The sequence below is a fragment of the Enterobacter sp. SA187 genome (genome assembly GCF_001888805.2).
Lineage (GTDB): Bacteria > Pseudomonadota > Gammaproteobacteria > Enterobacterales > Enterobacteriaceae > Enterobacter_D.
In genome coordinates this window covers 3,046,595-3,159,882 of the sequence record NZ_CP019113.1, presented here as the reverse complement: position 1 = coordinate 3,159,882, position 113,288 = coordinate 3,046,595, and the positions used below count along the sequence as shown (strand labels likewise).

110 protein-coding genes, 2 tRNA genes and 1 other RNA gene (2 of these 113 running past the window's edge) are annotated in these 113,288 nt (G+C 56.6%); 63 read left to right on the top strand and 50 right to left on the bottom strand.

Annotated features, from left to right (window positions below; translation table 11 throughout):
- The 4 genes in view from osmY to osmV are tightly spaced (at most 22 nt apart) and all read left to right on the top strand, a layout consistent with a single transcriptional unit that may run on beyond the window.
- Positions 1–53: the 3' portion of an osmoprotectant ABC transporter permease OsmY gene (osmY, locus tag BMF08_RS15135; RefSeq protein WP_072568373.1), read on the top strand. It extends 658 nt beyond the left edge of the window; the window shows 53 of its 711 coding nt (coding positions 659–711); its start codon lies beyond the left edge, outside the window; it ends in the stop codon at positions 51–53.
- Positions 54–75: 22 nt separating this feature from the next.
- Positions 76–978, top strand: a complete 903-nt coding sequence (gene osmX, locus BMF08_RS15130; protein WP_072568372.1) for an osmoprotectant ABC transporter substrate-binding protein OsmX — start codon at positions 76–78, stop codon at positions 976–978.
- 9 nt (positions 979–987) lie between these two features.
- Positions 988–1,635 carry an osmoprotectant ABC transporter permease OsmW gene (gene osmW, locus BMF08_RS15125; RefSeq protein ID WP_072568371.1) on the top strand — a complete coding sequence of 216 codons (648 nt, stop codon included), beginning with the start codon at positions 988–990 and terminating at the stop codon, positions 1,633–1,635.
- The gene (gene osmV / locus BMF08_RS15120; RefSeq protein WP_072568370.1) at positions 1,635–2,783 is read left to right on the top strand and encodes an osmoprotectant ABC transporter ATP-binding protein OsmV; all 1,149 of its coding nucleotides are present in this window, start codon (positions 1,635–1,637) and stop codon (positions 2,781–2,783) included. The genes osmW and osmV overlap by 1 nt, the downstream gene beginning before the upstream one ends.
- A gap of 113 nt (positions 2,784–2,896) precedes the next feature.
- Here osmV and bioD read toward each other — a convergent pair whose 3' ends face one another.
- From bioD to BMF08_RS15105, 3 genes are all read right to left on the bottom strand, one after another.
- The gene (gene bioD / locus BMF08_RS15115) at positions 2,897–3,592 is read right to left on the bottom strand and encodes a dethiobiotin synthase (RefSeq protein ID WP_072568369.1); all 696 of its coding nucleotides are present in this window, start codon (positions 3,590–3,592) and stop codon (positions 2,897–2,899) included.
- Positions 3,593–3,718: 126 nt separating this feature from the next.
- Positions 3,719–4,939: a sugar metabolism global transcriptional regulator Mlc gene (mlc, locus tag BMF08_RS15110; protein WP_072568368.1), complete on the bottom strand. Its 1,221-nt coding sequence runs from the start codon at positions 4,937–4,939 to the stop codon at positions 3,719–3,721.
- A gap of 130 nt (positions 4,940–5,069) precedes the next feature.
- Entirely contained in the window at positions 5,070–5,963 is an 894-nt protein-coding gene (locus tag BMF08_RS15105) for a LysR family transcriptional regulator (protein WP_072568367.1), read from the bottom strand.
- Between the two features lie 121 nt (positions 5,964–6,084).
- Here BMF08_RS15105 and BMF08_RS15100 point away from each other — a divergent pair, with 121 nt between their 5' ends.
- Positions 6,085–7,335, top strand: coding sequence for an MFS transporter (locus tag BMF08_RS15100; protein WP_072568366.1), 1,251 nt, complete (start codon positions 6,085–6,087; stop codon positions 7,333–7,335).
- A 50-nt stretch (positions 7,336–7,385) separates the two neighbouring features.
- Here the strand turns inward: BMF08_RS15100 and BMF08_RS21485 are convergent, their stop codons facing one another.
- Positions 7,386–7,481, bottom strand: coding sequence for a KPN_01571 family protein (locus BMF08_RS21485; protein WP_412175890.1), 96 nt, complete (start codon positions 7,479–7,481; stop codon positions 7,386–7,388).
- A 165-nt stretch (positions 7,482–7,646) separates the two neighbouring features.
- On the opposite strand from BMF08_RS21485, the gene BMF08_RS15095 reads away from it, so the two are divergent.
- The 3 genes from BMF08_RS15095 to BMF08_RS15085 all read left to right on the top strand — a co-directional run bounded on the left by BMF08_RS15095 (position 7,647) and on the right by BMF08_RS15085 (position 10,709).
- Positions 7,647–9,131, top strand: coding sequence for a carboxypeptidase M32 (locus BMF08_RS15095; protein WP_072568365.1), 1,485 nt, complete (start codon positions 7,647–7,649; stop codon positions 9,129–9,131).
- 153 nt (positions 9,132–9,284) lie between these two features.
- On the top strand, positions 9,285–9,608 hold the full coding sequence (gene asr, locus BMF08_RS15090; RefSeq protein WP_072568364.1) for an acid resistance repetitive basic protein Asr: 324 nt from the start codon (positions 9,285–9,287) through the stop codon (positions 9,606–9,608).
- 279 nt (positions 9,609–9,887) lie between these two features.
- Positions 9,888–10,709: a trypsin-like serine peptidase gene (locus BMF08_RS15085; protein ID WP_072568363.1), complete on the top strand. Its 822-nt coding sequence runs from the start codon at positions 9,888–9,890 to the stop codon at positions 10,707–10,709.
- Here the strand turns inward: BMF08_RS15085 and BMF08_RS15080 are convergent, their stop codons facing one another.
- The 6 genes from BMF08_RS15080 to BMF08_RS15055 all read right to left on the bottom strand — a co-directional run bounded on the left by BMF08_RS15080 (position 10,710) and on the right by BMF08_RS15055 (position 15,159).
- The gene (locus tag BMF08_RS15080; protein WP_072568362.1) at positions 10,710–12,872 is read right to left on the bottom strand and encodes a bifunctional diguanylate cyclase/phosphodiesterase; all 2,163 of its coding nucleotides are present in this window, start codon (positions 12,870–12,872) and stop codon (positions 10,710–10,712) included.
- A 101-nt stretch (positions 12,873–12,973) separates the two neighbouring features.
- On the bottom strand, positions 12,974–13,303 hold the full coding sequence (gene mdtI / locus BMF08_RS15075) for a multidrug/spermidine efflux SMR transporter subunit MdtI (protein WP_072568361.1): 330 nt from the start codon (positions 13,301–13,303) through the stop codon (positions 12,974–12,976).
- Positions 13,290–13,640, bottom strand: a complete 351-nt coding sequence (gene mdtJ / locus BMF08_RS15070; protein WP_072568360.1) for a multidrug/spermidine efflux SMR transporter subunit MdtJ — start codon at positions 13,638–13,640, stop codon at positions 13,290–13,292. The genes mdtI and mdtJ overlap by 14 nt, the downstream gene beginning before the upstream one ends.
- A gap of 427 nt (positions 13,641–14,067) precedes the next feature.
- Positions 14,068–14,211, bottom strand: a complete 144-nt coding sequence (locus BMF08_RS21250) for a hypothetical protein (RefSeq protein ID WP_199775925.1) — start codon at positions 14,209–14,211, stop codon at positions 14,068–14,070.
- Between the two features lie 57 nt (positions 14,212–14,268).
- Entirely contained in the window at positions 14,269–14,700 is a 432-nt protein-coding gene (locus tag BMF08_RS15060; protein WP_072568358.1) for a hypothetical protein, read from the bottom strand.
- Positions 14,701–14,919: 219 nt separating this feature from the next.
- Entirely contained in the window at positions 14,920–15,159 is a 240-nt protein-coding gene (locus tag BMF08_RS15055; RefSeq protein ID WP_072568357.1) for a hypothetical protein, read from the bottom strand.
- Between the two features lie 431 nt (positions 15,160–15,590).
- Between BMF08_RS15055 and BMF08_RS15050 the strand changes: the two genes are divergently transcribed.
- Together BMF08_RS15050 and BMF08_RS15045 are read left to right on the top strand one after the other, a co-directional pair.
- On the top strand, positions 15,591–16,475 hold the full coding sequence (locus BMF08_RS15050) for an SDR family oxidoreductase (RefSeq protein ID WP_072568356.1): 885 nt from the start codon (positions 15,591–15,593) through the stop codon (positions 16,473–16,475).
- A gap of 52 nt (positions 16,476–16,527) precedes the next feature.
- Positions 16,528–18,366 carry a glycoside hydrolase family 15 protein gene (locus tag BMF08_RS15045; RefSeq protein WP_072568355.1) on the top strand — a complete coding sequence of 613 codons (1,839 nt, stop codon included), beginning with the start codon at positions 16,528–16,530 and terminating at the stop codon, positions 18,364–18,366.
- A 78-nt stretch (positions 18,367–18,444) separates the two neighbouring features.
- Here BMF08_RS15045 and BMF08_RS15040 read toward each other — a convergent pair whose 3' ends face one another.
- Complete coding sequence (locus BMF08_RS15040) at positions 18,445–18,633, bottom strand: DUF1272 domain-containing protein (RefSeq protein WP_072568354.1); 189 nt, start codon at positions 18,631–18,633, stop codon at positions 18,445–18,447.
- A 165-nt stretch (positions 18,634–18,798) separates the two neighbouring features.
- On the opposite strand from BMF08_RS15040, the gene BMF08_RS15035 reads away from it, so the two are divergent.
- Together BMF08_RS15035 and map are read left to right on the top strand one after the other, a co-directional pair.
- On the top strand, positions 18,799–19,050 hold the full coding sequence (locus BMF08_RS15035) for a ParD-like family protein (protein ID WP_072568353.1): 252 nt from the start codon (positions 18,799–18,801) through the stop codon (positions 19,048–19,050).
- Complete coding sequence (gene map / locus BMF08_RS15030; protein ID WP_072568352.1) at positions 19,047–19,829, top strand: type I methionyl aminopeptidase; 783 nt, start codon at positions 19,047–19,049, stop codon at positions 19,827–19,829. Before BMF08_RS15035 ends, map begins: the two co-directional genes overlap by 4 nt.
- A gap of 184 nt (positions 19,830–20,013) precedes the next feature.
- Here map and smrA read toward each other — a convergent pair whose 3' ends face one another.
- Complete coding sequence (gene smrA / locus BMF08_RS15025; protein ID WP_072568351.1) at positions 20,014–20,577, bottom strand: DNA endonuclease SmrA; 564 nt, start codon at positions 20,575–20,577, stop codon at positions 20,014–20,016.
- Positions 20,578–21,080: 503 nt separating this feature from the next.
- On the opposite strand from smrA, the gene ogt reads away from it, so the two are divergent.
- The 3 genes from ogt to uspE all read left to right on the top strand — a co-directional run bounded on the left by ogt (position 21,081) and on the right by uspE (position 23,634).
- Positions 21,081–21,596, top strand: coding sequence for a methylated-DNA--[protein]-cysteine S-methyltransferase (gene ogt / locus BMF08_RS15020; protein WP_072568350.1), 516 nt, complete (start codon positions 21,081–21,083; stop codon positions 21,594–21,596).
- 194 nt (positions 21,597–21,790) lie between these two features.
- Positions 21,791–22,543 (top strand): fumarate/nitrate reduction transcriptional regulator Fnr, encoded by a 753-nt coding sequence (gene fnr / locus BMF08_RS15015; RefSeq protein ID WP_072568349.1) that lies wholly within the window; start codon positions 21,791–21,793, stop codon positions 22,541–22,543.
- Positions 22,544–22,686: 143 nt separating this feature from the next.
- Positions 22,687–23,634: a universal stress protein UspE gene (uspE, locus tag BMF08_RS15010; protein WP_072568348.1), complete on the top strand. Its 948-nt coding sequence runs from the start codon at positions 22,687–22,689 to the stop codon at positions 23,632–23,634.
- A 57-nt stretch (positions 23,635–23,691) separates the two neighbouring features.
- Here the strand turns inward: uspE and pntB are convergent, their stop codons facing one another.
- Positions 23,692–25,080 carry a Re/Si-specific NAD(P)(+) transhydrogenase subunit beta gene (gene pntB, locus BMF08_RS15005; RefSeq protein WP_072568347.1) on the bottom strand — a complete coding sequence of 463 codons (1,389 nt, stop codon included), beginning with the start codon at positions 25,078–25,080 and terminating at the stop codon, positions 23,692–23,694.
- A 10-nt stretch (positions 25,081–25,090) separates the two neighbouring features.
- Positions 25,091–26,620 (bottom strand): Re/Si-specific NAD(P)(+) transhydrogenase subunit alpha, encoded by a 1,530-nt coding sequence (gene pntA, locus BMF08_RS15000; RefSeq protein WP_072568346.1) that lies wholly within the window; start codon positions 26,618–26,620, stop codon positions 25,091–25,093.
- A gap of 525 nt (positions 26,621–27,145) precedes the next feature.
- On the opposite strand from pntA, the gene ydgH reads away from it, so the two are divergent.
- The 6 genes from ydgH to tus all read left to right on the top strand — a co-directional run bounded on the left by ydgH (position 27,146) and on the right by tus (position 33,527).
- Positions 27,146–28,090 carry a DUF1471 family protein YdgH gene (ydgH, locus tag BMF08_RS14995; RefSeq protein ID WP_072568344.1) on the top strand — a complete coding sequence of 315 codons (945 nt, stop codon included), beginning with the start codon at positions 27,146–27,148 and terminating at the stop codon, positions 28,088–28,090.
- A 180-nt stretch (positions 28,091–28,270) separates the two neighbouring features.
- Positions 28,271–29,653: an amino acid permease gene (locus BMF08_RS14985; protein ID WP_072568343.1), complete on the top strand. Its 1,383-nt coding sequence runs from the start codon at positions 28,271–28,273 to the stop codon at positions 29,651–29,653.
- Positions 29,654–29,690: 37 nt separating this feature from the next.
- A complete protein-coding gene (gene folM, locus BMF08_RS14980) occupies positions 29,691–30,413 on the top strand; it encodes a dihydromonapterin reductase (protein WP_072568342.1) in 723 nt (240 codons plus the stop codon).
- Positions 30,414–30,479: 66 nt separating this feature from the next.
- Positions 30,480–31,199: a two-component system response regulator RstA gene (gene rstA, locus BMF08_RS14975; RefSeq protein ID WP_072569439.1), complete on the top strand. Its 720-nt coding sequence runs from the start codon at positions 30,480–30,482 to the stop codon at positions 31,197–31,199.
- A gap of 26 nt (positions 31,200–31,225) precedes the next feature.
- Complete coding sequence (gene rstB, locus BMF08_RS14970; protein ID WP_072568341.1) at positions 31,226–32,533, top strand: two-component system sensor histidine kinase RstB; 1,308 nt, start codon at positions 31,226–31,228, stop codon at positions 32,531–32,533.
- A 64-nt stretch (positions 32,534–32,597) separates the two neighbouring features.
- Positions 32,598–33,527 (top strand): DNA replication terminus site-binding protein, encoded by a 930-nt coding sequence (gene tus / locus BMF08_RS14965; protein WP_072568340.1) that lies wholly within the window; start codon positions 32,598–32,600, stop codon positions 33,525–33,527.
- On the opposite strand, the gene fumC is transcribed toward tus, so the two are convergent.
- Positions 33,524–34,927 carry a class II fumarate hydratase gene (gene fumC, locus BMF08_RS14960; RefSeq protein ID WP_072568339.1) on the bottom strand — a complete coding sequence of 468 codons (1,404 nt, stop codon included), beginning with the start codon at positions 34,925–34,927 and terminating at the stop codon, positions 33,524–33,526. The two genes, tus and fumC, sit on opposite strands and share 4 nt — an antisense overlap.
- Positions 34,928–35,074: 147 nt before the next feature.
- Positions 35,075–36,721, bottom strand: coding sequence for a class I fumarate hydratase FumA (gene fumA, locus BMF08_RS14955; RefSeq protein WP_072568338.1), 1,647 nt, complete (start codon positions 36,719–36,721; stop codon positions 35,075–35,077).
- A 199-nt stretch (positions 36,722–36,920) separates the two neighbouring features.
- Between fumA and manA the strand changes: the two genes are divergently transcribed.
- Both manA and BMF08_RS14945 read left to right on the top strand, forming a co-directional pair.
- Entirely contained in the window at positions 36,921–38,099 is a 1,179-nt protein-coding gene (gene manA, locus BMF08_RS14950) for a mannose-6-phosphate isomerase (RefSeq protein WP_072568337.1), read from the top strand.
- A gap of 98 nt (positions 38,100–38,197) precedes the next feature.
- Complete coding sequence (locus BMF08_RS14945; RefSeq protein ID WP_072568336.1) at positions 38,198–39,736, top strand: YdgA family protein; 1,539 nt, start codon at positions 38,198–38,200, stop codon at positions 39,734–39,736.
- A 70-nt stretch (positions 39,737–39,806) separates the two neighbouring features.
- On the opposite strand, the gene malI is transcribed toward BMF08_RS14945, so the two are convergent.
- A complete protein-coding gene (gene malI, locus BMF08_RS14940) occupies positions 39,807–40,826 on the bottom strand; it encodes a Mal regulon transcriptional regulator MalI (RefSeq protein WP_072568335.1) in 1,020 nt (339 codons plus the stop codon).
- Between the two features lie 164 nt (positions 40,827–40,990).
- Between malI and malX the strand changes: the two genes are divergently transcribed.
- The 3 genes from malX to add all read left to right on the top strand — a co-directional run bounded on the left by malX (position 40,991) and on the right by add (position 44,871).
- Positions 40,991–42,583, top strand: a complete 1,593-nt coding sequence (gene malX, locus BMF08_RS14935; protein ID WP_072568334.1) for a maltose/glucose-specific PTS transporter subunit IIBC — start codon at positions 40,991–40,993, stop codon at positions 42,581–42,583.
- A 10-nt stretch (positions 42,584–42,593) separates the two neighbouring features.
- Positions 42,594–43,763, top strand: coding sequence for a MalY/PatB family protein (locus BMF08_RS14930; RefSeq protein WP_072568333.1), 1,170 nt, complete (start codon positions 42,594–42,596; stop codon positions 43,761–43,763).
- 106 nt (positions 43,764–43,869) lie between these two features.
- Positions 43,870–44,871, top strand: coding sequence for an adenosine deaminase (add, locus tag BMF08_RS14925; protein ID WP_072568332.1), 1,002 nt, complete (start codon positions 43,870–43,872; stop codon positions 44,869–44,871).
- Positions 44,872–44,898: 27 nt separating this feature from the next.
- Here add and BMF08_RS14920 read toward each other — a convergent pair whose 3' ends face one another.
- Positions 44,899–45,942: an oxidoreductase gene (locus BMF08_RS14920; RefSeq protein ID WP_072568331.1), complete on the bottom strand. Its 1,044-nt coding sequence runs from the start codon at positions 45,940–45,942 to the stop codon at positions 44,899–44,901.
- A gap of 217 nt (positions 45,943–46,159) precedes the next feature.
- Between BMF08_RS14920 and blr the strand changes: the two genes are divergently transcribed.
- The 12 genes from blr (at position 46,160) to gstA (ending at position 57,511) form a co-directional block, all read left to right on the top strand.
- On the top strand, positions 46,160–46,285 hold the full coding sequence (gene blr, locus BMF08_RS14915; protein WP_199775959.1) for a division septum protein Blr: 126 nt from the start codon (positions 46,160–46,162) through the stop codon (positions 46,283–46,285).
- Between the two features lie 126 nt (positions 46,286–46,411).
- Positions 46,412–47,812 carry a GH1 family beta-glucosidase gene (locus BMF08_RS14910; RefSeq protein ID WP_072568329.1) on the top strand — a complete coding sequence of 467 codons (1,401 nt, stop codon included), beginning with the start codon at positions 46,412–46,414 and terminating at the stop codon, positions 47,810–47,812.
- Between the two features lie 217 nt (positions 47,813–48,029).
- Entirely contained in the window at positions 48,030–48,470 is a 441-nt protein-coding gene (locus BMF08_RS14905; RefSeq protein WP_072568328.1) for a DUF2569 domain-containing protein, read from the top strand.
- A 75-nt stretch (positions 48,471–48,545) separates the two neighbouring features.
- On the top strand, positions 48,546–49,127 hold the full coding sequence (rsxA, locus tag BMF08_RS14900) for an electron transport complex subunit RsxA (protein WP_072568327.1): 582 nt from the start codon (positions 48,546–48,548) through the stop codon (positions 49,125–49,127).
- Positions 49,127–49,705, top strand: coding sequence for an electron transport complex subunit RsxB (gene rsxB / locus BMF08_RS14895; RefSeq protein ID WP_072568326.1), 579 nt, complete (start codon positions 49,127–49,129; stop codon positions 49,703–49,705). Before rsxA ends, rsxB begins: the two co-directional genes overlap by 1 nt.
- Positions 49,698–51,767: an electron transport complex subunit RsxC gene (gene rsxC / locus BMF08_RS14890; protein WP_072568325.1), complete on the top strand. Its 2,070-nt coding sequence runs from the start codon at positions 49,698–49,700 to the stop codon at positions 51,765–51,767. Before rsxB ends, rsxC begins: the two co-directional genes overlap by 8 nt.
- A complete protein-coding gene (gene rsxD, locus BMF08_RS14885) occupies positions 51,768–52,820 on the top strand; it encodes an electron transport complex subunit RsxD (RefSeq protein ID WP_072568324.1) in 1,053 nt (350 codons plus the stop codon).
- A gap of 9 nt (positions 52,821–52,829) precedes the next feature.
- Entirely contained in the window at positions 52,830–53,450 is a 621-nt protein-coding gene (gene rsxG / locus BMF08_RS14880) for an electron transport complex subunit RsxG (RefSeq protein WP_072568323.1), read from the top strand.
- 3 nt (positions 53,451–53,453) lie between these two features.
- Complete coding sequence (locus BMF08_RS14875) at positions 53,454–54,152, top strand: electron transport complex subunit E (protein ID WP_072568322.1); 699 nt, start codon at positions 53,454–53,456, stop codon at positions 54,150–54,152.
- The gene (nth, locus tag BMF08_RS14870) at positions 54,152–54,787 is read left to right on the top strand and encodes an endonuclease III (protein ID WP_072568321.1); all 636 of its coding nucleotides are present in this window, start codon (positions 54,152–54,154) and stop codon (positions 54,785–54,787) included. Before BMF08_RS14875 ends, nth begins: the two co-directional genes overlap by 1 nt.
- Positions 54,788–55,306: 519 nt before the next feature.
- Entirely contained in the window at positions 55,307–56,809 is a 1,503-nt protein-coding gene (gene dtpA, locus BMF08_RS14860) for a dipeptide/tripeptide permease DtpA (protein ID WP_072568320.1), read from the top strand.
- Between the two features lie 99 nt (positions 56,810–56,908).
- Complete coding sequence (gene gstA / locus BMF08_RS14855; protein ID WP_072568319.1) at positions 56,909–57,511, top strand: glutathione transferase GstA; 603 nt, start codon at positions 56,909–56,911, stop codon at positions 57,509–57,511.
- Between the two features lie 84 nt (positions 57,512–57,595).
- Here gstA and tyrS read toward each other — a convergent pair whose 3' ends face one another.
- The 4 genes from tyrS to anmK form a co-directional block, all read right to left on the bottom strand.
- Positions 57,596–58,870 carry a tyrosine--tRNA ligase gene (tyrS, locus tag BMF08_RS14850; RefSeq protein ID WP_072568318.1) on the bottom strand — a complete coding sequence of 425 codons (1,275 nt, stop codon included), beginning with the start codon at positions 58,868–58,870 and terminating at the stop codon, positions 57,596–57,598.
- A 124-nt stretch (positions 58,871–58,994) separates the two neighbouring features.
- A complete protein-coding gene (gene pdxH, locus BMF08_RS14845; protein WP_072568317.1) occupies positions 58,995–59,651 on the bottom strand; it encodes a pyridoxamine 5'-phosphate oxidase in 657 nt (218 codons plus the stop codon).
- Positions 59,652–59,707: 56 nt separating this feature from the next.
- Positions 59,708–60,031 carry a C-type lysozyme inhibitor gene (mliC, locus tag BMF08_RS14840; protein ID WP_072568316.1) on the bottom strand — a complete coding sequence of 108 codons (324 nt, stop codon included), beginning with the start codon at positions 60,029–60,031 and terminating at the stop codon, positions 59,708–59,710.
- A gap of 103 nt (positions 60,032–60,134) precedes the next feature.
- Positions 60,135–61,268 carry an anhydro-N-acetylmuramic acid kinase gene (gene anmK / locus BMF08_RS14835; RefSeq protein WP_072568315.1) on the bottom strand — a complete coding sequence of 378 codons (1,134 nt, stop codon included), beginning with the start codon at positions 61,266–61,268 and terminating at the stop codon, positions 60,135–60,137.
- A 278-nt stretch (positions 61,269–61,546) separates the two neighbouring features.
- Here anmK and slyB point away from each other — a divergent pair, with 278 nt between their 5' ends.
- Complete coding sequence (gene slyB, locus BMF08_RS14830) at positions 61,547–62,014, top strand: outer membrane lipoprotein SlyB (RefSeq protein WP_072568314.1); 468 nt, start codon at positions 61,547–61,549, stop codon at positions 62,012–62,014.
- 51 nt (positions 62,015–62,065) lie between these two features.
- Here the strand turns inward: slyB and slyA are convergent, their stop codons facing one another.
- Positions 62,066–62,506 (bottom strand): transcriptional regulator SlyA, encoded by a 441-nt coding sequence (slyA, locus tag BMF08_RS14825; RefSeq protein WP_072568313.1) that lies wholly within the window; start codon positions 62,504–62,506, stop codon positions 62,066–62,068.
- A 194-nt stretch (positions 62,507–62,700) separates the two neighbouring features.
- On the opposite strand from slyA, the gene BMF08_RS14820 reads away from it, so the two are divergent.
- Genes BMF08_RS14820 through BMF08_RS14810 form a run of 3 tightly spaced genes read left to right on the top strand, consistent with a single transcriptional unit; the run spans position 62,701 to position 65,809 of the window.
- Entirely contained in the window at positions 62,701–62,946 is a 246-nt protein-coding gene (locus tag BMF08_RS14820) for a DUF1656 domain-containing protein (protein ID WP_072568312.1), read from the top strand.
- Positions 62,943–63,794, top strand: coding sequence for an efflux RND transporter periplasmic adaptor subunit (locus tag BMF08_RS14815; RefSeq protein WP_072568311.1), 852 nt, complete (start codon positions 62,943–62,945; stop codon positions 63,792–63,794). The genes BMF08_RS14820 and BMF08_RS14815 overlap by 4 nt, the downstream gene beginning before the upstream one ends.
- Positions 63,795–63,796: 2 nt before the next feature.
- Positions 63,797–65,809 carry an FUSC family protein gene (locus BMF08_RS14810; RefSeq protein WP_234007183.1) on the top strand — a complete coding sequence of 671 codons (2,013 nt, stop codon included), beginning with the start codon at positions 63,797–63,799 and terminating at the stop codon, positions 65,807–65,809.
- On the opposite strand, the gene sodC is transcribed toward BMF08_RS14810, so the two are convergent.
- The 3 genes from sodC to BMF08_RS14795 form a co-directional block, all read right to left on the bottom strand.
- Positions 65,802–66,323 (bottom strand): superoxide dismutase [Cu-Zn] SodC, encoded by a 522-nt coding sequence (gene sodC / locus BMF08_RS14805; protein WP_072568309.1) that lies wholly within the window; start codon positions 66,321–66,323, stop codon positions 65,802–65,804. The two genes, BMF08_RS14810 and sodC, sit on opposite strands and share 8 nt — an antisense overlap.
- A gap of 80 nt (positions 66,324–66,403) precedes the next feature.
- Positions 66,404–67,300, bottom strand: coding sequence for an aldo/keto reductase (locus tag BMF08_RS14800; RefSeq protein ID WP_072568308.1), 897 nt, complete (start codon positions 67,298–67,300; stop codon positions 66,404–66,406).
- Positions 67,301–67,349: 49 nt separating this feature from the next.
- Positions 67,350–67,589 carry a DUF1289 domain-containing protein gene (locus BMF08_RS14795; protein WP_072568307.1) on the bottom strand — a complete coding sequence of 80 codons (240 nt, stop codon included), beginning with the start codon at positions 67,587–67,589 and terminating at the stop codon, positions 67,350–67,352.
- Positions 67,590–67,687: 98 nt separating this feature from the next.
- On the opposite strand from BMF08_RS14795, the gene BMF08_RS14790 reads away from it, so the two are divergent.
- From BMF08_RS14790 to rnt, 4 genes are all read left to right on the top strand, one after another.
- Positions 67,688–68,287 carry a TetR/AcrR family transcriptional regulator gene (locus BMF08_RS14790; protein WP_072568306.1) on the top strand — a complete coding sequence of 200 codons (600 nt, stop codon included), beginning with the start codon at positions 67,688–67,690 and terminating at the stop codon, positions 68,285–68,287.
- Between the two features lie 53 nt (positions 68,288–68,340).
- Positions 68,341–69,435, top strand: coding sequence for an alkene reductase (locus BMF08_RS14785; RefSeq protein ID WP_072568305.1), 1,095 nt, complete (start codon positions 68,341–68,343; stop codon positions 69,433–69,435).
- A gap of 87 nt (positions 69,436–69,522) precedes the next feature.
- Positions 69,523–69,930, top strand: coding sequence for a lactoylglutathione lyase (gloA, locus tag BMF08_RS14780; protein ID WP_072568304.1), 408 nt, complete (start codon positions 69,523–69,525; stop codon positions 69,928–69,930).
- Positions 69,931–70,030: 100 nt separating this feature from the next.
- Positions 70,031–70,687 carry a ribonuclease T gene (gene rnt, locus BMF08_RS14775; protein WP_072568303.1) on the top strand — a complete coding sequence of 219 codons (657 nt, stop codon included), beginning with the start codon at positions 70,031–70,033 and terminating at the stop codon, positions 70,685–70,687.
- 37 nt (positions 70,688–70,724) lie between these two features.
- Here rnt and grxD read toward each other — a convergent pair whose 3' ends face one another.
- Entirely contained in the window at positions 70,725–71,072 is a 348-nt protein-coding gene (gene grxD, locus BMF08_RS14770; RefSeq protein WP_072568302.1) for a monothiol glutaredoxin 4, read from the bottom strand.
- A 328-nt stretch (positions 71,073–71,400) separates the two neighbouring features.
- Between grxD and BMF08_RS14765 the strand changes: the two genes are divergently transcribed.
- On the top strand, positions 71,401–72,243 hold the full coding sequence (locus BMF08_RS14765; protein ID WP_072568301.1) for a C40 family peptidase: 843 nt from the start codon (positions 71,401–71,403) through the stop codon (positions 72,241–72,243).
- A gap of 53 nt (positions 72,244–72,296) precedes the next feature.
- On the opposite strand, the gene BMF08_RS14760 is transcribed toward BMF08_RS14765, so the two are convergent.
- Complete coding sequence (locus BMF08_RS14760) at positions 72,297–73,463, bottom strand: MFS transporter (RefSeq protein WP_072568300.1); 1,167 nt, start codon at positions 73,461–73,463, stop codon at positions 72,297–72,299.
- A gap of 172 nt (positions 73,464–73,635) precedes the next feature.
- Positions 73,636–73,728, bottom strand: a complete 93-nt coding sequence (cydH, locus tag BMF08_RS21175; protein ID WP_199775924.1) for a cytochrome bd-I oxidase subunit CydH — start codon at positions 73,726–73,728, stop codon at positions 73,636–73,638.
- A 294-nt stretch (positions 73,729–74,022) separates the two neighbouring features.
- Here cydH and purR point away from each other — a divergent pair, with 294 nt between their 5' ends.
- A complete protein-coding gene (purR, locus tag BMF08_RS14750; protein WP_072568299.1) occupies positions 74,023–75,048 on the top strand; it encodes an HTH-type transcriptional repressor PurR in 1,026 nt (341 codons plus the stop codon).
- A 16-nt stretch (positions 75,049–75,064) separates the two neighbouring features.
- Here purR and punR read toward each other — a convergent pair whose 3' ends face one another.
- Entirely contained in the window at positions 75,065–75,976 is a 912-nt protein-coding gene (punR, locus tag BMF08_RS14745; RefSeq protein WP_072568298.1) for a DNA-binding transcriptional activator PunR, read from the bottom strand.
- A 113-nt stretch (positions 75,977–76,089) separates the two neighbouring features.
- Here punR and punC point away from each other — a divergent pair, with 113 nt between their 5' ends.
- Both punC and cfa read left to right on the top strand, forming a co-directional pair.
- Positions 76,090–77,274: a purine nucleoside transporter PunC gene (gene punC / locus BMF08_RS14740; protein ID WP_072568297.1), complete on the top strand. Its 1,185-nt coding sequence runs from the start codon at positions 76,090–76,092 to the stop codon at positions 77,272–77,274.
- A 300-nt stretch (positions 77,275–77,574) separates the two neighbouring features.
- A complete protein-coding gene (cfa, locus tag BMF08_RS14735; RefSeq protein WP_072568296.1) occupies positions 77,575–78,723 on the top strand; it encodes a cyclopropane fatty acyl phospholipid synthase in 1,149 nt (382 codons plus the stop codon).
- Between the two features lie 36 nt (positions 78,724–78,759).
- On the opposite strand, the gene BMF08_RS14730 is transcribed toward cfa, so the two are convergent.
- Positions 78,760–79,392: a riboflavin synthase subunit alpha gene (locus BMF08_RS14730; RefSeq protein ID WP_072568295.1), complete on the bottom strand. Its 633-nt coding sequence runs from the start codon at positions 79,390–79,392 to the stop codon at positions 78,760–78,762.
- 223 nt (positions 79,393–79,615) lie between these two features.
- Here BMF08_RS14730 and mdtK point away from each other — a divergent pair, with 223 nt between their 5' ends.
- The 9 genes from mdtK to BMF08_RS14685 all read left to right on the top strand — a co-directional run bounded on the left by mdtK (position 79,616) and on the right by BMF08_RS14685 (position 86,658).
- Positions 79,616–80,989: an MdtK family multidrug efflux MATE transporter gene (gene mdtK, locus BMF08_RS14725; RefSeq protein WP_072568294.1), complete on the top strand. Its 1,374-nt coding sequence runs from the start codon at positions 79,616–79,618 to the stop codon at positions 80,987–80,989.
- A gap of 150 nt (positions 80,990–81,139) precedes the next feature.
- Positions 81,140–81,216 (top strand) — tRNA-Val (locus BMF08_RS14720).
- A gap of 15 nt (positions 81,217–81,231) precedes the next feature.
- Positions 81,232–81,308, top strand: a tRNA-Val gene (locus tag BMF08_RS14715).
- A gap of 98 nt (positions 81,309–81,406) precedes the next feature.
- Positions 81,407–82,180, top strand: a complete 774-nt coding sequence (locus tag BMF08_RS14710; protein ID WP_072568293.1) for a DeoR/GlpR family DNA-binding transcription regulator — start codon at positions 81,407–81,409, stop codon at positions 82,178–82,180.
- 117 nt (positions 82,181–82,297) lie between these two features.
- Entirely contained in the window at positions 82,298–83,089 is a 792-nt protein-coding gene (locus BMF08_RS14705) for an inositol monophosphatase family protein (RefSeq protein WP_072568292.1), read from the top strand.
- Positions 83,090–83,107: 18 nt separating this feature from the next.
- Entirely contained in the window at positions 83,108–84,286 is a 1,179-nt protein-coding gene (locus BMF08_RS14700) for an MFS transporter (RefSeq protein WP_072568291.1), read from the top strand.
- Positions 84,287–84,477: 191 nt separating this feature from the next.
- Entirely contained in the window at positions 84,478–84,693 is a 216-nt protein-coding gene (ynhH, locus tag BMF08_RS21480; protein WP_442778362.1) for a protein YnhH, read from the top strand.
- Between the two features lie 7 nt (positions 84,694–84,700).
- On the top strand, positions 84,701–86,113 hold the full coding sequence (pykF, locus tag BMF08_RS14690) for a pyruvate kinase PykF (RefSeq protein ID WP_072568290.1): 1,413 nt from the start codon (positions 84,701–84,703) through the stop codon (positions 86,111–86,113).
- A 308-nt stretch (positions 86,114–86,421) separates the two neighbouring features.
- Positions 86,422–86,658, top strand: coding sequence for a major outer membrane lipoprotein (locus BMF08_RS14685; RefSeq protein ID WP_007374746.1), 237 nt, complete (start codon positions 86,422–86,424; stop codon positions 86,656–86,658).
- A 63-nt stretch (positions 86,659–86,721) separates the two neighbouring features.
- Here BMF08_RS14685 and ldtE read toward each other — a convergent pair whose 3' ends face one another.
- The 10 genes from ldtE to ydiJ form a co-directional block, all read right to left on the bottom strand.
- Positions 86,722–87,729, bottom strand: a complete 1,008-nt coding sequence (gene ldtE / locus BMF08_RS14680; protein WP_072568289.1) for a L,D-transpeptidase LdtE — start codon at positions 87,727–87,729, stop codon at positions 86,722–86,724.
- A gap of 99 nt (positions 87,730–87,828) precedes the next feature.
- Positions 87,829–88,245: a cysteine desulfuration protein SufE gene (gene sufE / locus BMF08_RS14675; RefSeq protein WP_072568288.1), complete on the bottom strand. Its 417-nt coding sequence runs from the start codon at positions 88,243–88,245 to the stop codon at positions 87,829–87,831.
- A 12-nt stretch (positions 88,246–88,257) separates the two neighbouring features.
- Positions 88,258–89,478, bottom strand: coding sequence for a cysteine desulfurase SufS (gene sufS / locus BMF08_RS14670; protein ID WP_072568287.1), 1,221 nt, complete (start codon positions 89,476–89,478; stop codon positions 88,258–88,260).
- On the bottom strand, positions 89,475–90,746 hold the full coding sequence (sufD, locus tag BMF08_RS14665) for a Fe-S cluster assembly protein SufD (RefSeq protein WP_072568286.1): 1,272 nt from the start codon (positions 90,744–90,746) through the stop codon (positions 89,475–89,477). Before sufD ends, sufS begins: the two co-directional genes overlap by 4 nt.
- Positions 90,721–91,467, bottom strand: a complete 747-nt coding sequence (gene sufC, locus BMF08_RS14660) for a Fe-S cluster assembly ATPase SufC (RefSeq protein WP_072568285.1) — start codon at positions 91,465–91,467, stop codon at positions 90,721–90,723. Before sufC ends, sufD begins: the two co-directional genes overlap by 26 nt.
- A gap of 9 nt (positions 91,468–91,476) precedes the next feature.
- The gene (gene sufB, locus BMF08_RS14655; RefSeq protein WP_072568284.1) at positions 91,477–92,961 is read right to left on the bottom strand and encodes a Fe-S cluster assembly protein SufB; all 1,485 of its coding nucleotides are present in this window, start codon (positions 92,959–92,961) and stop codon (positions 91,477–91,479) included.
- Between the two features lie 8 nt (positions 92,962–92,969).
- Complete coding sequence (gene sufA / locus BMF08_RS14650) at positions 92,970–93,338, bottom strand: Fe-S cluster assembly scaffold SufA (RefSeq protein WP_072568283.1); 369 nt, start codon at positions 93,336–93,338, stop codon at positions 92,970–92,972.
- A 703-nt stretch (positions 93,339–94,041) separates the two neighbouring features.
- Positions 94,042–94,956 (bottom strand): kdo(2)-lipid IV(A) palmitoleoyltransferase, encoded by a 915-nt coding sequence (lpxP, locus tag BMF08_RS14645; protein ID WP_072568282.1) that lies wholly within the window; start codon positions 94,954–94,956, stop codon positions 94,042–94,044.
- A 201-nt stretch (positions 94,957–95,157) separates the two neighbouring features.
- Positions 95,158–95,568 (bottom strand): 1,4-dihydroxy-2-naphthoyl-CoA hydrolase, encoded by a 411-nt coding sequence (gene menI / locus BMF08_RS14640; RefSeq protein ID WP_072568281.1) that lies wholly within the window; start codon positions 95,566–95,568, stop codon positions 95,158–95,160.
- A complete protein-coding gene (gene ydiJ, locus BMF08_RS14635) occupies positions 95,565–98,621 on the bottom strand; it encodes a D-2-hydroxyglutarate dehydrogenase YdiJ (RefSeq protein WP_072568280.1) in 3,057 nt (1,018 codons plus the stop codon). Before ydiJ ends, menI begins: the two co-directional genes overlap by 4 nt.
- A 200-nt stretch (positions 98,622–98,821) precedes the next feature.
- On the opposite strand from ydiJ, the gene ydiK reads away from it, so the two are divergent.
- Together ydiK and rprA are read left to right on the top strand one after the other, a co-directional pair.
- Positions 98,822–99,925 (top strand): AI-2E family transporter YdiK, encoded by a 1,104-nt coding sequence (ydiK, locus tag BMF08_RS14630; protein ID WP_072569438.1) that lies wholly within the window; start codon positions 98,822–98,824, stop codon positions 99,923–99,925.
- 180 nt (positions 99,926–100,105) lie between these two features.
- Positions 100,106–100,213: antisense sRNA RprA (rprA, locus tag BMF08_RS14625), an RNA gene on the top strand.
- 64 nt (positions 100,214–100,277) lie between these two features.
- Here the strand turns inward: rprA and ppsA are convergent.
- A complete protein-coding gene (gene ppsA / locus BMF08_RS14620) occupies positions 100,278–102,656 on the bottom strand; it encodes a phosphoenolpyruvate synthase (protein ID WP_072568279.1) in 2,379 nt (792 codons plus the stop codon).
- 333 nt (positions 102,657–102,989) lie between these two features.
- Between ppsA and ppsR the strand changes: the two genes are divergently transcribed.
- Both ppsR and aroH read left to right on the top strand, forming a co-directional pair.
- Complete coding sequence (gene ppsR, locus BMF08_RS14615) at positions 102,990–103,823, top strand: posphoenolpyruvate synthetase regulatory kinase/phosphorylase PpsR (protein WP_072568278.1); 834 nt, start codon at positions 102,990–102,992, stop codon at positions 103,821–103,823.
- A gap of 177 nt (positions 103,824–104,000) precedes the next feature.
- Positions 104,001–105,047, top strand: a complete 1,047-nt coding sequence (gene aroH / locus BMF08_RS14610; protein ID WP_072568277.1) for a 3-deoxy-7-phosphoheptulonate synthase AroH — start codon at positions 104,001–104,003, stop codon at positions 105,045–105,047.
- A 178-nt stretch (positions 105,048–105,225) separates the two neighbouring features.
- Here the strand turns inward: aroH and selO are convergent, their stop codons facing one another.
- The 8 genes from selO to pheT form a co-directional block, all read right to left on the bottom strand.
- Positions 105,226–106,668, bottom strand: a complete 1,443-nt coding sequence (gene selO / locus BMF08_RS14605) for a protein adenylyltransferase SelO (RefSeq protein WP_072568276.1) — start codon at positions 106,666–106,668, stop codon at positions 105,226–105,228.
- 61 nt (positions 106,669–106,729) lie between these two features.
- Positions 106,730–107,443: an EAL domain-containing protein gene (locus tag BMF08_RS14600; RefSeq protein WP_072568275.1), complete on the bottom strand. Its 714-nt coding sequence runs from the start codon at positions 107,441–107,443 to the stop codon at positions 106,730–106,732.
- A gap of 323 nt (positions 107,444–107,766) precedes the next feature.
- Positions 107,767–108,231: a C40 family peptidase gene (locus BMF08_RS14595; RefSeq protein ID WP_072568274.1), complete on the bottom strand. Its 465-nt coding sequence runs from the start codon at positions 108,229–108,231 to the stop codon at positions 107,767–107,769.
- Between the two features lie 77 nt (positions 108,232–108,308).
- Positions 108,309–109,058 (bottom strand): vitamin B12 ABC transporter ATP-binding protein BtuD, encoded by a 750-nt coding sequence (gene btuD / locus BMF08_RS14590; protein WP_072568273.1) that lies wholly within the window; start codon positions 109,056–109,058, stop codon positions 108,309–108,311.
- Entirely contained in the window at positions 109,058–109,609 is a 552-nt protein-coding gene (locus tag BMF08_RS14585) for a glutathione peroxidase (protein WP_072568272.1), read from the bottom strand. Before BMF08_RS14585 ends, btuD begins: the two co-directional genes overlap by 1 nt.
- Before the next feature lie 36 nt (positions 109,610–109,645).
- Positions 109,646–110,626 (bottom strand): vitamin B12 ABC transporter permease BtuC, encoded by a 981-nt coding sequence (gene btuC / locus BMF08_RS14580; RefSeq protein ID WP_072568271.1) that lies wholly within the window; start codon positions 110,624–110,626, stop codon positions 109,646–109,648.
- A gap of 101 nt (positions 110,627–110,727) precedes the next feature.
- Positions 110,728–111,027 (bottom strand): integration host factor subunit alpha, encoded by a 300-nt coding sequence (ihfA, locus tag BMF08_RS14575; protein ID WP_006820203.1) that lies wholly within the window; start codon positions 111,025–111,027, stop codon positions 110,728–110,730.
- A 4-nt stretch (positions 111,028–111,031) separates the two neighbouring features.
- Positions 111,032–113,288 carry the 3' portion of a phenylalanine--tRNA ligase subunit beta gene (gene pheT / locus BMF08_RS14570; protein WP_072568270.1) on the bottom strand. Its footprint extends 131 nt past the window's final position, so only the last 2,257 of its 2,388 coding nucleotides appear in the window; its start codon lies beyond the right edge, outside the window; the stop codon is at positions 111,032–111,034.

The following is a 113,288-nucleotide window of genomic DNA, read 5'->3' as shown; positions in this document are numbered from 1 at the left end:
TCGATACGCTGCTTGCCGCGCTGGGACGCGTGCTCAGCCCGCACACTGCCTGATAACAAGAATAAGGAATCCGGTATGAAATGGTTTACCCGACTGGCAGGATTTATGGCTGCCATTGCCCTGCTAAGCGCCCAGGCGCAGGCCGCGCCGCTGGTGCTGGCCACCAAGAGTTTTACTGAACAGCATATTCTGTCGGCCATGACGGTGCAGTATCTGCAAAAGAAAGGTTTTCAGGTTACGCCGCAGACCAACATTGCGACGGTGATTTCACGTAACGCAATGATTAATAAGCAGGTGGATATGACCTGGGAATATACCGGCACCTCGCTGATTATTTTCAACCATATCAATAAACGCATGTCACCGGAGGAGTCCTACGCCACGGTGAAACAGCTGGACGCCAAACTGGGTCTGGTATGGCTGAAACCGGCGGACATGAATAATACCTATGCCTTCGCCATGCAGCGTAAACGCGCCGAGGCGGAAAACATCAACACCATGTCGGAGATGGTGGCGAAAATTGAACACATCCGCAAAACCGATCCCGACAACAACTGGATGCTCGGCCTTGACCTGGAATTCGCCGGGCGCAGCGACGGCATGAAGCCGCTGCAACAGGCCTATCAGATGGAACTGGATCGCCCGCAAATCCGCCAGATGGATCCGGGCCTGGTGTATAACGCCATCCGCGATGGCTTTGTCGATGCCGGTCTGGTGTATGCCACCGATGGCCGCGTGAAGGGCTTCGATCTGAAAGTGCTGAAGGACGATAAAGGCTTCTTCCCAAGTTACGCTGTCACGCCGGTGGTGCGTAAAGACACGCTGGCGGCTAATCCGGGACTGGAAGAGGCGCTGAATACCCTCTCCGGCCTGCTGGATAACGAGGCCATCACCACGCTTAACGCGAAGGTGGATATTGAGCACCAGACGCCGCAGCAGGTCGCCCGCGACTTCCTGCATGAAAAAGGCCTGCTGTAAGGAGCGCCCATGGATACGATTCATTACATGATGGACAACGCAGGCTATCTGATGAGCCTGACCTTCCAGCACCTGTGGCTGGTTCTGCTGGCCGTCGGGCTGGCGATTATTATTGGCGTGCCGCTGGGTATAGTGATTGTACGGTACAAATGGCTGGCGACGCCGGTGCTTGGCATTGCCACTCTGCTGCTGACCATTCCGTCGATTGCCCTGTTCGGCCTGATGATCCCGGTGTTTTCGCTGGTGGGACAAGGTATAGGCGCGCTGCCCGCCATTACCGCGGTGTTTCTCTATTCGCTGCTGCCGATTGTGCGTAACACCCATACCGCGCTGGACAGTCTGCCGCCCGGTCTGCGTGAAGCGGGCCGCGGTATCGGCATGACCTTCTGGCAGCGTCTGCGCTGGGTGGAGATCCCGATGGCGTTGCCGGTGATTTTCGGCGGTATCCGCACCGCCGTCGTGATGAATATCGGCGTGATGGCCATCGCCGCTGTGATTGGCGCGGGCGGCCTCGGCCTGCTGCTGCTGAACGGCATCGGCGGCAGCGACATCCGTATGTTAATTGCCGGCGCGTTGATGATTTGTGTGCTGGCTATTGTGCTTGACTGGCTGCTGCATCGTTTGCAGACCGCCCTGACACCGAAAGGAATACGATAATGATAAAACTTGAAAACCTGACCAAACAATTTACACAGAAAAACGGCCAGACCTTTAAAGCTGTCGATAACGTCAACCTGAATGTGCCGGAAGGCGAAATGTGCGTGCTGCTTGGCCCGTCCGGTTGCGGCAAGACCACCACGCTGAAAATGGTCAACCGGCTGATCGCCCCGAGCGCGGGCAAGATTTTGATTAACGGCGAAGACACCACCGGCATGGATACCGTCACCCTGCGTCGCAACATTGGCTATGTGATCCAGCAAATCGGTCTGTTTCCGAACATGACCATTGAGGAGAACATTACCGTCGTTCCGCGCATGCTCGGCTGGGATCGCGCGCGTTATAAAAGCCGCGCCGAAGAGCTGATGGATATGGTGGCAATGGATCCGAAAAAATTCCTTAACCGCTATCCCAAAGAGATGTCCGGCGGTCAGCAGCAGCGTATCGGCGTGATCCGCGCGCTGGCGGCAGATCCGCCGGTGCTGTTGATGGATGAGCCGTTCGGCGCCGTCGACCCGATTAACCGCGAGGTGATCCAGACGCAGTTCCTCGACATGCAGCGTAAGCTGAAAAAGACGGTGATGCTGGTCAGCCATGACATCGACGAAGCCCTGAAGCTGGGGGACCGTATCGCCGTATTCCGTCAGGGACGCATCGTGCAGTGCGCCAGCCCGGATGAACTGCTGGCGAAACCGGCGAATGAGTTTGTCGGTTCGTTTGTTGGTCAGGACCGCACGCTGAAGCGCCTGCTGCTGGTGTCGGCGGGAGACGTCACCGATCAACAGCCGACGCTGACGGTACGCAAATCCACCCCGCTGGCGGAAGCCTTCGCCATTATGGATGAGAACGATATTCGCGCCATTACCGTGGTGGATGTGGACGGCAAGCCGCTCGGCTTTGTGAAGCGTCGTGAAGCGCGTAACGCCAGTGGCGACTGCGCGCAGCTGCTGCATCCATTCCGCGTCACCGGTAAGGCGGAAGATAACCTGCGCGTGGTGCTGTCAAAACTCTATGAGAGCAATACCAGCTGGATGCCGATTGTCGATGAGGAAGGTCGTTATAACGGCGAGATTTCGCAGGATTATATCGCCGATTATTTAAGCTCCGGCAGAACGCGCCGGGCGTTAAATATTCATACCGACAGTTGAGCGTATTGCCGGGTGGCGCTGCTGAATTTGCCGGGTGGCGCTGCGCTTACCCGGCCTACGGGATTGCGACAATCAGTAGGCCCGGCAAGCAAAGCGCCGCCGGGCAGTCCAGCTTAAGCCAGAACGCGATCCGCCGCCAGCGTGCGGTTAAAGGTCAGCAGATCGATATACTGCGCCAGCTCGCGCTGCTCCGCGCGCGGCAGATAAGGAAGTTCGCCAATCAGCGGCGCCGGAATTTTGCGGCTCAGCACGTTGATGATTTCGGCGTAATGGGCCAGCCCCGGATTGATGCGGTTCGCCACCCAGCCTATCAGCGGCAGACCATCGCTGGCGATCGCCTGGGCGGTTAACAACGCATGGTTGATGCAACCTTCCTGGATCCCCACCACCATCACTACCGGCAGTTGCTCCTGCACCACCCATTCCGAGAGTGGCCGCAGATCGTTCATCAGGCTGCGCCAGCCGCCGGTGCCTTCCACCACCACATGATCAACCTGTTCGCCAAGGGCCGCGAGGCCGCTGCTTAACAGGCTGTAACTGATCGGACAGCTGTGCGCCACGCTGCTCTCTTCCTCGCTCAGGGCGATAGGATTGAACGCCTCATAAGGCAGATCAATACTGGAGACGCTTTGCAGTACCAGCGCATCTTTATTGCGCATTCCTTCCGGCGTCTCTTTACTCCCCTTCGCAACTGGTTTGTACCCTGCCACGCTTCTGCCACTGGCAGCCAGCGCCTGCAGCAATGCACGTGAAACCACGGTCTTCCCGACTGAGGTATCTGTACCCGTTATAAAGAAACGCTTAAGCATCACTTACTCCACCGTTATGCTTCGGAAATATTAATCAGAATAATAATTCAGTGGCGGAAGTCTACGTTAAGGCGTAAGGAGTCGGCTTGAGGTAGCGCAATTTTTCTTACGTCAGTAAGAAAAATGTTAACCCTGCAACAGACGTATCAATAAAGAACCGTTATACATCGCGTCTTTGACCAGCGCCGCGCCCGCCATCGTCCCCTGATTTGAGAACTGCGTGCTTTCCACCACCATATGCCGGCTGTAGGCCGGAAGGGATTGCTGGCGGATACAGTCGCTGATGGCCGGAAACAGGATGTCGGCGGCGTGGCTCAGCGGCGAACCGATAAGAATTTTCTGCGGGTTAAACAGATTGACCATGATCGCCAGGATGCGGCCCACGTTGGTGCCGACGCCGGTGATAATGTCTTTCGCCAGCAGATCGCCGTCCTGCGCGGCCTGACACAGGGATTCAACACTGAGCGGTTTGCCGTGCAGCATAGAGCTCATTGACTGGCTCATGCGCTGCTGCGCCAGCTCCAGCACGCTGTCGACGCTGGCGATGGTTTCCAGACAGCCATTATTGCCGCAGTAACAGCGCTTGCCGTAAGGGTCGACCTGGGTGTGGCCGATCTCCACCAGGCTGCTGCTACCCGCATGCAACAGGCGGCCGTCGGTGATCACCCCCGCGCCCACGTTATGGTCGATGACCACCTGGATCACGTCACGCGCGCCGCGGGAGGCGCCAAACAGCGCCTCGGCCATGGTCCAGGCGCTGATGTCATGCTGAATGTAGACCGGCACGCCGGTGTGCGCTTCCAGCGCTTCGCCCAGCGCCATGTCTTTGACATCCTCATAAAACGGCATGCGGTGGACGATGCCATTTTCCGTATCAATGATCCCGGGCAGAGTAATGGCGATAGCGGTCAGACGTTCAAGCTGATGCTGATGGCGGATAAAGAACTGATCGATATGGGTAATGACACGGGAGATAAAAGGTTCATCCGACACCAGCGGCAGCGGCTGCTGCTCTTCCACCACCAGTTTGCTGCTCAGATCGCGCAGCGCCAGATGAATTTCACCGCGGCTGATACGCAGCGATAAATAGTGCCAGGCTTCGGTTTCCACCACCAGCCCGACCGCAGGACGGCCACGGCTGCCCGGCTCCTGGATTTCCGTCTCCTGCACCAGATGCGCCTCCAGCATCTCGCGCACAATTTTGGTGATGCTGGCTGGCGCAAGCTGCGCCAGGCGTGAAAGATCGATGCGCGAAACCGGGCCAAGCTGATCAATCAGGCGATAAACGGCGCCCGCGTTGGTCTGCTTAATCTGATCAATATGCCCTGGCTGACTATCAGCAACCACCTAAGACTCCCTTATTTTCGAGCTTCGAAATAATCTGTGGGCTATGGTGAAGCAGTTCAATGAGGCCGTCAAATTTTTGATTAGCCTTGTGATTTACCGCACATTTTACCCTTCGCTTTGATGAATAAATTTACTGAATGGTCGCCAGCAGCTGTTCCCGGAAACGCGCCGCGGCCGATCCCTGCTCATGATGCTTCGCCCATACCAGCCACATTTCCGACACCGCATCCGCTTCCGCGATGGGTAGCCAGCGCATTTCGTCCAGCTGCACGCGTTTAAAGGAGGCGGGCAGGATCGACACGCCCAGCCCGGCGGCTACCAGCCCGATGATCGTCATTGCCTCCCCGACTTCCTGCGCAATAAAGGGCGTCAGCCCGTAGCGACGCAGCAGCCCGAGTATGTCGTCATACAGCCCGGTGCCGACCTGCGGATCGAAGAAGACAAAAGGTTCACGCGCCAGTTCGCTGAGCGTTACGCTGGTTTTCGCCGCCAGCGGATGATCACGCGGCACCATCGCCAGCAGCGGCTCGCGCAGGATCATCTGCCAGGCCAGCGTGTCCGGCAGCTGCGTGTTGCGCATCAGCCCCAGGTCGAGGGCCCCCTCATGCAGCGGCGCTATCTGTTCCCGGGTATTGATTTCGCGGGTTTGCAGATGCACATCCGGGTAGCGGCGGCGAAACAGCGACAGCGTATCGGAGACCGGCCTGATAAAGGGCGCAGAGGAGGTAAAGCCGATGCGCAGCTCCCCGGTCTGCCCCTGATGCAGCCGCGCGGCGCGGGCGGCGGCGTCCTCCACCTGACTTAAAATCTGCCGACAATCGGCAAGAAACTGCTTTCCGGCGGGCGTGAGTTCCACGCTGCGATTGGTGCGGGCCAGCAGCCGTGCGCCCACCTGCTGTTCCAGGATCTGAATTTGCTGGCTCAGGGGCGGCTGGGAGATATTCAGCCGGGCCGCCGCATGACCAAAGTGCAGTTCTTCGGCGACGGCGACAAAATAGCGCAGGTGACGTAGTTCTATATTCATTCGCTAAACATATTATTTGAGAGGATTAATATATTAGACAGAATATTTACATTTTCCTACCCTGTGGCGGTGGTCTTACCCGTCACCCTGAATCACGGGGATGTGAAGTTAAGGATGTTCTGTGAGTCATACAACCCCTGTTGACATCGCTGCGGCCAGCGATGCCGGTGTACAGGCGCTCTCCCGGCCCGCCCCCTGGATTAAACGCGGTAGCGCGCTGTTTGTACGCGTCACCCTGGCGATGTTTTCCGCCGGTCTTGCCACCTTTGCCCTGCTCTACTGCGTGCAGCCGATCCTGCCGGTGCTGTCGCAGGAGTTCGGCGTGTCCCCTGCCAGCAGCAGTATTTCCCTGTCGATTTCCACCGGCATGCTGGCCATCGGTCTGCTGTTTACCGGTCCGCTCTCCGATGCCATTGGCCGTAAACCGGTGATGGTCACCGCGTTGCTGCTGGCCTCCTGCTGTACGCTGCTCTCGACGGTCATGACCAGCTGGCACGGCATTTTAATTATGCGCGCGCTGATCGGCCTGTCGTTAAGCGGCGTGGCGGCAGTAGGCATGACCTGGCTTGCAGAGGAGATCCACCCCAGTTTTGTGGCGTTCTCGATGGGGCTGTACATCAGCGGCAACTCCATTGGCGGCATGAGCGGCCGTCTGCTCAGCGGCGTGTTTACCGATTTTTTTTCCTGGCGTATCGCCGTGGGCGTGATTGGCTGCTTTGCGCTGGCGGCGGCGCTGATGTTCTGGAAAATTCTGCCGGACTCGCGCCACTTTCGTCCGACGCCCTTGCGACCCAGGACGCTTGCTATTAACTTTCGCCTGCACTGGCGCGATCGCGGCCTGCCGCTGCTGTTTGTCACCGGTTTTCTGCTGATGGGCGCGTTTGTCACGCTGTTTAACTATATTGGCTATCGCCTGATGCAGGCGCCCTGGCATCTCAGCCAGGCGATTGTCGGCCTGCTGTCGGTGGCCTATCTGACGGGCACCTGGAGTTCCCCGAAGGCAGGCATGTTGACCAGCCGGTTCGGGCGCGGCCCGGTGATGCTCGGCTCCACCGCCATTATGCTGGCGGGCGTGCTGCTGACGCTGCTGGCTTCGTTATGGCTGATTTTTGCCGGGATGCTGCTGTTTTCAGCCGGTTTCTTTGCCGCGCATTCGGTGGCCAGCAGCTGGATCGGGCCGCGCGCACGACGGGCGAAAGGCCAGGCATCGTCGCTGTATCTGTTCAGTTATTATCTGGGATCAAGCGTGGCGGGCACGCTGGGCGGCGTGTTCTGGCATCGTTTCGGCTGGAATGGCGTGGGCGGGTTTATCGCGCTGCTGCTGATCGCCGCCCTGCTGGTGGGGCGCTGCCTGCACCGGCGTCTGGATTGATTAGCTTTCTTTGCCGGGTGGCGTTGCGCTAACCCGGCTTGCACGTCTGCTTACGAAAATATTCCCATTACGGATGATACACCCATCAATTCACGGACCGCATCCAGCGTCAAGACTACCAATATCACCCAATAAAATGGATTCATAACATCGAATTCTTATGTTGTTGGTTAACATGAACTTTATCTATTATGACACAGTATTACCCTTCCTGAAAAAAACACAACTTTCGTTTGATGGAAATCAAATTACCCAATAAGAATTTACTCAAGTAAGATTATTTCGCAGCCCCTTCGATGACATGAGGCATTATGGAAAATAAGAACTATCAGCAACTCACCCGCATTTTTACCCGTCTGTCCCGTTTTTCTCATCTCTCCGCGATGGGGGGCTGGGACATGTTCACCATGATGCCGCCGGGCGGTAGCCAGGCGCGCGGCGAAGCGCTGGCGGAACTGAGCGTGCTGCAACACCAGATCCTCACCGATAAAAATGTTGCGGTATGGCTGGAAGGCGCGGCGCAAGAAAATCTGAATGATATTGAACAGGCTAACCTGCGCGAGATGACCCGCCAGTATCAACAGGCGGCGCTGCTGCCGGAAGCGCTGGTGGAAGCAAAATCGCTGGCGGGCAGCAAGTGCGAACACGCCTGGCGCAGTCAGCGTCCGGCCAACGACTGGGCCGGGTTTTCTGCCAATCTGAAAGAGGTGGTGAAGCTCAGCCGCGAAGAGGCCCGTCTGCGCGCCGACGCTAAGGGCTGCTCGCCTTACGATGCCCTGCTGGATATTTATGAGCCGGATATGACCAGCGCCCGCCTTGACGCGCTGTTTGGTGATTTAAAATCCTGGCTGCCGGATCTGCTGAATCGGGTGGTGGAGAAACAGGCACAGCAGCCGCTGATCGCGCCGCAGGGGCCGTTCCCGGTTGATTTACAGCGGGAGATTGGCGTCGAAACCATGGCGCGCCTGGGATTTGATTTTAACGGCGGGCGGCTGGACGTCAGCGCCCACCCGTTCTGCGGCGGCGTGCCGGACGATGTGCGCATCACCACACGTTACGACGAAAATGAGCTGTTAAGCGCCCTGCTGGGCGTGGTGCACGAAACCGGCCATGCGCGCTACGAGCAAAATCTGCCGCGTACCTGGCCAGGGCAGCCGGTGGCGCTGGCGCGCTCCACCGCCATTCATGAATCCCAGAGCCTGTTTTTTGAGATGCAGCTTGGCCGTAGCGCCGCCTTCCTGAAGCAGCTGTTGCCGTCGGTAGTGCAGCGCTTTGGCGATCAGCCCGCCTTCAGCGAAAGCAACTTTATTGCCTGGAACCAGCGCGTTAAGCCGGGTTATATCCGTGTCGATGCGGATGAAGTCAGCTATCCGGCGCACGTGGTGCTGCGCTATGAAATTGAGCGGGCGCTGATTAACGGCGACATCGAGGTGGAGGATATTCCGGCGCTGTGGAACGAGAAAATGCAGAGCTGGCTGGGGCTGTCCACGGGAGGCAATTACCGTGATGGCTGTATGCAGGACATTCACTGGACGGATGGCGGCTTCGGTTATTTCCCGTCGTACACTCTGGGCGCCATGTATGCCGCACAGCTGTTCCACGCCGCCAGAACCGCCCTGCCGGATCTGGATGCCGCCATCGCGCAGGGGGATTTCACCGCCCTGTTTGACTGGCTGCGGCAGAATATCTGGCAGCACGGCAGCCGCTTTACCACGTCGCAACTGATTGAAAACGCGACCGGCGAAGCGCTGAACAGCCGCTATTTCCGCCAGCATCTCACCGCGCGTTATCTGTAACGCCTCCACGCGCCGGGTCATCATACCCGGCGTTGTACATATGGTTACACGCCGATACCAATGACTCACGGAAGCCGCGAATTATCAGGGATATAGTGTTTTCAACGGCCCCGCAGTGGGGTTGAATGTTGAAACCAATTCGAGGATCACGAGATGAAAAAAGTATTAGCTCTGGTTGTTGCCGCTGCTATGGGTCTGTCTTCCGCCGCTTTCGCTGCTGATGCTGCCACCTCCACCACTGCTGCACCGGCCGCTACCGCGACCACTGCTCAGGCTCCGGCTGCGACCAAAACTGCCCCGGCAAAACACAAGAAACACAAAAAAGCCGTTGCCCAGAAAGCGCAGGCTGCTAAAAAGCACCACAAAAAAGCCGCTGCTAAACCGGCTGCTGAGCAAAAAGCTCAGGCCGCTAAAAAGCATCACAAAAAACACGTAAAACATGAAGCCGCAAAACCGGCCGCACAACCTGCTGCATAAGTTGTAGCAATGTTATCTGCCCGCATGTCCGGGCAGGCTAATAACACGGCGCTTAGCTTTCTGGTAAGCGCCGTTTTTTATCCGGAGGGCGTATGCTGGGGCGTTATCGGTTTGAGTTAATTCTCATCACGCTTATTTTATGCGCAATCGTTGCCACGCATTTCTATTTTTCCTGATTGTAGTACGCTGATTTTACTCCCACTTTCCACGCCTCCCGTCTATAGTTAGTCTTACATTGGGTTACTTTTAATAATCATAATTACCCCACCAGAGTGTGCTATGCGTAAAACTGTTGTGTTGTTACTGGGAACGTTCTGTTTATTTTCCGCAGTCCTGCATGCTGATGAAGGCGATGATGAGGCGATGAATGCCGGTGAGGTGAAAACGCTATTTTTCGGTCATGACGATCGTACCCGCGTCACGCAACCGGAGCAGTCCCCCTGGGATGCAATCGGGCAACTGGAAACCGTCAGCGGCAATTTATGTACTGCCACCCTGATCTCCCCGCATCTGGCGCTCACCGCCGGGCACTGTCTGCTGACGCCGCCCGACGGCAAGCCGGATAAAGCGCTGGCGCTGCGTTTTGTGGCGCAAAAAGGCATCTGGCGGTATGAGATCCATGGCATTGAAGGCCGTGTCGATCCGTCTCTCGGCAAACGTCTGAAGCCTGACGGCGAGGGCTGGATCGTACCGTCTTCCGCCGCCCCCTGGGATTTTGGGCTTATCGTGCTGCGCTATCCGCCGTCCGGCATCACCCCTCTGCCGCTGTTTACCGGCGATCGCGAGGCATTAACGGCAGCGCTAAAAACGACCGGCCGCCACGTTACCCAGTCCGGGTATCCGCAGGATCATCTGGATGCGTTGTACAGCCATAAAGATTGCGTGGTGACCGGCTGGGCGCAGACTTCGGTGTTGTCCCATCAGTGCGATACCCTGCCCGGCGACAGCGGATCGCCGCTGATGATCCAGACGGACACCGGCTGGCAGTTAATTGGCGTGCAGAGTTCCGCCCCGGCCGCGAAAGATCGCTGGCGGGCGGATAACCGGGCGATTTCAGTAACGGGTTTTCGCGAAAAACTGAGCGAACTGGCGCAGGAATGATCATCCCCGCCGCTGTTTACGCAGCGGCATCAGCACAGAAATCGGCTGCGGCTGGCTGAAGTAGAAGCCCTGTAACCGATCGCAACCGGCAAGGCGCAGCAGTTTCATCTGCTTTTCGTTTTCCACCCCTTCCGCAGTGACCGACATACCCAGCGCGCTGGCGATCCGAACGGTGCCGCTGACCAGCGCGGCGGCCTGATCGTCCGCATCTACCAGCCCGGCCAGCGATTTATCAATTTTAATGGTGTCGAAATTAAAGCGCCGCAAATAGCCAATGCTGGAGTAGCCGGTGCCGAAATCATCCAGCGCCACGCCGGTACCCAGCGCTTTCAGATTGGCGATCGCCGTACGCGAACGCTCCGGATTTTCCAGCACATAGGTTTCGGTCACTTCCAGTTGCAGACGGTGCGCCGGAAAACCGACGGTGTCCAGCACGCCCGCCACTTTCACTTCAAATTCCGGATCGCGAAACTGCGCGGGGGAGATATTCACCGACAGCTTAAGATCTTCCATCGCCAGTAAATCGGTACAGGCGCGGCGCAGCACAAACTGGCCGAGGGCGTAAATCAGGCCGCTGCTTTCCGCCACCGGGATAAATTCATCCGGCCCCAGCGCCCCGGCTGGACGACGGGGCCAGCGCACCAGCGCCTCGACGCCGGTCATGGTCAGCGTATGGGCATCGACAATCGGCTGATACCAGACGTCAAATTCGTCGTTTTCCAGACCGTCACGAATGTCATTCTCGATGATCAACTTGCGTTCGCGCGCGCTGTTCAGCGCCGCGTCATAATGCGTGATGCGGCCTTTACCGGTCATTTTCGAGTGATACATGGCGATGTCGGCGCGGCGGAACAGCTCGGTGCTGCTACAGTCGCCCTGCACGCTGCTGGCGATGCCGATACTGGCGGTGATGTGAATACTGCGTTCGTCCAGCCGCACCGGCGCATTGAACCAGGAGAGCACCAGCATGGCAAATATCGCGCTCTTTTCGTGAGCATTGTCGCCGTGCATGGTCATGGCAAACTCATCGCCGCCCATGCGCGACAGCATCCCGCCCGGCGGCACTTTTTCACTCAGGCTGCGGGCGACGGCGACGATCAGCTTGTCGCCGACGTCATGACCGTAAACGTCGTTGACATCCTTAAAGCCATCCAGATCCATAAACACCACCGTGATGGTGTCGGTATCGCCGGACTGATTAAGCTGCTCCAGCCGTTCGATCAGCGCGCGCCTGTTGGGTAAGCCGCTCAGCCAGTCGGTGACGGCGATGCGGCGGGCCAGCTTTTCGCCGCGCGACAGTTTGTAAAGCCCGGCGCTGGTCAGCAGGATAAACATCAGGATCAACAGCGTCACCAGGCCAACAATCTGGCGGATTTCCCACGCCGCCGCATGAGCGGCCTGCGCGCCGGGAAGCTGCGGATCCCAGCTCAGGTAGCCGAGGATTTCCCCTGCCGCGCTGCGCAGCGGGACGCTGGCGGTGGACGGCATGGTATGACTGAAGGTGAGATTGTTGATCTGGAAGGTGTCGCCCAGGTCTTTGAGGATTTGCGGCGTCAGATGGCGGGTGATCACCAGATAGCGCCGGGTATTGTCGTACACTTCGAGACGACCGGTGGTCGGGCGGATAAGGCCGATCCCCACAAAAGCCACGCCGTAACGGGTGCGGGTGATCCCTGCGTAGATCAGATTTTCCCCGGGCAGCGTACGCTGATTATGGCTGATTAACGCCTTCAGCCCCGCGCCAAAAAAATCCAGACTAAGTTCGGTAAAAGGCTCCATGCGAAAGGAACCCCACAGCATGTCGAAATTCTCATTCAGCACAAAGGTGCCGTCATAAAGATTATTAACCTTAAAGCCTGCGCCCCAGGTGTTATATAACCAGCTGGCATTCACCTGTGGGCGATAGACCTCGCGCACCGCATCGTCCCAGACGGCGTTGTCCAGCACCAGCGACCATACCCGGTTTACCGAAGTCTGGATCGCCCCCTGCACCGACAGCGCCGAGCGGTGTTCATCGATTTCGTTGGTTTTAGCGCTGATGAGATGCAGCGAGAGATAAATCAGGGTAATAACGGAAATAACCAGACCAATACCCGCCACGAATATCATAACGGATAAGGTTCGTGCGGTGGGTAGATTACGCCAGCTTAAGGGTTTGAACATTCACCGCCCTCTTATCCGCCTGAAAAGGCTGTTATCTTTTTTACAGAAGTAAAAATAAGCTTAGCTGATTTCGCCGTCAGCGGCAGCAGACGGCGATCACATCAGGCAAGTTTAATCAGCACCATGCCGAGGATCAGCAGTATGACCCCCGCCCACCCTTTCCTGTTCAGCCGCTGAGAGAACAATATCCAGCCAGCGGCCAGGGTAGCGGCGATGCCGAAACCGCCCCACAGCGCGTAAGCGACCGATAAATCAATGCCCTTCACCGCCTGTGACAGCGCGCTGAAGGCGGCCAGTACCGCGGCCAGCGACAGCACGCCATAACTTTTGCGGCGAAAACCGTCGGAAAACTTCAGCAGTACGTTGGCGATAATTTCCAGCAAAATTGCCAGCCCCAGCCAGGCCGCGTGTTGCCATTCAAAGGGCTGCATGGGCGGACTCCTTCACTTTACGGGTGCCGGATTTGATAAGCGTAATGCCCACCACCAGCGTGGTCAGCCCGGCGACTTTCATCACCGTCAGGCTTTCATCAAACCACAGTACGCTGCACAGGGTGATGAGCAGAATGCCAATCCCTTCCCACAACGCGTAGGCCACGCCAAGGGCGATTTTTTTCACGGCAAAGGCCAGCAAAATATAAGACAGAGCGATCATCGCCAGCATTAAAATAAAGCCGGTATGGCCGCCAGAAACGCTCGCCCATTTCATGGACAGGGTACCAATAATTTCAGCCAGAATAGCCAGAGCCAGTAAGATCCAGTAACGCATCATTCTCTCCTGCGTGAGAATATAATCCTTCGTGGCTTACGATAAATCGCAAACCTTAAAACGGTAGAGGGTAGCCGTGCGCATCATGCGCCAGCTCGTGCAGAGAGAATGAAGGCTAAAGCGCCGAGCGCCAGTACTGTTCACCAGCAAGCTGAGTGGGTGCAGAAAGGATAAAACGGGGGGTAAAACGAATTGACCTGCAAAGATTGTCCATAAAATTACAATTATCCGCGTCTTGCTTCTCGTCCTGCGGATGAAAATTGTCCTCGGTAGTTAAACACGCGATATTTTTACCACAACGGCTGTATGGGATTCTCGAAATTTTCAAATCTTTACGCAGCGGCAGGGTTATTTTTTAAGCAAAGTTGCGGGGGTTTAAAATAAAAAAGGGTGCAGCGCACCCTTTATTTTAAATCGTTCCCGGCGATTAACTTGCCTTAAACGGATCTTTGCTGTCATCCTGGCTGTCGTCGCGTTTACGGGGCAATTCGCCCTGCTTCGCCGGATTATCTTTGACCGGCCGTTGCGGTTCTGCTGCTGTGATGTGTGGTGGTTGCGTTTGCGTTGTCATGTCGGCCTCCTGTTATCTTGTCTTTTTAGTTTAGTTGATAATCGCCGACGCAGAAGTTTAACGGGGCAATTCGCTGCGTTTTTTCTTTACCCTGGGTACCGGGCGTAAGACAGCGTATCCCTGATTCTGAAAAGCATGGTTATCCATTATCTTTTCATCTTCATGCACCCCGGTCCATAAACCGGAGAGCGCGTTAAAGTTCATTGTCTGTTCACCGTCAGGCGTTTCAACATAATAGGCACCCGTTTTCAGATAACCAGCTGAAAACAAAATACGCCGGTGACTGGTGGTTTTCATTTTATATTCAATCTTACGAAAACCTGTTGGTACTGCACGATATACATATAATGGCAAACGGGTGATTTTTATATCTCCCAGTCCGGCGATAACTTCCCCATCTCGCATAAGTACCACGTCTTCAACTACCAGGTTAACGGGCGTGTTATTATCCTGCTGATGATTCTCCGCCTTAAAATAAACAAAGTTCATGCTTTCTCCATTCCGCAGATACAATCTATCTGTATTAAGTTATAGCGCAGAACGTAGCGGCGAAGAATTAATTAAGATTCCACTGAGAGGTGGAATTAAGCAAAAAGTATGAGCTGGAATTTTTAATTAATAGATTAGTTGGCGTGTTGCCGGAAGGCGATGGTATTTCGCAGCAGGCAGGTGATCAACGGCCTGCTGCGATTTTGATGTGCGACGGACTCAGGCGACTTTCGTTTCCAGCGGTGCTTCACACTCACGCAGGCTGCGCTGCAAATCATAAATCAGACTGCGCACCATGTCAGGCGACAAACTAAAGAACTGCGAATCAAAGGTACTGGCACCCGCCGTATGGGGCGACGTGCTGTAGCCAAATTTAACGACGACATTACTACGACTTTCAACCGGACCAACCTGCCAGCCCACTACGGGAAAGGCAGGAAACACGGGCTCAATGCTCATCCTAAATCTCCTTATAAATCAATGTTTTTCACAGGTTTAACATTACAACACGTTTGTTACGACATGTTTAACCGATCAAAAAACAGTGCCGGGCCGTAAATATCAGGTACGACGCATGCTAATCAGGCTCCAGTGTCAGGAATTATCTTAGCCTAACTGATAATAGTCACAAGCCTATTTCGTAAGAAATGTCTTATTTAAGGAATAATCCGTTTTTTGATGTCATCGAAACGTTTTACCCGCTATTACTCGCCCATTAGCTTAACAAAAAAGAACATTTTTTAAACATCTCCCCTTATTTATGGCGGGTAGATCCTAATATAAAAGAAGTAAAGTTCTTAAAATTAATCTTAATTATTATAGAAAAATTTCGCGCACCGATGATTTCGTGTCTAGGGTTAATACGTGTTTTTATCAACGAGGCGGATATAATGACAAACCAGGATAACAAACTTTCGCAGTACCCACGTCCACCTTTCCCTGAGCAGCCGCAACAGGCGCCAGGCCTTGCCTCTGAGATGAAGCCGATTCCCGATCATGGCGAAACTCGCTATATCGGCTCTGGCCGTCTGGCAGGGAAAAAGGCGCTGATCACCGGAGGCGACTCAGGTATTGGCCGTGCTGTTGCCATTGCGTATGCTCGTGAAGGCGCAGACGTGGCTATTAACTATTTACCGGAAGAAGAATCCGATGCGGAAGCCGTGATTGCCCTGATTCAGGCAGAAGGCCGTACCGCTGTTGCCCTGCCGGGCGATATTCGTTCCGAAACCTTTTGCCAGCAATTAGTGGTGGAAGCCATTAATAAGCTGGGCGGTCTGGATATTCTGGTGAATAACGCTGGTCGTCAGCAGTTTTGTGAATCCATTGAAGATCTCACAACCGAGGCGTTTGACGACACCTTCAAAACCAACGTATATGCCCCTTTCTGGATCACCAAAGCGGCGGTGCCGCACCTGAAGGAAGGCGCGGTGATCATTAATACTTCGTCCGTACAGGCCTTTAACCCGAGCGACATCCTGCTGGATTACGCGCAGACCAAAGCCTGTAACGTGGCCTTTACCAAAGCGCTTGCCAAGCAGCTGGGCAAAAAAGGTATCCGAGTGAATGCGGTCGCCCCGGGCCCTTACTGGACGCCGCTCCAGTCCAGCGGTGGTCAGCCGCAGGAAAAAGTGAAAGCCTTTGGCGAAACCGCGCCGCTGGGTCGTCCGGGCCAGCCTGTGGAGATCGCGCCGCTGTATGTGCTTTTCGCTTCTGACGAAAGCTCCTTCGCGTCCGGCCAGGTCTGGTGTTCCGACGGTGGTACCGGCACCGTGTAACAGAATGGCGGGCCTTTGCCTGCCATTTTTCTTTTTGCAGGATAGAGTGCCGATGAAGAATCAATCTTATACCCACCCGGGTCGTGTGGATGGCTATGCCGGGCTGGGCGACTATGCCGCTATCGGCGATGGTCGTTCGGTGGCGCTTATCGCCCCGGATGGCGCAATTGACTGGTGGTGCGCGCCTAATATGGATTCACCCCCGCTGTTTGACCGTATTCTTGACGCCACACATGGCGGCTTCTTTCAGATTGAACCCATCGGCGAATACTGCGTAAACCGTATGTACCGCGAAAACAGCAACGTGCTGGAAACCTGCTATGAAACCGATTCCGGCAAAGTAAAGTTCACTGAATCCCTGAACAGTAATCACGCGGGACGTCTGCCCTGGTGTGAACTGGCGCGTCGTGTGGAAGGCGTTGAAGGGGAAGTGACGTTAAAAATGGTCTTCGTGCCGGGTTCAGCCGCCTGTACCCGCGCCCCCTGGCTGGCTGAATCTCCCAAAGGCCAGGTCATTCATATCGGTGAGCTGATGGCGATGATCAGCACCACCCCTGATGTCACGCTCACCCGCACGGAAGATGATCGTATAGAGGCGACCCTGACCACCTCTCCCGGCTCCCGCAGCCTGATCGCCCTGCTGGTGAGTGATAAAGAGCCGCTGGCCGTGCCGCCGCTGGAAAGAATCGACCACCGTATTGAGATCAGCGATCAAATGTGGCGGCAATGGACTGAGGATCTGACCTATGACGGACGTTTCCCGGAACACGTCAAACGCTCGGCGCTGGCGCTGAAGTTTTTGCTTTACTCGCCAACAGGGGCACTGGCAGCGGCGCCCACCACCTCGTTACCGGAAGGCATTGGCGGCGAGAAAAACTATGATTACCGCTACGCCTGGATCCGCGATGCCTGTCTGATTATTCGCGCATTTGCCTTTATCGGCGCGCTGGAAGAATGCAAAGCGGCTTTTTCCTGGCTGACGCACACCATTGTGCGACATGAAGGCGAGCTGCGCGCCTGCTACACCCTTAACGGTGAAATTGTGCCGGATGAAACCTGGCTGCCGCTGGAAGGTTATAAGGGATCCCAACCGGTGCGAATTGGTAATAACGCCCAGAGCCAGCGTCAGCTGAGTATGTTTGGCGATATGCTCGACACCGCCCTGCTGTTCGTCCATGCCGGTCACGTGCTGGATCTGACCACTTCCCGTCTGCTGTCACGGCTGGCCAATGACTGTGCCGACTCCTGGCGACAGGATGATTCGGGGATCTGGGAACTGCCAGAACGTAATCATTATACCCATTCGAAAATGGCCTGCTGGGTGACGCTGGATATCGCCGCTAAGCTTGCCAGCGATGGACATATAGAATCCACCTGGATCGACCGCTGGACGCGGGAAAAAGATCGTATTCGGGACTGGATCGAAGAACACTGCTGGTCTGAAAAGAAGCAGGCCTACACTTTTTATCCCGGAACAGACAGACTGGATGCCTCGCTGTGCCTGGTGTGGTACTACGGCCGGGAAAACAATCTGGCGCGTATGACATCCACCTTTGACGCAATGGTGGCGGAACTGGGGCACGGCACCCCCATGCTCTACCGCTATAGCGACGTGGAAAAAGAGGAAAGCACCTTCGTGGCCTGCTCGTTCTGGCTGGTGGAAGCCTGGGCGCGGCTGGGCAACGACGAAAAGGCGTCAGGTTATATGGAGCACATCCTGGAATGCCTGTGTAATAAGGGCAACGTCGAAACCTTTAATGAGATGTTTGATGTGCGAACCGGCGACTGGACGGGAAATGTCCCGCAGGGACTGAGCCATTTATCGTTGATTTGCGCCGCCGATGCCCTTTCCCGCCAGCGGGAAGAAGGCGACAACGCGTGGCATGTGTGAATAGTCACAGATCACCATATCGCAGGTCGGGTCAGGCGCAGCCGCCACCCGACAAAATCCACCACAAATCAGAGGCCGTCAGGCCTCTTTTTTATGCCGCGCGGGTCGCCGTAGCAGTTCGCCGCCACAGTTCGGGCAAGTATGTTGCAACGGCGACCGGGCGCAGTCGGCGCAGAAAGTGCATTCGTATGAGCAAATCATGGCCTGCGTCGAGGTGTGCGGCAACGCGGCGCCACAACGTTCACAGGCAGGTTTTAGTTCAAGCATCAATTGTCCCCTCTGTTTTTTGCTGAGCTTATGTCAATCCCGCCACAGGCGACAGCCCCGCGCCGGACAGCCTGATGTCAAAAAGGGACATGTTGTACGCCGGTGAGGTTATGCTATTATACGTTTCATATATGTTTCGTATTAAACCGACAGGCAGGATCACCTATGGGTATTGTGAAAATCTCGGACCTGATGCATGAGAATCTGCGTCTTGCCAGCAATGCGATGAGCCGCTCGATAAATTCTCAGGCGGAACACTGGTTAAAAATTGGCATGCTGGCGGAAGTCTATCCGCATTTAACCCATCAGGACCTGATGCGCCTGCTGGTGCAGACCGAGTCGCAGGGCGGCGCGGAAATTCAAAAATTAGTCCAGGCCGGGGCATTTCCGGCACAAAAAGAGGCGCTGATACCATGACGATAAAACTCCATACGCAGGAAGAAATAGAGCTGGCCCGTGCCGCAGGTCAGGCTGCCGCCAGTGTACTGGCGATGATCGGTCCTCACGTGCGCCCCGGGATCACCACCGATGAACTGGACAGGTTGTGTCACGACTTCATTGTGAACGAGCTGAAAATCACGCCGGCGAACATTGGCTATCAGGGCTATACCCGCACCGTCTGCACCTCCGTCAACCATGTGGTGTGTCACGGTATTCCGGCGGAGAAAGTCCTGAAAAAAGGCGACATCGTGAATATTGACGTGGCGGTGATCAAAGATGGCTGGTACGGCGATACCAGCCGTATGTATTTTGTCGGCGAACCCTCGATCCGCGCGAAACGCCTGGTGGATATCACCTATGCCTCTATGGTGGCCGGGATCAAAACCGTCCGTCCGGGCGCGACGCTGGGAGACATCGGGGCTGCGATCCAGCGCGTGGCGGAAGACGCCGGTTTTTCCGTCGTCAGGGAGTACTGCGGGCACGGCGTCGGGCAGGTTTATCATGACGAGCCGCAGATCCTGCATTACGGCGTTCCCGGCACCGGCACGGTGCTGAAACCGGGTATGATTTTCACCATTGAGCCGATGATCAACGCCGGTAAAGCAGCCACCAGCGTGCTGTCTGACGGCTGGACGGTGGTGACTAAAGATCGCTCGCTTTCCGCCCAGTGGGAACACACCGTAGCCGTTACGGAAAACGGTTATGATTTACTGACGCCGTGGCCGGATGGCACCGGCGAATATGAAGCGCTCTAGCGCGCTGATAATTTTCTACTCCTGAAGGATAATATTAAGCGCCCTGTCTGGTATGCAGGGCGTTTTATATTTACAAGGTGAATAATTTAAGCGCAAATAAATAAAAATTGCGGCCCTGCTTATTCATGCGCCCCGCTGACCGCGGGGAAAATTATCACCGGCGCAGCCGTTAAATAAAAACAAACTAGCGACTGCGTTTGGCGTGACGCTCCCAGGTTTCCTGTTTAGCAGCGGCGGATTTACGCAACGCCACATAACAGGCTCCGCTGCCGCCGTGGTGCTCTTTCGCCACGCAAAACGCCTGCACGTCTTCAAACTCGGTCAGCCAGCGTGCCAGGTAACTGCGCACAATATTGGCGTGAGAGTTGTCGTCGCGTCCTTTACCATGGATGATCAGCAGATTGCGCAGGTTATCTTTCGCTGCCTGATGCATAAAGCTGAACAGCATTTTCCGGCATTGCTCCACCGGCTGACGCAGCAGATTCAGGCTCGCCTGTTGGCTGTATTTGCCCTGGCGTAATTTCTCAATGACGCCTGTTTGCAGGCCTTCGCGCCTGAACTCCAGCGGCGTGTTGAGCGGCACAATGTCCAGAAAACCCGTGGTCAGGAAGTTATCCAGTTGCAGGAGATCAGGATGCTGCGGGCCGGGGGCGCGGCGCTCCGGCTGCCAGTGCACGTCGGTGCTGCGCTTCAGGGGTTGGACATCTTCCATGGCGTCGAGGAACAGGGATTTGTCGTCAAGGTTCATGTTGTTGTCCTCAGGCTACTTCTGCTGGTGCCAGCATCCCTCTACTATAACCGCGCCGCGCCCGCGTCTCAATGACCATCCCTGATTTCCCAAAGGCGTTAAAAAAATCATAACCAGATGGAATACTATTTCGCTGGTCTTTTATTCGCCTGCCCTTAACTAATACCCCATGAAAATTAAAATGACAGGATAAATAAAAATAATGAGACATTAATGACATCCGCGACTGGAATTATACCGCAACCTGGCTATAACTTAAATTAACCCACAGGGACGATTTCTCGGGAATAAGCTTAGGAAGCACTGCTGTGTGTACTGTAGAGTCTGGCGGATGTCGGCAGACTCTATTTTTTTATTTCTTAAATGCGCAGGTGATTATTATTTAGTCAGCAAAACGTTTCGCTGGTTATTAATGGTGCGCTACCTCTCAGGGAGGGTAGAGACGGGGTTGTCGTCGTGCTAGATTATCTCCGCCCTTTCCCGCTGCCTTTACCAGGATCCCCATGCTGACGCTGCTTGAAGATAAAATTGCTACCCCGCTTGGCCCCTTGTGGGTGATGTGCGATGAACAGTTCCGTCTGCGCGCGGTGGAATGGGAAGAGCACAGCGATCGCATGGAACAGCTGCTGAGCCTGCATTATCGCCTTGAAGGTTATCAGCGCGTCAGCGCCAGTAATCCGGGCGGCCTCAGCCAGAAGCTGCGCGACTACTTCGCGGGGGATCTTGACGTTATTGACACCCTGCCCACCGAAACCGCCGGTACGCCCTTTCAGCGCGAGGTATGGAAAGCGCTGCGCGCCATTCCCTGCGGCCAGGTGATGCATTATGGTCAGCTGGCCGCGGCGCTGGGTCGGGCAGGTGCCGCCCGCGCAGTCGGCGCTGCTAATGGTTCAAATCCGGTAAGCATTGTGGTGCCCTGTCATCGGGTGATTGGCAGCAATGGTATGCTCACGGGGTATGCGGGCGGCGTACAGCGAAAAGAGTGGTTGTTGCGCCATGAGGGCTACTTTTTATTGTGAGAAAAAAGGACATTTAGTGCTTTTCTATCAGTGATTAGCGTAAAAAGCCCTAATCTATATGCGGAATATCAATGACATACAATAAATAATGTTATTAGGTTTCCAATAATCACCTTCTGGCACTGTCCCGGACTTACCTCTGCTCTAAAAAGATGTTAAAATTGACCAAAATCAATTAAGGCTTGAGCAGACCTATGATCCCGGAAAAGCGAATTATACGACGCATTCAGTCTGGCGGTTGTGCTATCCATTGCCAGGATTGCAGCATCAGCCAGCTTTGTATCCCTTTTACCCTTAATGAACATGAGCTGGACCAGCTTGATAACATTATCGAGCGCAAAAAGCCTATTCAGAAAGGGCAGACGCTGTTTAAAGCAGGGGATGAACTGAAATCGCTCTACGCTATCCGTTCAGGCACCATCAAGAGCTACACCATCACTGAACAGGGCGACGAGCAAATCACCGGCTTCCATCTGGCTGGCGATCTGGTGGGCTTCGATGCTATCGGCACCGGCCATCACCCGAGCTTTGCGCAGGCGCTGGAAACGTCCATGGTCTGTGAAATCCCCTTTGAAACCCTCGATGACCTGTCCGGTAAAATGCCGAACCTGCGTCAGCAAATGATGCGTCTGATGAGCGGCGAAATCAAAGGCGATCAGGACATGATCCTGCTGCTGTCGAAGAAAAATGCCGAAGAGCGTCTGGCGGCCTTTATCTATAATCTGTCGCGCCGTTTTGCCCAGCGTGGCTTCTCGCCCCGTGAGTTCCGTCTGACCATGACCCGTGGCGATATCGGCAACTATCTGGGTCTGACGGTAGAAACCATCAGCCGTCTGCTTGGTCGCTTCCAGAAGAGCGGCATGCTGGCGGTGAAAGGCAAGTACATCACTATTGAAAACGGTGACGCGCTGGCGGTACTGGCCGGACACTCCCGTAACGTTGCCTGATTTTTCCCCTTCGCAGCCTCCTTTGCTGGATCGTTAAATTTATCTGATTTATTGATCTGGCAAAGGTTCTCCCCTGTTTCATTCATCATATTTGGGTTATCTTTTAGTTACAGACTGCGGTGACAGATGTAAGGAGACCCTGTATGGCCAGATATCAAAATATGTTGGTTGCCATCGATCCCAACCAGGACGATCAACCGGCATTACGGCGCGCTGTTTATCTACATCAACGGATTGGTGGTCGGATCAAAGCCTTTTTGCCAATCTATGATTTTTCCTACGAGATGACCACCCTGCTGTCGCCTGATGAGCGCACCGCCATGCGGTCAGGGGTGATCAGCCAGCGGACCGCGTGGATCCGCGAACAGGCCCAGTATTATCTTGATGCCGGCGTACCTATCGACATTAAAGTGGTCTGGCATAACCGTCCCTTCGAAGCCATTATCCAGGAAGTGCTGAGCGATCATCACGACCTGGTGCTGAAAATGACCCACCAGCACGACAAACTGGAATCGGTGATCTTCACCCCTACCGACTGGCACCTGCTGCGTAAATGCCCCTGTCCGGTATGGATGGTGAAGGATCAGCCGTGGCCGGAAGGCGGCAAAGCGCTGGTGGCAGTAAACCTTGCCAGCGAAGAGCCGTACCACACGGCCCTTAATGAGAAGCTGGTGAAGGAAACCATCCAGCTTGCGGATATGGTTAACCATACCGAAGTGCACCTGGTAGGCGCATACCCTGTTACGCCAATCAATATCGCCATTGAACTGCCGGAGTTCGATCCCAGCGTCTATAACGATGCCATTCGCGGCCAGCATCTGCTGGCAATGAAGGCGCTGCGCCAGAAATACAGCATCGATGAGAAGCTGACCCATGTGGAAAAAGGTTTGCCTGAAGAAGTGATCCCGGATCTGGCGGAGCATATGCAGGCGGGCGTGGTGGTGTTAGGTACGGTGGGCCGTACCGGGCTGTCAGCGGCGTTCCTGGGGAATACGGCGGAACAGGTTATCGATCACCTGCGCTGCGATGTGCTGGTGCTGAAGCCGGACGAGTTCCAGACCCCGATCGAGCTGGATGACGAAGACGATTAACCTGCCCTCAGAAACAAAAAGGCCGCTCATTGAGCGGCCTTTTATTTTTGCGGTGTCTTACAGCGCTTTCAGGATGGCATCCACGCTGGCTTTTGCATCGCCGAACAGCATGTGGGTGTTCTCTTTGAAGAACAGCGGGTTCTGCACGCCTGCATAGCCGGTGTTCATGGAGCGTTTAAAGACGATAACATTCTGCGCTTTCCACACTTCCAGCACCGGCATACCGGCGATCGGGCTGCGCGGATCGTCCAGCGCCGCCGGGTTCACCGTATCGTTCGCGCCTATGACCAGCACCGTGTCGGTATCGCTGAAATCGTCGTTGATTTCGTCCATTTCCAGCACGATGTCATAGGGCACCTTCGCTTCCGCCAGCAGCACGTTCATATGGCCCGGCAGACGACCGGCAACCGGGTGAATGCCGAAACGCACCTTGATGCCGCGCGCGCGCAGCTTCTCGGTAATATCGGCAACCGGATACTGGGCCTGCGCCACCGCCATGCCATAGCCTGGGGTGATGATCACGCTGTGGGAGTTTTTCAGCATCTCAGCGGTCTCTTCTGCGCTGATTTCACGGTGCTCGCCCACTTCTTCGTCGCTGCCGGTCGAGGAGCCATCAGTGCCGAAGCCGCCTGCGATCACGCTGAAGAACGAACGGTTCATCGCCTTACACATAATGTAAGAGAGGATGGCGCCGGACGAGCCTACCAGCGCGCCGGTGACGATCAGCAGGTCGTTGCTCAGCATAAAGCCCGCCGCCGCTGCCGCCCAGCCCGAGTAGGAGTTGAGCATGGAGACCACCACCGGCATATCCGCCCCGCCGATAGACGCCACCAGATGCCAGCCAAAGGCCAGCGCGATAACGGTCATCACCAGCAGCGCCAGCACCTGCAACCCGACGCTTTCGGTGCGCACGAAGATCACCATCAGCAGGAAAGAGACCACCAGCGCCGCCAGGTTCAGCTTATGGCGGTTAGGCAGCATCAGCGGCTTAGAGGAGATTTTGCCGCGCAGTTTGCCAAAGGCCACGATGGAGCCGGTAAAGGTCACCGCGCCGATGAAGATACCGAGGAACACTTCGGTCAGATGGATGTTGACCAGAATCGGATCCAGACCCGCGTCGTGATACAGATAGCTGTTAAAGCCCACCAGTACCGCCGCCAGACCCACGAAGCTGTGCAGGATCGCCACCAGCTCCGGCATCTCGGTCATTTCGACTTTCTTCGCCAGATGAATACCGATCGCGCCGCCGATAACCATCGCCACGATGATCCACACCACGTTGCCGGTTTCCGGGCCAAAGATGGTGGCAATCAGCGCGATAGCCATACCGGCGATGCCGAAACGGTTACCCTGCTGGGAGGTTTCATGCTTTGACAACCCGGCCAGACTGAAAATAAACAGGATCGCGGCAACAATGTATGCAGCTGTAACTAATCCTCCAGACATATGTTACCCCTTAGTTCTTCCGGAACATTTTCAGCATGCGCTGAGTGACGGTGAAACCACCAAAAATGTTAATGCTGGCGATCAGCACGGCGATAAAGCTCAGGAAGCTGATCCAGCCGCCATGACCAATCTGCAATAACGCGCCGACCACGATGATGCCTGAAATGGCATTGGTCACCGACATCAGCGGCGTATGCAGCGCATGAGATACGTTCCACACCACGTAATAGCCCACCACGCAGGAGAGCGCGAAGACGGTGAAGTGACCCAGGAACTCTTTCGGCGCGACATCAGCGAGCCAGCCAAACAGAATGATCGCCAGCGCCATCAGGGCGAATTTACGCCATGGCGATGCGGGAACCGCCTCTTCAATCGGCTCAGGTGCGGCTTTTGCCGCCGCTTTCGGCTGGGCAGAAACCTGAATAGGCGGCGCGGGCCAGGTGATTTCACCCTCACGCACGACAGTTACGCCACGCACCACCACGTCGTCAAAATCAACGTTCACGTTGCCGTCTTTCTCTTTGCAGAGCAGTTTAAGCAGGTTAACGAGGTTGGTGCCGTACAGCTGGGAGGACTGGGTCGGCAGACGACCCGGTAAATCGGTATAGCCGATCACCTTTACGCCGTTTGGCGTGGTGACGACTTCATTGGCGATAGTGTATTCACAGTTGCCGCCGTTTTGCGCAGCCAGGTCGACGATGACGCTGCCCGGCTGCATGGAATCGACCATTTCACGGGTGATAAGCTTAGGCGCCGGTTTACCGGGGATCAGCGCGGTGGTGACAATAATGTCCACTTCTTTCGCCTGGGCGGCGAACAGCGCCATTTCCGCTTTGATAAAGGCCTCGGACATGACTTTGGCATAACCGTCGCCGCTGCCCGCTTCCTCTTCGAAATCCAGCTCAAGGAACTCCGCGCCCATACTCTGCACTTGTTCTTTCACTTCCGGACGGGTGTCGAAGGCACGGACAATAGCGCCAAGGCTGTTAGCTGCGCCAATCGCCGCCAGACCTGCCACGCCTGCGCCAATCACCATCACTTTCGCGGGCGGTACTTTACCGGCGGCAGTGATCTGCCCGGTGAAGAAGCGGCCAAATTCGTGGGCGGCTTCGACAATGGCGCGGTAACCAGCGATGTTGGCCATCGAACTGAGCGCATCCAGCGACTGGGCGCGGGAAATACGCGGCACCGAGTCCATCGCCATAATGGTGACATTGCGGGCCGCGAGTTTTTCCAGCAGTTCCGGATTCTGCGCAGGCCAGATAAAGCTCACCAGGGTGGTGCCCGGATTGAGCAACGCAATCTCATCGTCACCCGGAGCATTCACCTTGAGAATAATGTCTGACTGCCAGACGTCATTTCCGTCAACGATCTGCGCGCCCGCACGGGTATACGCCTCGTCGTCAAAACTTGCCAGTCTGCCCGCGTCGCTTTCCACAGCGACAGTGAAACCCAGCTTAAGCAGTTGCTCGACCGTTTTCGGTGTGGCAGCCACGCGGGTTTCATTGGCCAACCGTTCTTTTGGTACACCAATACGCATAGTTTTCCCTTCCATCGGTTTAAGATGATGGTTTGTCAGTTTTCTCAAAAGACCTTGCCCGCCACCCACAGGGGTAACGAACATCAACGCTAATAAATCAAACGGTAACAAACTTTCTATAACCTACTGAAAATAACGCCTGCGATCTAGCGCCAGAAAAGAGTATTTCTTATTTAATTGCGGAATATTAAGAGAAACGCGTTCTGACTGGCTGGTTTAACTTAAAATTGCGGCGCGCGCCCCATAATCCGCCAAAGCGAGGCGGCAAAACATGATTACCTGTTTGCTGAGATCAACAATTTAACAATGAGTTAACTTATAAAAGTCATATGCTTTACCGGTTTTGCTGGTCTGGCGGCTGTTTTTTCCACATATATCTAATTGTTATGGTAATTCAGCTAACGCCCCGCACTGGCCGTTAAAAATGACGCAGACAATGACGACATTTCAATGCCATAATCGGCAACGTTTTCAAGACAACCACACTACCAATTACTGGTTTGCGCAAGGCGAAGGATTATTTTTATGAAGCTTAAGAACACCCTCGTGGCGTCTGTACTTCTTTCAGCGACAACATTGTCGGTTAATGCAGCGACAGAATTGACGCCTGAGCAGGCAGCAGCGGTTAAGCCTTACGATCGCATCACGATCACTGGCCGTTTTAATGCCATCAGCGACGCCGTGAATGCCGTCTCTAATCGCGCCGATAAAGCAGGCGCGGATGCCTTCTATATTGTCGACTCTGCCGATTATGCCAACAGCGGTAATCAGCGCGTGGTGGCCGATCTCTATAAATCAGATGCGCCAAAAGCGGATGCGCCAAAAAATCGTGTCATTAACGGCGTGACCGAATTAACCAAAGATCAGGCGATCGAGCTGGAACCTTTTGACACCGTCTCGGTGCGGGGTTTCTACCGCAGCCAGCCTGATATTAACGCCGCCATCACCAAGGCCGCGAAAGCGAAAAATGCGGCCTCTTACTATATTGTGCGCCAGGTGGATACCAACGACGGCGGCAACCAGATGATCACCGCCTACGTCTATAAAGCAGACGCCAAAAAACGCGTACTGCAAAGCCCGGACGCTATTCCGGCAAACTCTGACGCAGGACGCGCAATGCTGGCGAAAGGCGGCGAAGAAGCGAAGAAAGTTGAGATCCCGGGTATCGCCACCAGCGCCGCGCCAAGCGCCGAAGTGGGTCGTTTCTTTGAAACCCAGTCATCAAAAGGTGGCCGTTACACTGTCACTTTACCGGACGGCACCAAAATTGAAGAAGTGAATAAAATCACCGCGGCGCAAATGGTGCCCTTCGACAGCGTGAAGTTCACCGGTAACTACGGCAACATGACGGAAATCTCCTACCAGGTGGCCAAACGCGCGGCAAAGAAAGGCGCAAAATATTACCACATCACCCGCCAGTGGCAGGAACGTGGTGGCAATATCACCATCAGCGCCGATCTGTATAAGTAATTCCCCTCTTAAAAGGCGGCTTGTGCCGCCTTTTACAGCTTTTTGCATAATTTTCTGCTGTACCTCATTGCATGCGCCTGCCGCTCTTCGTAAAATTCCGCGCCTCAGTGTGATCCACCATTTTTATGCGCTACGGCGAAATAATTATTCTGGATCCAGTTCGTTCATAACAGGATGACGATGGAAAAGAAACTTGGCCTTAGCGCTTTAACTGCGCTCGTTCTGAGCTCCATGCTCGGCGCGGGTGTGTTCAGTCTGCCGCAGAATATGGCGGAAGTCGCCAGTCCCGCCGCCCTGCTGATTGGCTGGGGGATCACCGGCGCGGGCATTTTATTGCTGGCCTTTGCCATGCTGCTGCTGACGCGGTTGCGCCCGGATCTGGATGGCGGCATCTTTACCTATGCGCGGGAAGGCTTCGGCGAACTGATCGGTTTCTGCTCCGCCTGGGGTTACTGGCTGTGCGCGGTGATCGCCAACGTCTCCTACCTGGTGATCGTATTCTCGGCGCTGAGCTTCTTCACCGATACCCCACAGCTGCGCATCTTTGGCGACGGCAACACCTGGCAGTCCATCGTCGGCGCGTCCTGCCTGCTGTGGATCGTCCATGCGCTGGTGCTGCGCGGCGTGCAGACGGCAGCCAGTATCAACCTCGCCGCGACCCTGGCGAAACTGGTGCCGCTGGGGCTGTTCGTGGTGCTGGCTGCGCTGGCCTTTAATTTTGATAAGTTCAAACTCGATTTTACCGGCATCGATCTGGGCGTGCCGGTGTGGGAGCAGGTGAAAAACACCATGCTTATCACCCTGTGGGTGTTTATCGGCGTGGAAGGCGCAGTGGTGGTGTCCGCCCGGGCGCGCAGCAAGCATGACGTGGGCCGCGCGACGCTGCTGGCGGTCATGGCTGCCTTAACGGTTTACCTGCTGGTGACGCTGTTGTCGCTGGGGGTGGTGGCCCGTCCGGAGCTGGCTGAAATGCGTAACCCGTCGATGGCGGGATTGATGGTACGTATGATGGGTTCCTGGGGCGAAATTATTATCGCCGCCGGTCTGGTTGTCTCCGTTTGCGGGGCCTATCTGAGCTGGACGATCATGGCGGCGGAAGTGCCGCTGCTGGCCGCCACCTACAAAGCCTTCCCGCGTATCTGCGCCCGTCAGAATAAAAACAGCGCGCCTTCTGCTTCGCTGTGGCTGACCAACGCCAGCGTCCAGGTGTGTCTGATCCTTATCTGGCTGACCGGATCCGATTACAACACGCTGTTGACCATCGCCTCCGAAATGATCCTCGTGCCCTATTTCCTCGTCGGGGCGTATTTGCTGAAAATCGCCAGCCGTCCACTGCATAAGGTCGTGGGTGTCGGATCCTGCCTGTATGGTTTATGGTTATTATATGCCTCCGGCCCGATGCATCTGCTGCTGTCGGTGGTGCTTTATGCGCCCGGCCTGCTGGTGTTTATCTATGCCCGCCGTACCCACCAGCATGATAAACCGCTGCGCCGCGCCGAACATGTGATGATTGCCTGTCTGCTGCTTGCAGCGGTTCCGGCGACCTGGATGCTGATGGGATAAATGCTGCGCCCATCGTCTTAACGATAAGGAGATAGCGATGGGTAAAGATCAACCCAATCCCATTTTAATTACCGGCGGAGGCCGCCGTATCGGCCTCGCCCTCGCCCACCATTTTCTCAACCTGCACCAGCCGGTGATCGTCAGCTATCGCACCCCTTACCCGGCTATCGATGTGTTGCAGGAAGAAGGCGCGGTCTGCATCCAGGCGGATTTTTGTTCCGATGACGGAATATTAAAATTTGCCGAGGAGATCAAATCCCGTACCCGTTGTCTGCGCGCGGTGATCCACAACGCCAGCGGCTGGCTGCCGGAAAAGCCCGGCACGCCTCTTACCGAGGTGCTGTCCGCCATGCTGCAAATCCATGTCCACGCCCCTTACCTGCTTAATCATGCGCTGGAAGGTCTACTGCGCGGTCAGGGTCATGCATCCACCGACATTATCCATTTCACCGATTACGTGGTGGAGCGCGGCAGTGATAAGCATATCGCCTACGCCGCCAGTAAAGCGGCGCTGGATAACATGACGCGCTCCTTTGCCCGCAAGCTCGCGCCGGAAGTGAAAGTCAATGCCATCGCCCCGTCGCTGATTTTATTCAACGAGCACGACGACGCCAGCTATCGTCAGAAGGCACTGAATAAGTCGCTGATGAAAATCGCCCCCGGTGAAAAAGAGGTTATCGATCTGGTGGATTATCTGCTCACCAGTTGTTATGTCACCGGTCGCAGTTTCGCCATCGACGGCGGTCGTCCGCTCCGGTAACGAAAGAGTGATGGCGGGTTGAAACAAGGCGGTGTATGTTGGCGTTTTTAGCTAACCATCATGCATATGAATAAGATCGTTTTTGTAGAAGACGACCCGGAAGTCGGCGCGCTGATCGCGGCGTATCTTGGTAAACACGACATCGACGTGATTGTCGAGCCGCGCGGCGACTGCGCCGAAGCGGTGATCCTGCGCGAGAACCCTGAACTGGTGCTGCTGGACATCATGCTGCCCGGTAAAGACGGCATGACGCTGTGCCGCGATCTGCGCAGCCAGTGGCAGGGACCCATCGTGCTGCTGACCTCTCTTGACAGCGACATGAACCATATTTTGTCGCTGGAAATGGGCGCCAGCGATTACATCCTGAAAACCACCCCGCCCGCCGTGCTGCTGGCCCGTCTGCGATTGCACCTGCGCCAGCATGCCGCGAACACCACGCCCGCGGCGCAGCAAAATACCTTAACGCCGCACAAAGCCTTGCGCTTTGGCAGTTTGTCCATCGATCCGGTTAATCGCCAGGTGCTGCTGGCCGGGGATGAAATTGTCCTCTCGACGGCGGATTTTGATCTGCTGTGGGAGCTGGCGACCCATGCCGGGCAGATTATGGACCGGGACGCGCTGCTAAAGAATCTGCGCGGCGTCAGCTACGACGGGATGGATCGCAGCGTTGACGTGGCCATTTCACGCTTACGCAAAAAACTGCTTGATAACGCCACCGAGCCCTACCGCATTAAAACGGTGCGCAACAAGGGCTATCTGTTCGCGCCCCACGCCTGGGAAAACTGAGTGTCGCCACAATCACAGGTGTCTGAATGAAAAAGCTGTTTGTGCAGTTTTACCTGCTGCTGTTCGTCTGTTTTCTGGTGATGACCATGCTGGTCGGCCTGGTGTACAAATTCACCGCCGAGCGTGCGGGCCGACAGTCGCTTGACGATCTGATGAAAAGCTCGCTGTACCTCATCCGCAGCGAGCTGCGCGAGATCCCGCCCCACGAGTGGAGCAAAACCCTTAAAGAGATGGATCTTAATCTTTCATTCGATATGCGTATTGAACCGCTGAATAAGTTCAGCCTTGACGCGCCAACGGCGCAGCGGCTGCGGGAAGGCGACATTGTGGCGCTGGACGCGGAGTACACCTTTATCCAGCGCATTCCCCGCAGCCACTATGTGCTGGCGGTCGGGCCGGTGCCTTATCTGTTTTATCTGCATGAGATGCGCATTCTCGACATCACGCTGCTGGTGTTTATCGCGATTTCGCTCGCATTCCCTGTCTTTATCTGGATGCGCCCGCACTGGCAGGAGATGCTGCGTATCGAATCGGCGGCGCAGCGTTTTGGCGACGGGCATCTGACCGAGCGCATCCACTTTGACCGTGGCTCAAGCTTTGAGCGGCTCGGCGTGGCTTTTAATCAGATGGCGGATAACATTAACGCTCTCATCGCCAGCAAGAAACAGCTGATAGACGGCATCGCCCATGAACTGCGCACGCCGCTGGTGCGCCTGCGTTACCGTCTGGAAATGAGCGATAACCTCAGCGAGCCGGAACGAGCGGCGCTGAACCGTGATATCGGCCAGCTGGAAGGACTGATCGAAGAATTGCTCACCTATGCCCGCCTCGACCGGCCGCAAAATGAACTGCGGCTGACGACGCCGGATCTGCCCGCCTGGCTGACCAGCCATATCGCCGACGTGCAGAGCGTAACCCCCGACAAACGTCTGCGGGTTTATGCCGACAGCGCTGCGCACTTTGGCGCGCTGGACATGCGCCTGATGGAACGGGTGCTGGATAACCTGCTCAATAACGCGCTGCGCTATTGTGAAAACGAGGTGAGCGTCAGCCTGGATCTGGACGGCAGCTATGCCTGTTTACAGGTTGACGACGACGGCCCCGGCATCGCCGAAGCGGAACGCCAGCGGGTGTTTGAGCCTTTTGTGCGTCTTGATCCCAGCCGGGATCGCGCCACCGGCGGCTGCGGACTGGGGCTGGCGATTGTGCACTCGATCGCACAGGCGATGGGCGGTGAAGTGAGCTGTGACGCCAGCGATACCGGCGGCGCGCGCTTTCGTTTTCGCTGGCCAGTTACACAACTGGTCGCCCTTCCCGTCCTGCCGGACCGTTAATCGCGGTGGCCGGAGCGGTCCGGCTGTGCTATACATAAAGTATGTTGTAACTAAGGAGTAAGCTATGGCGCGCTACGACCTGATCGAACGCCTCACCAGCACTTTTCGCCAGCTTGAGCAGCAACTGGCGGAGCTGAAAACCGAACTCGCCGCCTGTCGGCTGCTGGCAGGCCGCGTCTTTGAGTTGCCGGCAGTGGAAAAAGGCAGCGAGCACGATCCCCTGACCACCATCACCGTGAAGCAGCATATCGGCAAGGAAGCGGCTGAACGGGCGCTGCGCCACTTCACGCATCTGTTTATCCAGCAGCAGTCAGAAAAGCGCAGCAGCAAAGCCGCCGTGCGGCTGCCCGGCGTAATTTGCCTGCAAACGGCTCCCGGGCTGCGCGACGCCATCGAAGCGCGCATCGCCACCATCAATGACCTGAAGCAGGCTTTTGAGCGCATTATCACCGTGGAATCTGAACTTCCTCCCGCCGCGCGCTTTGAATGGGTGCACCACCACCTGCCGGGGCTGATTACCCTTAACGCCTATCGCTCGCTGACCACCCTGCGCGATCCGGCGACGCTGCGCTTTGGCTGGGCGAACAAACACATCATTAAGAATCTGACCCGGGATGAGGTGCTGGCGATGCTGGCGAAAAGCCTGAAAGCCCCCCGCGCGGTGGGCGGCTGGACGCGTGAACAGTGGCAGACGCGGCTGGAGCAGGAGTACAACGATATTGCCGCCCTGCCGCAACGGGCGAAACTGAAAATCAAACGGCCGGTGAAGGTGCAGCCCATTGCCCGCGTCTGGTATGCGGACACCAAAAAGCAGGTGCAGTACGCCTGCCCCGCGCCGATGATTGCGCTGATTGATGCGGAAAACGGCGGCCGGGCGCCGGATATCGGGGAACTGCTGAATTACGATGCTGACAATATTCAGCATCGTTATAAGCCTGAGGCGCAGCCGTTAACGCCGATTATTCCCCGGCTGCACCTCTTTGTTGCCGGTTAGTGGCCCGGCTTCATGCTGCCGACCATGGATTCAGGCCGCACCCAGCTGTCGAACTCTTCAGCGGTGAGATAGCCCAGCGCCAGGGCAGCGTCTTTCAGCGTCAGCCCTTCTTTATGCGCTTTCTTGGCGATTTCCGCTGCCTTGTCATAGCCGATGTGGGTGTTCAGCGCCGTCACCAGCATCAGTGACTCGTTGAGCAGCTGATCGATACGGCTGCGCACCGGTTCGATACCGGTGGCGCAGTGTTCGTTAAAGCTCTCCATGCCGTCCGCCAGCAGACGCACCGATTGCAGCACGTTATGAATGACCATCGGGCGGAAGACGTTCAGCTCAAAGTTACCGGACGCGCCGCCCATGTTCACCGCCACGTCGTTGCCCAGCACCTGACAGCACAGCATGGTCATGGCTTCGCACTGCGTCGGGTTCACTTTGCCCGGCATAATGGAACTGCCCGGCTCGTTTTCCGGAATGGCGATCTCGCCGATGCCGCAGCGCGGGCCGGAGGCCAGCCAGCGCACATCGTTGGCGATTTTCATCATTGAGGCCGCCAGCCCTTTCAGCGCGCCGTGGGTATGCACCAGCGCGTCGCAGGTGGCGAGGGCTTCAAATTTATTCGGCGCGGTGACAAACGCCTGCCCGGTGGTGGCGGCCAGCTCTTCCGCCACGCGCACGGCGTATTCCGGATGGGTATTCAGGCCGGTGCCCACCGCCGTGCCGCCCAGCGCCAGCTCGCTGAGATGCGGCAGGCTGTGCTCAATATGTTTGAGATTATGCTCCAGCATCGCCACCCAGCCGGAGATCTCCTGCCCCAGCGTCAGCGGCGTGGCGTCCTGCAAATGGGTACGGCCGATTTTGACGATATCCGCAAAGGCGCGGGATTTTTCGCTGAGCGTGGTTTTGAGTTCGTTCAGCGACGGGAGCAGCTGTTCGCGGATGGCTATCACGGCAGCGACGTGCATCGCCGTGGGGAAAACATCGTTCGAGCTCTGGCTTTTATTAACGTCGTCATTCGGGTGAACTTTGCGCTCCATACCGCGCACGCCCCCCAGCAGCTCGCTGGCGCGGTTCGCCAGCACTTCGTTCATGTTCATGTTGCTCTGGGTGCCGGAGCCGGTCTGCCAGATGGCCAGCGGGAACTCATCAGGATGCTTACCCGCCAGCACCTCATCGGCGGCGCTGATAATGGCGCGGGCTTTTTCTTCGGGCAGCAGCCCCAGATCCTGATTTACCTTAGCGGCGGCACGTTTGGTCAGCGCCAGCGCGCGGATCAGCGCCTCCGGCATTTTTTCCGTCGAGATGCGAAAATGCTCCAGCGACCGTTGGGTTTGCGCGCCCCATAATTTATCTGCCGGAACGTCGATGGCGCCCATCGAATCTTTTTCACTGCGATGCGAAGTCATACTTTCTCCCTGGATACCAAGTGATGTGGGTTGCCGACATTGCTCACCTGCAAACGAAGTTGTAAGTATTACTGAAGTTGCGTGGCACGATAGAAAATGTTGCAAAAAAACGTCCGGCGACGAGCTGCGTTGCCGGACGAAAAGGGTTTATTTCACGCAGCGCGCGCAGGCGGAGGACTGGATCTGAGCGAAGAAATCGTTGCCCTTGTCATCCACGAGGATGAACGCCGGGAAATCTTCCACTTCGATTTTCCAGATGGCTTCCATCCCCAGTTCCGGGTACTCCACGCATTCCAGACTTTTGATGCTGCTCTGCGCCAGTACCGCCGCCGGACCGCCGATGCTGCCTAAATAGAAACCGCCGTGCTTGTGACAGGCATCCGTCACCTGCTGGCTGCGGTTGCCTTTTGCCAGCATGATCATGCTGCCGCCCTGCGACTGAAGCTGATCCACATAGGAGTCCATGCGTCCGGCGGTGGTCGGGCCGAGGGAGCCGGAGGCGTAGCCTTCCGGCGTTTTGGCCGGGCCTGCGTAATAGATCGGGTGATCTTTCACGTACTGCGGCAGGCCTTCGCCGCGATCCATACGCTCTTTTAACTTCGCATGGGCAATATCGCGGGCGACGATAATGGTGCCGCTCAGTGACAGGCGGGTGGACACCGGATACTGCGACAGCTGGCGTAAAATCTCCGCCATCGGGCGGTTAAGATCCACTTTGATCGCTTCACCTTCCCCGGCCTGGCGCAGTGCCTGTGGAATGTATTTGCCCGGATTGTTCTCCAGTTTTTCCAGCCACACGCCGTGGCGGTTGATCTTCGCTTTGATATTACGGTCAGCGGAGCAGGAAACGCCCATACCTACCGGGCAGGAAGCGCCGTGACGCGGCAGGCGTACGACGCGAATATCGTGGGCGAAATATTTGCCGCCGAACTGTGCGCCGAGGCCGAGATCCTGCGCCGCGCGCAGCAGCTCGTTTTCCAGTTCGATGTCGCGGAACGCCTGGCCCAGCTCGTTCCCCGTCGTCGCCAGCTCGTCATAATATTTGGTGGAGGCCAGCTTCACCGTTTTCAGCGTCGCTTCCGCCGAGGTGCCGCCGATGACGAAAGCGATATGGTACGGCGGGCAGGCCGCGGTACCCAGGGTGCGCATCTTATCCACCAGGTAATCCTTCAGTCTGCCCGGCGTCAGCAGCGCTTTGGTTTCCTGATAGAGATAGGTTTTGTTGGCCGAGCCGCCGCCCTTGGCGATGCACAGGAATTTGTACTCGTCGCCGTCCACGCTGTAGAGGTCGATCTGCGCCGGCAGGTTGGTGCCGGTGTTCACCTCTTTGTACATATCCAGCGCCGCGTTTTGCGAATAGCGCAGGTTGTCTTCGATATAGGTGTTGTAGACGCCGCGCGCCAGCGCCGCTTCATCGCCGCCGCCGGTCCACACGCGCTGACCTTTCTTGCCCATGATGATCGCCGTGCCGGTGTCCTGGCAGGTGGGCAGAATGCCTTTGGCGGCAATTTCGGAGTTACGCAGGAATTGCAGCGCGACATATTTGTCGTTCTCGCTGGCGTCCGGGTCGGCCAGAATATCGGCGACCTGCTGCTGATGCGCCGGGCGCAGCATAAAGGAGGCGTCGTGGAAAGCATGTTGCGCCAGCAAGGTCAGCGCCTGGGGATCGACTTTGAGGATCTCCTGTCCTTCGAATTCGGCGACGGAGACGTGGTCACTGCTCAACAGATAATATTCGGTCTGGTCCTTGTTCAGCGGAAAAGGATCCTGATACTGGAAGGGTTTATTCGACATTGTTCTCTCACTGACTGCACGGTCTGGTTATGGTTCGGGCAGATGTTCCATTGCCCTGCTTAAAAGCGAGTCGCTTTATCCTACACAATTTTTTAACAAAAACTGAGACTAGTACGACTTTTTGCATGCAGTGGTTACTTCCCTGATGTTTATTGCTTTAATACCCGCAAACTCTTTAACGAAACTACAGGGCTTGATAATGCAAAAACTCATCAACTCAGTGCAAAACTATGCCTGGGGAAGTAAAAGTGCGTTAACGGATCTCTACGGAATTGCCAACCCACAGCAGTTGCCGATGGCGGAACTGTGGATGGGCGCGCACCCGAAGAGCAGCTCAAAAGTGCAGGACGCGAACGGTTCCGTTCAGGTGCTGCGCGATCTGATCGATCAGGATAAAACCCGCTGGCTGGGCGAGGCGGTTGCCAACCGTTTTGGCGAACTGCCGTTCCTGTTTAAAGTGCTGTGTGCCGATCAACCGCTTTCCATCCAGGTGCACCCTAACAAGCAGGCGTCTGAAGCCGGTTTTGCGAAGGAAAATGCCGCAGGCATTCCGCTGGATGCCGCAGAGCGTAACTACAAAGATCCGAACCATAAACCGGAGCTGGTCTTTGCCCTGACGCCGTTCCTCGCGATGAACGCATTCCGCGAGTTCTCCGAGATTGTCTCGCTATTGCAGCCGGTGGCGGGTGCGCATACCTCCATCGCTCATTTCCTGGAAAAGCCTGACGCAGAGAGCTTAAGCCAGCTGTTCGCCAGCCTGCTCAACATGCAGGGCGAAGAGAAATCCCGCGCGCTGGCGGTGCTCAGCGCCACGCTCACCAGCCAGCAGGGAGAGCCGTGGGAGACCATCCGCGTTATTAAGCAGTTCTATCCGGACGACAGCGGCCTGTTCTCGCCGCTGCTGCTTAACGTGGTGAAACTGGAACCGGGCGAAGCCATGTTCCTGTTCGCCGAAACCCCGCACGCTTACCTGCAGGGCGTGGCGCTGGAAGTAATGGCAAACTCCGACAACGTGCTGCGCGCCGGACTGACGCCGAAATACATCGATATTCCGGAACTGGTGGCAAACGTCAAATTCACGCCGAAGCCAGCCGCTGAACTGCTAACGCAGCCGCAAAAAGACGGCAGTACGCTGGAATTCCCGATCCCGGTGGAGGATTTTGCGTTCTCGCTGCACGATTTATCCTCCCAGGAAACGGCGCTTGCCCAGCACAGCGCCGCGATTGTGTTCTGCGTGGAAGGCGAAGCCCTGCTTAGTAAAGGCGACGAGCGCCTGACGCTGAAACCGGGCGAGTCGGCGGTGATCCGCGCCGATGAGTCACCGGTCGCCGTCAGTGGTGTTGGCCGCGTGGCGAGAGTCTACAATAAGGTTAACTAAGTTACTGACGTAACAGGCGGGTATTGCTAAGCTTAGCAAGACTTTACGATCGTCCAGGCGGCCTGAGCCGCCTGGTTTCATTTTTATGGATAATCATTATGAAAAAAACGCTGGTCGCCGCGGGAGTTATTGTTGCACTGGGTGCTATCTGGACAGGTGCAGCCTGGTACACGGGTAAACAGCTTGAAGGCCGTATCGCAGATATGGTGAATCAGGCTAACGCAGAAATTAAAAACAGCGCGCCGGAAGCGGGCGTGGAACTGGCTTATCAGAGCTATCAGCGCGGCGTCTTCAGCAGCCATTTGCAACTGGTGATCAAACCCGTCGCCGGCAGCGAGAACGTCTGGCTGAAACCGGGCGAAAGCGTGGTGTTGAACGAGTCCGTGGATCACGGCCCCTTCCCCTTTGCGCAGCTTAAACATTTCAATCTGATCCCGGCGATGGCGTCCGTGAAGTCGACGCTGGTGAATAATAACGTCTCAAAGCCGCTGTTTGATATGGCCAAAGGCGAGTCGCCGTTTGTGGTGGACACGCGCATTGGCTACGGCGGCGATACCCGTTCTGACATCGCCCTGAAGCCGCTTAACTATGAAAAAGAGGGTGAGAAAGTCGCCTTCAGCGGCGGGGATTTCAAACTTGAGGCCGATCGTGATGGCAACGAAGTGTCGCTGACCGGCGAAGCGGCAAGCGGTCTGGTGGACGCGGTCAACGAATACGGCCAGAAGGTGCAGGTTACCTTTAACAATCTGAAGAGCGAAGGCAACAGCAAACGCGCCAGCTTCAACGAGCGTATCGGCGATCAGAAACTGTCGCTGGAAAAGCTGGCTATCTCGGTGGAAAACAAAGAGATGGCGGTGCTGGAAGGCATGGATCTGACGGCGAAGACCGATGTGGCGAAAGACAACAAAACCGTCAACAGCCAGATTGATTACACCCTCAACAGCCTGAAAATTCAGAACCGGAATATGGGCAGCGGCAAACTGACGCTGAAAGTCGGTCAGATTGACGGCCAGGCATGGCATCAGTTCAGCCAGCAATATAACGCGCAGACCAAAGCGCTGATGGCGCAGCCGGACGTGGTGCAGAACCCGGAACTGTATCAACAGAAAGCCACGGAAGCCTTCTTCTCTTCCCTGCCGCTGCTGCTGAAAGGCGAGCCGGTGATCACCGTTGCGCCGCTGAGCTGGAAAAACGACAAAGGTGAAACCGCCTTTAACCTGTCGCTGTTCTTAAAAGATCCGGCCACCGCCACCGGCGAGCCGCAAACCCTGGCGCAGGAAGTGGATCGCAGCGTGAAATCCCTCGACAGCAAGCTGACCATCCCGGTGGATATGGCGACGGAGTTTATGACCCAGGTGGCAAAACTGGAAGGTTATCAGGATGCTGACGCCAGCAAGCTGGCCGCCCAGCAGGTGAAAGGCCTGGCGGCGATGGGCCAGATGTTCCGCATCACCACGCTGGATAACAACGTGATCTCCACCAGCCTGCAGTACGCTAATGGTCAGGTGACGCTGAACGGTCAGAAAATGCCGCTGGATGAGTTTGTCGGCATGTTCGGTATGCCGGATCTCGGCCTGCCAGCGCCAGCGCCTCAGCCGCCGGTTGCCCCGGCCGTGCCTGCGGTGCCTCAGCAGTAACGATAAGCTGCACCTGAAATGCGGATATCTCCGCAAAGTAAGGTGCCGTTTTCCCCTGTTTATCCCCGTTTTATCTCACCTTCACCAGCCGTGAAGGCATGATCTGCTCCTGCGTGTGGGCATCCTTTTTGTCGATGCGCTGCATGATCCGCTCCGCCAGCGCGCAGCCGATCTCCTGCGCCGGGGTCAGTGACCAGGCTATAGGCACATCATCCAGCCGGCTTTCCGGCACATCCGCAAAGGCCGCCAGCGCGATCTGCTGATCAAACACGTTGCCGACGCTCTCAAAACCGCTCTGCCGCCCGGCGCGCATCAGGCCAAACCACGCCCCCATGGCGATGGTGCTGTTGTAGCACATCACCGCGCTGATGGTCGGATTGTGGCGCAGCAGCGCGCCAATGGCTTCGGCGGCGTGTTTCTGGCTGGTTTCACACTCCACCACCCATTCATTGTGAAACGGCAGGCCGTACTTCAGCAAGGTGGCGCAGTAGCCGCCGACGCGTTCCGCACGGGTGAGCGACGAACTGTTGCCCCCGAGCCAGGCAATGCGCTGATGGCCGCCGCGAATAAAATGTTCGGTCAGCATTTGTGCCGCCTGCATATTGTCCGGGCGAATAATATCGGCGTCATCGAGATAGCTGGCGCGGGAAGCGAACACTACCGGCAGCCCGTCAGCACGGGCGTTAATTTCAGCGGTATTACTGACGCCACCGGCGATCACTATGCCGTCCACCCCCTGCGCCATCAGCGTGTCGATGCGGGACAGCAGATGCTCCCCCTGCCGTCCTCCCTGGGTAAGAAACACCATTTTGCCCTGCGCTTCGAGCACGCTTGTTAACCCCGCCGTCAGTTGAGCATAAAAAGGATCTGAAAAGTGGCTGACAATAAGCCCAACGACGCCGGTTTTGCCGCCGCGCAGCAGCGCTGCCTGACGGTTCCTCACAAAACCCAGCTGCTCTACCGCCGCATTCACTTTTTGCCCGGTGGAGGGCGAAATGCGCCCTTTACCGCTGAGCACCAGCGATACGGTGCTGACCGATACGCCAGCGTGCAGCGCGACATCATTAATGGTGATTTTTTTATTCGTCATCCCGGCGAGGTATCCCTGCTAATGATTCTGGTAAAACGTTTTTTTACCATTACCCTTTTTACCGCAATTTATACGCTTACTATGTGATATTTGTCGCACTAAAATTTGATAAAACGTTTTATCTTCTGGCCACTGAATCCACTTTTCCAGACAAGGAATCGTTCATGCCTGTTAAAACTGCACCAAAAATTACGCTGTGGGAGTTTTTCCAGCAGTTAGGGAAAACCTTTATGTTGCCGGTGGCCCTGCTCTCTTTCTGCGGGATCATGATGGGCATCGGCAGCTCGCTGAGCAGCCATGATGTGGTGACGCTGTTACCGGCGCTTGAAAATCCGGTGTTACAGGCGATTTTCATCTGGATGGGGAAAGTTGGTTCTTTTGCGTTCAGCTTCCTGCCGGTGATGTTCTGTATCGCCATCCCGCTGGGGCTGGCGCGTGAAAACAAAGGCGTGGCGGCCTTCGCCGGTTTCGTCGGTTATGCGGTCATGAACCTGGCGGTTAACTTCTGGCTGACCGCGAAAGGCATTCTGCCCACCACGGACGCCGCCATTCTGAAAGCCAACAACGTGCAGAACATCCTCGGCATCCAGTCCATTGATACCGGCATTCTGGGCGCGGTGATCGCAGGGGTGGTGGTCTGGCTGCTGCATGAACGTTTCCATACCGTGCGCCTGCCGGACGCGCTGGCGTTTTTCGGCGGCACGCGTTTTGTGCCGATCATTACCACCGTAGTGATGGGGCTGGTGGGGCTGTGTATTCCGCTCATCTGGCCGTTTTTCGCCATGGGCATCAACGGCCTTGGGCAGATGATCAACAGCGCCGGGGATTTTGGGCCGATGATTTTCGGCACCGGCGAGCGTCTGCTGCTGCCCTTTGGCCTGCACCATATTCTGGTGGCGCTGATCCGCTTCAGTGAAGCAGGCGGTACGCTCGACGTCTGCGGCAACACCGTCAGCGGTGCGTTAACCATCTTCCAGGCGCAGTTAAACTGCCCCACTTCCCACGGCTTTGCCGAGAGCGCCACGCGTTTTCTGTCGCAGGGTAAAATGCCTGCCTTCCTCGGCGGCTTACCAGGGGCGGCGCTGGCGATGTATCACTGCGCCCGTCCGGAGAATCGTCATAAAATCAAAGGCCTGCTCATTTCCGGCGTGGTCGCCTGCGTGATTGGCGGCACCACCGAGCCGCTGGAGTTCCTGTTCCTGTTCGTCGCGCCGGTGCTGTATGTGATCCACGCCCTGCTCACGGGTCTGGGCTTTACCATGATGGCGGTGCTGGGCGTGACCATCGGCAACACCGACGGCAACCTGATCGACTTTGTGGTGTTCGGCATCCTGCACGGTCTGGCGACCAAATGGTACATGGTGCCGGTGGTCGCAGCGGTCTGGTTTGTAACCTACTACGCCATTTTCCGCTTCGCCATTACCCGCTTTAACCTGAAAACGCCGGGTCGCGAGGCAGAGATCAGCAGCCAGCTTGAAAAACGTTTTGCGGGCAGCGCCGGGAAATCGGGCTATAACGTCCCGGCTATTCTGGCGGCGCTGGGCGGCGCGGAGAATCTGGTGACCATTGATAACTGCATTACTCGCCTGCGCCTGTCGGTGGCGGACATGTCAAAAGTGGATACCGACGCGCTGAAAGCACTGCGGGCGATTGGAGTGGTGAAATTAAACGAGCATAATCTTCAGGTGGTCATTGGCCCGCAGGTTCAGTCGGTCAAAGATGAGCTGGTGTCACTGATGAATACCGTTGAAGCATAAGGATAGCGAGATGTTTGATTTCTCAACCGTCGTGGATCGCCACGGCACCTGGTGTACCCAGTGGGATTATGTGGCAGACCGTTTTGGTCACGCCGACCTGCTGCCGTTCACCATCTCGGATATGGATTTTGCCACGGCGCCCTGTGTGATTGAGGCGTTACAGGCGCGGCTGGCCCATGGCGTATTAGGTTACAGCCGCTGGAACAACGAGGAATTTATCAGCGCCGTGCAGCACTGGTTCAGTACGCGCTTTAACGCCCCGCTGCCGGACAATGCGCTGGTCTATGGCCCGTCGGTGATCTACATGGTCGCCGAACTGATCCGCCTGTGGTCTGCCCCCGGTGACGGGGTGGTGGTGCATACCCCGGCCTATGACGCGTTCTACAAGGTGATCGAGGGCAACGATCGCCGCGTCGTGCCGGTGCCCCTGCAACATAACGGCGACTGGTACTGCGATATGGCCGTGCTGGAAGCGGTGCTCGCGCAGGAAGAAAACAAAATCCTGCTGCTGTGCAGCCCGCAAAACCCGACCGGGAAGGTCTGGACGCAGGATGAACTGGAAACCATGGCGGCGCTGTGCGCCCGCCACGGTGTGAGGGTGATCAGCGATGAGATCCATATGGATATGACCTGGGGAGCGCACCGTCATATACCCTGGAGCCGTGTCGCTCAGGGTCCCTGGGCGCTGCTTACCTCGGCGTCGAAAAGCTTTAATATCCCGGCGCTGACCGGCGCATATGGCATTATTGAAGATAACGTGACACGGTCACGTTATCTGACGGCGCTGAAGAGCCGCGACGGGCTATCATCACCGTCGGTGCTGGCGATCCATGCGCATATTGCCGCCTATCGCGAGGGCGCGCCCTGGCTGGATGCGTTGCGGGCATATCTGGCGGCAAACCTGGACTTTGTAGCGGCGGAGCTGAACGCCGCCTTCCCTGCCCTTAACTGGCAGCCGCCGCAGTCGACTTATCTGGCCTGGATAGACCTGCGGCCGCTGGGTATCGATGATGCACTTTTGCAGCAGGAGCTGATTGAAAACCAGAAGGTCGCCATTATGCCGGGCCTGACCTATGGCGACGCGGGCCGCGGTTTTGTGCGTCTGAACGCCGGTTGTCCGCGCATCAAGCTGGAACAGGGTGTTAGCCGGTTAATAGCCGGAATTCAGGCACTTTTGTGATTTTGTGTTGCGCAACCAACTTATTGCTTGCGCAACATAGCTTTTTACCCCGATTTATTTTTATAATGCTCTGCACTTTACCTAAAACATCTAAAAAGAGTGCAGCATGATTGATTCCACTATTCCATTGACCGACATTCACCGCCACCTTGATGGCAATATTCGCGCCCAGACCATCCTCGATCTTGGCCGCCAGTTTAATCTCTCTCTGCCCGCTGATACCCTTGATACCCTGCGTCCGCACGTGCAGGTGACCTCCAACGAACCGGATCTGGTCAGCTTCCTGTCTAAACTCGACTGGGGCGTGAAAGTGCTGGCCTCGCTGGACGCCTGCCGTCGTGTGGCGTTTGAGAATATGGAAGATGCGGCGCGTAATGGCCTGCACTATGTTGAACTGCGTTTTTCACCGGGCTATATGGCGATGACCCATAACCTGCCGGTGGCGGGCGTGGTGGAAGCGGTAATCGAAGGGGTGCGCCAGGGGAGCAGCGCGTTCAACGTGCAGGCGCGTCTGATCGGCATTATGAGCCGCACCTTCGGCGAAGCGGCCTGCCTTGAAGAGCTGGAGGCATTGCTGGCGCACCGCGACAGCATTACCGCGCTGGATCTGGCGGGCGACGAGCTGGGCTTCCCCGGCAGCCTGTTCCTCTCCCACTTCAACCGCGCGCGTGACGCGGGCTGGCGTATTACCGTTCACGCCGGTGAAGCGGCGGGCCCGGAGAGCATCTGGCAGGCGATCCGTGAGCTGGGCGCCGAGCGTATCGGCCACGGCGTGAAGGCTATTGAAGATCCTGCGCTGATGGATTTCCTCGCGGAGCAGCGCATCGGCATTGAATCCTGCCTGACCTCTAATATTCAGACCAGCACGGTGGCGTCCCTTTCCGCGCACCCGCTGAAAACCTTCCTTGAGCACGGCGTGCTGGCCACGCTGAATACCGACGATCCGGCGGTACAGGGCGTGGATATTATTCATGAGTATCAGGTCGCGGCGCCGCAGGCCGGTTTAAGCCGCGAGCAGATCCGCCAGGCGCAGATCAACGGTCTGGAGATCGCCTTCCTGAGCGCCGCTGAAAAACAGGCGCTGCGCGACAGCCTCATCCGCGCATAAAAAAAGCCCGGCAAATGCCGGGCTTCTTCATGACGACAGGCAAAGCGTCGATCGATGTTTTGCCGATTCCATGCCCAGCTCGATCAGCTCCATGATCTGGATCGCCTGGCTGGCGGGCACCGGGTTTTCCCCGTCACCGTTCAGCGCATCGCGGATCCCGGCATAATAGGCCGGATAGTTGCCCGGAATGGTCAGCCAGCTTTCCTCTACCCGCTCGTCGCCTTCGGCACGGGTCAGCACGCCGTCGCGCATGTCATAACCCCAGTCTTCCTGCGGCAGACGTTCGCCGTTTTTCAGCCGTTCTTCCTGCGGATCGAGGCCAAACTTCACATAGCTGCCCCGGGTGCCGTGCACGATATAGCGCGCCGATTCTGCCGCCGCCAGCAGCGTGCCGTGCAGCACCACGCGCCGCTGCGGATAGGTGAGCACCGCATGGAAATAGTCGGTAGCCTGCGCGCCGGGACGTAATTGCGCCAGATCGACGTTCATCCCCACCGGCAGGCCAAACAGGTTGACCGCCTGATCGAGCAGATGTGGCCCTAAATCGTACCAGATGCCGCTGCCCGGCCCGGCCATTTCTCGCCAGCGGTTACGCACTTCCGGCCGGTAACGGTCGAAGTGCGATTCAAAATAGGTCACTTCCCCCAGCGCGCCTTCCGCCACCAGCGCTTTCAGCGTCAGGAAATCGCTGTCCCAGCGGCGGTTGTGGAATACCGACAGCACGCGGCCAAGGGTTTTGGCCAGCGCATCCAGCTCGCGTGCCTGTGACAGTGTCACGGTAAACGGCTTATCCACCACCACATGTTTACCGGCTTCCAGCGCCGCTTTCGCCAGCGGGAAATGGGTATCGTTAGGCGTGGGGATGACAATCAAATCCAGCGAAGGATCATTAAATAAATGCTTTGGCTCCGACACCACCGGCACGTTCGGCCAGTCGGCATGGACTTTGTTTTCATCACTGCTGGAGATCGCCGCCAGCTCCATGCCAGGTGTGCCGTCGATTAGCGGCGCATGGAAGGTTTTGCTGGCATAGCCATAGCCAATTAATCCGACACGGATCTTGTCACTCATAAAGCTGCCTCTCGTCAGTGGAGGAATGTGTTTTCGCTTTATTAATCATACGTGGCGATGGTCACCCTGTCTTCCTCAAACAGAGCGTCATCGGGGGCGCTGATTTCAGAAAATCCTGAAAATACCCTGAATACCGACGGAGACTTGCCCGAATAATCACGCCCCGCTACTATTCGCCCTCAGGTAAACAGGAGAAGTCTGCATTATGAACGGAGTAGTGACCCGCATTATTGAACTTGCCGGTTGGATCGTGCTGGGCGTCAGCGCCATTTTATTAGGCGTTGCCAGCCATATTGATGATTATCAGCCACCGGAGCCCGCCGCCCACGTACAGGCAAAATAACGCCCTCCCCGCCGGGTTAAAAGTGACTGCCCTCCCATTCCGGTAACCGGTTTCTGAAACCGGTTGCGGTGATAAACGCATCGCGTGTAACGTGCCTTAACGTCATGGAACTGTAAGGAGCACACGATGGCTGCGTTTCCGGAAGAATTTTTATGGGGTGCCGCGACTGCGGCGTATCAGGTTGAAGGCGGACATGATGCCGATGGCAAAGGCCCGTCGATCTGGGATGTGTTTTCGCATATTCCCGGCGCCACCTGGCAGGACACGAACGGCGATGTCGCCGTTGACCATTATCACCGCATGCAGGAAGACGTCGCGCTGATGGCGGAAATGGGGCTGCAAAGCTACCGGTTTTCGATTTCATGGCCGCGCCTGCTGCCGCAGGGCCGCGGCGAGGTGAATGAAGCGGGCGTGAAGTTCTACAGCGATCTGATCGACGCCCTGCTGGCGCACAATATTGTGCCTATGGTGACCCTTTATCACTGGGATTTGCCGCAGGCACTGCAGGACGAAGGCGGCTGGGAAGCGCGCTCTACGGCGGACGCTTTTGAGGAGTACGCCCGCCTGTGCTACGACCGCTTCGGCTCCCGCGTCCGCCTGTGGGCCACCTTCAACGAAACCATCGTATTCATCGGTCACGGCTATATCACCGGCAGCCATCCGCCCTCCGTTACCGATCCGGCGCGGGCCATTCAGGCCTGTCATCATGTCTTTATCGCCCATGCGCTGGCGGTAAAAGCCTTTCGTCAGTCCGGCATCGCAGGTGAAATCGGTTTTGTGAACGTACTGCAACCGCACACCCCGCTCACCCGCCTGCCGGAAGACGTGGCGGCGGCTGATCTGGCGGATGCCATTTATACCCACTGGTTTTACGATCCGGTGCTGAAAGGCGAATATCCGGCGGCATTACTGGCTGCCGCGCAGCAGCGCTGGGGGGTGCCGCGGTTCGCCCCGGACGACGATCGCTTACTGCGGGAGAATCGCTGCGACTTTATCGGCCTGAATTATTATCGTCGTGAAACGGTAGTTTCCAATCCGCACGAAACCCATACCCAGGCGAATCATTCCGGCGAGAGCAACAGCGGTCATGAATTCGGCTTTAAAGGCCTGTTTAAATTCGTGCGTAATCCGGACGGCGTTTATACCGACTGGGACTGGGAAATCTGGCCGCAGGGACTGACCGACGGCATTATGCAAATCAAAGCCCGTTACGGTGATATTCCCATCTACATCACCGAAAATGGCTTGGGCGCGAAAGATCCCATTATTGACGGGGAAGTTGTTGACGACCCGCGCATTGATTATCTGCGCATGCATGTGGATGCGATGGCTGACGCCATGGCGCAGGGTGCGGACGTGCGCGGCTATTATCCCTGGTCATTTATTGATTTGCTGAGCTGGCTTAACGGTTATAAAAAACAGTACGGTTTTGTCTATGTCGATCATGACAATAATCTGGCGCGTAAACGTAAAAAAAGTTTCTTCTGGTATCAGCAGTTAATTGCCAGTCGCGGCGCGCAGCGTTAATTTACCGCAGGCACTTTCCAGTGCCTGCTTTTTACCCCTTAAGAACCACCTTAACTCCCCCGCCACCGCATTGACGGACAAATCTGTTTCGCCAGGTCGCGTATTATTACCCGCTGCGTCCGGGTGTTACCGGTAATAATGCCAGTAGTATTCCCCCGGCAATGCTTTATAATCTTCGCCCGGCAAATTACGCGTACAGACTAAAGGTGAATAATCCATGACCGCAACGCCCGCAGAACGAATCGGAGGCTGGTTACTCGCCCCCCTGGCATGGCTGCTGGTGGCGCTGCTGAGCACGTCGCTGGCGCTTCTGCTCTATACTTCGGCGCTGATGTCGCCCCGGACGTTCACCACGCTGCACGCCCAGGGCATGATGTCTATGGTGATGTGGTTTGCCACCCTGCTGTTTGCTGTGGGCATGTGGTATTACACCCTGTGGCTGACCATTGCCTTTTTCAAACGCCGCCGGATGGTGCCAAAGCACTATATTATCTGGCTGCTGATTTCGGTGCTGCTGGCGGTAAAAGCCTTTGCCTTTTCCCCGGTATCGGATGAACTGGCGCTGCGCCAGCTGCTGTTTCCGCTGATGGCGGCGGCGTTGCTGGTGCCCTATTTTAAGCGCTCCGGCAGGGTCAAAAAGACCTTTGTTAACCCGTAATAACCCTACAGTTATGCTGTTGTCGCCCGTTGCGGATTATCCGATAATGGGCGGTTTATTCTTTCAGGGCGAATAATGACTGATTACTTACTGCTGTTTGTCGGAACCGTTCTGGTCAATAACTTTGTGCTGGTGAAGTTTCTTGGCCTCTGCCCGTTTATGGGGGTGTCCAAAAAACTGGAATCCGCCATGGGGATGGGACTGGCAACCACCTTTGTAATGACGATGGCCTCCGTGTGCGCATGGATTATCGACACCTGGGTGCTTATTCCGCTGGATCTGATCTATCTGCGTACGCTGGCCTTCATTCTGATTATCGCCGTGGTGGTGCAGTTTACGGAGATGGTAGTACGTAAAACCAGCCCGGCGCTCTATCGCCTGCTGGGCATTTTTCTGCCGCTTATCACTACCAATTGCGCGGTGCTGGGCGTGGCGTTGCTCAATATCAACCTTGGGCACAATTTTATGCAGTCCGCGCTGTACGGCTTTGCCGCGGCGGTGGGCTTTTCACTGGTGATGGTGCTGTTTGCGGCGATCCGTGAGCGTCTGGTGGTGGCGGATGTGCCCGCCCCCTTCCGCGGTAACGCCATTGCGCTGATCACCGCAGGTTTAATGTCTCTGGCCTTTATGGGCTTTAGTGGTCTGGTGAAGTTGTAATGAGCGCGATCTGGATTGCCATTGCCGCCCTGAGCGTTCTCGGGCTGATCTTTGGCGTCATTCTCGGTTACGCCTCCCGCCGTTTCGCGGTGGAGGACGATCCCGTTGTCGAACGCATTGACGAACTGCTGCCGCAGAGTCAGTGCGGTCAGTGCGGCTACCCTGGCTGCCGCCCTTATGCTGAGGCGGTGGGCGTGCAGGGTGAAAAAATTAACCGCTGCGCCCCTGGCGGCGAAGCCGTGATGCTGAAAATCGCCACGCTGCTAAATGTGGATCCGCAACCAGTGGACGACGAAGAGGTCGCGGCAGAGCCGGTGCGTATGCTGGCGGTGATCGACGAACCTAACTGTATTGGCTGCACCAAATGCATTCAGGCCTGCCCGGTCGATGCCATCGTCGGCGCGACCCGCGCCATGCATACGGTGATGAGCGACCTGTGCACCGGTTGTAATCTGTGCGTCGATCCCTGCCCGACACAGTGCATTGAGCTGCGTCCGGTGGCCGCTACCCCTGACAGCTGGAAATGGGATTTGCAGACGATCCCGGTGCGCATCATTTCTGTGGAACAACATGCTTAAGTTATTCTCGGCTTTCCGAAAAGATAAACTGTGGGACTTCCACGGCGGTATTCATCCGCCGGAAATGAAGACCCAGTCCAACGGCACGCCGCTGCGTCAGCTGCCGCTGGCCTCACGTTTTGTCATTCCTCTCAAGCAGCATATCGGCGCTGAGGGTGAGCTGTGCGTGCGTGCAGGCGATCGCGTATTGCGCGGTCAGCCGCTGACCCGCGGGCGCGGCCGTATGCTGCCGGTACATGCGCCAACCTCCGGCGTGGTGGTGGCCATTGCCCCCCACTCCACGGCGCATCCGTCTGGACTGGCGGAACTGAGCGTGCTCATTGACGCCGACGGCGAGGATCAATGGATCGAGCGCGACGGCTGGAGTGATTACCGCTCCCGCAGCCGCGAGGCGCTGATTGAGCGTATTCACCAGGCGGGCGTCGCTGGTCTTGGCGGCGCGGGCTTCCCGACCGGTAACAAACTGCATGGCGGCAGCGATAAAATCGACACGCTGATCATTAACGCCGCCGAGTGCGAGCCGTACATCACCGCCGATGACCGTCTGATGCAGGATTGCGCGGCACAGGTGGTGGAAGGCATTCGCATCCTTGCGCATATTTTGCAGCCGCGCCAGGTGCTGATTGGCATTGAAGATAACAAACCCCAGGCGATCTCCATGCTGCGGGCGGTGCTGGCAGGATCGCACGACATTACGCTGCGCGTCATCCCGACCAAATACCCGTCGGGCGGCGCGAAACAGCTGACGCAGATCCTCACCGGCAAACAGGTGCCGCACGGCGGGCGTTCGTCCGATATCGGCGTGCTGATGCAGAACGTCGGCACCGCCTATGCGGTAAAACGCGCCGTGGTGGATGGCGAACCCCTGACCGAACGCGTGGTGACGCTGACCGGTGAAGCGGTAAAACAGCCGGGCAACGTCTGGGCGCGTCTGGGCACGCCGATCCGTCATCTGCTTGACGCCGCAGGTTTTTGCCCCGGTGGCGAACAGATGGTAATCATGGGCGGTCCACTGATGGGCTTTACCCTGCCGTGGCTCGACGTGCCGGTGGTGAAAATCACTAACTGCCTGCTGGCCCCGTCCGCCACTGAAATGGGCGAGCCGCAGGAAGAGAAAGGCTGTATCCGTTGCAGCGCCTGTGCGGACGCCTGTCCTGCCGACTTGCTGCCGCAGCAGCTCTACTGGTTCAGTAAAGGCCAGCAACACGACAAAGCCACTGCGCATAACCTTTCCGACTGCATCGAGTGCGGCGCCTGTGCCTGGGTGTGTCCGAGCAATATTCCGCTGGTGCAGTATTTCCGTCAGGAAAAAGCCGAAATCTACGCCATCGCGCAGGAAGAAAAACGCGCCGCGGAAGCGAAGATGCGCTTTGAAGCGCGTCAGGCGCGTCTTGAGCGTGAAAAAGAAGCCCGTCTCGCCCGCCACAAACAGGCGGCGGTACAGCCTGCGGCGAAAGATCAGGCTGCCATCGACGCGGCGCTTGCCCGCGTGCGCGAGAAAAAACAGAACGCCACCCAGCCGGTGGTGGTGCAGGCAGGCGCCGTACCGGATAACAGCGAGGTCATCGCCGCCCGCGAAGCCCGCAAAGCCGAAGCGCGCGCCCGTCAGGCAGAGAAAGCACAGCAGGCGGCGGCCGTTAACGCGCCGGACGCCGATCCACGTAAAGCCGCGGTAGAAGCGGCCATTGCCCGCGCCAAAGCCCGTAAAGCGCAGCAGAGCGCTGAAGCCCCTGAGCCGGCAGCGCCCTCTGAACCGGTTGGCGATGTTGATCCCCGTAAAGCGGCGGTGGAAGCAGCTATTGCCCGCGCCAAAGCCCGTAAAGCGCAGCAGCAGGCGGCAGAAGCGCCACCGCCGAAAATTCCACCCGCGCCGGACGAGGTCATCGATCCGCGCAAAGCCGCGGTGGAAGCGGCTATTGCCCGCGCTAAAGCACGTAAAGCCCAGCAGCCGGTCACCGATACTCCGGCGGCCAATGACGATCCGCGTAAAGCGGCCGTCGCTGCGGCGATCGCCAGAGTTCAGGCTAAGAAAGCCGCACAACAGGCCGTTAACGAGGATTAAATGGTTTTTCGAATCGCAAGCTCCCCATATACCCATAACCAGCGCCAGACTTCGCGCATCATGATGCTGGTATTGCTGGCGGCCCTGCCGGGCATTGCCGTGCAAAGCTGGTTTTTCGGCTGGGGTACGCTGATACAAATTATACTGGCGGGCGTCAGCGCGCTGGCCGCCGAAGCGCTGGTGCTGAAGTTACGCAAGCAGAACATCAAAATGATCCTTGCGGATAATTCTGCGCTGTTAACCGGCCTGCTGCTGGCGATCAGTATTCCCTCTTTTTCCCCCTGGTGGATGGTGGTGCTGGGCACGGTGTTCGCGGTGATCATCGCCAAGCAACTTTACGGCGGCCTCGGGCATAACCCCTTTAACCCTGCGATGGTCGGCTACGTGGTGTTGTTGATCTCCTTCCCGGTGCAGATGACCAGCTGGCTGCCGCCGCATGACATTGCCGCCACCGTTCCCGGCTTTATGGATGCGCTCCAGGTGATCTTCTCCGGCCATACCTCCAGCGGCGGCAATATGGATACCCTGCGCATGGGCGTTGACGGCATCAGCCAGGCGACGCCGCTGGATACCTTTAAAACGTCCCTGCATGCCGGACATAAAGTTGACGAGATCCTGAGCTATCCGATTTACAGCGGCGTGCTGGCAGGCGCGGGCTGGCAGTGGGTAAACCTGGCTTACCTGGCGGGCGGGGTGTTCCTGCTGTGGCAGAAAACCATCCGCTGGCATATCCCGGTCAGTTTTATCGCCATGCTGGCCTTCTGCTCCACCCTTGGCTGGCTGCTGTCGCCGGACAGCCTGGCATCCCCGACGCTGCATCTGTTCTCCGGGGCCACCATGCTGGGCGCGTTCTTTATTCTCACCGATCCGGTGACCGCGTCGACCACCAATAAAGGCCGTCTGATTTTTGGCGCGCTGGCGGGTCTGCTGGTGTGGTTGATCCGCAGCTTCGGCGGCTATCCCGACGGCGTGGCCTTTGCCGTACTGCTGGCGAATATTACCGTTCCGTTAATCGATTACTACACGCGCCCGCGCGTGTACGGTCACCGCTGAGGACGCACCATGTTAAAGACCATGCAAAAACACGGTGTGACGCTGGCGATCTTTGCCGCCTGCTGTACCGGCATGACCGCCGCGATTAACCAGCTGACTAAATCGACCATTGACGATCAGGCGGCGCTGCAACAGAAAGCGCTGTTCGATCAGGTGGTGCCCGCGTCGCTTTATGATAACGATCTCAGCCAGAGCTGCTATTTTGTTACTGCGCCAGAGCTGGGCAAAGGCGAGCATCGCGTCTATATTGCCCGAAAAGACGACACGCCGGTGGCGGCCGTCATTGAAGCCACCGCGCCGGACGGCTATTCCGGTGCGATCCAGCTGCTGGTCGGCGCGGATTTTTCCGGTACGGTGACCGGGGCGCGCGTCACCGAACATCATGAAACCCCGGGACTGGGGGACAAAATTGAGCTGCGCATTTCCGACTGGATCCTGACCTTTGCAGGCCGCAAAATCGATCCGCAGGACAGCGCGCACTGGGCAGTGAAAAAGGACGGCGGCGATATCGATCAGTTTACCGGGGCAACCATCACCCCGCGCGCGGTGGTGAACGCCGTCAAACGGGCGGGGATCTACGCACAATCGCTGCCTGCCCGTCTCAACCAATTACCGGGCTGTGGAGAGTAAACCATGAGCGAAGTCAAAGAGGTTATTGTTCAGGGGTTGTGGAAAAACAACTCCGCGCTGGTGCAACTGCTGGGGATGTGTCCGCTGCTGGCGGTGACCTCTACCGCCACCAACGCGCTGGGACTGGGGCTGGCCACCACCCTGGTGCTGACGCTGACTAACCTGTCCATTTCCGCCTTGCGCCGCTGGACGCCGTCAGAGATCCGTATTCCCATTTACGTGATGATTATCGCCTCTGTGGTGAGCGTGGTGCAGATGCTGATCAACGCCTATGCGTTTGGCCTGTACCAGTCGCTGGGGATCTTTATTCCGCTGATCGTCACCAACTGTATCGTGGTGGGTCGGGCAGAAGCTTTTGCGGCGAAGAAAGGCCCGGCGCTGTCGGCGCTGGACGGCTTTGCCATCGGCATGGGCGCAACCGGCGCGATGTTTGTGCTGGGATCGATGCGTGAAATCCTCGGTAACGGCACCCTGTTTGACGGCGCGGATGCGCTGCTGGGTGGCTGGGCCAAGGCGCTGCGCATTGAAGTCTTCCACACCGATTCCCCTTTCCTGCTGGCGATGCTGCCACCCGGCGCCTTTATTGGCCTCGGCATGATGCTGGCGGTTAAATACCTGATTGATGAACGCAGTAAAAAACGCCGCGCGGCGGCGGTGGCAACCTCCGACGCGCTGCCGGACGTAACGCCAGAGAAGGCATAATGAACAACGTTAAACGAAGGGAAATCCTTACGCGCTTGCGGGATAACAATCCGCATCCGACCACCGAGCTTAACTTCAGCTCCCCCTTTGAGCTGCTGATTGCGGTATTGCTGTCGGCGCAGGCCACCGATGTCAGCGTCAATAAAGCCACCGCCAGACTCTACCCGGTGGCGAATACGCCGCAGGCGATGCTGGAGTTGGGCGTCGAGGGGGTAAAGTCGTACATCAAGACCATCGGCCTGTTTAACAGCAAGGCGGAAAACGTTATCAAAACCTGCCGCATGCTGATCGAGCTGCACGGCGGCGAAGTGCCGGAAGATCGCGCCTCGCTGGAAGCACTGCCGGGCGTCGGACGTAAAACCGCGAACGTGGTGCTGAACACCGCTTTCGGCTGGCCGACCATTGCCGTGGATACGCATATTTTCCGGGTCTGCAATCGTACGCGTTTCGCGCCCGGCAAGAACGTAGAGCAAGTTGAAGAAAGCCTGCTGAAGGTGGTGCCCGCTGAGTTTAAAGTGGACTGTCATCACTGGCTGATCCTGCATGGCCGCTATACCTGTATCGCCCGCAAGCCTCGCTGCGGCTCCTGCCTGATTGAAGATCTCTGCGAATATAAAGAAAAAGTCTACGAGTAGCGCCGCGCTTAGCGGATCCGCAGGCGCTTATTCCATCGGAATGCGCCTGAATGTTTTTTTAGCGCAAAAAATTACTACAACCCACACCGCCGGATGCATTTTTTTCAGTTTGTTAAAATATTGTATTTTTCGGCAAAGTTACGCCTTGTATCAAAGAGGCTTTTTTTCAACCAGCAACAGATAAAACCAGTCAATTCTGTAATACTGGACTAATTCGCTAAGTTTTTCGCCCGATGGCAGAATATATCGCCATATCCCGCTACCACCGCCCCCTTCGCAGAGTAAAAAACTATGTTTTATTCCATAGTGAAATTTAACGCTAAATAACATTTAGCCGCTCCGAGTTTTATCCCGCCCTGTTTATATGTAACAGACTATTACAAAGGTATTGCCTGGAAGCCCCGGATAGGGAACATTACCTGCCGTTTTCCCCTCCCACTATAACTATAAGCGCGATGATCTCTGGACATGGCGCACTGAACACCCCCGTTAATATGGGTTGTAAAAAAAGAGGTATATGTGTCGACTGCAAACAAAAAACCAGCAGATAACGTAAGTATGAACGCGTTCAAACAACCGAAAGCGTTTTATCTGATCTTCTCTATCGAATTATGGGAACGCTTCGGCTTCTACGGTCTGCAAGGCATCATGGCCGTCTACCTGGTAAAACAACTGGGTATGTCCGAATCTGATTCCATTACGCTGTTCTCTTCCTTCAGCGCCCTCGTGTACGGTCTGGTTGCCATCGGCGGCTGGCTCGGAGACAAAGTGCTGGGTACCAAGCGTGTGATTATGCTCGGCGCTATTGTGCTGGCGATTGGTTATGCCCTGGTGGCATGGTCCGGTCACGACGCGGCGGTGGTTTATATGGGTATGGCGACCATTGCGGTGGGTAACGGCCTGTTTAAGGCGAACCCGTCTTCCCTGCTGTCCACCTGCTACTCGAAAGACGATCCGCGTCTGGACGGTGCATTCACCATGTATTACATGGCGGTAAATATCGGCTCCTTCTTCTCCATGCTGGCGACCCCGTGGCTTGCCGCGAAGTTCGGCTGGAGCGTGGCTTTTGCCCTGAGCGTGGTGGGTATGCTGATCACCGTGGTGAACTTCGCGTTCTGCCAGCGCTGGGTGAAACAGTATGGCTCTAAACCAGACTTTGAACCGCTGCGTGTGGGTAGCCTGCTGCTGACCATCGTCGGTATCGTTGTACTGGTGACCATCGCCACCTGGCTGTTGCATAACCAGGGTATCGCTCGTATGGTGCTGGGCGTCGTCGCGCTGGGCATTATCGTTATCTTCGCGAAAGAAACCTTCTCCATGCAGGGTGCGGCACGTCGTAAAATGATCGTCGCCTTCATTCTGATGTTGCAGGCGATCGTGTTCTTCGTGCTGTACAGCCAGATGCCGACCTCGCTGAACTTCTTCGCTATCCGTAACGTTGAGCATGCCATTCTGGGTATCAATTTCGAGCCGGAGCAGTTCCAGGCGCTGAACCCGTTCTGGATCATCATTGGCAGCCCAATCCTTGCGGCCATCTATAACAAGATGGGCGACAACCTGCCGATGCCGCACAAGTTCGCCATTGGTATGGTGCTGTGCTCCGCGGCCTTCCTGATCCTGCCGCTGGGTACTAAATTCGCTACCGACGCGGGTATCGTTTCCGTTAACTGGCTGATCATGAGCTACGCCTTCCAGAGTATCGGCGAGCTGATGATTTCCGGTCTGGGTCTGGCAATGGTGGCGCAGCTGGTGCCGCAACGTCTGATGGGCTTCATCATGGGTAGCTGGTTCCTGACCACCGCCGGTGCTAACCTGATCGCCGGTTATGTGGCTAACCTGATGGCGATCCCGGAAGGGGTGACCGATCCGCTGATGTCCCTGAACGTCTACGGCAGCGTGTTCCTGAAAATTGGTATCGCCACCGCAATCATGGCTGCGCTGATGGTGCTGATGGCGCCGAAACTGAACCGTATGGCGCAGGATGATGTAAAACCTGACGCTCCGGAAATCGCGAAAGCGTAATCGCTTCGGGAAACGCAAATTAAACCGCTGGCATAGTGTCAGCGGTTTTTTTTTGAGGTTTAACGTACACTTGAGTTTCTATAACAACAGGAGTGATCAATGAAATTGTTCTATAAACCGGGCGCCTGCTCGCTTGCCCCACATATTATTCTGCGTGAAACCGGTAAGGATTTTACGCTGGAAGCGGTCGATCTGATGACCAAACGCCTCAGCGACGGCAGCGATTATCTTGCCATTAACCCGAAAGGCCAGGTGCCGGCGCTGCAACTGGACGACGGCACGCTGATCACCGAATCCGTCGTGATTATGCAGTATCTGGCGGACAGCGCGCCGCAGAAAAATCTGCTGGCCCCGACGGGCGATCTGTCGCGTTATAAAACGCTGGAGTGGCTGAACTATATCGCCACCGAACTGCACAAAGGCTTTACGCCGCTGTTCCGCCCGGATACGCCGGACGAGTACAAACCAGTGGCGCGTGCGTTGCTGGAGAAGAAACTGACCTTCGTAAACGGCGAGCTGGCGTCACGGGAATTTATTGCAGGCGATCATTTCACCATTGCCGATGCGTATCTCTATAACGTGCTGCGCTGGGCGCGGGCGGTGAAACTGGAAATGAGCAGCCTGAGCCATCTCGACGCCTTTGTGGCGCGTGTGGCGGCGCGTGAGAGCGTGATCGCCGCACAGGGAGCAGAAGGGTTATAACTTTTCGCCGGGCGCGCGCCGCGCTTACCCGACCTGCAAATAAAAAAGGGAGTGATTTCTCACTCCCTTTTTAACCTTTAAGACTTACTTCCAGCACACCAGGCAGTAGTTCTTCTTACCACGACGCAGCAGCGTATAGCGCCCGAACAGACGATCGCTGTCGGTGAAGGTATATTCCGGATCGGCCTGTTTTTCACCGTTGATGGTCACCGCATTAGAGGCGATAGTTTTACGCGCCTGGCCGCGGGACGGTTGCAGCCCGGAATCCACCAGCGCCTGCATCAGATCCGCGCCTTTTTCCATCTCGACCATCGGCACGCCATCCTGCGCCAGCTGTTCGAAATCGGCTTCGCTCAGATCGCTCAGGGTGCCGTTAAACAGGCTGGCGGTGATGCGTTTTGCCGCTTCCAGCCCTTCTTCGCCGTGCACCAGACGCGTCACCTGATCGGCCAGCACATACTGGGCGCGCGGCGCTTTACCGCTGTTCTTGTCTTCTTCTTCCAGCGCGTTGATCTCTTCCAGATCCATAAAGGTGAAGAATTTCAGGAAGCGATAGACATCGGCGTCGGCAGTGTTGATCCAGAACTGGTAGAATTTGTACGGACTGGTTTTCTTCGGATCGAGCCATACCGCGCCGCCTTCGGTTTTACCGAATTTGGTGCCGTCAGCTTTGGTGATCAGCGGAACGGTCAGACCGAATACCTGTTTCTGATGCATACGCCGCGTCAGATCGATACCGGAGGTGATGTTGCCCCACTGGTCAGAGCCGCCGATTTGCAGCGAGACATTGTGCAATTTGTTCAGACAGGCGAAGTCGTAGCCCTGCAACAGGTTGTAGGAAAACTCGGTGAAGGAGATGCCCTGGTCGTCGCGGTTCAGACGCTGTTTCACCGCTTCTTTGTTAATCATCTGGTTAACAGAGAAGTGTTTACCAATATCGCGCAGGAAGGTCAGCACGTTCATGTTGCCGAACCAGTCATAGTTGTTCGCCGCGATAGCGGAATTGTCGCCGCAGTCGAAATCGAGGAAAGGCGCAACCTGGCGGCGGATTTTATCCACCCACTCCTGCACGGTGTCTTCGGTATTGAGTTTACGCTCGGCGGCTTTGAAGCTCGGATCGCCAATCAGACCCGTTGCCCCGCCCACCAGCGCGACTGGCTTATGCCCGGCCTGCTGGAACCGTTTCAGGCATAACAAAGGAACCAGATGCCCCAAATGCAAGCTATCAGCGGTAGGATCGAAGCCGCAATACAGCGCGATCGGACCTTGCGCCAGCAGCGAGGCTAACGCCTCTTCATCCGTCACCTGGGCGACCAGGCCCCGCTCTTGCAATTGTTTAATCAAGTTACTGCTTGCCATCAAATTCTCCATTTAAAACGACTGCACCTCTGCCGGTACACGGCCTTTCGCCAGTTACGAAAAGAGACATAGAATAAAGCGCCGGAAACAGGAGCACCAGCGCTTAACACAACATTTTTAGCGATCAGGGCGCGAGACGGTCAATTTTCCAGGCGTCATTTTCCCGCTGGTATAAAAAACGATCATGCAGACGATGCGCGCCGCCCTGCCAGAATTCCATCTGCTCGATGCTGATGCGGAAACCGCCCCAGAAGCTCGGCAGCGGCACTTCTCCCTGCTGAAATTTCTGCTTCAGTTCCAGAAACTTGCTTTCGAGGATGCCCCGGGCGGAAATGCGGGTGGACTGCTGCGAAACCCAGGCGCCGATCTGACTGTCGCGGGGGCGGCTGTGGAAATACTTCACCACTTCCAGCGTCGACAGGCGTTCGGCTTTGCCGGTGACCATCACCTGACGCTCAAGCATATGCCAGGGAAAAAGTAAGTTTACGCGGGGATTGCGTTCGATATGCTGCGCCTTGCGGCTGCCGAGGTTGGTATAAAACACGAAGCCTTTTTCGTCATAGTGTTTCAGCAACACAATGCGCTGGTAAGGCTGCCCGTTTTCATCGACGGTGGCTACCACCATGGCGGTGGGATCGGCCAGTTTTGCTTCGCAGGCCTGGCCCAGCCAGCGCTCAAACAGCGCTATCGGTTCAGCGGGGAGATCGTTGCGGCGTAAACCGCCTTTGGTGTATTCACGGCGCAGATGCGCGATATGTTGCAGTTCATCGTGGTCTGACATGGCATTCGCTACGTTGTGATCGGGTGGCGCTATTGTGCGCCGCCCGGCTGGAAATCTCAACGTTGCGGGTTTTGTAGCTGGCAGTTCTCCAGTACCACGCGATCGCGATGATACACGGTGGCGCTGTCGCCCTTCGACCAGAACACGTAGATCCCATCGGTGTAACGCGCGCCGGAGGCCGACAGGCCCTGCGTCAGGATAAGCGGTTTGTTATCCAGCACAAAACTCACTTCCTGGCGGGGATGATTCAGCTTCACAGTCAGCGGTTTTTCTTCACACTGATATTCCAGCGTATCGGTGTTCATGCGATCGACAAACTGGTTATAGGTACTACATCCTGCCAGCAGCACTGGCACACATGCGATTAACAGTTTTTTCATTCACCTGTCCCATAGACTTTCCCGGTCTGAGAGGGTTGCACCCTCTCGCTTTACCGCACCAGTCTACCGGCCAGAGGCGTGCCGCGGAGTCAGGAAACTCTGATTATGCCCGCGTGCGGGGTGGATGGCGGGGATTCGCCGGGAATATCGCCCCCAGTACGCTGGCGGCGGACGCGCCGGTCACCGACGGCAGATTGCCCGGTAAGCCCGCCACGGTGCGCCATGCCAGCCAGGCGAAGGCCAGCGCTTCCATGTCGTCACCACTGATCCCTGCTTCATCGGTGGTGGAGACTTCAATACCCGGCAGCAGCGCGGCCAGCCGCGCCATCAGCAGCGGATTACGGCCACCGCCGCCGCACACCAGCAGCCGCTCTGCGCCACCGCTCAGTTGTACCTGTTCGGCAATGGTGATCGCCGTCAGCTCGACCAGCGTGGCCTGCACATCAGCGCCCGCCACGCCCGGGAAATGCGCCAGGTGGCGTTCCAGCCAGCCGTAGTTGAAATACTCCCGCCCGGTGCTTTTCGGCGCGGGGGCGGAAAAATAGGCATCGCGTTGCATATTTTGCAGCAATGGCAGGATCACATTGCCTGTGCTGGCCCACTGTGCGTCTTTATCATAGGGCTTACCTTTTTGCCGCCAGATCCAGGCATCCATCAGCATATTGCCCGGCCCGGTGTCGTAACCGCGCACCGGCTGCCCCGGAAACAGCAACGAGAGATTGGCGATGCCACCAATGTTCAGCACCATGCGGCGTTCTGTGGGATGCGCGAGCAACGCGTGATGAAAGGCGGGCACCAGCGGCGCGCCCTGCCCGCCCAGCGCCATATCCCGGCGGCGAAAATCGCCCACCACGGTCACGCCGGTACGGGCGACGATTTGATTGTTGTCGCCGATTTGCAGCGTATGCGGCGCTTCCCCTTGCGGCTCGTGCCACACGGTTTGTCCGTGACAGCCAATCGCCACCACATCTTCCGGGCGCAGCTGCTCCTGGACCATCAGTGCCTGCACCGCCTCTGCAAAGAGTTTGCCGAGCTGCGTATCCAGCTGCCCGAACTGCGACAGCGTAAGCTGCTGCCCCTGGCAGATGTTCAGGATCGCCTCCTTAAGCGGAACGGGAATGGGCCAGGTCAGGCTCGCCTGCTGCGCCACCATCCGGTCATCAATGGCCGCAAGGACCACGTCCACCCCGTCCAGGCTGGTTCCCGACATAACGCCAATGTAGCGACCTGATTTCATACGCCTTCCTGTTTGCGTGCGGATAAAAGTTAACAGACATAACACTCCACCATAAAGTGACCGCTAATACCATGAAGTCTTATGTCTTTTTGTGTATAGGCGTTATCGTCAGGGGACATTTGACGTTACACTTGTTTCGTTTAGACGAAGTTAAGCGGGCCAAAGGTACAATATTTACCGCGAGCTGGCAGAAGTTGTGTCCTCAATGGCTAAATGCCATATAATTTAGTTATACGGATGCTCACCTGAGCGTTTCTTGTTGGACAGGAGATTCATAAATGATGTTACGTGTAATGGCCGTTTCGCTGATTGGTTTCACTCTTGCAGGTTGCGTGAACAACGATAGCCTTTCAGGAGACGTTTATACGGCATCCGAAGCCAAGCAGGTACAGAGTGTGACCTACGGTACCGTGGTAAACGTACGTCCGGTGCAGATCCAGGGCGGCGATGATTCTAACGTTATCGGCGCGTTAGGCGGCGCGGTGCTGGGTGGTTTCCTGGGTAACACCGTCGGCGGCGGCACAGGTCGTTCACTGGCTACGGCGGCGGGCGCGGTCGCTGGTGGCGTGGCGGGACAGGGCGTGCAGGGTTCCATGAACAAAACCCAGGGCGTAGAGCTGGAAATCCGTAAAGACGACGGCAACAGCATTATCGTGGTGCAGAAACAGGGTAATTCCCGCTTCTCGCCAGGCCAGCGTGTCGCTCTGGCAACCAACGGCGGCCAGGTAACGGCGTCTCCGCGTTAATTCATACGCGGCCAGGTAATAAAAAAGCCCTGCTATGCAGGGCTTTTATCATTAATCACGCGTATGTAATTCAATAATATTTTGCTCAAGCCGGGCGATAAGACTGATAAGCTGCGTCAATTCTTCTTCCGAAATCCCCGACAGTATTTCACCGCGAGTCTTTCTGATCACCGTTTCCATTTCATCTATAATGGGAGTGGCTTTCTCTGTGAGCTTGATACGTTTTGCACGACGGTCACTGGCGCAGGTCTGACGGGATATAAGCCCTTTGTCTTCCAGCTGATCCAGCGTACGCACCAGCGAAGGCTGTTCAATGCCGATCGCTTTTGCCAGTTGAATTTGCGACTGCTCGGGAGGTAACTGGTGAATATTATGCAGCGTTACCCAGTGAGTCTGCGTTAATTCCAGAGGTTTGAGGCGATGGTCAATTAAAGCACGCCAGATGCGCACTAAACGTGCCAGATCAGAACCTAATGGCGATTCCAATTTCATCTCCTTATAATTAGCTTGCTAAGTTATTATACTGATTTTAGAATAGTGTGCAGCATTTATATTGGTAAAACAAATGTAAAGCTTTAGCGTATTTTCCTATAGTGTTGTTTTTAAAAGCTTGTTAACCAGACGCTATTGTTACTTTTTTGTATAACCCGGGTTTACCCCCTTCACTTTGCACAGGATCCCTGCCCGTGACGCTCAGATTCATCACCTCTGGCCTGCCCCTCCAGGATCTGATTGTCGGCGCATCCGTTTATTTCCCGCCGTTGTTTTATGCCGTCGCGCTTGGTTTCTTTCTCTGGCTAATCGCCCATCGCCTGCTGCGCGGCTGGATCTATGCCGGTGATATCTGGCATCCGCTGCTGATGGATCTCTCTTTATTTGTGATTTCAGTGGCGCTGGCTCAGGCTCTGTTGATTGCGTGGACGTCGTTATGAAAACCTTAAAATACTTCTCCACGCTGCTGGTGCTTGCCCTCGCCATCACTGCCGGGATCTGGCTGTGGAATTATTACATGCAGTCGCCCTGGACGCGGGACGGCAAGATCCGCGCCGAACAGGTCAGCGTTACACCGCAGGTGTCCGGCAGCATCACGACGCTGAAGGTGCGGGATAATCAGTTTGTGCATGCCGGCGAAGTGCTGTTCCGCATCGACGACACGCCCTACCGCATCGCCATTTTAAACGCCGAAGCGCAACTGGCCCGCGCGCAGACGGAACTGGCAAAAGCCAATAACGAAGCCAGCCGCCGCCGACATCTGCCTCATAACTATATTTCCGCCGAAGATCTGGATACCGCCAATATCAATGTCAAAGCCATGCAGGCTGACGTCGCGGCGGCGCAGGCCGAGCTTGCGCAGGCGCAATGGCAGCAACAGCAAACGACGGTCACCTCGCCGGTTGACGGCTGGGTGACCAATCTTTCCGCCCGCGTGGGTAATTACGCCACCGCCGGACAGCCGGTATTCGCGGTAGTGGACAGCCACTCGTTTTATGTCATCGGCTATTTCGAAGAGACCAAACTTCGCCATATCCGCGAGGGAATGCCCGCCAGCGTGGTGCTCTACAGCAGCGATCAAAAGTTACAGGGTCACGTATCCAGTATTGGTCGCGCCATCTACGATCAGAGCGTGGAGAGCGACAGCGGTCTGGTGGCCGATGTGAAACCGAACGTGCCCTGGGTACGACTGGCCCAGCGGGTGCCGGTGCGCATTGAATTCGATGCGCCGCCGCAGGGCCTGACGCTGGTGTCCGGCACCACCTGTACCGTGGCAATCGGACGCTGACGGTGCGGCTGCTTCAGGCGCTGCCGTGGTTTAAGGCCACCCGTGCGCAATGGCGCTATGGCCTGCGCAATGGTATCGCCATGTGTCTGGCGCTCAGCGTCGCCTATACGCTTAATCTCGACGAACCTTACTGGGCGATGACCTCTGCGGCGGTCGTCAGCTTTCCTACCGTCGGCGGGGTGATCAGCAAAAGCCTTGGCCGCATCGCCGGAAGCCTGCTCGGGGCCGTGGCCGCGCTGCTGATCGCCGGTCATACCCTTAACGATCCCTGGCTGTTTTTATTCGCCATGGCGGGCTGGATCGGCTACTGCACCTGGGCCTGCGCGCACTACAGCAATAACGTGGCCTATGCCTTTCAGCTGGCGGGTTATACCGCGGCGATCATCGCCTTTCCGGTGATAAATATCAGCGAAACCGGCGAGCTGTGGGACATCGCCCAGTCGCGGGTCTGCGAGGTGATCGTGGGGATCCTGTCGGGGGGCATGATGATGATGATCCTGCCGAGCGCCCCGGATGGCACGGCGCTGCTCAGCGCGCTGAAAAACAGGCAAGCCCGCCTGCTGGAACACGCCGCCTTAATCTGGCAGCCGGACACCAGCGACGCCATTCGCGCCGCCCATGAAAATGTCATCGGCCAGATCCTCACCCTCAACCTGCTGCGCATTCAGGCGTTCTGGAGCCACTACCGCTTTCGCCAGCAAAACGCCCTGCTCAACTATTTACTGCATCAACAGCTACGCATGACCAGCGTGATCTCAAGCCTGCGGCGTCTGCTGCTGAACTGGCCCGACGCGCCGGCCGCCACCCGTCCAGTGCTGGAACAGCTGCTCGCCGCCCTCGGGCGTCCGGATGCGGATTTTTATGCCGTGGCGCGCATTATCGCCCCGCTTGCGCCGCGGGATGATGCCGATTACCGCCACCGCGCCTTCTGGGACAGGCTGCGCTATTTTTGCCGCTTGCACTTAGCCAGCAGTCGCTGGATCCAGCGGCTGGAACATGCCCGCCCCGTCACCGCTTTCACCGTGCCGCGTGCGCCAGCGCTGGCCCGTCATACCGATAATCTGGAAGCCGTCTGGAGCGGGCTGCGCACCTTTGCCACCCTGGTGGCGATTGGTGCATGGGCTATCGGCGCGCAGTGGGAGGCGGGCGCCTCGGCGCTGACGCTGGCGGCCATCAGCTGCGTGCTCTATTCCGCCGTTGCCTCGCCTTTCAGCTCCCTGACGCTGCTGATGCGCACGCTGCTTTTACTGTCGCTGTTCAGCTTTGCGGTGAAGTTTGGCCTGATGGTGCAAATTTCGGAGCTTTGGCAGTTTTTACTTTTTCTGTTTCCGCTGCTGACCACCATGCAACTGCTGAAGCTGCAAATGGCGAAATACGCCGGTCTGTGGGGGCAATTGATTGTCTTTATGGGATCGTTTATTTCCGTCACTAATCCACCGGTGTATGACTTCGCGGATTTTCTGAATGACGATCTGGGGAAATTACTCGGCGTGGGCATGGCGTGGCTGGCATTCGCGGTGCTGCGTCCCGGATCGGACGCCCGTAAAAGCCATCGTCATATTCGCGCCCTGCGCCTGCGGTTTATCGATCAGCTAAGCCGTCGGCCGCACTACCGCGAAAGTGAGTTCGAGTCGCTGGTTTATCATCACGTCAGCCAGCTCAGCCAGAGTAAAGACGCGCAGTCCAGGCGCTGGCTGTTGCGCTGGGGCGTGGTGCTGCTTAACTGTACGCATGTGGTGTGGCAGCTGCGCGACTGGGAAACCCGCTCCGATCCGCTATCGCGGGTGCGGGATCGCTGTCTTGCGCTGCTGCGTGACGTGATGAGTGAAAAAGGCGTGCGGCATGTTTCGCTGGGGATAACGCTGGAGGAGCTACAGCGCATCTGCGATACGCTGGCCCGGCATCACCAGCCTGCTGCGCGGGAACTGGCCTCCATTGTCTGGCGGCTCTATTGCGCGCTCCTGCAACTTGAACAGGCCCCGGCAGCAGGCGTGGTACCTTCAGAGATTACTTGATGACACCACAGGCGTAACGGGCTCCGCCACCGCCCAGGGGCTCCGGCGAGTCGGACATATTATCGCCGCCAACGTGGATCATCAGCGCTTTGTCTTTCACTTCATCAAGTTTTTTCAGCCGTGGCGCCACCACCGCGTCGGTGGCCTTGCCGTCATTGTTGACCACCAGCACCGGCAGATCGCCGGTATGCCCTTTACCTTCCGGGCCTTCATGCTTGCCGGTATCGTGCGGATCGAGGTGGCCGCCTGCGGCTTCTGCCGCCACTGCTTTACCGTCTTTTATGGCCGGTTCGCAGGAGCCTTTGGCATGCACATGGAAACCGTGCTCGCCGGGCGGCAGGGCTTTAAGATTGGGGGCAAATTCCAGCCCTTTATCGGTTTCACTGATTTTAACTGTACCAATGGACTGACCGATGCCCCCGGAGGTGACGAGGTTCATCGTAACTTCCTGGCTGGCAGCCTGCGCGCCTGCGCAGACGGACAGAGCCAGCATCGCGAGACAAAAACGCTTCATATAACCTCCCTTGATCAGATTTACCCCTGAAGTGTAAACCAGGGGTAAGGATCTCACTGGAAAGTCAGGTTATTCCGTGATCAGGGAACGTCGTAGCCCAGCGCCGCTTTACGGATACGGAACCACTGCTGGCGGCTGAGCTGGATGTTTTCGGCCTCAATAGCCGCCCGTACGCGCTCAATTTTACCGGAGCCGATAATCGGCAGCGGCTGTGACGGCAGACGCAGAACCCACGCATAGACCACCTGCTCAATGCTGGCGGCATTCACTTCCTGGGCGATCTGCGCCAGTTCATCCCGCAGCGGCTGGAAAGCGTCGTCATTAAACAGACGACCGCCGCCGAGGCAGGACCACGCCATCGGACGCACGCGCAGTTGCTGGAGCTGGTCGAGGGTGCCGTCAAGGATCAGCGGCTGATGCACCGGTGAAATTTCAACCTGGTTGGTGGCGAGGGTAAACGGCAGACGGGACTGCAACAGCGCGAACTGCGCCGGGGTAAAGTTTGACACGCCGAAATGACGCACTTTGCCGCTCTGGTGCAGATGCAGGAAGGCTTCCGCCACGTCATCCGCATCCATCAATGGATCAGGTCGGTGGATCAGCAGCAAATCAAGATGATCGACAGCCAGATTGCGCAGCGACTGTTCGGCGCTGGCGATGATATGACTTTTATCGGTGATGTAATGACCGAGCGCATTTTCCGCGCGGGCGGTGGTGGCGATGCCGCACTTGGACACCACTTCCATGCGGGCGCGCAGATGCGGGGCCAGCTTTAAGGCTTCACCAAAGGCCGCTTCGCACTGATAACCGCCATAAATATCGGCGTGATCGACAGTGGTCACGCCCAGATCCAGATGTTCTTCAATGAAGCTCACCAGCTGGCGCGCAGACATATTCCAGTCCATCAGACGCCAGTAGCCCATTACGAAACGTGAAAATTCCGGGCCTTGCGGCGCAAGGGTAATACGCTGAACCATAACCGCTTCCTCTTTAATTAATGTGCTCTGAGTATACGCATATGCACGATTAAAAAAGTGAAGGTTGTTGCGGTTCCTCCGGCGCATCCGGTTTGTTTGCGCGTAATTTACGCAGCAGACGCTGGCGGCACAGGCGCAACACCGTCTGCTTTTGCGTATCGCTCATGTTTTGCCAGTTAAAACGTTCTTCCCGCGTTCGCATACAGCCGCGGCAAAACCCGCGCTCGTCCGTCTGACAAATGCCCCGACACGGACTCTGGATCGGGAAAAACTCAAGTTGCTCTGCCACGCCCGGCCTCCGGTTTAGGGTTTATTACATTGAAGACGCCACCGGAGCATTTCGCAAATCGTCTTGCATTAGACCGAACGGTCTATTACAGTGACGTCATGAACAGACACACTGAACATGATACCCGCGAACATCTGCTGGCCACCGGCGAGCAGTTATGTATGCACCGTGGCTTCACCGGCATGGGATTAAGCGAACTGCTGAAAACGGCGGAAGTGCCCAAGGGTTCGTTTTATCACTATTTCCGCTCGAAAGAAGCCTTCGGCGTCGCGCTGCTGGAGCGTCATTACGCAAATTACCATGCGCGGCTGGCGCAGCATTTTGCCAGCAGTGAAGGTAATTACCGTGACCGCGTGCTGGCCTATTATGAATATACGCTGGAGCAGTTTCGTCAGCAGGGCATTATCAGCGGTTGTCTGACGGTGAAGCTGTCTGCAGAAGTGTGCGATCTGTCAGAGGATATGCGCACCGCCATGAATAATGGCGCAACCCAGGTGATCGCTCTGATTGCGGATGCGCTGGAAAAAGGCCGTGGTGAGCGCAGCCTCGATTTTCCCGGCGATGCGCAGACGCAGGCTCAGGTGCTCTATTCCCTGTGGCTGGGGGCGAATCTGCAGGCCAAGATGTCACGCAGCGCCGTGCCGCTGGAAAGCGCGCTGGCGCATGCCCGATTTGTTATCGCAGCGCCTGCACAATAACAGGCGTTTTTATTTCTACTTTTACTAGTCGACCGGTCTATTCAGGAGCAGTTATGTCTAAGTCGTTATTTACCCCGTTGAAAGTGGGTGCCATTACCGTACCGAACCGTGTATTTATGGCTCCGTTGACGCGCCTGCGCAGCATTGAGCCAGGTGACATTCCGACCCCGCTGATGGGCGAATATTACCGCCAGCGCGCCAGCGCCGGTCTTATCATCAGCGAAGCGACGCAGATTTCCGCCCAGGCAAAAGGCTATGCGGGCGCGCCGGGGCTGCACAGCCCGGAGCAGATTGCCGCATGGAAAAAAATCACCGCTGGCGTGCACGCTGAAAATGGCCATATGGCCGTACAGCTGTGGCACACCGGTCGTATCTCCCACACCAGCCTGCAACCGGGCGGTCAGGCGCCGGTCGCGCCCTCTGCCATCGCAGCGGGTACCCGTACTTCCCTGCGTGATGCCAATGGCAACGCCATCCGCGAAGAAACCTCCGTGCCGCGCGCGCTGGAAATCGATGAAATTCCGGGCATCGTGAACGATTTCCGCCAGGCTGTCGCCAACGCCCGCGAAGCCGGTTTTGATCTGGTCGAACTGCATGCCGCCCACGGTTACCTGCTGCACCAGTTCCTGTCCCCTTCCGCTAACCAGCGTACCGATGAGTACGGCGGCAGCGTGGAAAACCGCGCCCGTCTGGTGCTGGAAGTGGTGGATGCGGTCTGTAACGAGTGGGGCGCAGACCGCATTGGTATTCGCGTCTCGCCAATCGGTACCTTCCAGAACACCGACAATGGCCCGAACGAAGAAGCCGATGCGCTGTATCTGATCGAAGAGCTGGCCCGTCGCGGCATCGCTTACCTGCACATGTCTGAGCCGGACTGGGCGGGCGGCGCGCCTTATACCGAAGCCTTCCGTGAAAAAATGCGCGCCCGTTTCCACGGCCCGATTATCGGCGCCGGGGCTTACACGCCGGAGAAAGCCGAAGATCTGATCGGCAAAGGGCTTATCGATGCGGTGGCCTTTGGTCGTGACTATATCGCCAACCCGGATCTGGTTGAGCGCCTGGAACGCAAAGCGGAACTGAACCCGCAGCGCCCGGAAAGCTTCTACGGCGGCGGCGCGGAAGGTTACACCGACTACCCTACTCTGTGATCCGTTGATTGATAGCGGCGACACTCCGCCGCTATACTGCATAAAGCTTTACGACCGGAACGCAAAACAACTGATTAAGAGGATATTATGCGCTTACTTCACACCATGCTGCGTGTTGGCGATCTGCAACGCTCCATCGACTTCTACACCAACGTGCTGGGCATGACGCTGCTGCGTACCAGTGAAAATACCGAATACAAATACTCGCTGGCATTTGTGGGCTACGGCCCGGAAAGCGACGAAGCGGTTATCGAACTGACCTACAACTGGGGCGTCGACAGCTATGAGCTGGGCACCGCTTACGGTCATATCGCGCTGGAAGTGGATAACGCGGCTGAAGCCTGCGAACGTATCCGTCAGAATGGCGGCAATGTTACCCGTGAAGCTGGCCCGGTTAAAGGCGGCACCACGGTTATCGCCTTCGTTGAAGATCCGGACGGTTATAAAATCGAACTGATCGAAGCCAAAGACGCCGGTCGCGGTCTGGGCAACTGATCCCCCACGGGCGCGCCGCGCCCGTTCTTTCTGCGCGGTATAATCCTTGCGTAAAATTTGCCATAATGCGCGCTGCAATTTTCCGTCTTAAGAGATCCTGATGTCCGATAACGCTCAACTCACCGGTCTGTGCGGCCGATTTCGTGGTTTTTACCCTGTTGTTATTGATGTGGAAACCGCCGGGTTTAACGCCAAAACCGATGCGCTGCTCGAAGTTGCCGCCATTACCTTAAAAATGGACGATGAGGGCTGGCTGATGCCGGACAGCACGCTGCACTTTCACGTTGAGCCGTTCGAAGGAGCAAATCTGCAACCTGAAGCGCTGGCGTTCAACGGTATCGATCCTGCTAACCCGCTGCGCGGGGCGATCAGTGAGCACGATGCGCTGCATGCGATTTTCAAAATGGTGCGCAAAGGCATTAAAGACAGCGGCTGTAGCCGCGCGATCATGGTGGCCCACAATGCGACCTTCGATCACAGCTTTATGATGGCCGCCGCCGCGCGCGCCTCGCTGAAACGCAACCCTTTCCATCCGTTTGTGACCTTTGACACCGCCTCACTGAGCGGTCTGGCGCTGGGACAGACGGTACTTTCCAAAGCCTGCGCCGCCGCCGGTCTGGATTTCGACAGCACCCAGGCCCACTCTGCCCTTTATGATACTGAGCAAACCGCCCTGCTGTTCTGCGAGATCGTTAACCGCTGGAAGCGGCTGGGCGGCTGGCCGATGGCGATGCCTGGCGACGAAAATCAGCCATAAAAAAAAGCACCCGAGGGTGCTTTTTTATTGCCTGCGCTTATTCAGCCCCCGGCTCTTCGGTTTTGTACTTCGCGGCGGTTTCTTTGATCAGCGGCTGAAGTTCTCCGCGCTGGTACATCTCAATGATGATGTCGCAGCCGCCTACCAGCTCGCCATCCACCCACAGCTGCGGGAAGGTCGGCCAGTTGGCGTATTTCGGCAGCTCGGCGCGGATGTCCGGGTTCTGCAGAATATCAACATAAGCAAAGCGTTCGCCACAGGCGGAAAGCGCCTGAACTGCCTGGGCAGAGAAGCCGCAGCTTGGCAGCTTAGGGGAACCTTTCATGTACAGCAGGATCGGGTTTTCAGCGATTTGACGCTGGATTTTTTCGATGGTCTCGCTCATTGTCTTGCTTCCTTAACTTCTTCTACGACAGTCGTCTTATTGTAGCGGTTCAGACAACCCACGGAAAATAACATTTTGTTCACCACGCGTTATATTATCGTCTGTCGGATAAAGATGCCTTAAGAATATCAGTTTGCGCGAAACGATTCGCTCATGCCTTAACCGTTTCCTTCCCTGAATTGCTGCTTTTTTTTGCGCTTGTTAACGAAACAGCGCAAGGATGCAAAAAGGCTCTTACCTTTTTAGCATTTTATGCTTTAGAATCGACGAGTTTTGAAAATCACACGCACGCATGATTTCATGCCTGCCCGAATCAGGGGATTGCTCAGTGGCGCGGATAAATAAAGTCTCGATCACGCTCTGTGCTTTGGTTTTTGCTTCGCTGACGTTTGCGCCATTAAGCCAGGCGTCTGAACAGGCACGGCCCTCTGCCGTGCAAAAAACGCATCTGGCGAAAACCAGCGACCGTAAGAAGCAAAGCACGACCCAAAAGACAACAAAGAAAAGCAGTGGCAACAGTAAAAAAATAGCTAAAAAAGCATCCAGCAGTTCCGCCAGTCAAAAAACCTCCAGCAGAACAAAACGCGTCTCATCCGGTACTAAAACCAGCAGCCTCGCCTCACGCAAAAGCAAATCCAGCCCGGGGAAAATTGCCGCCGTTACCTTTACGGAAAAGTGCACCACCCGCAAAGGCCGCAAGCAGCACTGCGTGAAAGTGAAAAGCAGCAAGCCGGTTACCCTGGCAGACGCGCATAAAGTGCGCATTAAAAAGGCCCAGACGGCGGCGTTATCGACATTAATGAATCAGATCGGCAAACCCTATCACTGGGGCGGCACCTCGCCGCGTACCGGCTTTGATTGCAGCGGGCTGGTGTATTACGCCTATAAAGATCTGGTGAAGTTCCGCATCCCGCGCACCGCCAATGAAATGTATCACCTGCGTGATGCCTCGCCGGTCAACCCGGGCGAGCTGGAACGGGGCGATCTGGTGTTCTTCCGCACGCAGGGTCGCGGCACCGCCGATCACGTGGGCGTCTACGTTGGCAATGGCAAATTCATCCAGTCGCCGCGCAGTGGTCAGGATATTCAAATCACTTCCCTTAGCGAAGATTACTGGCAGCGTCATTATGTGGGCGCGCGCCGGGTGATGACGCCGAAAAACGTCCGCTAAAAAAAACACCCTGCCGGACTGGCAGGGTGTTTTTCTTTTTTACTCAGTAACGATCAGTTCGCCACGCATTCCCGGCGGGCATCGGCGCGCCCGGAAAACAGCACCAGCAGCAACGCCAGCGCCGCAATAACAGCGCCCATCACCGGCACAACGGCGTAGCCTAATCCTGCGGAGATCACCGCGCCGCCTGCCGCCGCGCCCAGCGCATTGCCGAGGTTAAAAGCGCCGATATTCACGGACGAAGACAGCCCCGGCGCTTCATGAGCGACACGCATTACGCGCATCTGCAATGGCGGCACCACCGCGAACGTTGCGGCGCCCCACACTACCATCGCCACGGCCGCGCCGATATCGCTTTTCACCAGCAGCGGGATCGCCAGCATGATCACCATCAGCAGCAACAGAAAGCCTTTCAGCGTGCCGCTGACGGAACGATCGGCAAACTTGCCGCCCAGGTAATTGCCCAGCGAGAAGCCCACGCCGATCAGCACCAGCATTGCGGTGACAAAGAATGGCGTGGCGTGATTCAGCTCCTGCAACACCGGCGAGATATAGGTATAAAGGGTGAACATCGCCCCGGCGCCCAGCACGGTGGTCAGCAGCGCCGATAAAACCTGCGGGCGCATCAGCACCGCCAGCTCCTGGCGCACATTCGGACGCACGCCCGCGCTGCCCTTCGGCAGGGAGAAGAACAGGCTTAACATCGACACCACGCCAAGACCTGCGGTGGCGAGGAAGGACATCCGCCAGCCGATGGTTTCCCCAAGCCAGGTGGCCGCTGGAACGCCGCCGATATTGGCGATGGTCAGTCCCATAAACATGGTCGCCACGGCGCTGGCCTGTTTATGTTTCGGTACCACGCTTGCGGCCACCACTGAACCCAGGCCAAAGAAGGCGCCGTGGTTAAGACTGGTGATAATGCGCGATAACAGCAGCGTGGTGTAATCCGGCGCAATGGCCGACAGTACATTACCGAGGGTGAAAATCGCCATCAGGAAGATCAGCGCGTTACGACGGGCGCGATGCGACAGCAGCAGCGTCATCAGGGGGGCGCCCACCATCACGCCGATCGCATAGGCGCTGATCAGCATGCCGGCGGCAGGGATCGAGACGTCAACGCCACGGGCGATTACCGGCAGCAATCCCATGGGTGAAAATTCAGTTGTACCTATCCCAAAAGCCCCGATTGCCAGTGACAGCAGGGGAAAATTTATCTTCATTATTACATGACTCCAGTAATGCGATGGCGTACAGAGCGCCCCGCGGTGAAGTCAAAAGCATGACATTAATCACAAAAAAACAGAAGTTAATGAAGTGACAAAAGATTATTGCAAATTTGATAACAATCGGCGGGAATGAAAAAGAGAGGGAGAGCGCTCTCCCTGCTCTGGATCAATTAAAAGCGGCAGTCATTGCGCCAGCAACGATCAGGCTGAGCACGATTACGGTAGTAAACAGCGAATACTTCAGATTGCTATCCATCATTTTTTCTCCTTTGTTAACCCCCACAAAAAGTGAGATTGCTCATTTTTGCACAGTTAAACGCAAAAATCTTCTCTGTTTTAGATTGATAACCATTTTTAGACTTCCCCTTTTCATCAAGATCAGCCAGAATTCCACGCTAAATTTATTCGTGTACCGGCCACTGACCCCTCCTGACGTCCTGTGTTGTTTTCCCGGCGTATCGCAACCTGAAAATGTTGTGCGAAGGGTTTTTTAAGGCAAACGTTTACCTGTAGAAGTATCAGGAGTTTAAGATATGGTCTGGAGTGAGATCTAATGGCAACAATTAAAGATGTAGCGAAACGCGCAAACGTTTCCACTACAACCGTATCACATGTTATTAACAAAACCCGTTTTGTTGCGGAAGAAACGCGCAACGCGGTGTGGGCAGCCATCAAAGAGCTGCATTATTCCCCAAGCGCGGTGGCGCGCAGTCTGAAGGTTAACCATACCAAGTCGATTGGCTTGCTGGCGACCAGCAGCGAAGCGCCCTACTTCGCCGAAATCATTGAAGCTGTTGAGAAAAACTGCTTCCAGAAGGGCTATACCCTGATCCTCGGCAACGCCTGGAACAACCTGGAAAAGCAGCGCGCTTATCTGTCGATGATGGCGCAAAAGCGCGTCGACGGCCTGATGGTGATGTGTTCTGAATACCCGGACCCGCTGTTGCGCATGCTTGAAGAGTACCGTCATATCCCGATGGTGGTGATGGACTGGGGCGAAGCGAAAGCGGACTTTACCGATTCGGTGATCGATAACGCTTTTGAAGGCGGCTATATGGCGGGCCGTTATCTGATCGAACGTGGCCACCGTGAAATCGGCGTCATTCCGGGCCCGCTTGAGCGTAACACCGGCGCGGGCCGTCTGGCGGGCTTTATGAAAGCGATGGAAGAAGCGCTGATTAAGGTGCCGGAAAACTGGATCGTGCAGGGCGACTTTGAGCCGGAATCCGGCTACCGCGCCATGCAGCAGATCCTCTCCCAGCCGCATCGTCCGACCGCAGTCTTCTGCGGCGGCGACGTGATGGCGATGGGCGCGCTCTGCGGGGCTGATGAAATGGGTCTGCGCGTGCCGCAGGACGTGTCGCTGATTGGTTATGACAACGTGCGCAACGCGCGTTTCTTCACTCCGGCGCTGACCACCATTCACCAGCCGAAAGATTCGCTGGGCGAAACGGCCTTCAATATGCTGATGGACAGGATCGTCAGCAAGCGTGAAGAGTCGCAGTCCATTGAGGTGCACCCGCGTCTCATCGAACGCCGCTCGGTCGCCGACGGCCCGTTCCGCGACTACCGCCGTTAAGCCTGCCGGGAGCCAGTCACTCTGGCTCCCGCAACCACTCTTTATTCAGCGTCTCGCTGTCTCCTAAATAATCGAGCAGCCAGCTTAAGGCGGGCGAATTGTCCTTTTGCTGCCACGTCAGGCAACAGGCGGCGTCCGGGAAGGGGTTTTCAAGCGGCAGCGCCACCCACTCTCCGCGATCAAGCCAGGGCCTGGCAAAATGCGCCGGTACCATGCCGATACACAATCCCGCCGACAGACAGGCCGCCGAGGATTCCCAGTCGGGCGCGACGATGCGCCGCTGGTTATCCAGCAGCCAGGTGATACGCTTCGGCAGCGAGCGGGAGGTGTCTTCGCGCACCAGCGACGGCCAGTTGCGCAAGGTGTCATCGCTCAGCGGCCCGTCCATCGCCGCCAGCGGGTGTTCACGGGATACCACGCACTTCCAGCTCAATTTCCCCATATCCCGGAAGGCGTAGCGCCCGCCCACCGGCACCGCCTGGGTCGCCCCAATCGCCAGTTCCACGCGGCCATCCGCCAGCGCGTCCCACACGCCGTTGAATACTTCCTGAAAGACGATCAGCTCCACATCCTGAAAGTGGCGGTAGAAATCGACGATCATTTGCCTGCTACGTTCGGGCTTAACGATATTGTCCACCGCGATGGATAACTGCCCCCGCCAGCCGTTGGCGATCTGCTGACACTGCTGACGGGTGATCTGCATTTTTTTGATAACAGATCGCCCTTCCTTTAAAAACCAGCGCCCGGCCGGGGTAAGCACCACGTCACGGTGACGGCGCTCAAACAGCGGCACCGCCAGCCACTCTTCCAGTTGCCGCACCGTATAGCTAACCGCCGATGGGACCCGGTGGAGTTCCTGCGCCGCGGCGCTGAAGCTGCCGGTTCGTGCCACCGCATCAACCACTTCCAGTGAATATTCTGACCACATGTTCTGCCTGCAAATTTTTTGAATGCAATGTGCAAATATTAGCGTTTCACAACCGTCATTGCACTCCCTACACTCTGCCGCTCTGCTCACCTGCCAAAACAAGAGAACGTGACATGAAACCTGGAAAAGGATTTTTAGTCTGGCTGGCGGGGTTAAGCGTACTGGGCTTTCTGGCTACAGATATGTATTTACCCGCCTTCGCCGTTATTCAGAATGATCTACAAACCCCGGCGGCTGCCGTCAGCGCCAGCCTGAGTCTGTTTTTAGCCGGATTTGCGGTTGCGCAACTGGCGTGGGGTCCGCTGTCCGATACTTATGGTCGCCGCCCGGTGCTGTTAAGCGGTCTGGCGCTCTTTGCCGTCGGCTGTCTGGGCATGCTGTGGGTGCGCGACGCCACCTGGCTGCTGGTGCTGCGTTTTATCCAGGCGATCGGCGTCTGCGCTGCCGCCGTCACCTGGCAGGCGCTGGTGACGGATCACTATCCGGCGCACCGCACTAATCGTATCTTCGCCACCATTATGCCGCTGGTGGGTCTCTCTCCGGCCCTTGCGCCGCTGCTGGGCAGCTGGATCCTCGCGCATTTTTCCTGGCAAATGATTTTTATGACGCTGTTTGTCATTACGCTGGTGCTGATGCTGCCCGCGCTGCGCCTGAAGCCGGTGGTAAAAAAAACCACCAGCAGCGACGTGCCGCTGACCTTTGCCACCCTGCTCCGTTCCCGGGATTACCGCGGTAACGTGCTGATCTACGCCGCCTGCTCCGCCAGCTTCTTCGCCTGGCTGACCGGCTCGCCCTTTATCCTCAGCGAAATGGGCTACGGCCCGGCGGCCATTGGCCTGAGCTATGTACCGCAAACCATCGCCTTTCTGATCGGCGGCTATGGATGCCGCGCGGCGCTGCAAAAGTGGCAGGGTAAAAAGTTACTGCCGTGGCTGCTGGTGTTCTACGGTCTGAGCGTGGCGGGTACCTGGATAGCCGGGCTGGTGGCGGGTCAATCTCTCACGGCGCTGCTGGTGCCCTTCTGCGTGATGGCAATGGCGAACGGCGCCATCTATCCCATTGTGGTGGCCCAGGCGCTGCGCCCGTTCCCGCAGGCGACCGGACGCGCGGCGGCGTTGCAAAATACCCTGCAACTGGGGCTCTGTTTCCTTGCCAGTCTGGTAGTGTCCGCGCTTATCGGCACGCCGCTGTTGACCACCACCAGCGTAATGCTGATCACCGTGTTACTGGCCGCTGCCGGTTACCGGATGCAGCGTCATGGTGTAACAGACGCGAATGCTGAAACCGCCTCTGCATAGTTCACCGTGCAACTATGTTACAAATCAGTGATTAGGTTGCTAAGAATTTACTATTGTATCTGCCGGATCTGAGGCCTATACTCATTTCCGGCACATATAATTACGATAAATATTATGCAGTAACAGGCGCAGGATGACGCCTCTCTCACCACGGACGGCCTTTACGGCAAGGGTAATCTCCCTTCCTCTGTTCTACGTCGGATTTCTGGCTCGCGGACCATTCCGTGAGATTTCTCACAAACCCTAAAAAGCGACTACGCTGTTTGAAGGTTCTGATCACATACAGGTGATGGAGAAGCTATGAGTTCATCGTGCATAGAAGACGTTAACATACGGGATGATGACTGGTTTCGTATCGTAAGCGAACTGCTTGGCCGGGCGGGGATCACAATCAACGGTTCGTCCCCGGTAGATATTCAGGTCAAAAATCCTCATTTTTTTAAACGCGTGCTGCAGGAAGGATCGCTGGGGCTGGGTGAAAGTTATATGGACGGCTGGTGGGATTGCGAGCGGCTGGACATTTTCTTCAACAACGTTCTGCGCGCCGGTCTTGAAAACCAGCTACCGCACCATCTCAAAGATACGCTGCGTATAGCGGGCGCCAGATTATTTAATTTGCAGAGCAAGCGCCGGGCATGGATCGTCGGCAAAGAGCATTACGATTTGGGTAATGATCTGTTCAGCCGCATGCTGGATCCGCAAATGCAATACTCTTGCGCCTACTGGAAGGATGCCACGACGCTGGCAGACGCCCAGCTTGCCAAGCTAAAACTGATTTGCGAAAAGTTACAGCTCCAGCCCGGAATGCGTGTGCTCGACATCGGCTGTGGCTGGGGTGGGCTTGCGCAGTACATGGCGCAGCATTATGACGTCAGCGTGGTGGGCGTGACGATTTCTGCGGAACAGCAAAAAATGGCGCAGGAACGCTGTCAGGATCTCGATGTGACTATTTTGCTCCAGGATTATCGCGATCTTAACGAGCAGTTTGACCGCATCGTCTCTGTCGGCATGTTCGAACACGTTGGTCCTAAAAACTACGCCACCTATTTTGAGGTTGTCGATCGCAATCTGAAACCTGACGGCCTGTTTTTACTGCACACTATCGGCTCGAATAAAACCGACCACCACGTCGATCCCTGGATCAATAAGTACATCTTCCCTAACGGCTGTCTGCCGTCGGTGCGGCAGATCGCCACCGCCAGCGAGCCGCATTTTGTGATGGAAGACTGGCATAACTTCGGTTCGGATTATGATAAAACGCTGATGGCCTGGCATAGCCGTTTTCAGGCCGCCTGGCCGGAGATTGCCGGCAATTATTCAGACCGTTTCAGAAGGATGTTCAGCTACTATCTCAATGCCTGTGCGGGGGCGTTCCGCGCGCGGGATATTCAGCTCTGGCAGGTGGTGTTCAGCCGGGGCGTGGAAAACGGCCTGCGCGTGGCGCGTTGATAAAAAACCCCGGCTTGCCGGGGTTTTTTGTGGGATTTACTCGTCGCGCTCGACCACCACCACCCGGGCCGCCATCACGCGTTCGACGGTGTCCACCACCGCCTGGGTCTGGGGATCGATTTCGATATTGACGCGGCTGCCCAGTTTTTTGCTGCTGAGCGTGGTGCGCTCCAGCGTTTCCGGGATCAGGTGCACGCAAAAGCGCGTCGGCGTCACCTCGCCTACCGTCAGGCTAATACCGTCAATACCGATAAATCCTTTATAAAGAATATACTTCATCAGCGTCGGATCCTGGACTTTAAACCAGATCTGACGATTATTTTCTGACGCCAGGATCTTAACCACTTCCGCGGTAGTGATAATATGCCCCGACATTAAATGCCCGCCAATTTCATCGCTGAATTTCGCTGCACGCTCGACATTTACATAATCACCGGGGATTAATTCTCCGAGATTGGTAATACGCAGCGTCTCTTTCATTAAGTCGAAACTGATATGATTGCCGTTAATTTCCGTTACGGTCAGGCAGCAACCGTTGTGCGCCACGGACGCGCCCGTCTCCAGGCCATCCAGCATGGTGTCTGGCAACTCCACGACGTGCGTGCGGAAATTGGGTTTCTCATCAATGGACACCACTTTTGCCGTGCCCTGTACAATACCGGTAAACATGCCTGGTGCTCCTGTATCATTAATTCGGTTAACCGTGTTTATACCAGCACAATAACAGGTGAAAAATGAGGTTGCCAGTCTCGGGACTTATTACGCTGTTTTTTCTCTGGATTAATCGCAGTTCCCCGCTACAATGTACTGGTTATTTCTCCTGCAAATCTTTTGCTGCCAGTAACGGCGGCTATTCAGTTTTTCATATAACTACAATTCAACAGGTGTTCACGTGCAGAAGTACTTTCTTGAAGCGCGTCAGTTATTAGCACTGGCGATCCCGGTGATCATTGCGCAAATCGCCCAGACCGCGATGGGTTTCGTCGATACCGTGATGGCGGGCGGCTACAGCGCCACCGACATGGCGGCGGTGGCTATTGGTACCTCTATCTGGCTGCCCGCCATTCTTTTTGGTCACGGGCTGCTGCTGGCGCTGACGCCGACGGTTGCGCAACTGAACGGCTCCGGCCGCCGCGACCGTATTGCCCACCAGGTACGCCAGGGTTTCTGGCTGGCGGGCGGCGTGTCGGTGCTGATCATGATCGTGCTGTGGAACGCGGGTCATATCATTCATGCGATGCACAATATCGATCCCGAACTGGCGGACAAAGCGGTGCGCTATCTGCGCGCCCTGCTGTGGGGCGCGCCTGGCTATCTGTTCTTCCAGGTGGCGCGTAACCAGTGTGAAGGGCTGGCGAAAACCAAGCCCGGCATGGTGTTTGGTTTTCTCGGCCTGCTGGTGAATATCCCCATCAACTATGTGCTGATTTATGGTCATTTCGGTATGCCTGAGATGGGCGGCGTCGGCTGCGGCGTGGCGACGGCAACGGTGTACTGGATGATGTTCGTCTGCATGGTCTCCTACATTAAGCGCGCGCGCTCCATGCGCGACATCCGTAACGATATGCGTTTTGGCAAACCGGATCCCGCCGTGCTGCTGCGCCTGGCGCAACTGGGGCTGCCCATCGCCCTCGCGCTGTTCTTTGAGGTGACGCTGTTCGCCGTGGTGGCGCTGCTGGTGTCGCCCCTTGGCATTGTCGATGTAGCCGGGCACCAGATCGCCCTTAACTTCAGCTCGCTGATGTTCGTCCTGCCGATGTCGCTGGCGGCAGCGGTCACCATTCGCGTGGGCTATCGCCTGGGCCAGGGCTCGACGCTGGATGCGCAAACCGCCGCGCGAACCGGGCTGGCGGTAGGCGTCTGCATGGCGGTCGTCACCGCGATCTTCACCGTCGCGCTGCGGGAAGATATTGCCCTGCTGTATAACGACAATCCGGAAGTGGTGCATCTGGCCTCGCAGTTAATGCTGATGGCGGCGGTGTATCAGCTTTCCGATTCCATCCAGGTAGTCGGCAGCGGTATTCTGCGTGGCTATAAAGATACGCGCTCCATCTTCTTTATTACCTTTACCGCCTACTGGGTGCTCGGATTGCCGAGCGGCTATGTGCTGGCGCTGACCGATCTGGTGGTGGATCGCATGGGTCCTGCCGGTTTCTGGATGGGCTTTATCATCGGCCTGACCTCGGCAGCCATCCTGATGATGCTGCGCATGCGTTACCTGCAACGTCAGCCTTCAGGGGTGATCCTCGCCCGCGCGGCGCGTTAAGTACAGTGTAGCCGCCTGCGGGCGGCTACTTTCTCAACATTTTGCGCAGTTGTTCCGCAATCGCGTGAAATCAGAATGAAAATTGCTTTTTTCCGCTTGCCACGGCCGCGCCCTGCCGCTAATATTCGTCCCCGTTGTCAGCACAACAATGCGTTCATAGCTCAGTTGGTTAGAGCACCACCTTGACATGGTGGGGGTCGTTGGTTCGAGTCCAATTGAACGCACCATTCTTTCTGTACAGTGCGTCCGTAGCTCAGTTGGTTAGAGCACCACCTTGACATGGTGGGGGTCGGTGGTTCGAGTCCACTCGGACGCACCATTCAGCAATACTCTCCCTTTTCTTCCTGTTTGACTCCCTGACCGCTTTATCCCATCATGCTCGCTTATGCGTACCTGTGATGATTTCAGTGGGCCACTATGTTTGATTACGCCGAATTTCCCGAGCAGCGTCAGGAAAAAATAAAGCAGCTTTTAGCCCTTAACGGCAAAGTCGTGTGCGCCCAGCTCGCGCCTGAGCTTAACGTCTCCGAACACACTATTCGCCGCGACCTTAAAGAGCTGGCGAATCTTGGCCTGTGCAAGCGTGTTTATGGCGGCGCGGTCAGCGTGCTTCCCCCTTCCGGTAATTTTCTGAAGCGCGAAAACCTTAACAGCGATAAAAAAGAACAGCTCGCCCGCCGCGCGGTATCGCTGATCAAACCCGAAAGCTGCGTTTTTTTTGATGCCGGGACGACAAATCTCGCCATCGCCCGCCAGTTGCCTCCCGGTATTATCCTTACCGCCGTCACCAATTCCCCGTTAATCGCCGCTGAACTGATGCATCACGAGGCGGTGGAAATCATCTTCCCCGGCGGGCGGATCAATAAAGAGACGGGCGGCGCGACCGGTATTGATACCCTGCGCCACATTGAAAAAATGTTTTTCGATCAGTGTCTGCTTGGCGCCTGCGCTTTTGACGCGGACGAAGGCGTGACGGTGTTTGAGTATGACGATGCCGAATTCAAAAAATGTCTGGTGACGCGCAGCAGCGACATCATCGTCACCCTGACCGCCGATAAAATCGCCACTCTTGCCCGTTATCAGGTCGCCACCAGCGAAGAGATCACGACGCTGGTGATCGATGACGCCGTGAGCGAACAGGCGCTGAAAGCGCTGCGCAGTAAAAAACTGGACGTGATCCTCGCCGGCTGAACAAAAATAATACGCAGAGCCATTTGTACTCTTGCACACGATCGCGCATAATCGAGCACAACCAAGCAGAAAGATTTTCTGCGCCCTGCCGTTGTTCACGCTTAAAAGGATCGAAACATGAACTATTCCCTGCCCGATGTCGCTTTCCTCCATGAACTCGCCGATGCCGCCGATAACGAGACGCTGCCGCGTTTTCGTTCCGGCTTAAATCTGCATGTCGGCTCCAAACCCAAAGAGGGCTTTCGTTTTGATCCGGTAACCGATGCCGATCGCGAAGCCGAGCGGGTGATGCGCGCCATTATCAACGAACGCTACCCTTCCCATTCCATCATGGGCGAAGAGTTTGGGACCACCGGCGACGGCCCGCTGCAATGGGTGCTGGATCCGGTGGACGGTACCCGCCCCTTTCTGTGCGGTCTGCCGGTGTGGGGCACGCTGATCGGCCTGACGGTGGAAGGTCGCGGTCAGCTGGGCATGATGGGCCAGCCCTTTACCGGCGAACGCTTCTGGGCGGACGGGAAACAGGCCTGGCGCAGCGGTCCGCAGGGCAGCGGTGTCATGACCACCCGCAAAGGACTGTCGCTTAACCAGGCGATTTTGCATACCACCTCTCCGGAGCCGATTGCCCACAGCCCGGACGTCAACTTTGCGGCGCTGCACAGCGCGACCCTGATGACCCGCTACGGCGGTGAGTGCTATGCGATGGCGATGCTGGCAGCCGGGCAAATCGACCTTTGTCTGGAATATGCCCTGCAACCTTACGATATTGTGGCCTTCGTTCCGATCGTCGAACAGGCGGGCGGCGTAGTAACCACGCTGTCGGGCGATCGCCCGGAAGCCGGTGGCCGCATTCTGGCGTCCGGCTGCCCGCGTCTGCATGACGAAGCGCTGAAAATTCTTAACAGCTGATGGTTTTACAGGATGTCTATGAGCAATAAAAACGCAGCCCTGGAATTACCCGCTACCGGCGGTGCGTCGCGCGCACTGCCCGGCAGAAACGAGCAACGGGCAACGCGCATTGTCTTCTTTATGGCCGGCTTTGCCACCGCGGCCTGGGCGGCGCTGGTGCCCTTCGCCAAATACAATACCGGCGTCAGCGACGGCACGTTAGGCCTGCTGCTGCTGTGTCTCGGCGGCGGCGCGCTGGTGGCTATGCCCCTTACCGGCGCGCTGACCGCCCGCTTTGGCTGTCGTCGGGTTATGGTGGTGTCGGTGCTGATTTTCTGCGCCATTCTGCCGCTGCTGGCGATAACCCAGGATGCGCGACTGCTGGCGCTGGCGCTGCTGCTGTTCGGTATTGGTATCGGCACCACTGACTGCGCGATGAACGTACAGGCGATCATTGTCGAAAAAGCGTCTCCCCGTCCGCTGATGTCCGGTTTTCACGGCTTTTACAGCGTGGGAGGGATTGCCGGTGCCGGTGCGATGAGCGGCATGATGTCGCTGGGGCTTTCCGCCCAGGCGGCCAGTCTTGCCACCACCCTTATCGTGATAGCGTTACTGCTGGTGTGCGTGCGCGGTTTTCTCAGCTACGCGAATCCGCAGGAAGGTCCGGCCTTTGCGGTGCCGCACGGTATCGTGCTGCTGCTTGGCGGTATCTGCTTCGTGGTGTTTCTGGCGGAAGGGGCGGTGCTGGACTGGAGCGCGGTGTTCCTCACCGAATACCGCGGGCTGCCGGAAGCACGCGGCGGGCTGGGTTTTGCCTGCTTCGCCGCCACCATGACGCTGGGGCGATTAACCGGTGACCGCGTTGTCGCCCGTCTCGGCCAGCAGCCGGTGGTCTTTGTCGGCGCGCTGCTGGCCGCCGCTGGCCTGTTACTGACGGTGGCGTCTGATGCCTGGGTGCTGTCGCTGACGGGTTACGCGCTGATCGGTCTGGGTTGCGCAAACATCGTGCCGGTGATGTTTTCGGCAATCGGACGTCAGACAGCCATGCCGCAGGTGCTGGCGGTGCCTGCCGTCACTACGCTCGGCTACATGGGCGTGCTGGCGGGCCCGGCAAGTATCGGCGGGATTGCGCATCACAGCAGCCTGAGCGCTGCTTTTGTGGTGGTGGCCATCGCCATGGTGGGCGTGGCGCTGGTCTCAAGGCTGGTGAAAGTTTAAGGTGAGCGCAACAGGCCCGTCGGGTTTTACCCCCTCGGGCCTGTTAATTTTATTAAGTGCCTGAAATTATTTCTGTCTTTACTTAACACCTTGATAACACTTCGTTGTGAATCTGCACAGATGCATTTTGAAACGCTGTTTTCATTTTCCTTTTGACTGTTTTTCATCGTATAATGCGCGCCAATTGACTCTTGAATGGTTTCAGCTCATTGAACTGTAATATTCAACTATCACAGCGACTCATTCCCCCCTGGGCTGATACACAAGCACATATTCCTCTGCACGCTTTTTTTGATGTCACCTATTCTTATGACGTGACATCGCAAAACTTTCGCAACACCGGTTTGACTCCGCGGCGGTGCGCCCCCGGAGCGTTATTTCCATATCCTTCTCAACTTAAAGACTAAGACTGTCATGAAAAAGACCAAAATTGTTTGCACAATCGGCCCAAAAACCGAATCAGAAGAGATGCTGACCAAAATGCTGGACGCCGGCATGAACGTGATGCGTCTGAACTTCTCTCACGGCGACTATGCTGAACACGGTCAGCGCATCAAAAACTTGCGCAACGTGATGAGCAAAACCGGCAAGAAAGCCGCCATCCTGCTGGACACCAAAGGTCCGGAAATCCGTACCATCAAGCTGGAAGGCGGTAATGACGTCTCCCTGAAAGCAGGTCAGACCTTCACTTTCACCACGGACAAAACCGTTGTGGGTAACAGCGATATCGTTGCTGTCACTTACGAAGGCTTCACCAATGACCTGTCCGTTGGCAACACCGTACTGGTTGACGATGGTCTGATCGGTATGGAAGTGACCGCCATCGAAGGCAACAAAGTTATCTGTAAAGTGCTGAACAACGGCGACCTGGGCGAGAACAAAGGCGTTAACCTGCCGGGCGTTTCCATCGCCCTGCCTGCGCTGGCAGAAAAAGACAAACAAGACCTGATCTTTGGCTGCGAGCAAGGCGTTGACTTCGTTGCGGCATCCTTTATCCGTAAGCGTTCTGACGTGGTGGAAATCCGTGAGCACCTGAAAGCGCACGGCGGCGAGCACATCCAGATCATCTCCAAAATCGAAAACCAGGAAGGCCTGAACAACTTCGACGAAATCCTCGAAGCCTCTGACGGCATCATGGTTGCGCGTGGCGACCTGGGCGTTGAGATCCCGGTTGAAGAAGTGATCTTCGCGCAGAAGATGATGATCGAAAAATGTATCCGCGCCCGTAAAGTGGTGATCACCGCGACCCAGATGCTGGATTCCATGATCAAAAACCCGCGTCCGACCCGTGCGGAAGCAGGCGACGTGGCTAACGCCATCCTGGACGGTACCGATGCCGTAATGCTGTCTGGTGAGTCTGCCAAGGGTAAATACCCGCTGGAAGCCGTCTCCATCATGGCGACCATCTGCGAGCGTACTGACCGCGTGATGACCAGCCGTCTGGAGTTTACCAACGACAGCCGTAAACTGCGCATCACCGAAGCCGTGTGCCGTGGTGCCGTTGAAACTGCCGAAAAACTGGCTGCTCCGCTGATCGTGGTAGCGACCCAGGGCGGTAAATCTGCGCGCGCTATCCGTAAATACTTCCCGGATGCCACCATCCTGGCGCTGACCACTAACGAAGTCACTGCCCGTCAGCTGGTGCTCAGCAAAGGCGTTACCGCGCAGCTGGTGAAAGAGATCTCCTCCACGGACGATTTCTACCGTCTGGGTAAAGAAGTGGCGCTGGAAAGCGGCCTGGCTCAGAAAGGTGAAGTTGTGGTAATGGTTTCCGGCGCGCTGGTTCCAAGCGGCACAACCAATACTGCTTCTGTGCACGTGCTGTAATAATTGCCGTACAAATTAATCTGATTAAAAAAGCGCCCTTGTGGCGCTTTTTTTTATTCATCCAATAACGATTTTCAATAAGTGCAAATCGAAATGCACTATTTAACTGACTTTTTTCTAAGATGAATCCGATGAAAGCGGTCTGTTTTCACACAGTTTTTTTCTGTGCGCCCGCAAAGTCGGTGTTTCTTTGAGCGAACAGTCAAATTTAAGGGTATTCCCAACAAAAAAATATTCTCAATATAAAAAAGTTTGTGTAATACTTGTAACGCTACATGGAGATTAACTCAATCTAGAGGGTATTAATAATGAATCGTACTAAACTGGTACTGGGCGCGGTAATCCTGGGTTCTACTCTGCTGGCTGGTTGCTCCAGCAATGCTAAAATCGATCAGCTGTCTTCTGACGTTCAGACTCTGAACGCTAAAGTTGACCAGCTGAGCAACGACGTGAACGCAATCCGTTCTGACGTTCAGGCTGCTAAAGACGACGCAGCTCGCGCTAACCAGCGTCTGGACAACCAGGCTCACTCTTACCGTAAGTAAGAGTTCCTGTAATAAAATGGCGCACATTGTGCGCCATTTTTTTTGCCTGCGATTTACCTTCCGTTACTGCGTCATCACTTTCCCGTTCTCGTTCGCCACCGCCGGATCACCATTCTTTGCTGACAGTACGGCTGTCGGGTTTGCCTGCGCGTTCTTTGCGGCAGGGATCGCCACCGGGTAACCGGCACGGCGCACCATTGCCTTATCAATCGCCGTCTGATCCCCGCCCGCCTGACGAATAAAATCGCTAAAGGTGGCGGTCAGCGTGATCGGCACCGTCTGGGTGTTCTCCTCAAGGGTGGAAGCCAGCGGGCGGTGCACTTCGATATAGTGGCGGCCATCCGGCTCCACGGAGTATTTGACCGGTTCGTTGATGATGCGCACCGGCGTCCCGGTGTTCACCTGGGAGAACAGCGCTTCGATATCCGGCGCGCCCATGCGAATACAGCCGGAGCTGACGCGCAGGCCTACGCTGTCCTGAGCGTTGGTGCCGTGAATGAGATATTCGCCGTTGCCCAGCCCAAGACGCAGCGCATAGCGCCCCAGAGGGTTATAAGGGCCTGCTGGCACCACGGCGGGCAACTCAATGCCCTTCGCTTTAGAACGCGCACGTATGCCCGCAGGCGGCGTCCAGGTAGGATTGGGGATCTTCTGGCTGACGCGTGTCTCGGCGATGGGCGTTTCCAGCCCCTGCTGGCCGATACCAATGGGGAAGACCTGCACAATGTCTTTTCCCGGCGGATAAAAATAGAGACGCAGCTCCGCCAGGTTGACGATGATCCCCTCCCGCGGGCTGTCCGGCAGCAGCATCTGCGTTGGAATGGTCAGGGTTGTGCCAGGGGCGGGGACAGGCGCCATGGTATCGTTGGCTTCGACGAGCAGCATCGCGCCGGTGTCAAAATGACGGCCGATGGCCTGCAAATTACGATCCTGAGGTTGCACGACATAAGTCTGATTCTGACCGATGAGACGACTGCCCGCCGGCGGTAATGGATAATCGGCCGCCCAGGCACTCTGAATGACGCTGTAAGCGCCGATAAGGCTTAATGTTATTAGAGACGCGCGCTTCATGCTTAAACTCCTGTAATCACTGGCAGTGCGCCAGAAGGCTGATAAACCAGCGAGGCAGAAATCTGCCCCGCATAACAGGATAGTCGCTGTCTTTTGAGTTTAGCTAATGTTTGCTGCTTTCGTACGTATTGCGCGGATCATTGCTTCCAGACCCTGCGAGCGGGAAGGCGTTAAATGCTGGGCGAGAGACATCTTTTCAAACCACGGGCGCACGTCAAAGGCGACGATATCCTGCTCGGTCATCTGCTGATACAGAATAAACACCACCGCAATCAGCCCCTTGACGATGGCAGCATCGCTATCGCCCTGGAGTTCAATCACGCCATCATCCCGGCGCTGCATGACGATCCATACCTGACTCTGGCAGCCCTGAATAACATTTTCCGGGCTGTGCGCCTCCGCTGCCAGTTCCGGCAGGCGCTGGCCCAGTTCAATGATGTAGAGATACTTCTCTTCCCAGTTGGCGCAACGGGTAAAGTTGCGCAACAGTTTTTCTTTATCGGGTAAAGCGGCCATCTCGTCCCCCTGTCAGCCTAATAACTGATGAATGCGTTTCAGTCCGGCTACCAGACGATCCACTTCTTCTTGCGTGTTGTACATCACCAGCGACGCGCGGCACATGGCCGGCACATTGTAAAACGCCATCAGCGGCATCGCGCAGTGATGTCCGGTACGCACCGCGACGCCGTAATTATCGAGAAAACTGCCCACGTCATAGGCGTGATGTTTCCCCAGATTAAAGGCGATAACCCCCAGACGATCCGCCGGGCCGTAAAGCGTCAGATCCGGGACCTCCGCCAGCGCGTTAAGCGCATAACGCATCAGTCCGCGTTCGTGTTCGGCAATGGCGTCCAGTCCCAGCGCAGTGACGTACTCAATAGCGGCACCAAAACCGATAATCGCCCCGGTATTCGGCGTGCCCGCCTCGAAGCGCCACGGCGCTTTCGCCCAGGTGGTGCCTTCCGTCAGGCTGACGGTGGCGATCATCGCCCCGCCCCCTTCCCACGGCGGCATCGCCTGCAGGATCGCCTCTTTTACATAAAGAATGCCGATACCGGTCGGGCCATACAGTTTATGGGCGGAGAAGACGTAAAAATCGCAGTCCAGCGCCTGCACGTCCACCGCGTGATGCATCACCGCCTGCGCGCCGTCCACCAGCACTTTTGCGCCCTGTTGATGCGCCTGTGCGATGATCGCCGCCAGCGGATTCTCGGTGCCGAGCACGTTAGAGACGTGCGTCACCGCCACCAGCCGCGTGCGGTCATCGAGCAGCCCGGCAAGGGCGTCCAGTTGCAGGGTACCGTCCTGATTAATCGGGATCACGCGCAGTTCAGCGCCGGTGCGTTCACACAGCATCTGCCAGGGCACGATATTGGCGTGATGCTCCATGGCGGTAATGATGATGTTGTCACCCGCCGCCACATTGCTGTTGCCCCAGCTGTTGGCGACGAGGTTGATGCCTTCAGTGGTGCCGCGCACGAACACCAGCTCTTCCGGCGTACGGGCGTTGATAAACCGTGACGCCTGGGTGCGCACGTTTTCCATGCGCTGGGTGGCTTCGGCACTCAGGGTATGAATGCCGCGGTGCACGGCAGCGTAGCCGTGACGATAAAACTCCGCTTCGGCATCAATCACCTGATTGGGTTTTTGTGCGCTGGCGGCGCTGTCGAGATACGCCAGCGGCTGGCCATTCACTTCACGCGTCAGAACCGGAAAATCCGCCCGTACGCGCTCAACGGAAAAACTCATGCGATGCCCCCTGGCAGGCGCTGACCGATACGGGACAGTACCTCATGCCTGAGCGCCTCGTCGCTGATGGCTTCCGTCAGTTCAGCGGCAAAGGCGTAGATGATCATTTGCTGCGCGGCCTTCTCATCAATGCCGCGCGAGCGCAGGTAAAACATTTGTTCATCGTCGATGCGGCCAATGGTCGCGCCGTGGCTGCATTTTACGTCATCGGCGTAAATTTCAAGCTGCGGTTTGGTATCCACTTCCGACAGACGGCCAAGCAGCAGATTGTTGTTGGTCATCTGCCCGTCGGTTTTGATGGCATGCTGCGCCACGTTAATCAGCCCGTTGAATACGGCCCGGCCTTTGTCAGAGACGATGGTTTTGTGCAGCTGACGGCTGTTGCAGTAGCCCTTGTTATGGGCAAGCCAGGTACGGGTGTCGCACACTTCACTGTTCACCGGCATCACCAGGCTGTTCACGCGCAGCGTGGTGTTTTCGCCGTTCAGCGCCATGCTGGTGTTGTGACGCAGCACCGCCCCGCCGAGCAGAAAACTGTGGCTGTGCGCGGCGGCATCGGCGGCCAGCAGAATATCGTTATGCGCAAAGTGGTAGCTCTGCGGATTTTCAAACGCCAGCTTCGCGTGATGCAACTGCGCATTGGCCGCCACGTTCATGGTCAGACGCGAGCCGGTAAAATGCCGCTGATCGTTCAGGCTGACGTAATGCTCATAGACCGTCGCCTCTGCGCCCTGCTCCAGATCCAGATGATGGCGATAGTGGGCGGTGTTCATCTCCTCGCCCGCCAGTCCCTGGGTGATATGCATCAGCAGCAGCGGCTTCGCCGGACGCTGGTTGCGCACCACGCGGATATGGGTGACGCTGTGCGCCAGGCTTTCCGTCAGATGCAGAAACACTTCCGGCTGTACCGGCGCGGGCAGCGCGGCGCGCTCGTCGTTAATGCTGACCACAAAGCCGCTGTTTTCGGTACTGTCGCTGAGTTCGGCGTCAAAGCGCCCGTCGACAAACACCAGTCGCACCGCGTCCACCGGCAGAGCCAGCGCGTCACGCTGTGCGGCGGATAACCGGGTCTGCGTGCTGACAAAGTGGCTGCTGAGCAGCCCTTCCAGCGGCGTGTATTTCCAGTTTTCGTGCTTACGCGTCGGCAGCCCTAAACGCAGCACCTGTTGCAGATGCTGCTGCGCCTGTTCCGAACGCGCGCTGCCCTCGGTTTCAAACAGATGATGCCACTGTTGCAGCGCGTTACTGCTGTTCGGTAAGCCAGCCATAGCCCTGCTCCTCCAGTTGTTTCACCAGCGTAAAATCACCGGATTTCACAATGCGGCCCTGGTACAGCACGTGCACAAAGTCGGGCTTGATGTAATCCAGAATGCGCTGGTAGTGCGTGACGATGATAAAGGCGCGCTTTTCGTCGCGCAGGGAGTTCACCCCTTCGGCAACGATTTTCAGCGCATCGATATCCAGGCCGGAGTCCGTTTCATCGAGAATGCACAGTTCCGGCTCCAGCACCGCCATTTGCAGAATGTCGTTACGCTTTTTCTCGCCGCCGGAGAAACCGACGTTAACTGAGCGCGTCAGCAGATCTTCGGGCATTTTCAGTAGCTTGATTTTCTCTTCCATCAGATCCTGGAAGTCAAAACGATCTAACTCATCCAGCCCGCGATATTTGCGCACGGCGTTGAGCGCGGTTTGCAGGAAGAACTGGTTGCTGACGCCGGGGATTTCCACCGGATACTGGAACGCCATAAAGATGCCTTCGCCCGCGCGCTCTTCCGGCGACAGCTCCAGCAGATCTTTGCCGTGGAACTGCACTGAACCACCGGTCACTTCATAATCTTCGCGCCCGGCAAGGGTTGCTGAGAGCGTACTTTTCCCGGAGCCGTTTGGCCCCATAATGGCGTGCACTTCACCAGGACGCACTTCCAGGTTCAGACCGCGCAGGATCTCTTTCTCTTCAACGGCAACCTGCAAATCTTTAATGCTTAACATGTAATTTCCTTAACCGACGCTGTGCTCAAGGCTGATGGCGAGTAATTTCTGGGCTTCAACGGCAAACTCCAGCGGCAGCTCGGAGAAAACATCCTTACAGAAGCCGTTGACGATCATCGAGATCGCATCTTCTTCGCTGATGCCGCGTTGCAGGCAGTAGAACAGCTGATCTTCGCCGATACGCGAGGTGGTAGCTTCGTGCTCCAGCTGCGCGCTGTTATTGCGGCATTCCACATACGGGAAGGTGTGAGCGCCGCAGTCCGGGCCAATCAGCATCGAGTCACACTGGGTAAAGTTACGCGCGTTAGTGGCGGTCGGCATGATTTTTACCAGCCCGCGATAGCTGTTCTGACTTTTCCCGGCGGAGATCCCTTTCGAGATAATGGTCGAACGGGTGTTCTTGCCGATGTGGATCATCTTGGTGCCGGTATCCGCCTGCTGATGCCCGCTGGTCAGCGCCACCGAGTAGAACTCGCCGATGGAGTTGTCGCCGCGCAGAATGCAGCTCGGGTATTTCCAGGTGATGGCCGACCCGGTTTCCGACTGCGTCCAGGACATTTTGCTGTTTTCGCCTTCACACAGCGCACGCTTGGTGACGAAGTTCAGAATACCGCCGGTATTGTTATCGCCGGGGAACCAGTTCTGCACGGTGGAGTACTTCACTTCCGCATCTTTGTGAATGATCACTTCCACCACCGCCGCATGCAGCTGGTAGCTGTCGCGCACCGGCGCGGAGCAGCCTTCGATATAGCTGACGTAGCTGCCTTCATCGGCGATCAAAATGGTGCGCTCGAACTGGCCGGTTTTTTCCGCGTTGATACGGAAATAGGTGGACAGCTCCATCGGACAGCGCACCCCTTTCGGGATGTAGATAAAGGTGCCGTCCGAGGCGACCGCCGCATTGAGCGCCGCAAAGAAGTTATCGTTCGACGGCACCACGGTGCCGAGATACTTCTGCACCAGCTCCGGATGATCGTGGATCGCCTCCCCGAAGGAGCTGAAGATCACGCCGTGCTCAGCGAGCTTTTCACGATAGGTGGTGGCCACGGACACCGAGTCAAAAATGGCGTCCATCGCCACTTCGCGCCCTTCACGCACCGGTACGCCCAGCTGATTAAAAGCCTCTTCCACTTCGTCGGTCAGATAGCTGCCGGCGCCGGTTTGCTGTACCGCGCCCGGCTGCGAGGCGCAGGTGTCGTCGCAGTTGCCGCAGGATGGCGCGGAGTAGTAGCTGTAATCCTGGTAATCCAGCTTGTCGTAATGGGCTTTAAGCCAGTGCGGTTCTTCCATTTCCAGCCAGGCATGATAGGCCTTCAGGCGGAACTCCAGCATCCATTCAGGTTCGTTGCGTTTGGCCGAGATCGCCCGCACGACATCTTCATTGATGCCGTGAGCCATTTCGTCCGTCTGTAACCGGGTGAAGAAGCCCTCTTTGTAATTCAGCGGGCCGGACCAGGTTTTGACATCGTCAGTCGCTTCAGTATTACGAGACATAGTACCGCCTATACCCCAAAGCTTTCGCCGCAGCCGCATTCGTGCTGCGCTTTCGGGTTATTGAATTTGAAAATCTGATTCAGTCCTTCGCGCACATAGTCCACTTCGGTGCCGTCAATAAAGGGCATCGCCTGAAGCGGCACGTAGAGACGCGCGCCGTCGAACTCGAACAGCAGATCGTCTGCCACCGGATCGAAAACCGTATCAAGAACATAACCAAAACCGGCACAACCGGTCTGTTTGATACCCAGACGTACGCCGAGCAGCTCTGGCTGCTTTTCCACCAGCGCGCGGATATGCTTCGCGGCGGCTGGCGTTAATGTCAGGCCCTGCCAACCGGGATCGTTGGGGTCGAAGGTTCCTGCTTGCAATTCCATAGGTCTACCTCACGTGATTGCGCCATAGGGCATAACGCTATGTTAGTGATAATGATTATCACTTCAACCTCTATTCCAAAGGGTTATTCCCTGAAGCGCTCTTTTTGCACAGTTCTATTAAGCATAGACCCTCACAACCGGGTTAACCGGAAAGGTCTGCGATAACTAAGCATTTGAATATAAAATATTTTTATGCGGTGGTCTTTAACACACCCTGGAGAAATGAAACATGCATAGGCAATGCCTATTTATCAGATAGGATTTTATAACAATTCTGTAATATAAACGTGACAAATGATGCGGGCAGTATGCCCATGAGACGCAGTTTGTCATTGCAGGCCGGGTCAGTTGCGGTAGGTCGGGTAAGCGAAGCGCCACCCGACAAAATTGGGCCTGGGCTTTTTGTAGCTGCGGAACTATTACGGTGATGTGATTGCACGGGCTTTATTTTGAGGCTGCCTGTACGGCAGTGCACTTGCACTTTGTCGTATCCAATAAAGCGCAGCATTTCTAAGCTGCCTGTACGGCAGTGAACAGCAATAGTATCACGCCAACCCATTGTATTTTTGAGTTAAAGCACTCCTTTCTCATAAAATACCCTTTTTTACATGTAACAAATCACTCATCGAAAAATCAATAAGTTATCGTAACGGTAAAATAAAAGGGTCAGCGCCTGCCAGGGAAGGCAGGCGTACAGCGAAGCTTAACGATACAGTGAAGACTCGCCCATCGGGCGGGTTTTGAAGCGGCGGTGCACCCACAGGTACTGGTCGGGGGCGCGTAAAATCTCACGCTCGACAACCCTGTTCATGTAGCTGGCGGCTTCGAATTCATTTTCTTTTGGGTAATCGGTCAGCTCGGGGCCGATAAATAATGAATATCCTGAACGGTCAGGCTTGCGCACCATCGTCACCGTCAACATCACAGAGCCGGACAGACGCGACAGCACATAGGTACCGTTGGTGGTGGCGGCGTTAACGTCAAAGAACGGCGCGAAGGTGCTGCCCTTGCGACCATAATCCTGGTCCGGGGCAAACCATACGGCTTCACCCTTTTTCAGCGCGTTGACCAGCCCTTTCAGGTTACGGCGGTCGATCATCGATTTATTGGAACGCATCCGGCCCCGGGTCTGCACCCACTCCATCAGCGGATTGTTATGCGGACGATAGGTCGCCATCATTGGCTGGCACAGGCCCATCACCCGACCGCCCAGCTCCAGCGACATAAAATGCACGCCGATAACCATCACGCCTTTCTGTTTTGCCTGCGCATCCTGCAGATGCTGATAACCCTCAACATCAAACCAGCGACGCACGCGCTCGTCCGGCCAGAACCAGGCCATGCCGGTTTCCAGCAGCCCCATGCCCAGCGAGCGGAAATTATTTTCGATTAAGACTTCGCGCACCAGCGGATCCATCTCCGGAAAACAGAGTTCCAGATTGCGGCGGGCGATGCTTTCACGGCGTTTCAGAAAGGGACGCGCCAGCGTACCGAGCGAGGTACCGAGACGAGCGATCAGTGGATAGGGTAACTGCACCAGCAGCCAGAGAACGCCAAGACCAAACCATGTAAACCAGTGGCGTGGGTGAAGAAAAGAGAGCTTTAAGGAAGTACGCATTACAAGATTACCTGAAAAACACACATTAAGTAGCGCGCAAGGAAACCACGATTCTTATTTCCAGGCTTATATGCGTTACCGTCTCTGGGTTAGACAACACTGCCACTCAGAGATTCAATATTGCGCACTATATCACACTACGAAATTATCACGCGATGGATAGATTGGAGTGGGCGGCTGCGTCTACAACCGCCCAGAGGATTAGATAATGGCGGTGGTGAGGCGGGAGGCGCAGCACAGGCGGTTCTGTTCATCGTAAATGTGGATCTGCCAGACCTGATGACGTCCCCCCGTATGCAGAGCGGTACAGACGCCGCGCACACGGCCGCTGCGCACCGCGCGGATATGGTTGGCATTCACTTCCAGCCCCACCACATTTTGTTCGCCCTCGCTGCACAGATAGCCCGCCACCGAGCCAAGCGTTTCCGCCAGCACCACAGAGGCGCCGCCGTGCAGCAGGCCAAATGGCTGATGCGTGCGGCTGTCCACCGGCATCGTCGCCTCGAGACTGTCAGCAGTGATACGCTCAAATCGTATATCCAGCAGCCCGACCATATTCCCTTCGCTCATGGCGTTTAACGCCTCCAGCGTCGCTTCACGTTTCCAGATCATCCAATTATCTCCAGTAAAGCCTGTAACGGATGGCGTACCCCGCTGCCCTCAATACGCTTAACCTGACTCCGGCAGGAATAGCCGGTCGCCAGACAGCGATTACGCGGCAGACGTTGCATCGCCTGATGCCACGACAGCTCATAAATCCCCAGCGAACTGGCGTGATTTTTAACTTCATGGCCGTAGGTGCCCGCCATGCCGCAGCAACCGACGCTGATGTTTTCCAGTTTCGCGCCGAAACGGGCAAAGATAGATGCCCACTGCCCCGGCGTCCCCGGCAGCGCGGTGACTTCGGTGCAGTGGCCGAACAGATACCAGGCCTCGCCGCTGACCACGCGCGGCTCGACGTTTTCCAGCACCGCCGGCAGCCACTCATGCACCAGCTGCACGTTAAACTCGCCGCGTTTGTCGCCCAGCGTTTGTTTATATTCATCGCGATAGCACAGCACCAGCGCCGGATCGACCCCCACCATCGGCATCCCCAGTTGCGCAATGCGCGTCAGGAAGTCTGAGGTTTTCTGCGCTGTTTTCGCAAAGCGCATCAGGAAGCCCTTGATATGCTGCGCTTTGCCGTTTGGCGAGAATGGCAGGATCACCGGCTGGTAGCCCAGTTTTTCTGCCAGCCGCACAAAATCGCTCACCACCTGCGCATCGTAATAGCTGGTAAAGGGATCCTGCACCACCAGCACCGTGCGGGCTTTTTGTTCGTCGCTTAACTGTTCCAGATTTTCCAGCGTCATATTGGCGGTGCGGTGCCCCACCAGCTGCTGTTGCAGCGACGGCACCGACAGGAGCGGCAAATCCACCATGCCGATGCGTTTTTCCGACAGCGTGCGCAGCCAGGGCTGGCGCAGGAAGAAGTTGAAGGTCTTCGGCGCGCGGGCCATCAGCGGTGCATAGCTTTCCACCGAGGCGACCAGGTGATCGCGCAGCGGGCGGAGATAGCGGGTGTGATAAAGTTGCAGGAAGCGGGAGCGGAACTCCGGCACATCGATTTTAATCGGACACTGAGTCGAGCAGGCTTTACAGGCCAGACAGCCGGACATCGCCTCTTTCACTTCATGAGAAAAGTCATATTCGCCCTTGCGCGCATGCCAGCTATTGCGCGTTCGTTCGATAAGTCCCCGCAGGCTGACGCGACTTTCCGCCAGCTCTTTTTCCAGCTTCAGCGGATCGACGCCGCGATCCGCCAGCAGACGCAGCCATTCACGCACCAGGGTGGCGCGGCCTTTCGGCGAATGAATACGGTTGCTGGTGATCTTCATTGACGGGCACATCGGGCTTTTGACATCAAAGTTAAAGCACAGACCGTTACCGTTACACTCCATCGCGCCGCGCCAGGAAGCACGTACGGCAATGGGGATCTGGCGATCAAAAGTGCCGCGTTTTACCGCGTCCACCTGCATCATGGGCGCGTCAACGCCCGCAGGCGGACAGATTTTTCCCGGGTTCAGGCGGTTATGGGGATCAAAGGCCGCTTTGATTTTGCGCAGTTCGCCGAACAGCTGTTCGCCAAAAAACGCCGGGCTGTATTCGGCGCGGAAGCCTTTGCCATGCTCGCCCCACAGCAGGCCGCCGTATTTCGCGGTCAGCGCCACGACCTCGTCGGAGATCTGCTTCATCAACATCTCCTGCTGCGGATCGCACATGTCCAGCGCCGGACGCACGTGCAGTACACCGGCATCCACATGTCCGAACATGCCGTAGCTCAGTCCGTGGCTGTCCAGCAGCGCGCGGAATTCGACGATGTAATCCGCCAGATGCTCCGGCGGCACGCAGGTATCTTCCGCAAAGGGGATCGGCTTGGCCGCGCCCTTTGCGTTACCGAGCAGGCCGACGGCTTTTTTACGCATGGCGTAGATACGCTCAATGCCTGCCAGATCGCCGCACACCTGCCAGCCAATCACCCCACCCTGCTCTGTGGCGATTAGGCTGTCCAGCCGCTGACAGAGATCGCTGACCTGGCCGTCGATCAGGGCTTCGTCGTCACCGGCGAACTCAACAATGTTCAGGCCCAGCATCTCTTTATCCGGCACATCGGTGATCAATTCATGCACCGAATGCCAGACGATATCTTCCCGCGCCAGATTGAGCACTTTTGAGTCGACGGTTTCCACCGACAGCGCCCGCGCTTCCACCATAAAAGGCGCATTGCGCAGCGCTGAGTTGAAGGAGTCGTATTTGATGTTTACCAGACGGCGCACTTTCGGCAATGGCGTAATATCCAGCCGCGCTTCGGTAATAAACGCCAGCGTGCCTTCGGAGCCGGTCAGGATGCGGGTTAAATCAAAACGGGTCATCTCGTCGTTAAAGACGTGACGCAAATCGTAGCCGGTCAGGAAGCGGTTCAGTTTTGGAAATTTATCGATGATCAACTGGCGGTTATCCCGGCAGCTTTCATAAACGGCTTTGTAGATGCGGCCAATGGCGGTCTGCACCTCGCCGAGGGTTTCCGCCAGCTCCAGCGATACCGGCTGCGTGTCCAGAATATCGCCGCCCATCAGCACCGCCCGCACGCCCAGCGTATGATCCGAGGTTTTGCCGTACACCAGCGATCCCTGTCCGGATGCATCGGTGTTGATCATTCCGCCCAGCGTGGCGCGGTTACTGGTGGAGAGTTCCGGCGCAAAGAAATAGCCGTAAGGTTTCAGATACTGGTTAAGCTGATCCTTAATTACCCCGGCTTCGACGCGCACCCAGCCCTCTTCGGGGTTGATTTCCAGGATGCGGTTCATATAGCGCGACATATCGACCACAATACCGGCGTTCAGCGCCTGGCCGTTTGTGCCGGTGCCGCCGCCACGCGGGGTAAAGATCAGCGATTCGAAACGCGGTTCGGCGGCAATACGCGCAATCAGCGTGACGTCGGCGGTTGATCGGGGGAAGACCACGGCATCAGGGAGGAGTTGATAGATGCTGTTATCGGTCGCCATCGTCAGCCGATCGGCATAACTGGTGGCGGTGTCTCCGGTAAAACCTTGTTGCTCCAGTGCCTGTAAAAAATTCAGCACCAGCTGAACGACGCCGGGTGCCTGAGAAATCTGTGGGATCATTACTGTTGACCCTGCCTGACTGTTAGAGTTGTGAGTATTTAATCGTTTGCATTGCGCGTTTATCGTTGTATCACATTTTTTTCTTATACGCGCGGCAGAATTACAGGCAGAATTCGCTGTCTGAAATCGCTGATATTTCGCAGATTCTGAAATACATTTTTTGCGCCAGCTTCCGGCGCACCAACAGGATGAAGAAAAATATGGTTAATTTTCGACAGGCCAGGGATGTACCGCAAATTTTGCTGTCGGTGCTGTTTTTAGCGCTGATGATTATCGCCTGTTTGTGGATCGTATGGCCGTTTGTACTGGGTTTCGCCTGGGCGGGCACCATTGTGATCGCCACCTGGCCGCTTTTTTTACGCCTGCAACGCCGTTTGCTGGGCCGCCGCTCGCTGGCGGTGCTGGTGATGACGCTGTTCCTGATCCTTGTCTTTGTGATCCCCATTGCGCTGCTGGTGAACAGTCTGGTGGACGGCAGCGGCCCGGTGATCCACGCCATAACCGCAGGCGATATGACCTTACCCGATCTGGCCTGGCTTAACAGTGTTCCGCTGGTGGGCGATAAGCTTTATACCGGATGGCATAACCTGCTGGATATGGGCGGCAGCGCCATCATGGCGAAAGTGCGCCCCTATATCGGCACCACCACCACCTGGTTTGTCGGCCAGGCGGCGCATATTGGCCGCTTCCTGATGCACTGTGTGCTGATGCTGCTGTTCAGCGCCCTGCTGTACTGGCGCGGCGAGCAGGTGGCGCGCGGTATCCGTCATTTCGCCACCCGGCTGGCCTCCAGCCGTGGCGACGCGGCGGTGCTGCTGGCGGCACAGGCGATCCGTGCGGTTGCGCTGGGGGTGGTGGTCACCGCGCTGGTGCAGGCGATCCTCGGCGGCATCGGGCTTGCCGTGGCGGGCGTGCCTTATGCCACGCTGTTCACCGTGGTGATGATCATGTCGTGCCTTATCCAGCTTGGCCCGCTGCCGGTGCTGATCCCGGCGATTATCTGGCTCTACTGGAGCGGCGACACCACCTGGGGCACGGTGCTGCTGGTGTGGAGCTGCGTGGTGGGTACGCTGGATAACGTGATTCGTCCGGTGCTGATCCGTATGGGCGCAGACCTGCCGCTGATCCTGATTTTATCCGGCGTTATCGGCGGGCTTATCGCCTTTGGCATGATTGGCCTGTTTATCGGCCCGGTGCTGCTGGCGGTGAGCTGGCGTCTGTTTGATGCCTGGGTAAAAGAAGTGCCCGCACCGGTAGACGTTCCGGCGCAGCCTGTCGAAGACATAGAAGCGAATAAAAAATAATCATTCGGCGGGGAAACCCGCCGATAATTAAGTGCTGCTAATCAATTCCCACTACGTCTGCGAATATTCCTGGTACTTTCCCCATGCCATGGCGTTTATCTGTCGCAAATTCTTTACGCTTATTTAACTATTGAGACGAATCTGATCGACGCAAAAATTCGTCATGCCTACTATTAGGTCACGGTTATAAATCAACGCATTGATTTATAAGCATGGAAATCCCCTGAGTGAAACAACGAATTGCTGTGTGTAGTCTTTGCCCATCTCCCACGATGGGCTTTTTTTTATCCTTAAAACGGCGTTTTAAAGATAAAAAAATCCCCGGATAATTCCGGGGACGATGGCAGGTTAATTATTTTTTCAGCTCGGCAAGACTTAGCCAGGTTTGTACCACGGTATCCGGATTCAGAGAAAGACTGTCAATTCCCTCCTCCATCAGCCAGGCGGCAAAATCTTCATGATCGGACGGCCCCTGGCCGCAGATGCCCACGTATTTACCCTGTTTCTTCGCCGCGCGGATCGCCATGGAAAGCAGCGCTTTTACCGCGTCGTTACGTTCGTCGAAGAGTTCAGAAACCACGCCGGAATCGCGGTCGAGGCCCAGCGCCAGCTGCGTCATATCGTTGGAGCCGATGGAGAACCCGTCGAAATACTTGAGGAACTGCTCTGCCAGCAGGGCGTTGGACGGAATTTCGCACATCATGATCACTTTCAGCCCGTTTTCGCCGCGCTTAAGCCCCTGACGCTCCAGCTCCTCAATGACCGCTTTCGCCTGCGCCACGGTGCGCACAAAGGGGATCATGATCTCGACGTTGGTCAGGCCCATTTCGTTACGTACGTATTTCACCGCGTCGCACTCCAGCGCGAAGCAGTCGCGGAAGCTGTCGGCCACGTAACGCCCCGCGCCGCGGAAGCCAAGCATCGGGTTTTCTTCTTCCGGCTCGTAACGCTCGCCGCCCACCAGGTTGGCGTATTCGTTCGATTTAAAATCAGACAGACGCACAATCACGCGTTTCGGGTAAAACGCTGCCCCCAGGGTTGCGATGCCTTCGCTCAGACGTCCAACGTAAAAGTCTTTCGGCGAATCGTAACCTTTCATCAGCGCACGGATCTCTTTTTGCAGCGCCGGGTCCTGATCGTCAAACTCCAGCAGCGCGCGTGGATGCACGCCGATCATACGGTTGATGATGAATTCCAGGCGCGCAAGACCCACGCCTTCATTGGGCAGGCAGGCGAAGTCAAAAGCGCGATCCGGGTTGCCGACGTTCATCATGATTTTCAGAGGCAGATCCGGCATGGTGTCGACGCTGGAGCTTTTCACGCTGAAATCGAGCATCTCGGCATAGACGTAACCGGTATCACCTTCGGCGCAGGAAACGGTGACTTTTTCGTCATCCTTCATGCGCTCGGTGGCATCGCCGCAGCCCACCACTGCCGGAATGCCCAGTTCACGGGCGATGATCGCCGCGTGACAGGTGCGTCCGCCACGGTTGGTGACGATGGCCGCCGCTTTTTTCATGATCGGCTCCCAGTCCGGGTCGGTCATGTCGGTGACCAGCACGTCCCCTGGCTCAATTCGGTTCATCTCGCTGATGTCGTGGATCACTTTTACCGGACCCGCGCCAATGCGGTGGCCAATTGCACGCCCTTCAGCGATGATTTTGCCCTGGTCATGCAGGGTATAACGCTCCATGACCTGACCGCGTGAACGCACGGTTTCCGGACGCGCCTGCACGATAAAGAGTTTGCCGGTATGACCGTCTTTCGCCCATTCAATATCCATCGGACGACCGTAGTGTTTCTCGATCTGCACCGCCTGTTTCGCCAGCTCCTGCACTTCTTCATCGGTCAGCGAGAAGATGTCGCGGTCGGCTTCCGGCACATCTTCAATGCGCACCTGCTTGCCGTGCTCCTGGGTCGGGGCATAGATCATGCGGATTTTTTTCGAGCCCATGGTGCGGCGGACGATGGACGGACGCCCGGCTTCCAGCGTTGGTTTGTGCACATAAAACTCGTCAGGGTTGACCGCGCCCTGCACCACCATCTCGCCGAGTCCCCATGCAGAAGTGATAAACACCACCTGATCGAAGCCGGATTCAGTATCAATGGAGAACATAACGCCGGAGGACGCCAGATCGGAACGCACCATACGCTGTACGCCCGCCGACAGCGCCACGCCACGGTGGTCATAGCCCTGATGCACGCGGTAAGAAATGGCGCGGTCGTTAAACAGTGAGGCAAAAACATGCTTCACCGCCACCAGCACGGCATCGTAGCCCTGCACGTTAAGGAAGGTTTCCTGCTGACCGGCAAAAGAGGCATCCGGCATGTCTTCTGCGGTGGCGGAGGAGCGCACCGCAAAGGAGGCTTCTGCGTCGTCAGCAGACAGCTGGTTATAGGCCTCGTGAATGGCCTGTTCCAGTTCCGGCTGGAAAGGTGTGTCGATGATCCACGCCCGAATTTGCGCGCCTGCTTTCGCCAGTTCGCCCACGTCATCAATATCCGTTTTATCCAGCAGATCATAGATACGTTGGTTTACGCCGCTTTGATCAAGAAACAGATTAAAGGCATCGGCGGTGGTGGCGAATCCGTTCGGTACGGAAACACCCATACCGGACAGATTGGTGATCATTTCACCCAGGGAGGCATTTTTGCCTCCAACTCTGTCTACATCATTCATGCCGAGTTGGTTATACCAAAGCACCAGCGGTGACGAGCCATTGTTGGACATCGAACAATCCTTTTGTGATATATGAACGGGTTTAAGAAAGACCTTATAACGCAATTATCCTGGCATACTTATTCCGCTGAAAAAAACGGTGAATCGTTCAAGCAAATTTTATTTCTGCTTTTTCGGACTGTTTCCCGATTAGCGGTAAGTGTCTGAATCATCTGAATTCATGAGAACTGGCGCGCACTGTGCTCAGCATTGGAAAATGAAATGCACTTTTCATTAAAAATAAAAACAGCATTTCATTTTTTAGAATTGCCGACTACTGACTACGCATCCTGGTGATTTTAATTTATGCTTTTATGCAATTACGATTATTTCAGGGCGGCTTAAATGGATAATTCTGTAGACAGGCATGTTTTTTATATTTCTGACGGAACGGCAATCACCGCCGAGGTGCTGGGGCATGCGGTGATGTCGCAGTTTCCGGTCGCCATCAACAGCATCACCCTGCCCTTTGTGGAAAACGAAAGCCGCGCGAAGGCGGTGAAAGAGCAGATCGACGCGCTCTATCAGCAGACCGGGATCCGTCCGCTGGTGTTTTACTCCATTGTGCTGCCAGAAGTGCGCAACATCATTATGCAAAGCGAAGGGTTCTGTCAGGACATCGTACAGGCGCTGGTCGCGCCCTTACAGCAGGAGCTCAAGCTCGATCCCACCCCCGTTGCGCACCGCACTCACGGGCTTAATCCCGGCAATCTGATTAAGTACGATGCGCGTATCGCCGCCATCGATTATACGCTGGCGCACGATGACGGCATTTCGATGCGTAATCTGGATCAGGCGCAGGTTATTCTGCTGGGCGTGTCGCGCTGCGGTAAAACTCCCACCAGTCTCTATCTGGCGATGCAGTTCGGCGTGCGCGCCGCCAACTATCCCTTTATCGCCGACGATATGGATAACCTGGTGCTGCCCGCTGCGCTTAAGCCGTTGCAGCATAAACTTTTCGGGCTGACCATCAACGCCGAGCGCCTCGCCGCTATCCGTGAAGAGCGGCGGGAAAACAGTCGCTACGCCTCGCTGCGCCAGTGCCGCATGGAAGTGGCGGAAGTGGAAGCGCTGTACCGGAAAAACCAAATTCCTTTTCTTAACAGCACCAATTTCTCCGTGGAGGAGATCGCCACCAAAATACTCGACATGATGAAGCTGAACCGCCGCATGTATTAACCGGCGCACTCCTGTGCACTAGCAAGCTAGTACATCGGTTAAAATTTCGTTATCATTACCTTTTGGATTGTGATGCGTATCACGCCCGCACTTGAAATACCACGGGATTGGTTTATCGTGATGCCCATCACTTCCCGGCAGACCTGCCGCTGAAGCCACAAATTTCTGAGAAATGTAATGAATAAAACCGATGAACTGCGTACTGCGCGCATAGACAGCCTGGTCACGCCGGCTGAACTGGCGCAACGCTATCCTGTCTCCGCAAGCGTGGCGGAACACGTCACGGCCTCACGGCGTCGCATTGAGAAAATCCTTAACGGGACGGATCGCCGCCTGCTGGTGATTGTCGGCCCCTGCTCCATTCACGATCTCGACGCCGCGATGGACTACGCCCGTCGTTTACAGGGGCTGCGTGAGAAGTACCAGCACCGGCTGGAAATCGTCATGCGCACCTATTTTGAAAAGCCGCGCACGGTAGTGGGCTGGAAAGGGCTGATCTCCGATCCGGATCTTAACGGCAGCTATCGCGTGAATCACGGTATCGAACTGGCGCGTAAACTGCTGTTGCAGGTGAACGAGCTTGGGGTGCCTACCGCCACGGAATTCCTCGATATGGTGACCGGGCAGTTTATTGCCGATCTCATCAGCTGGGGCGCTATCGGCGCGCGTACCACCGAAAGCCAGATCCACCGGGAAATGGCGTCGGCGCTCTCCTGTCCGGTGGGCTTCAAAAACGGCACCGACGGCAATACGCTTATCGCGGTGGATGCCATCCGTGCCTCGCGCGCCAGCCATATGTTCCTCTCACCGGATAAAACCGGCCAGATGACCATTTACCAGACCAGCGGTAATCCGTACGGGCACATTATTATGCGCGGCGGCAAACAGCCGAACTATCGGGCGGAAGACCTGGCGAAAGCCTGCGACACGCTGCGCGAGTTCAGCCTGCCGGAGCAGCTGGTGGTGGATTTCAGCCACGGCAACTGCCAGAAGCAGCATCGCCGTCAGCTGGAGGTGTGTGAAGACATTTGCCAGCAGATCCGCGCCGGATCGACGGCTATCGCCGGGATCATGGCGGAAAGCTTTATAGAAGAAGGCACGCAGAAAATCGTCGCCGGACAGCCGCTGGTGTACGGGCAGTCGATCACCGATCCATGTCTGGGCTGGGACGACAGCGAAAGGCTGCTGGAAATGCTCGCCAGCGCCGTGGACAGCCGGTTCTGAGGGCGGTTCCATGGATGCCCGGCGGCGCTACGCTTGCCGGGCCTACAACTGTCGATACCACAGTGAATCCAGAATGTAGGCCGGGTAAGGCGAATGCCGCCACCCGGCAATGCATCGCATTACACCGCGCTCATCATGTAGGCCGGGTAAGGCGAAGCCGCCACCCGGCGCAAATCGCTTAGCTCGAGCAGCTCACTTCCAGACGCTTACCCCAGTCCGGCGGGCGGCTGACGTAATCATCTCCCCTGTCTGCAAAGGGTGTGCGCAGTGCAATATGCAAACGCTCAAGCTCCGCCATGTCACCCTGCTCCGCCTGTTCGATGGCGCGCTGGGCCAGCCAGTTACGCAGCACCATCGCCGGGTTCACCGCCTGCATCTGCCCCTGCCGCGTCACGTCATCAACGCCTTCCTGTTGCAGACGCGCACGATAATCCACAAACCAGGCATCAAACCCGGCCCGATCTATAAATTCATCGCGCAGCGGCGAGCTGGCGCTCTGCTGCTCCGTCTGACTGAGCATACGGAAGGTACGGGTGTAGTCGCTGCCCTCCCTTGCCATCAGAGCGAACAGCCGGTTCAGTATCTCGTTATCGCCCTTCTGTTCTGTCGTGAAGCCCAGTTTACTGCGCATTAAAGCGCCATATTCCCGCAGCAGCACCTGCTGATAGTTTTCCAGCGCCTGATTAAGGACTTCCACCGCGATAAACGGCGACAGCGTCTGCGCCAGTTTTTGCAGATTCCACAACCCCACCCCAGGCTGATTATCAAAACGATAGCGGCCCTGATAATCGGAATGGTTACAGATATAACCCGGCTGGTAATCGTCGAGGAAACCGTAGGGGCCATAATCAATGGTCAGGCCGAGAATCGACATGTTATCGGTGTTCATCACCCCATGAGCGAAGCCGACGGCCTGCCAGCGCGCAATCAGCGACGCCGTCCGGCTCACCACATCGTTAAACCACAGGGCATACTTATCCGCCTCATCCTGCAGCTGCGGCCAGTAATGCCGAATAACGAAATCCGCCAGCTTCTGCACTTTTTCCGGTTCGCGACGGTAGTAAAAATGTTCGAAATGCCCGAAGCGCACGTGACTTTGCGCGATACGGATCATCATCGCCCCCTGCTCTACGGTTTCGCGGCGCACCGGCGTGTCGCTGGTGACGATCGACAGCGCGCGCGTGGTGGGGATCCCTAAATAATGCATGGCTTCAGAGGCCAGACTTTCCCGGATAGTGGAGCGCAGCACGGCGCGACCGTCACCCATTCGTGAATACGGCGTCAGACCTGCGCCTTTCAGATGCCAGTCGCGGGTGGTTCCATCAGCCAGCAACTGTTCGCCGAGCAGAATGCCGCGCCCGTCGCCAAGCTGACCCGCCCATACGCCAAACTGGTGGCCGCTGTAAACCTGCGCCAGCGGTGACATGCCAGGCAGCAGCGCCTCGCCGCCCCAAACGCCTGCACCTTGCGCAGTATTGAACAGCGAGGCAGGAATACCGAGCGTTTCGGCAAGGGGTTCGTTATGCCAGACCAGGCGCGCATTTTGTAGCGGCGTGGGTTGTAGTGCGGTGTAAAACTCCGGCAGCTCATCGCGCCAGTGGGTAGTAAAAGAAAGGGTCATGTTTCCTCCTGCATTAAGTGTAGTGGGTAATGCGGAGGTTAAACACGGGATAACCTCAGGGTTATCCCTGTACCAGAGTGGTCAGTTCAGCCACCGTCACCGGCGACCATAACGCCCCCATCATCGCTGAGAAATGAAAAGGTAAAATACGCTGGCGGGAAAATTCATTATCAATGCCGTCGATGATAATCGACTGACAATAAGGTTTTACCTGGCTAACAACGGCACGCATAAAAGGTTCGAAGGAGCGTGAGGTTAATCGATGATGGACAAAGTTTTTATCCAGAATCACCTGTTTAAACAGTCCATCAAATACCGCCCGGGTGGAACTTTTTCCTGCGCCGAAATTTTCCAGCATCAGGGAATAACGTTCCGCGAGCGCAGAAAGTTGTGGATGCGCAGCCCCTTTATTCAAATCGGGATAATTCTCATTAATAGAGAATGCCAGAAATGGAAAACGTTCCACGCTCGCCGCCAGTTCAGCATCACTTAAAAGCGCCCCGGCAATCACTGGCGTTATATTAATCCAGGCCGGAATGCTGTGCTGGATAAAAAAGAGCTTACAGGATTCAAGCAACGCCAGCTGTTCTGAGAACAGCGTCAGGGCTGTCTGTGCGGGGAGTTGCGCCAGTAACTCCCCGGCAGGCGTATGGATGTGCCCATCCACGCCAATAAGATTGACGATAATCTGCAGGCCTTCCAGTTTGCCCTGCGCGCTACGGGCGGGCTGTAATAACAGCTCGGTGCGCCATGTGCTTTCAAGCGTCAGGATCATATCGCCAGTCCCATGATTAGGGTGTTTCCCGGCTCGCTAACAAAGGTATTAATACCATTCAACCCAGGGGGCTTAAGACGAAATACTTTCATTTTTTCCTTTTTAATTGCGGTTCATCCTTTGCCCTAAGGCAAATCTTATCCCGAATAAACTATAATAGCCAGTAACGAAAATTTCATTAACACATTAGTTTAGAAATATTAACAGTTTAATTAATTAGGATGATTTACCAGGAGTAATCCGTGGCGGAATAAGTGGTTAAGAAAAAAACAATAAGAGAAAGGAGATATTCACCCACCATTAGGGGTGGGTGAAGGGGAGATTTATATGCGGCGGGCCTGCCAGAAGTTTTTACGCCAGTAAACATTATCCAGCGATGAGCGCATCACCCCCCGGCTGGTGGAAGCATGAATAAACTGATTGTCGGTATCATAAATGCCGACGTGCAGACCGTTTTCACCCGACCCCGTTTTGAAAAACACCAGATCGCCCGGCAACAAATCGTCCTTGTCGATTTCGGTGCCAATCTTTGCCTGCTGGCGGGTTTCGCGCGGCAGTTGCAGATCGAACTTGTCTCTGAAAGTCATCAGTACAAAGCCGGAACAATCCACGCCGCCACGGCTCATACCGCCATAACGGTAAGGCGTGCCGCGCCAGTTGCTGAGCTGATCGTTAAGACCGGCGATAACGGTGATCGAGTCGGAAAGACGGGGATTTGGCGGCGGCGCGCGATGGCTGCTGCACCCTGCCAGAAACAACGCTGCTGCGAGTAAAAACCAGTAACGCATACCGGACGCATCCTTTACTTTATTATTTCAGCAGAAATTTAGCCTGTGTGTTGTGTCCTGCGCAAGTTACCATTCACTTAGCGGGCGGAAATCAGCACGCTATGCCCCTCAATGTTCAGGCGACGAAACGGGATCTGATAGGCTTTTTCGAGATTGACCGGCGTCATCACATGGTCACGCGTGCCACTGGCGACCAGCTGCCCCCTGCGCAGAAGCCATGCACGGTGCGCGTGGCGCAGCGTATGATTAAGATCGTGGCTGCTCATGACAATCGTCACCCCCGCCGCGCACAGCGCGCTGAGCAGCCTGTCCAGCGCAGCCTGCTGCGCCACGTCGAGACTGTTCATCGGCTCATCCAGTAACAATAGTTGTCCGTCAGCATTTCCCTGCGGATGGATCTGCAAAATGACTGCCGCCAGCCGCACGCGTTGCCATTCACCGCCGGAAAGCTGACTGGTGGCGCGTCCAAGCTTATCGCTCAGGCCAAGCGCGGCGGCGACTGACTCGCAGAGCGCCGCGTCCGGGTTGTGCGGTTGATGCAACGACAGAAAATGCCATACCGGCATGGAGAACGGCGGCATCTGCTGCTGCGCAAGGTAAGCGCGGTGGCGGGCAAGGGAGGTGGCGGGCCAGGCGGCCAGGGATGTGTCGTTAAACATCACCCTGCCCTTTCCCTGGGTCAGCCCGGCCATACGCGCCAACAGTGTGCTTTTACCGGCACCGTTGGGGCCGACCAGATGCAGGATCTCGCCCCTGCCGATCTCGCCGCTGAGCGGACCGAGTCGGCCCGGCGCCTCCACATCCTGTAATTGCATCAACGCAGACATTATTTCGCCAGCGCGGCCTTAATGGCTTCCATGACAATCGGATCTTCCGGGGTCATGTCCGGTGAGAAACGCTGTACCACCTGGCCGTCGCGACCAATGAGGAATTTTTCAAAGTTCCACAGGATGTCATCCGGATACAGCGGCGCGCGGCCTTTACTGGCCAGACGCTCATGAAAACCGCTCGCTTCCGGCGCAACGGCGGTCGGGGCGGCTGCAATCAGTTTCTGATACAGCGGGTGACGGTTTTCGCCGTTGACGTCGATTTTGCTGAACATCGGGAAGGTCACGCCATAGGTGGTGCTGCAGAAGGTTTTGATCTCTTCTTCGCTGCCCGGCTCCTGACCGAGGAACTGATTGCACGGGAAACCGAGCACCACTAATCCGGCGTCTTTCCAGGCTTTCTGGATATTTTCCAGCTGTTCATACTGCGACGTCAGGCCGCATTTAGACGCGACATTAACGATCAGCAGCACTTTACCTGCGTATTGTTCAAGCGTCGTGTGTTCGCCATCAATGGTGATCACGTCGGTATGTAAAATATCATGTTGCATAACATCCCCTTAGTTTGCAGATCGTATAGCCGGGTCTTAGCGCCCGGCCTTTAATAATAGCCAGATAAATACAGGTGCGCCCAGCGTGGCGGTCACAACGCCGATGGGAAGCTCTGCCGCGCTGAGCGCCAGACGCGCCACAATATCGGCGAACAGCAGCGCCGCCGCCCCTGCCAGCGTACAGGCGGGCAGCAGCACACGATGGTCGGTCATACCGCACAGACGCAGAATATGGGGAATAACCAGGCCGATAAAGCCAATCGCCCCGGCCAGCGCCACGCTCACACCGACCATCCAGCCGGTGGCGACCACCAGCACGTTGCGCCACAGCCACAGCGGCAGCCCCAGCTGACGGGCGGAGATTTCCCCCAGCGCCAGCATGTTGAGCGGCTGCGACTGAAGGCATACCCACGCCATCACCGGGACCAGCGCCAGCATCAGCCAGCTCTGCTGCCAGTCGACGCCGCCAAAACCGCCCATCATCCAGTACATCAGCTGGCGTAAATCAAAGGACGTGGAGAAATAAATAGCCCAGGTCATGAGGGCGCTACAGATAATGCCCAGCGCGACCCCCGCCAGCAGCAGTCGGCTGGTGGAGAGATGACGCCGAGCAAAACGCAACAGGATCAGCGTAATGACCAGCGCCCCCAGAATGGCGCACAGCCCCAGCGCCCATTCAGGCAGCATGCCCTGCCCGAGCAGCACGGCGGCAATCAACCCAACGCCCGCCCCGTTCGACACGCCCAGCAGCCCCGGCTCCGCCAGTGGGTTTTCAAACAGCGCCTGCATTACGGCCCCGCACAGCGCCAGCGCGCCGCCCACCAGCATCACCGCCAGGGTTCGCGGCAGGCGAATTTGCCCGACGAACAGGCGACCGCTGTCGCTAAGCCAGGCGTCGGGCGCGATCCACTGGTCCCCGGCGCACAGGCTGAGGGTGCAGGCGATAAGCAGTACCAGGGCGAGGATACACAGTCTGCGGCGATCGCGACGGTGCTGAAGACGGGCAAGTGCCTGCATAATGTCCGGGATACGGTGAAATGATGTGTTTGATTTTAATGCTGATATTGCAATGAGGAAAGAAAAAAGGCCGCGATGGCGGCCTTTTTGGTTAGTTCAGATTACTCTGCTTTGGGCGAAGCGTTTTCAACGCGGCTTTTTAACTTCTGGCCGGGTCTGAAGGTCACCACGCGCCGGGCTGTAATGGGAATATCTTCGCCCGTTTTCGGGTTACGTCCCGGGCGTTGATTCTTATCACGCAAATCGAAATTACCGAAGCCAGAGAGTTTCACCTGTTCACCGTTTTCCAGAGCGCGACGGATCTCTTCGAAAAACAACTCTACAAGCTCTTTGGCATCCCGTTTGCTAAGCCCAAGCTTATCAAACAGATATTCTGACATTTCAGCTTTTGTTAGCGCCATAGGTTCAATCCCTCAATGATGCCTGGAATCGCTCTTTTAATGCCCCTACGCATCTGGCAACGGTAGCGGCAATCTCCTCTTCTTCGAGTGTACGGCTGTTATCCTGAAGGATCAGGCTGATAGCGAGGCTCTTATAGCCCTCCGCCACACCCTTGCCGCGGTACACGTCAAATAAGTTTACGCCAACTACCTGATTTACGCCAACTTTCTTACATTCGGCCAAAACATCTGCTGCGGGTACATTTTCAGCGACCACAACAGCGATGTCGCGGCGGTTTGCCGGGAAGCGGGAAATCTCCTGCGCCTGAGGCACCACGCGGTCTGCGACCTTGTTCCACTCCAGCTCAAACACGATGGTACGACCATTGAGATCCAGCTTGCGCTCCAGTTCAGGATGCACAACACCAATGAAACCAACGCGTTCACCTTTCAGATAAATCGCGGCAGCCTGGCCCGGATGCAACGCCGGATTGGCCTCTGCCTGGAACTGAATCTCGTTCAGTTTGCCGGTCAGATCGAGCACGGATTCCAGATCGCCTTTCAAATCATAGAAATCAACGCTCTCTTTTGCCAGATTCCAGTGTTCATCGTGACGGTTGCCACAAATAACGCCCGCCAGCATCAGATCCTGACGGATACCCAGATCCGCTGTGGTATCCGGCACAAAACGCAGGCCGGATTCAAAAATGCGCACGCGGTTCTGCTGACGGTTCTGGTTATAGACCACGGTTGTCAGCAGCCCCGTCCACAGGGACAGACGCATGGCTGACATTTCGCTGGAGATCGGGCTTGGCAGGATCAGCGCTTCCGCGCCCGGATGCACCAGTTGCTGCACCTTAGGATCCACGAAGCTGTAGGTAATGACTTCCTGATAGCCTTTGTCGATAAGCAGCGTTTTCACGCGCTTCAGCGACAGATCCGCTTCGCGGTGCTGACCCATGATCAGGCCAGCCTGCACCGGCTCGTCCGGAATATTGTTGTAGCCGTAAATACGGGCGACTTCTTCAACCAGGTCTTCTTCAATAGCGATATCGAAACGCCAGCTCGGCGCCACAGCCTGCCACTGGTCCTGACCTTCGGTGACTTCACAGCCCAGACGGCGCAGGATGTCGCTGACCTGCTCATCGGCAATGTGATGACCAATCAGACGATCCAGTTTGCTGCGACGCAGGGTGATGGTCGCCGCTTTCGGCAGCGCGGCGTCATTGGTCACGTCAATCACCGGACCGGCATTGCCGCCGCAGATGTCGATCAGCAGACGGGTGGCGCGCTCCATGGCTTTGAACTGCAGCGCCGGATCCACGCCACGCTCGTAACGGTGGGACGCATCGGTATGCAGACCGTGACGGCGTGCGCGGCCGGTAATGGACAGCGGGCTGAAGAAGGCGCATTCCAGCAGTACGTCCTGGGTCTGGTCATTCACGCCGGAGTGTTCGCCGCCGAAAATACCGGCCATCGCCAGCGCCTTGCTGTGGTCAGCAATTACCAGGGTGTCGGCATTGAGTTTGGCTTCGTTGCCGTCCAGCAATACCAGGGTTTCGCCCTCTTTCGCCATTCGCACCACGATGCCGCCGTCAATGCGGTTCAGATCGAAGGCGTGCATCGGCTGGCCGAGTTCCAGCAGCACATAGTTGGTAACGTCAACCACGGCATCGACAGAACGAATACCACAGCGGCGCAGCTTCTCTTTCATCCACAGCGGCGTCGGCGCGCTGACGTTGATGCCTTTCACGACGCGGCCCAGATAACGCGGGCAGGCATCGGCGGCTTCAACGGCGATCGGCAGCGTATCGTTGATAGTTGCGGCTACGGGCGCGATTTCCGGCTCCATCAGCGGCGCCTGGTTCAGCACCGCCACGTCGCGGGCAACGCCGATAATGCCGAGGCAATCGGCGCGGTTTGGCGTCACGCTGATTTCGATGGTGTTATCGTCAAGCTTCAGGTAGTCGCGCAGGTCGGTGCCAATGGGCGCATCGGCGGGCAGCTCGATAATGCCGTTATGATCGTCGGAAATACCCAGTTCCGAGAAGGAGCAGAGCATGCCTTCAGACGGCTCGCCGCGCAGTTTTGCCGCTTTGATTTTGAAATCGCCCGGCAGCACAGCGCCAACGGTTGCCACTGCCACTTTCAGGCCCTGACGGCAGTTCGGCGCGCCGCAGACGATATCAAGCAGGCGGTCGCCGCCGACGTTGACTTTGGTGACGCGCAGTTTGTCGGCGTTCGGGTGCTGACCGCACTCCATCACTTCACCCACTACCACA

What these genes read in the sequence shown, in the direction of transcription:
- osmX (WP_072568372.1), top strand. Translation starts at nt 76, where the DNA reads ATGAAATGGTTTACCCGACTGGCAGGATTTATGGCTGCCATTGCCCTG.
- osmW (WP_072568371.1), top strand. Translation starts at nt 988, where the DNA reads ATGGATACGATTCATTACATGATGGACAACGCAGGCTATCTGATGAGC.
- osmV (WP_072568370.1), top strand. Translation starts at nt 1,635, where the DNA reads ATGATAAAACTTGAAAACCTGACCAAACAATTTACACAGAAAAACGGC.
- bioD (WP_072568369.1), bottom strand. Translation starts at nt 3,592, where the DNA reads ATGCTTAAGCGTTTCTTTATAACGGGTACAGATACCTCAGTCGGGAAG.
- BMF08_RS15105 (WP_072568367.1), bottom strand. Translation starts at nt 5,963, where the DNA reads ATGAATATAGAACTACGTCACCTGCGCTATTTTGTCGCCGTCGCCGAA.
- BMF08_RS21485 (WP_412175890.1), bottom strand. Translation starts at nt 7,481, where the DNA reads ATGAATCCATTTTATTGGGTGATATTGGTAGTCTTGACGCTGGATGCG.
- BMF08_RS15095 (WP_072568365.1), top strand. Translation starts at nt 7,647, where the DNA reads ATGGAAAATAAGAACTATCAGCAACTCACCCGCATTTTTACCCGTCTG.
- asr (WP_072568364.1), top strand. Translation starts at nt 9,285, where the DNA reads ATGAAAAAAGTATTAGCTCTGGTTGTTGCCGCTGCTATGGGTCTGTCT.
- BMF08_RS15085 (WP_072568363.1), top strand. Translation starts at nt 9,888, where the DNA reads ATGCGTAAAACTGTTGTGTTGTTACTGGGAACGTTCTGTTTATTTTCC.
- BMF08_RS15080 (WP_072568362.1), bottom strand. Translation starts at nt 12,872, where the DNA reads ATGTTCAAACCCTTAAGCTGGCGTAATCTACCCACCGCACGAACCTTA.
- mdtI (WP_072568361.1), bottom strand. Translation starts at nt 13,303, where the DNA reads ATGCAGCCCTTTGAATGGCAACACGCGGCCTGGCTGGGGCTGGCAATT.
- mdtJ (WP_072568360.1), bottom strand. Translation starts at nt 13,640, where the DNA reads ATGCGTTACTGGATCTTACTGGCTCTGGCTATTCTGGCTGAAATTATT.
- BMF08_RS21250 (WP_199775925.1), bottom strand. Translation starts at nt 14,211, where the DNA reads ATGACAACGCAAACGCAACCACCACACATCACAGCAGCAGAACCGCAA.
- BMF08_RS15060 (WP_072568358.1), bottom strand. Translation starts at nt 14,700, where the DNA reads ATGAACTTTGTTTATTTTAAGGCGGAGAATCATCAGCAGGATAATAAC.
- BMF08_RS15055 (WP_072568357.1), bottom strand. Translation starts at nt 15,159, where the DNA reads ATGAGCATTGAGCCCGTGTTTCCTGCCTTTCCCGTAGTGGGCTGGCAG.
- BMF08_RS15050 (WP_072568356.1), top strand. Translation starts at nt 15,591, where the DNA reads ATGACAAACCAGGATAACAAACTTTCGCAGTACCCACGTCCACCTTTC.
- BMF08_RS15045 (WP_072568355.1), top strand. Translation starts at nt 16,528, where the DNA reads ATGAAGAATCAATCTTATACCCACCCGGGTCGTGTGGATGGCTATGCC.
- BMF08_RS15040 (WP_072568354.1), bottom strand. Translation starts at nt 18,633, where the DNA reads ATGCTTGAACTAAAACCTGCCTGTGAACGTTGTGGCGCCGCGTTGCCG.
- BMF08_RS15035 (WP_072568353.1), top strand. Translation starts at nt 18,799, where the DNA reads ATGGGTATTGTGAAAATCTCGGACCTGATGCATGAGAATCTGCGTCTT.
- map (WP_072568352.1), top strand. Translation starts at nt 19,047, where the DNA reads ATGACGATAAAACTCCATACGCAGGAAGAAATAGAGCTGGCCCGTGCC.
- smrA (WP_072568351.1), bottom strand. Translation starts at nt 20,577, where the DNA reads ATGAACCTTGACGACAAATCCCTGTTCCTCGACGCCATGGAAGATGTC.
- ogt (WP_072568350.1), top strand. Translation starts at nt 21,081, where the DNA reads ATGCTGACGCTGCTTGAAGATAAAATTGCTACCCCGCTTGGCCCCTTG.
- fnr (WP_072568349.1), top strand. Translation starts at nt 21,791, where the DNA reads ATGATCCCGGAAAAGCGAATTATACGACGCATTCAGTCTGGCGGTTGT.
- uspE (WP_072568348.1), top strand. Translation starts at nt 22,687, where the DNA reads ATGGCCAGATATCAAAATATGTTGGTTGCCATCGATCCCAACCAGGAC.
- pntB (WP_072568347.1), bottom strand. Translation starts at nt 25,080, where the DNA reads ATGTCTGGAGGATTAGTTACAGCTGCATACATTGTTGCCGCGATCCTG.
- pntA (WP_072568346.1), bottom strand. Translation starts at nt 26,620, where the DNA reads ATGCGTATTGGTGTACCAAAAGAACGGTTGGCCAATGAAACCCGCGTG.
- ydgH (WP_072568344.1), top strand. Translation starts at nt 27,146, where the DNA reads ATGAAGCTTAAGAACACCCTCGTGGCGTCTGTACTTCTTTCAGCGACA.
- BMF08_RS14985 (WP_072568343.1), top strand. Translation starts at nt 28,271, where the DNA reads ATGGAAAAGAAACTTGGCCTTAGCGCTTTAACTGCGCTCGTTCTGAGC.
- folM (WP_072568342.1), top strand. Translation starts at nt 29,691, where the DNA reads ATGGGTAAAGATCAACCCAATCCCATTTTAATTACCGGCGGAGGCCGC.
- rstA (WP_072569439.1), top strand. Translation starts at nt 30,480, where the DNA reads ATGAATAAGATCGTTTTTGTAGAAGACGACCCGGAAGTCGGCGCGCTG.
- rstB (WP_072568341.1), top strand. Translation starts at nt 31,226, where the DNA reads ATGAAAAAGCTGTTTGTGCAGTTTTACCTGCTGCTGTTCGTCTGTTTT.
- tus (WP_072568340.1), top strand. Translation starts at nt 32,598, where the DNA reads ATGGCGCGCTACGACCTGATCGAACGCCTCACCAGCACTTTTCGCCAG.
- fumC (WP_072568339.1), bottom strand. Translation starts at nt 34,927, where the DNA reads ATGACTTCGCATCGCAGTGAAAAAGATTCGATGGGCGCCATCGACGTT.
- fumA (WP_072568338.1), bottom strand. Translation starts at nt 36,721, where the DNA reads ATGTCGAATAAACCCTTCCAGTATCAGGATCCTTTTCCGCTGAACAAG.
- manA (WP_072568337.1), top strand. Translation starts at nt 36,921, where the DNA reads ATGCAAAAACTCATCAACTCAGTGCAAAACTATGCCTGGGGAAGTAAA.
- BMF08_RS14945 (WP_072568336.1), top strand. Translation starts at nt 38,198, where the DNA reads ATGAAAAAAACGCTGGTCGCCGCGGGAGTTATTGTTGCACTGGGTGCT.
- malI (WP_072568335.1), bottom strand. Translation starts at nt 40,826, where the DNA reads ATGACGAATAAAAAAATCACCATTAATGATGTCGCGCTGCACGCTGGC.
- malX (WP_072568334.1), top strand. Translation starts at nt 40,991, where the DNA reads ATGCCTGTTAAAACTGCACCAAAAATTACGCTGTGGGAGTTTTTCCAG.
- BMF08_RS14930 (WP_072568333.1), top strand. Translation starts at nt 42,594, where the DNA reads ATGTTTGATTTCTCAACCGTCGTGGATCGCCACGGCACCTGGTGTACC.
- add (WP_072568332.1), top strand. Translation starts at nt 43,870, where the DNA reads ATGATTGATTCCACTATTCCATTGACCGACATTCACCGCCACCTTGAT.
- BMF08_RS14920 (WP_072568331.1), bottom strand. Translation starts at nt 45,942, where the DNA reads ATGAGTGACAAGATCCGTGTCGGATTAATTGGCTATGGCTATGCCAGC.
- BMF08_RS14910 (WP_072568329.1), top strand. Translation starts at nt 46,412, where the DNA reads ATGGCTGCGTTTCCGGAAGAATTTTTATGGGGTGCCGCGACTGCGGCG.
- BMF08_RS14905 (WP_072568328.1), top strand. Translation starts at nt 48,030, where the DNA reads ATGACCGCAACGCCCGCAGAACGAATCGGAGGCTGGTTACTCGCCCCC.
- rsxA (WP_072568327.1), top strand. Translation starts at nt 48,546, where the DNA reads ATGACTGATTACTTACTGCTGTTTGTCGGAACCGTTCTGGTCAATAAC.
- rsxB (WP_072568326.1), top strand. Translation starts at nt 49,127, where the DNA reads ATGAGCGCGATCTGGATTGCCATTGCCGCCCTGAGCGTTCTCGGGCTG.
- rsxC (WP_072568325.1), top strand. Translation starts at nt 49,698, where the DNA reads ATGCTTAAGTTATTCTCGGCTTTCCGAAAAGATAAACTGTGGGACTTC.
- rsxD (WP_072568324.1), top strand. Translation starts at nt 51,768, where the DNA reads ATGGTTTTTCGAATCGCAAGCTCCCCATATACCCATAACCAGCGCCAG.
- rsxG (WP_072568323.1), top strand. Translation starts at nt 52,830, where the DNA reads ATGTTAAAGACCATGCAAAAACACGGTGTGACGCTGGCGATCTTTGCC.
- BMF08_RS14875 (WP_072568322.1), top strand. Translation starts at nt 53,454, where the DNA reads ATGAGCGAAGTCAAAGAGGTTATTGTTCAGGGGTTGTGGAAAAACAAC.
- nth (WP_072568321.1), top strand. Translation starts at nt 54,152, where the DNA reads ATGAACAACGTTAAACGAAGGGAAATCCTTACGCGCTTGCGGGATAAC.
- gstA (WP_072568319.1), top strand. Translation starts at nt 56,909, where the DNA reads ATGAAATTGTTCTATAAACCGGGCGCCTGCTCGCTTGCCCCACATATT.
- tyrS (WP_072568318.1), bottom strand. Translation starts at nt 58,870, where the DNA reads ATGGCAAGCAGTAACTTGATTAAACAATTGCAAGAGCGGGGCCTGGTC.
- pdxH (WP_072568317.1), bottom strand. Translation starts at nt 59,651, where the DNA reads ATGTCAGACCACGATGAACTGCAACATATCGCGCATCTGCGCCGTGAA.
- mliC (WP_072568316.1), bottom strand. Translation starts at nt 60,031, where the DNA reads ATGAAAAAACTGTTAATCGCATGTGTGCCAGTGCTGCTGGCAGGATGT.
- anmK (WP_072568315.1), bottom strand. Translation starts at nt 61,268, where the DNA reads ATGAAATCAGGTCGCTACATTGGCGTTATGTCGGGAACCAGCCTGGAC.
- slyB (WP_072568314.1), top strand. Translation starts at nt 61,547, where the DNA reads ATGATGTTACGTGTAATGGCCGTTTCGCTGATTGGTTTCACTCTTGCA.
- slyA (WP_072568313.1), bottom strand. Translation starts at nt 62,506, where the DNA reads ATGAAATTGGAATCGCCATTAGGTTCTGATCTGGCACGTTTAGTGCGC.
- BMF08_RS14815 (WP_072568311.1), top strand. Translation starts at nt 62,943, where the DNA reads ATGAAAACCTTAAAATACTTCTCCACGCTGCTGGTGCTTGCCCTCGCC.
- sodC (WP_072568309.1), bottom strand. Translation starts at nt 66,323, where the DNA reads ATGAAGCGTTTTTGTCTCGCGATGCTGGCTCTGTCCGTCTGCGCAGGC.
- BMF08_RS14800 (WP_072568308.1), bottom strand. Translation starts at nt 67,300, where the DNA reads ATGGTTCAGCGTATTACCCTTGCGCCGCAAGGCCCGGAATTTTCACGT.
- BMF08_RS14790 (WP_072568306.1), top strand. Translation starts at nt 67,688, where the DNA reads ATGAACAGACACACTGAACATGATACCCGCGAACATCTGCTGGCCACC.
- BMF08_RS14785 (WP_072568305.1), top strand. Translation starts at nt 68,341, where the DNA reads ATGTCTAAGTCGTTATTTACCCCGTTGAAAGTGGGTGCCATTACCGTA.
- gloA (WP_072568304.1), top strand. Translation starts at nt 69,523, where the DNA reads ATGCGCTTACTTCACACCATGCTGCGTGTTGGCGATCTGCAACGCTCC.
- rnt (WP_072568303.1), top strand. Translation starts at nt 70,031, where the DNA reads ATGTCCGATAACGCTCAACTCACCGGTCTGTGCGGCCGATTTCGTGGT.
- grxD (WP_072568302.1), bottom strand. Translation starts at nt 71,072, where the DNA reads ATGAGCGAGACCATCGAAAAAATCCAGCGTCAAATCGCTGAAAACCCG.
- BMF08_RS14760 (WP_072568300.1), bottom strand. Translation starts at nt 73,463, where the DNA reads ATGAAGATAAATTTTCCCCTGCTGTCACTGGCAATCGGGGCTTTTGGG.
- cydH (WP_199775924.1), bottom strand. Translation starts at nt 73,728, where the DNA reads ATGATGGATAGCAATCTGAAGTATTCGCTGTTTACTACCGTAATCGTG.
- purR (WP_072568299.1), top strand. Translation starts at nt 74,023, where the DNA reads ATGGCAACAATTAAAGATGTAGCGAAACGCGCAAACGTTTCCACTACA.
- punR (WP_072568298.1), bottom strand. Translation starts at nt 75,976, where the DNA reads ATGTGGTCAGAATATTCACTGGAAGTGGTTGATGCGGTGGCACGAACC.
- punC (WP_072568297.1), top strand. Translation starts at nt 76,090, where the DNA reads ATGAAACCTGGAAAAGGATTTTTAGTCTGGCTGGCGGGGTTAAGCGTA.
- cfa (WP_072568296.1), top strand. Translation starts at nt 77,575, where the DNA reads ATGAGTTCATCGTGCATAGAAGACGTTAACATACGGGATGATGACTGG.
- BMF08_RS14730 (WP_072568295.1), bottom strand. Translation starts at nt 79,392, where the DNA reads ATGTTTACCGGTATTGTACAGGGCACGGCAAAAGTGGTGTCCATTGAT.
- BMF08_RS14710 (WP_072568293.1), top strand. Translation starts at nt 81,407, where the DNA reads ATGTTTGATTACGCCGAATTTCCCGAGCAGCGTCAGGAAAAAATAAAG.
- BMF08_RS14705 (WP_072568292.1), top strand. Translation starts at nt 82,298, where the DNA reads ATGAACTATTCCCTGCCCGATGTCGCTTTCCTCCATGAACTCGCCGAT.
- BMF08_RS14700 (WP_072568291.1), top strand. Translation starts at nt 83,108, where the DNA reads ATGAGCAATAAAAACGCAGCCCTGGAATTACCCGCTACCGGCGGTGCG.
- pykF (WP_072568290.1), top strand. Translation starts at nt 84,701, where the DNA reads ATGAAAAAGACCAAAATTGTTTGCACAATCGGCCCAAAAACCGAATCA.
- BMF08_RS14685 (WP_007374746.1), top strand. Translation starts at nt 86,422, where the DNA reads ATGAATCGTACTAAACTGGTACTGGGCGCGGTAATCCTGGGTTCTACT.
- ldtE (WP_072568289.1), bottom strand. Translation starts at nt 87,729, where the DNA reads ATGAAGCGCGCGTCTCTAATAACATTAAGCCTTATCGGCGCTTACAGC.
- sufE (WP_072568288.1), bottom strand. Translation starts at nt 88,245, where the DNA reads ATGGCCGCTTTACCCGATAAAGAAAAACTGTTGCGCAACTTTACCCGT.
- sufS (WP_072568287.1), bottom strand. Translation starts at nt 89,478, where the DNA reads ATGAGTTTTTCCGTTGAGCGCGTACGGGCGGATTTTCCGGTTCTGACG.
- sufD (WP_072568286.1), bottom strand. Translation starts at nt 90,746, where the DNA reads ATGGCTGGCTTACCGAACAGCAGTAACGCGCTGCAACAGTGGCATCAT.
- sufC (WP_072568285.1), bottom strand. Translation starts at nt 91,467, where the DNA reads ATGTTAAGCATTAAAGATTTGCAGGTTGCCGTTGAAGAGAAAGAGATC.
- sufB (WP_072568284.1), bottom strand. Translation starts at nt 92,961, where the DNA reads ATGTCTCGTAATACTGAAGCGACTGACGATGTCAAAACCTGGTCCGGC.
- sufA (WP_072568283.1), bottom strand. Translation starts at nt 93,338, where the DNA reads ATGGAATTGCAAGCAGGAACCTTCGACCCCAACGATCCCGGTTGGCAG.
- lpxP (WP_072568282.1), bottom strand. Translation starts at nt 94,956, where the DNA reads ATGCGTACTTCCTTAAAGCTCTCTTTTCTTCACCCACGCCACTGGTTT.
- menI (WP_072568281.1), bottom strand. Translation starts at nt 95,568, where the DNA reads ATGATCTGGAAACGTGAAGCGACGCTGGAGGCGTTAAACGCCATGAGC.
- ydiJ (WP_072568280.1), bottom strand. Translation starts at nt 98,621, where the DNA reads ATGATCCCACAGATTTCTCAGGCACCCGGCGTCGTTCAGCTGGTGCTG.
- ydiK (WP_072569438.1), top strand. Translation starts at nt 98,822, where the DNA reads ATGGTTAATTTTCGACAGGCCAGGGATGTACCGCAAATTTTGCTGTCG.
- ppsA (WP_072568279.1), bottom strand. Translation starts at nt 102,656, where the DNA reads ATGTCCAACAATGGCTCGTCACCGCTGGTGCTTTGGTATAACCAACTC.
- ppsR (WP_072568278.1), top strand. Translation starts at nt 102,990, where the DNA reads ATGGATAATTCTGTAGACAGGCATGTTTTTTATATTTCTGACGGAACG.
- aroH (WP_072568277.1), top strand. Translation starts at nt 104,001, where the DNA reads ATGAATAAAACCGATGAACTGCGTACTGCGCGCATAGACAGCCTGGTC.
- selO (WP_072568276.1), bottom strand. Translation starts at nt 106,668, where the DNA reads ATGACCCTTTCTTTTACTACCCACTGGCGCGATGAGCTGCCGGAGTTT.
- BMF08_RS14600 (WP_072568275.1), bottom strand. Translation starts at nt 107,443, where the DNA reads ATGATCCTGACGCTTGAAAGCACATGGCGCACCGAGCTGTTATTACAG.
- BMF08_RS14595 (WP_072568274.1), bottom strand. Translation starts at nt 108,231, where the DNA reads ATGCGTTACTGGTTTTTACTCGCAGCAGCGTTGTTTCTGGCAGGGTGC.
- btuD (WP_072568273.1), bottom strand. Translation starts at nt 109,058, where the DNA reads ATGTCTGCGTTGATGCAATTACAGGATGTGGAGGCGCCGGGCCGACTC.
- BMF08_RS14585 (WP_072568272.1), bottom strand. Translation starts at nt 109,609, where the DNA reads ATGCAACATGATATTTTACATACCGACGTGATCACCATTGATGGCGAA.
- btuC (WP_072568271.1), bottom strand. Translation starts at nt 110,626, where the DNA reads ATGCAGGCACTTGCCCGTCTTCAGCACCGTCGCGATCGCCGCAGACTG.
- ihfA (WP_006820203.1), bottom strand. Translation starts at nt 111,027, where the DNA reads ATGGCGCTAACAAAAGCTGAAATGTCAGAATATCTGTTTGATAAGCTT.